The organism is Bradyrhizobium sp. LTSP857, assembly GCF_000938285.1.
Taxonomy (GTDB): Bacteria; Pseudomonadota; Alphaproteobacteria; order Rhizobiales; family Xanthobacteraceae; genus Bradyrhizobium.
The window spans coordinates 173,015-288,357 of the sequence record NZ_JYMS01000045.1 but is presented as its reverse complement, the minus strand read 5'-3'; the positions used below and the strand labels follow the sequence as shown (position 1 = coordinate 288,357).

The window sequence follows — 115,343 nt, the reverse complement described above, 5'->3', positions numbered from 1 at the left end:
TGACGTCGTTGAAGTTATGGCTTTACCTAAGAAATCACCAGGAAATCGCTGATGCGTATCGTCAATGTTGCCGCCGCCCAGATGGGCCCGATCCAGAAAGCCGACAGCCGCGAGGCCGTGGTCAAGCGCATGATCGCGCTGATGGACGAAGCCAAGGCCAAGGGCGCCGACCTGATCGTCTATCCGGAACTGGCGCTGACGACATTCTTTCCACGCTGGTACATGGAAGACCGGGCCGAGGCCGACATCTGGTTCGAGCGCGAGATGCCGAGCCCGGCGACGAGGCCGCTGTTCGAGCGCGCGGCACAGCACCAGATGGCGATGAATTTCGGCTATGCGGAGCTGACGCCCGACGGCCATCACTTCAACACCGCAATCCTCACCGACAAATCCGGCAAGATCGTCGGCAAATATCGCAAGATCCACCTGCCGGGTCATGTCGAGTTCGATACCAAACGTTCGCACCAGCATCTGGAGAAGCGCTATTTCGAGCCGGGTGACCTCGGCTTCAAGGTCTGGCGCGAACTCGGTGGCATCATCGGCATGGCCATCTGCAACGATCGCCGCTGGCCCGAGACCTATCGGGTCATGGGCTTGCAGGGCGTCGAGATGGTGGTGATCGGCTACAACACGCCGTCCGTCAACGCGGAGAAGAGCGAGGAGGGCGTCGAGAAACGCCTGTTTCACAACCGTCTCTCCGCGCAGGCCGGCGCTTATCAGAACGCGACCTGGGTCGTCGCGGTAGGCAAGGCTGGCGTCGAGGACGGACACCCGCTGTTTGGCGGCAGCCTGATCGTCGATCCCAATGGTGAGATCGTCGCCGAGGCCAAGACCGAAGACGACGAGGTTCTGGTTCATCCTTGCGACCTCGATGCCACCATTTTCGGCAAGACCACGATCTTCGATTTCGCCCGGCATCGCCGCATCGAGCATTACGGCCTGATCACCAGCCAAACCGGCGCGGTGCCGCCGCCGGAGAAGTGACGCCGATGGTGGACAAGGGCGCATCAGGTATTTCTCTGCGCGAGCTCGACCCGCGCGACCGCTACAAGCTGCTCTGCGGGGTGGTGGTTCCGCGGCCGATCGCGCTGGTGACGACGCTGGACGAGAACGGGGCGGTCAACGCCGCGCCGTTCAGCTTCTTCAACGTCTTCTCCGAGAGTCCCGCTCTGATCGTGCTGGGGCTTCAGCACAAGCCGGATCACAGTCCAAAGGACACGACCCGCAACATCCATCGCGATGGCGAGTTCGTCGTTCACATGGTGGATGAGGCACTGTCGACAACGATGAACGAATGCGCCGTCGATTTCCCCTCCGGCGATAGCGAGGTCGCGGCGACCGGGCTGGCGACGCTCCCTTCCGTCGACGTGAAGGTGCCGCGTCTGGCCGCGGCTCCCTTTGCGCTCGAATGCCGGCGCCATGTCGCGTTGAATTTTTCGCCCGATCGCGAACTGCTCGTTGGCGAGGTGCTCCGGGTCCATGCCCGCGAGGGCCTGGTCGACGAGGCCAACATGTATGTCGATCTCGAAGCTTACCGGCCGATCGGCCGCATGTTCGGCAATCTCTATACGACGCAGCGGGATACATTCGCCCTGGCGCGCGAGAGCCATACGCAATGGCTCGCACGCCGGGATGCAAAAGATCTGAAGGACGCCTAGTGACGCGAGAACTGCACCGTACCGAGCGCCATGGTGACGGCCGCCTGTGTCGGGTCGATCACGGGGATGCCGAGCGCGTCTTCCAGCGGGCGGCGGTGGCGCGCCATGCCGGCGCAGCCCATCACGATGGCGCGGGCGCCGTCCTCGTCGCGCAGCGCGCGGCCGACCTCGATCATCTTCGCGAGCGTACCTTCGCCCGAGGCGGTCTCGGCAACGCTCATATTGAGGGGACGCTCGCCGGCCAGACGATCCGTCAGTCCCATCTGCCTGAGATAGCGCATGTGGCGCGGAATCGAGCGCTGGGCGATGGCGATGACGCCAAACGTCTCGGCGCGCGCGAGCGCCGTCAGCACGCCGCACTCGGCGATGCCGAACACCGGTCGGTCGGTGCCCTCGCGGCAGACCTGGAGCCCGGGGTCGCTGTAGCAGGCGATGACGAAGGCGGCCGAGCTATTGTCGCCTTCGATCAGTTTTCGCAGCGGCATCGCGACGCTGTCGACGTCGGCCTGGCTTTCAACGCCGAACGGGCCTTCAGCCAGCGACTGGCAAACCAGTTCCGGCCCACCTTCGAAACCGAGCGGCTTCAGCGCGTCCTCCAGCCCTTGCGTGACTGCGGGATTGGAGTTCGGATTGATGACGAGAATGCGCGGCCGGGACATGATGGTCTTTCTGCAAAATTACGAGTACTTGCCTCAGGCATATCACGGAGTGCCTCATGACTGAACCCACCTACGACCTGATCATCCGCGGCGGCCGCGTCGCCACCACCACCGATGTGTTCGAAGCCGACGTCGCCATCTCGGGCGAAACGATCGTCGCCGTCGGCCGCGGGCTTGCGCCGGCCAAGCGTGAGATCGACGCGCGCGGCAAGCTGGTGCTGCCCGGCGGCGTCGACAGCCACGCCCATATCGAGCAATTGTCCGCCGCCGGCATCATGAACGCCGATACGTTCGAGAGTGCGACTGTGTCGGCGGCCTTCGGCGGCACCACCACGGTGATCCCGTTCGCGGCCCAGCATGTCGGCATGAAGCTGCCGCAGGTGGTGGAGGATTATCACGCGTTGGCGAAGAAGGGCGCCGTGATCGACTACGCCTTCCACATGATCATCGCGGACGCGACCAAGGAGACGGTCGAAGAGCACATCCCGGCGCTGGTGAAACAGGGCCATGCGTCGATCAAGATTTTCATGACCTATGACCGGCTCAAGGTCGACGACGAGCCACTGCTCGACATTCTCCTTGCTGCGCGCCAGTCCGGCGCAATGCTGTGCGCGCACGCCGAAAACCACGGTATCATCGCCTGGATGGTGAAGCGCCTGCTCGCACGCGGCTACACGCTGCCGAAATACCACGCCGTCAGCCACGCGCGCGTCTCGGAGGCGGAGGCCTTTACCCGATTGATCGGCATGGCGGCGCTGATCGACCAGCCGATCATGATCTTCCACGTCTCGACGGCTGAAGGCGCCAAGGTGATCCGCGATGCGCGCGGGCAGGGGCTCAAGGTCTTCGCCGAAACCTGTCCGCAATATCTGTTCCTGACCGCCGCCGATCTCGACAAGCCCGGCGCCGATGGCGCCAAGTGGATGTGCAGCCCGCCGCCGCGGACGCATTCCGACCAGGAGGCGCTCTGGCAAGCACTCTCGCTCGGCGATCTCCAGACCATCTCGTCGGATCACGCGCCCTATCGCTTTGACGAGACCGGCAAGCTGCGCGCCGGCCCCAATCCCAACTTCAAGCAGGTCGCGAACGGCCTGCCGGGACTGGAACTGCGGCTGCCGCTGCTGTTCGATGCGATGGTGTCGAAGGGGCGATTGGGCCTTGAGAAGTTCGTCGAGCTGACGGCGACGGCGCCGGCAAAGATCTACAATCTGCATCCGCGCAAGGGATCGATCGCGGTCGGCGCCGACGCCGATATCGCGATCTGGGATCCCAATCGCGAGACCACGATCGCCGACGAGATGATGCACGACCTTGCCGGCTACACGCCGTTTGCGGGTCGCAAGCTGAAGGGCTGGCCAGTGTCGGTGCTCTCGCGCGGCCGCGTGATCATCGACGGCAACAAGTGCCTCGCAAATGCCGGCAGCGGCCAGTTCCTCGCGCGCAGCGGCGGTGAGGCGGCCAAGCCCACTGGCCGGCTCGTCGCCGACATGGATCCGGAACGCAATTTTGGAGCGACGCTGCTGTGAGGGTGAGCTGCATCAGATGAAGATCGTCATCTTCGGCGGCACCGGCTTTGTCGGCCTGAACCTTGCGGAGGTGCTGCTCGCGCGCGGCCATGACGTGACGCTGTATGATCGCGCGCCGCTTCCGCCAACTGCGCAGCGATCGCTGGCCGACTACAAAGCGCGCCTGAAGGTCGTTCAGGGCGACATCAATGATATGGAAGGCATCGACGCCCTCATTGCCGAAGGCGTTGATGCGATCGTGCTGGGCGCGGCGGTGACGGCCGGCGATGATCTCGAACGGGCGTCGACCGCGCGCGTTCTCGAGGTCAATGTGATGGCCCAGATCCCGATCCTGCACGCGGCGATCCGGCATGGTGTTCGCCGTGTCGTTAATCTGTCGTCGGCGTCGGCCTATGGCGCCGCGGGCGCTCGGTTCGAGATTTTGGACGAGGAAACGCCGTGCGATCCCGTCTCGTTCTACGCCATCAGCAAGTTCACATCGGAGCGATCGGTGGCGCGCCATGCCGAGCTCTTTGGCGGCGATTTCCTGAGCGTGCGCTTAAGCGCCCTGTTCGGCCCGTGGGAGCGACCCAGCTCGGTACGCGATACGCCGAGCCTCCAGTTCCAGATTCTGGCGGCGTTCGCCCGCGGCGAGGCGGCGATCGTGCCTGAAGCGGGCATGAGGGACTGGATCTACGCTCCGGATGCTGCCGAAGCCGTGGCTGTGTTGATCGAAGCCGAGCGGCCGCGCCATCGGCTCTATAACATCTCCCGCGGCGGGTTATGGCCGGCGCTGCAATGGGGCGAGGCCTTTGCAGCGTTAAATCCCGGCCTGCGATGCAGGCTCGCGGCGCCCGGAGAAAAAACTGTCATCAAGTTGCACGGGCCGGCTCGCGCGCCGCTGTCGGTCTCGCGGATGGCGGACGAGTTCGGCTGGCGCGCGCGGTTCGGTTGCGCCGAGTCCGCGGCCGCGATGAACGCGTGGTTGACGCAGCACAAGGATTGGATCTGACATGCGGCTGCAAGGGCGCACGGCCATCATCACGGGAGCAGGCTCCGGCATCGGCCGCGCCAGCGCAAAGTTGTTCGCTGAGGAGGGCGCGCATCTCGCTCTGATCGATCGCGATGCCGCAGGACTTCAGGAGACATTGAGCCTCGTTGGCGAAGCAACGACGCATGTCGGCGACGTCGGCGATGCCAGCCTCGCCGAGACAGTTGTCGGCGAGGTGATAGCGCAGCATGGCAGGCTCGATATCCTGATGACCGCGGCGGGCTTCTCCTGCGGCGGCACGGTGCTGACGACGAGTCCCGAAGACTGGGACGCGGTGTTCCGTGCGAATGTCGGCGGCACCTGGCTTTGGGCGCGGGCGGCCGTGCCGCAGATGCAGCAGCAGAAGAGCGGTTCGATTATCACGCTGGCGTCGCAACTCGCCATCGCCGGCGGCAAAGGCAGCAGCGCTTATATCGCCGCCAAGGGCGCGATCGTCAGCCTGACGCGGACGATGGCGGTGGATTTTGCGGCTGACGGCATTCGCGTCAACGCGATTGCGCCGGGGGCGATTGATACGCCGATGCTTCGCCGCAGTTTTGCTCGTCACACGAACTCGGAAGAGGTGCGCGAAGCCTCCCGCAACCGGCACGCCATGAAACGTTTCGGCCAGGCGGAGGAGATCGCGCAAACGGCACTGCATCTGGCCGGCGACGCCTCCTCGTTCACGACCGGCACCGTCATGGTGGTCGACGGCGGTTGGCTCGCGGCATGAGCGACGCGCTGACAGACCTCGAGGCGAATGTTCGCGCCGATCTCGCCATGATCACGCATCCCGGCGCAGCGTGGCTCGAACCGAAGGCGGGGCCGGACGGCAAACCGGCGCTTGACGTGCTCGTCATCGGCGCCGGCCAATCTGGCATCGCCATCGGCTTCGGTTTGTTGCGCTCGCGCGTCAGCAACATCTTGCTGCTGGACAAGGCCGAGGAAGGGAAGGAGGGCCCATGGCTCACCTACGCGCGGATGCCGACGCTGCGCAGCCCCAAGGACTATACCGGTCCTGACCTCGATATCCCGAGCCTGACCTACCAGTCGTGGCACGAAGCCCGCTTCGGCAAGGAGAGCTGGCAGACGCTCGATCTGATCCCGCGCGGACATTGGGCCGAGTATCTGCTGTGGCTGCGCCGTACGATCGAATTGCCGGTGCGCAACGGCTGCGAGCTTTTGGAGATAGCGCCTGCGGCCGACGGCCTGCTCGCAGCACACGTGAAGGGTGCCAATGGCGTCGAGACGTTCTATGCGCGCAAGATCGTGCTGGCGACAGGGCAGGAGGGAATGGGCGCCTGGATGATTCCGGAGTCGCTTCAACACCTGCCGGCCGGCTCTATCGCGACCGTCGCCGACAGCATCGATTTCGAAAGCCTTCGCGGCAAGCGCGTTGCCGTGATCGGCGCTGGCGCATCCGCCTTCGACAATGCGGCAACGGCGCTCGAAGCGGGCGCTGCCGAGGTGCATCTGCTGTGTCGCCGGGCGCAAATCCAGGTGATCCAGCCGTATCGCTGGCTGACCTTTCGCGGCTTCCTGCGTCATCTCAGCGATCTCGATGATGCCTGGCGCTGGCGCTTCATGCGCAAAATCCTCGAGATGCGCGAAGGATTTCCGCAGCCGACCTACGACCGCTGCGCACGTCACGCCAATTTCACGTTGCACGAAGGTGCGCCGATTGAGGCGGTACGACAGACCGGAAAGGGCATCGAATTGCAGACGCAGCGTAGCGCCATCGCTGCGGATTTCGTCATTTGCGGGACCGGCATCGACATGAACTTTGCCGGACGCGGTGAACTCTCCAGATTTGCCGCCAACATCGCGACCTGGGCCGACCGCTACCAACCGCCGGAGAGCGAACGAAACCAGCGGCTCGGCCGCTTTCCCTATCTCGCCGATGATTACGCCTTCACCGAGCGCGTGCCGGGCGAGACGCCATGGATCTCCGACATCCATCTCTTTGCGATTGCGTCCACCATGAGCTTCGGCCCGTCGGGATCGTCGATCAACGCGATGACGACCGCTGTCCCAAAGCTGGTCCACGGCCTGACGCGTAGCCTGTTCCGGGCCGATATCGAACGTCACTGGGCGTCGTTGAGCGCATATGACGTGCCGCAGGCCCTAGTCACACGGCCGACGCAAAAAATGGAGGAATCACGGTGATTATCCATGCTCTGCCGCGACGAAGCGCCCCCTCCGGATTGGCGCGCAACTTGCTTGTTTCTGAACCTGCCTTGCTGGCATTCTTGTCGAAATTCAAGGGAAAACGAATGCGTTTTGTGTCTTTCAGGCCGGCGTCTTGCGTCGTCGCCACCGCCGCGCTGCTGCTCGTCGCCACCGCGCCCTCGCAGGCGCAAACCAGGGCGGAGACGCTGCGCTATGTGACCGGCGCATCGGTCAACACGCTCGATCCCAACATTCCAGGTTCGACCCGCGAGTCCTTCGGGCTGAGCATGAGCACGTACGACCGGCTGGTGGCATTCGGCCGCAAGCAGCTCAACGGCAAATGGGTGTTCGATCTCGACACAATCACGGGCGAGCTCGCCGAATCCTACGACGTCAGTCCGGACAGATTGAAGATCACCTTCCATCTTCGCAAGGACGCCAAGTTCCAGGACGGCTCGCCGGTCACCGCCGAGGACGTCAAATGGTCGCTCGATCGCTGCGTCACCGCGCCGATCCTTGGCAAGGCGCAGCTCCTGACGGGATCGTTGACGTCGGCCGACCAGTTCAAGGTGATCGATCCCCTCACTATCGAGGTGACGCTGCCGAACCCCGATAAGCTCGCGCTGCCCAATCTCGCCACCGTCTACCCGATCATCATCAACGCGAAGGTCGCCAAGGAGCATGCGACGGCGGATGATCCCTGGGCCACCGCCTGGCTGAAGGAGCACACCGCCGGCAGCGGCGCCTATGTGGTCGAGACCTTCAAGCCCGGCGAGCAGGTGATCCTCAAGCGCGACGAGGCCTGGAATCGCGGCTCGGCCAATAAGCCTGCGTTCTTCAAGCGCGTGATCGTGCAGTCGGTGCCGGAGCCGGCGACCCGCGCCAATCTGGTCGAGCGCGGCGATGCCGATATCGTCGTCGATCTCCAGGCCAGCGACGTGCAGTCGCTGGAGGCCAAGGGCAAGCTCAAGGTGGTCTCGACACCGCAATACAATGCGATCACCTTCGTCTCGATGAACAACCAGATCCCGCCCTTCGACAACGTCAACGTGCGCCGTGCCATCGCTTTCGCGCTGCCCTATGACGACATGTTCAAAGCCGCTTTGTTCGGCCGCGGCGCGCCGCTGTTCGGCGCGAACTGGCCCGACGGCAAGCCGCTGAACGGCATCTATCCGTTCCAGGCGCCGGTGAAGGTCGATCTCGAAAAGGCCCGTGAATACCTCAAGGCCGCGGGTCTCCCAGAGGGCTTCTCGACCACCTTCAGCTTCAACGTCGGTCAGGCCTCGACCGCCGAGCCGATGGCGGCCCTCGTCAAGGAATCGCTTGCCAAGATCGGGATCAAGGTCGACATCCAGAAGCTGCCGGACGCGCAGATGTCGACGCAGATCAACGAGAAGAAGCTGCCCTTGTTCACCGAAGGCATCGTCGCCTGGCTGCCTTCGACGGACTATTTCTACCGCAACTTCTACACCGGCAATCAGCGCTGGAATTACAGCTCGACCAATAACTCCGAGCTTGCCGCAATCGCGCAGGAAGCTCGCTTCGAGCCGGATAAGGCCAAGTACGAGGAAGATGGCCGCAAGCTCAATGCGATCCATTTCAGCGAGATGCCGCAGATCCCGCTGTGGCAGCCGAACCAGGACGCCGTCATGGCGCCGTCGATCGAAGGCTATACCTACGAATTCCATCGCCAGGTCGACTATCGCGATGTCAGCCGCAAGTGAAATGCGTCAACGAGAGGGACTCTGAAAGGTGACGATCGGTCTTGGTGCAACGATGGTGCGGGCGGGCAAGCGGCTTCTGTCGTCGCTCCCGGCGCTGTTCGGTGTGCTGGTCTTCACCTTCCTGTTGATGCGCGTCCTGCCAGGGGACCCCGCGGTGTTCTTCGCCTCGGGGCCCAATGCGGGCAAGGAAGAGATTGAGCAGATCCGCAAGCAGATGGGGCTCAACAAGTCGGTGCCGGAGCAGCTCGTGTTCTATCTCTCCGACATCGGCCACGGCAATCTCGGCCGCTCCATGATGACGGGGCAGCCGGTGCTGAAGGATCTGCGCGAGCGGCTGCCGGCCTCGCTCGAGCTCACCTTCACCGCGCTCCTGATCGCACTGATCGCAGCCGTGCCGCTCGGCGTGTTCGCCGCGCTGAGGCCGGGGTCGTTCGTCGATCATGGCGTGCGGTTGTTCTGCGCGCTCGGCGTTTGCGTGCCGACCTTCGTCTCGGGCCTGCTGCTGATTTATGTCTTCTACTATCTGCTCGGGCTTGCGCCTGATCCGACCGGGCGGATCGATGTCTTCACCTCGCTGCCGCCGCAGCGTACCGGCTTTCTGTCGATCGATTTTCTGCTTGCCGGTGACATCGAGGGCTGGTGGGCGGCCTTCAAGCAATTGATCCTGCCGGCGGTGAGCATGGCGCTGTTCGTCATCGCGCCACTGGCGCGAATCACGCGCGCTTCGATGCTGGTCTCGCTCGGCAGCGATTTCGTACGCACCGCGCGTTCGGTCGGGCTGTCCTGGCACAAGGTGGTTGTCACCTATGCGTTGAGGAATGCGATCCTGCCTGTCATCACCATCGCTGGCATCGTGTTCTCGACCATGCTTGGCGCCAATGTCCTGGTGGAGAAAGTGTTCTCCTGGCCGGGCGTCGCCTCCTATGCGCTCGATGCGCTGTTATCCTCGGACTATGCGCCGGTGCAGGGTTTTGTGCTGCTGATGGCCAGCCTGTTCGTGCTGGTCAATCTGATCGTCGATGTCTGCTATGGCATTGCCGATCCCAGGGTGTCGATCGAATGACCAGCGCAACCCTCCGCCATTCGGTCTGGATCCTGCGCGGCAATCCACTCACCGGCGTCTCCGCCGCCGGTGTTCTCCTGTTCGTCCTGGTCGCGATCTTCGGGCCGTGGATCGTGCCCTATGATCCCGTGGTCTCGAATGTCTCGGAAGCGCTGCTGCCGCCGAGCGCGGCGCACCTCGCCGGCACGGACCAGCTCGGACGTGACGTGTTCAGTCGCCTCGTCGTTGCGGCTCGGCTCGATCTGGCCATCGCGGTCTCTGCTGTCGGCATCTCCTTCGTGATCGGGGCCGTCGTCGGATCGTTCTGCGGCTATACTGGTGGTAGGCTAGACCGCAGCGTCGGCCGCTTCGTCGACGTGATGATGGCGTTTCCGCTGTTTGTGCTCGCGATGGCGATGGTCGCAGCGCTGGGCAACCGGATCGAGAACATCGTGATCGCGACCGCGATCATCAATCTCCCGTTCTACATCCGCTTCGCGCGAGCCGAGGTCAATATCAGACGGAATGTCGGCTGGGTCGAGGCCGCGCGCGCCTGCGGCGAGAGCCATTTCTCGGTGGTGTTGCGCTTCCTGCTGCCGAATATCCTGCCGGCGATGGCGGTGCAGATATCGCTCAATCTCGGCTGGGCCATTCTCAACGCCGCCGGCCTGTCCTTCATCGGCCTCGGCGTCAAGCCGCCGACGCCGGAATGGGGCATCATGGTCGCGGAGGGTGCGCGCTTCATCTCGACCGGGCGGTGGTGGCTCGTGGCCTTTCCGGGCCTCGCGCTGATGATGGCGGTGCTGTGCTTCAATCTTCTCGGTGACGGGATGCGGGACATTCTCGATCCCCGCATGCGCACATGAGCGAGGAACTGCTCAGGATCGACGACCTCCACGTCTCGTTCTCGACGCGGCGTGGACTGGTCGAGGCCGTGCGCGGCGTCACGCTCACCGTCCAAGCTGGCGAGATGCTCGGCCTGGTCGGCGAGAGCGGCTCGGGCAAATCGGTCACCGGCTTTGCGACGACACGGCTGCTCGATACGGCCGGTCGCGTCACCGGCGGAAAAATCCTGTTTCGCGGGCAGGACGTGACAAAACTCAGGGGCGACGACCTCCGTCAGCTCCAGGGCGCCGCGATGTCGATGATCTTCCAGAATCCGCGGGCGGCGCTCAATCCGATCCGGGCGATCGGCCTGCAGATCGCGGACGCGATCCTCACCCACAAGCGGATATCGAAGGACGCCGCGCGTGCCGAGGCGCTGGAGCTGCTCCGCGCCGTCCAGATCCGCGATCCCGAGAAGCGGATGAATGCCTATCCGCATGAACTGTCCGGCGGCATGTGCCAGCGCGTCATGATTGCGATCGCGATTTCCTGCAATCCCGCACTGCTGATCGCCGACGAGCCGACGACGGGTCTCGACGTCACCACGCAGAAGGTGGTGATGGACCTGCTCGCGGAAATCGCCGCCGCCCGCGGCATGGCGACGATCCTGATCACGCACGATCTCGGGCTTGCGGCGCGATATTGCCGTCGCATTGCGGTAATGGAGCGCGGCCGCATTGTCGAGGAGGCCAGTCCCAAGACCCTCTTCAGCGCGCCACAGCACGCCTATACCAGGCGCCTGGTGGCGGCATCGCCGACGGCGACGTCGCGGATCGAGGACCTCGTGACCGAGGAGGAGCGGGAGCGCCACGCGGCAGTGATCAGCAAGCCGAGGCAGGAGCTCGCACACGGGACTCCGCCGCTGCTGGAGGTTCGGAAGCTCGCCAAGCGCTTTGATCAAGGCTCGGCGGCGGTTGCCGACTTCTCGATGACGATAGCCGGCGGCGAGAGCGTCGGGCTCGTCGGCGAGTCCGGATCCGGCAAGAGCACGACCTCGCGGATGATCTGCCGTCTGATCGATCCGAGCGAGGGCGACATCGTGTTTGACGGGCAGTCGATCGGCCATGTGGCGGCACGCGACTTTCACCGCTCGCGCTTTCGCAAAGACATCCAGATAGTCTTCCAGGACCCGAACGAGAGCCTCAATCCGCGCTTCACCGCCTTCGACTGCATCGCCCACCCCCTGATGCGGCTCGACGATATGCGCGCGGGCAGCGAGCTGCGGCAGCGGGTGGAAGAATGTGCGGAGCGGGTAGGCTTGCCGCTGGATCTCTTGCCGCGCTTCCCACATCAGCTCTCCGGCGGTCAGAAGGCCCGCGTCGGGATTGCTCGCGCCATCGCCTGCCGGCCGCGGCTGCTGGTGCTGGACGAGCCGACCGCCGCGCTCGATGTCTCGGTACAGGCGGTAGTGTTGCAATTGCTCGACCGCCTGCGGCGCGAGAACGACATCGCGCTGCTGTTCGTCAGCCACGATCTCAATGTGGTGCGCATGCTCTGCGACCGCACCATCGTGCTGCGCAATGGCGGCATCGTGGAGCAGGGCGAAAGCCGCGCGTTGTTCGATAATCCGAAGACCGACTACACCCGCAAGCTGGTCGAGGCGATCCCGCATATCGAGACCGGGCCAGCGCTGGTGGCTGCGCTTTGAGGCGTTCTCTGGTACCTGGACTAGCCAGAAAGTCGATGAGATCCTGCTGGCGAAGCCGCGGTTACTGGCATACCATTTGCACGCTAATGGGCTCTGTTTCACTTGCCCTTGGCCAATAAACGGCCGGCATCACGGCATTACTGGGAGGATTCCATGGATCGCAGGACCGTATTGAAGGGACTGGCTGGCGCGGGCGGTCTGGCATTGTCGGGTGGCCTCTCGGCGCCCGCGATCGCGCAAGGCGCCTCAGCCCGCACCCTGCGCTTCGTGCCGCAGGCCAACCTTGCCAATTTCGATCCGATCTGGGGCACGCAATATGTCGTGCGCAATGCCGCGGCCCTGGTCTGGGATACGCTCTACGGCGTCGATGCCTCGCTCCAGCCGCAGCGGCAGATGGTCGAGTCCGAAGAGGTCACGGACGACGGCACGACCTGGACGTTCAAGCTCCGATCGGGGCTCAAATTCCATGACGGCGAGCCGGTGCTGAGCAAGGACGTCGTCGCGAGCCTTACGCGCTGGTCGGCGCGCGATCCGATGGGGCTGATGCTCAAGGCGATTCAGCAGGAGCTCACTGCCGTCGACGACCGCACCTTCAAATGGGTGCTGAAGCAGCCCTATCCGAAGCTGCTCTACGCACTCGGAAAGGGCAACTCGCCTTGCGCCTTCATCATGCCGGAGCGCATCGCGCAGACCGACCCCTTCAAGCAGATCTCCGACTATATCGGCTCCGGCCCAATGAAGTTCGCCAAGGGCGAGTGGGTCCCGGGCGCCAAAGCCGTGTTCGAGAAATTTGCCGACTATGCGCCGCGGCAGGAGAAATCATCCTGGCTTGCCGGCGGCAAGCAAATATTGGTCGATCGCGTCGAGTGGGTGATCATGCCGGATCCGGCAACCGCGGCGGCTGCGTTGCAAAATGGCGAGATCGACTGGTGGGAGAATCCGATCGCGGATCTGGTTCCGGTCCTGAAGAAGAACAAGAATATCAGCGTCGATATCGGCGACCCGCTCGGCAATATTGGTTCGTTCCGCATGAACCACCTTTACGCGCCCTTCAACGACGTACGGGCGCGGCGCGCGGTCCTGATGGCGCTCAATCAGGAAGACTACATGCGCGCCCTCGTCGGCGACGATAATTCATTGTGGAAGCCGCTGCCCGGCTTCTTCACGCCGGATACGCCGCTCTACACTGAAGCGGGTGGCGAGATCCTGAAGGGCAAGCGCGATCTCGACGCGGCCAAGAAGCTGCTCGCCGAGAGCGGCTATTCCGGCCAGCCGGTGACTTGCCTCGTCGCGCAAGATCAACCGATCACCAAGGCAATGGGCGACGTGACCGCGGACCTCCTGAAGCAGCTCGGCATGAATGTCGACTTCGTTGCGACCGACTGGGGCACGGTCGGCTCGCGCCGTGCACAGAAGACGCCGCCGGGGCAGGGCGGCTGGAACATGTTCCACACCTGGCACGCAGGCGCGGACTGCATCAATCCCGCGCCCTACACCGGCATTCGCGCCAATGGCGACAAAGCGTGGTTCGGGTGGCCCAACAGCCCCGCGACCGAGAAGGAGGTCACGTCATGGTTCGAGGCCAAGAGCCTCGATGAGGAAAAGGCCGCCATCGGCCGCCTCAACAAGGCGGCAATGGACGACGTCGTCTACGCGCCGACCGGCTTCTTCCTGAGCTACACCGCGTGGCGAAAGAACGTCTCCGGCGTTGTCAAGGGACCGTTGCCCTTCTTCTGGGGCGTATCGAAGTCCGCATGATCCCGCACTGAGGCCAGATGCTCTCTTTTATCCTCCGGCGCGTCGTCTCCACCTTGCCGGTGATGGCGATTGTTGCATTGTTCGTGTTCAGTCTGCTCTACATCGCGCCGGGTGATCCGGCCGTGGTGATCGCGGGCGATCAAGCGAGCCCGGAGGATGTGGAGCGTATCCGCCAAAGCCTCGGCCTCGATCGACCCTTCCTGATCCAGTTCGGAAGCTGGGTCTGGCGCATCCTGCACGGCGATCTCGGCACCTCGATCTTCACCAATTTGCCGGTCTCGACGATGATCGGGCAGCGTCTCGGACCGACGCTGTCGCTGATGATGGTCACCCTCCTGCTCACGATCGTGGTCGCAGTGCCGCTCGGTGTGGTGGCGGCATGGAAGGCGGGCAGCTTCATCGACCGCGCCATCATGGCGTTCGCCGTGTTCGGCTTCTCGCTGCCGGTCTTCGTCGTCGGTTACGTGCTCGCCTACGTCTTCGCGCTGGAGCTCGAATGGCTTCCGGTGCAGGGCTACACGCCGCTCACGGAGGGTTTTTGGCCGTGGCTGCAAAACCTGATCCTGCCCGCGGTCGCGCTCGGCTGCGTCTACATCGCGCTGGTCGCGCGCATCACGCGCGCCACCATGCTTGAAGTCTTGCAGCAAGACTATATTCGCACCGCGCGTGCCAAGGGGCTCGGGCAGGGCGGCATCCTGTTCATTCACGCGCTGAAGAACGCCGCAGTGCCGATCGTCACCGTGATCGGGATCGGCATCGCGCTCCTGATCGGCGGCGCGGTCGTGACCGAGAGCGTGTTCGCGATTCCTGGCCTCGGCCGTCTCACGATCGATGCGATCCTGCGGCGCGACTATCCCGTGATCCAGGGCATCGTGCTGCTGTTCAGCTTTGTTTACGTGTTGGTCAATCTGATGATCGACGTCACCTACACGATCGTTGACCCGAGGATCCGCTATTGACCGACATGACCGTCAACCCGCAAACGCTCCCGGCCGGATTCGCCGTCGCGCCGCAACTGCCCGATATCCTTCGTCCTGTCAGGATCCGGCGCGGTTTCATGGGGCTGCTGCGCGGCCATCCCACCGTCGCGATCGGCGGCGCGCTACTGCTGATTCTTGTCCTGATTGCGATCTTCGCGCCTTACCTCGGAACGGTCGATCCGACCGCGCTCGCGCCCGCCAAACGTACCCGCGCGCCGTCGGCCGCTTACTGGTTCGGCTCCGACGTGCTCGGCCGCGACATCTATTCCCGCGTGCTCTTTGGTGCGCGGGTCTCGCTCACGGTCGGCCTGTCCGTTGCGATATTCGCGTCCACGGTGGGGCTTGCCATTGGCATCGTCTCCGGCTTCATCCGCTGGGCGGACGGAATCCTGATGCGCTTCATGGACGGCTTGATGTCGATCCCGCCGATCCTGCTGGCGATCGCGCTGATGGCGCTGACGCGCGGCAGCGTCGGCAACGTCATTCTGGCGATCACCATTGCCGAGATCCCGCGCGTCTCGCGCCTGGTGCGCAGCGTCGTGCTGTCGCTGCGCGAACAGCCCTATGTGGATGCGGCGGTCGCCTGCGGCACGCGCACGCCGATGATCATCCTGCGCCATATCCTGCCCAACACGCTCGCGCCGATGCTGGTCCAGGCGACCTATATCTGCGCCAGCGCCATGATCACGGAAGCGATCCTGTCGTTCATCGGTGCCGGCACCCCGCCCACCATTCCGTCCTGGGGCAACATCATGGCCGAAGGTCGCGCGCTGTGGCAGGTCAAGCCCTATATCGTGTTCTTTCCGGCGGCCTTCCTGTCGGTGACCGTGCTCGCGGTGAATTTGCTCGGCGACGGCCTTCGCGATGCGCTCGATCCGCGCATGGCCAAGAGCCTCTGATGTTTCGAGGCTGATCAAGATGGCGTTGCTCGAAGTCGAGAACCTCCAGACCCACTTCCGTACGCCAAGCGGCATCAACCGCGCGGTCGACGGAGTGTCCTTTCACGTCAACGAAGGCGAGACATTGGCAATCGTCGGCGAGTCCGGCTGCGGCAAGTCAGTGACCTCGATGTCGTTGATGCGGCTGATCCCCGAGCCGCCGGGCAAGATCGCCGGCACCATCCGCTTCGCGGGAAGGGATCTGCTTCAACTGTCCGATCGCGAGATGCGCGCGATCCGCGGCAACGACATCTCGATGATCTTTCAGGAGCCGATGACGAGCCTCAATCCGGTGCTGACCGTGGGCCGTCAGATCCGCGAGACGCTGATGATTCATCAGGGCCTGGACAAGCAGGCCGCGGAGGCGCAGGCGATTGAGATGCTGACCCTCGTCGGCATTCCCGAGTCGAAGCGGCGCGTTCGCGAATATCCGCATCAGCTTTCTGGCGGCATGCGCCAGCGCGTGATGATCGCGATTGCGCTCGCCTGCAATCCAAAACTCCTGATCGCAGACGAGCCGACCACCGCGCTCGACGTGACCATCCAGGCGCAGATCCTGAAGCTGATGCTGGACCTGAAGCACCGGGTAGGAGCGGCAATCATTCTGATCACCCACGATCTCGGCGTGGTCGCCGAAATCGCCGAGCGCGTCATGGTGATGTATGCCGGCCGCAAGGTCGAGGAGGCGCCGGTCGCCGAGCTGTTCCGCTCGCCGCGTCATCCGTATACGCAGGGCCTGCTCGGGGCGGTGCCACGGCTCGGCTCGTCACTGACCGGCACCGCGCGACGGTTGGCCGAGATTCCGGGGCAGGTGCCGGATCTCCGCAAGCCCATCACCGGCTGCGTCTTTGCCGGACGCTGCGCGCTCGCGACCGATCTCTGCCGCCAATATGCGCCGGGGCTCGAAGAGAAGGGGCCGCGCCACGTCGCCGCCTGCCATTACGCAGCCAAGGGAGCTGTTGCGGCATGAGTCCCCCGCTGCTCCAGGTCAACGACCTCAAGAAGCATTTTCCGGTCAATAGAGGCCTGTTCGGGCGCAAGTCCGAATGGGTCTATGCGGTCGATGGCGTGTCGTTCGAGATCGCACGGGGCGAGACGCTGTCGCTGGTCGGCGAGTCCGGTTGTGGCAAGTCGACGGTCGGCCGCGCCGTTTTGCGCCTGTTCGATATCACCGCGGGGCAGGTGATCCTCGACGGCCAGCGCATCGATGATGCCTCGCCGAGCGTGATGCGCCAGATGCGCCGGCGCGTGCAGGTCGTGTTCCAGGATCCGTTCTCGAGCCTCAATCCGCGCATGCGCGTGCGCGACATTCTGGCCGAGCCGATCCGGAACTTCGGCCTTGCAAAATCCGCGGCGGATCTCGAAGTCCGCGTCACGGAGCTGATGGACACGGTGCGCCTGCCGCGCGAAGCGCTGAACCGCAGGCCGCACGAATTTTCGGGCGGCCAGCGGCAGCGTATCGGCATTGCGCGGGCGCTTGCGGCTGAGCCTGAGCTGATCGTCTGCGACGAGGCGGTCTCCGCGCTCGACGTCTCGGTGAAGGCCCAGATCGTCAATTTGTTGCAGGACCTCCAGCAGAAATTCGGCCTCGCCTTGCTCTTCATCAGCCATGATCTTGCGATCGTCGAGCATATGACCCACCGCGTCGCGGTGATGTATCTCGGCAAGATCGTCGAGGTGGCGCCGCGCCGCGAGATCTTTGCCGCGCCGAGGCATCCCTACACCAAGGCGCTGCTCTCGGCGGTGCCGCTGCCTGAGCCCGGCGCGCAGCGCAATCCGATCATCCTCAGCGGCGACGTGCCGAGCCCGATCAATCCACCAAGCGGATGCCGCTTCCACACCCGCTGCCCTTACGTCTTCGATCGCTGCCGGACGGAAGAGCCGCTGCTTCGTTCGGCCGAGGGCGAGCAATGGGTGGCCTGCCATTTGGATGCACTGCCGCAAGGCTAGACAGCTTCAGCCTATATTGGCCAGTGCCCGGCGGATGGCGGCAAAGATGTCGCCGATCTGGTCTTCGGTGATAATCAGGGGCGGCGAGATCAACAGCGTGTCGCCGCTGCTGCGGATCATGATGCCGTCTTCATAGCAGCGGCCAGCGCATTCGGCACCGCGTGCACCCGGTGCGCCCTCACGCGGCTTCAGGTCGATCGCGGCCAGCAGACCAATGTTGCGAATGTCGACGACATGAGGGAGGTCGCGCAAGGCGTGCGCGTGGTTCTCCCACACCGGCGCGAGGCGGCGAGCCCGTTCGAACAGGCCGAGATCCTGGTACACGTCGAGCGCGGCGAGACCTGCCGCGCAGGCGAGCGGATGGGCCGAATAGGTGTAGCCGTGGAACAGCTCGATCGCATTGTCTGGCCCCTGCATCAGCGCCTCATAAACCTTGCCGCTGACGATGACGCCGCCCATCGGAACGGCGGCGTTGGTCATGCCCTTGGCGCAGGTGATGAGGTCGGGCGTCACGCCGAAAGCATTTGCGCCAAAGGCTGCGCCCAGGCGTCCAAAACCCGTGATCACTTCGTCGAAGATCAGCAGAATGCCGTGCTGGTCGCAGATCTGGCGCAACCGCTCGAGATAGCCGACCGGCGGCGGCAACACGCCGCCCGAGCCGGTCACGGGTTCGACGATGACGGCGGCAATTGTGCTGGGATCGTGCAGCTGAAGTAGCTTGGTCAACTCGTCGGCAAAATGGGCGCCCCATTGCGGCTGTCCCCGGGAGAACGCCGCATGCTCCGGATCATGCGTATGCGGGAGATGATCGACCTCGGGAAGGAGCGGGCCGAAATCCCGGCGGTGGCGCACGATGCCGCTTACCGAGAGGCCGCCCCAGCCCATGCCGTGATAGGCCTTGGCGCGCGAGATGAAGCGGATGCGGCTGGCTTCGCCGCGGGCGCGGTGATAGCCGCGTGCGATTTTCAGGGCCGTATCGACCGACTCCGAGCCGGAATTGGTGAAGAAGACATGGTCGAGGCCCGCTGGAGCGATCTCGGTGATGCGCCGGGCGAGCTCGAAGGCCGCCGGATGGCTCATCTGGAATGATGAAACGAAGTCGAGCTTTGCTGCCTGCGCCTGGATCGCTTCGACGATCCGCCGCTGTCCGTGTCCCGCGTTCACGCACCACAGCCCGGCCATGCCGTCGAGAATCCTTCGGCCGTCGTCAGTGACGTAGTGCATGCCCTCGGCGGCGACGAAGATGCGCGGCTTGGACTTGAACTGCCGGTTCGGCGTCATCGGCAGCCAGAACGGCTCCATGGCCTCGCGGGTGAGGGGGCTGTTGGAAGCGAAGGAATTTGCGGGCATGTGGCCTCTTGCTTGTTGTTCAGTCGGTGTCGGCATTGGGCCAGCGGTGCCTCAGTTTCGCAGCGCTTTCGAGATGCCTGCGCAACAGCGCGGCCGCGGCCTCGTGCTGGCCGGCTTCGAGTTGATCGAGAATAGCAAGGTGTTCGCGACTGTTCACGAGCACGCGCTCGTGGCCAAACGTCCAATCGTAGTTGCCGAAGCGCCGTAGCCGGTTCTGCTGCTGAATGGCCACCAGCAGATACCGGTTGCCCGATGCCGCCGCGAGGCCTTCATGAAAGGCTGCATTGATCTCGTAGAGCGGGATGGTGGCAGCTTGATTCCACGGCATCGTCAACGCTTCCTCATGACGGCGGCGCATGTCGGCGGCCCAGGCAGGATCGAGCCGGAAGCCGGGCTCGAGCAGGCCGGCCGGCTCGATCATGAGGCGGTATCGGTAGCTCTCGTGGCGCGCTTGTTCGTCCATGAATATCGGATGGAAGCGCCAGCCGTGCCCTGGCTTGCGCTGGACGGCGGCCACTTCCGCAAGCTTGGTGAGGACGCGCTGCACGACCGGCCGGGTCGCAGCGTAGCGCTGCATCAGGTCGTGCTCGGAGACTTCATCCGGTAGCCGGCCGGCCCGGCGGTCGCTCGCGATCGCGAGGAACAGCCGGTCAGTGTTGTCCGGGGCGGGCTGGCGGAGGGCCTTGTGTGAGGCGGCCACTGCATCAGTCACAAAATAGCCGCCGTGTTTCCCGGCGCGCGACAGCTTGCTGGTCGCAAGCAGTTTCAGCGCCGCGCGCACCGGGGTGCGCGAAACCTGGAGGCGCTCGGCCAGCGCGACTTCGGCGAGACGCGTGCCGGGCGCAAGTCCCTCGCTCCGGATCAGGTCCATGATGCCAGCCGACAACTCGCGCTGGAGACGGCTTGGGCTCGCCTTTTCCCGGCTGGAAGATTTTTGTTTCATGTCATCACAAAATACATTAGGCTTCGTGAGAAAGCAAAAGGAACCTGGCATCCCATGGTCGAACCCTTTCCCCTGATCGAAATCTCCGGTCCGCCTCACGAGCGCGGACGTCAATATGGGCAGAAGGCGGCGGGCCGCATTAAAAAGGGGACGTCACACTACTTCGCGCAATTGAAGGAGCTGTCGCTCGATGCGAAGGGTGTGGCTGAGCTGGTGCGGGATTATCTCCCCGTCATTGAATCGTTCGAGCCGAGCTATATCGAGGAGATGCGGGGCATTGCCGCGGGCGCCGACGTTCCGTTCGAGGATGTCGTCCTGCTCAACGCGCGCACCGAGATCATCAAGCTCGCAAACCCGAAGATCCGCGCGCGTCTGAAGACGCCGGAGGATCCGGACGGCTGCACGGGCGTCGTCGTGCTGCCCCAGGCTGCCGGCAACGGCCGCCTGATCCACGCCCAGAACTGGGACTGGAAGCGCGAATGCGCGGAGACTGCGGTGGTGCTGAAGGTGCGGCGCGACGACGGCCCAGACCTCATGACCTTTACCGAGGCCGGTGCGCTCGGTCGTTGCGGCTTCAATGCCGTCGGCATCGCGATCACGGCGAACTATCTCCAAAGTGACCGCGACTACCGTCAGGTCGGCGTGCCGCTGGCGCTGATCCGCCGCAAGGTTCTGGAGAACGAGCACCTCGCGCTCGCGATGCGCGCGGTCTATAGCACCCGGAAATCCGCGGCGAACAACATGATCGTCAGCCACCGCGAAGGCGTGGCGATCGATTTCGAGTGTGCGCCGGATGAGACCTTTCAGGTCCATCCTCAGAACGGTCTCCTGGTTCACGCCAATCACTTCGTGAGCCCGGTTGCACTCGGCAAGTTGAAGGATACCGGCGTCGCCGAGACGCCCGACAGTCTCTACCGCGACATCCGGGTCCGCGATCTCCTCCAGCCGCATATCGGCAGCATCACCCTCGACACCGTCAAGAACGCCCTGTTCGACGAATTCGGCTATCCCTGGTCCGTCTGCCGCCCGCCGCGCCGCAATCTCAGTAACAATCTCAGCGCGACCGTGGCGATGATCCTGATGGAGCCGGCGAGTGGTCTGATGCAGGCGGCGCCGCTGCCGGCGCTCAATCGCGAGTTCACCACGTATCGCCTCGAGATCGACGAGATCGGGCGAGCGGCGTTCGAGCGGTCGGCTGCGGCGGGGGCGGCGTAATGCGGCGGCGTCGGCCATCGCCGGCATGGGCGGTCGGTTTGGCCGCGTTGGCCCTGTGGGCCATGCTGGGGAGAGCCGGCGCCGAAACATTGTTGAGGGCGCGGCTCAACGCCGACATCCGCTCGACCGATCCCGGCACCAATCGCGACGCCAACACGGATGCGGTGATCGCGCATATCGTGGAGGGACTGGTCGCCTTCCGTGACGATACCTCGATCGGTCCGATGCTGGCTGACAGCTGGGCCATTTCGAACGAAGGCAAGACCTATACGTTCCGCCTGCGGCAAGGCGTCAAGTTCCACAACGGCGCGACCATGACTGCGGACGACGTAGTCTGGTCGCTGAAGCGCTGGTTCGACCCGGCGACGCAATGGCGCTGCCTGTCCGAGTTCAGCGCCACTGGCATCGCGCGGATCGAGAAGATTGAAGCGCCTGATCCGCAGACCGTTGCCATTACGCTCGATCAACCGACAGCTCTGTTTCTCCCGACCCTGGCGCGGCCCGATTGCGGCCAGACCGCTATCATCCACCGCGATTCCGTCGGTGCAGATGGCAAATGGATCGCCCCGATCGGTACCGGCCCATTCAAGCTCGGCGAGTGGAAGCGCGGGCAATATGTCGATGTCGTCCGCTTCGACGGCTACGTCTCGCGTAGCGAGCCGCGCACCGGCTACACCGGCGCCAAGGACGTCAAGATCGATCGCGTGCGCTTCAACGTGATCCCGGACAGTTCGGCGGCGAAAGCGGGCCTGCTCAGTGGCTCGCTCGACGTCATCATGAGCCTGTCCATCCCCGATCTCGAGGATCTCAAGTCACGTCCCGAAGTTCAGCTCAGTATCACCCCGTCACTGAGCATCACGGGAATCCTGTTCCAGACCAAGGATCCGCTGCTCAAGGACGTGCGGATCCGCCGCGCTATCGCGCTGTCGATCGACACCGCGCAGATCGTCGATGCCGTGATGCTCGGCACGGCGCGCCCCAACAATTCTGCACTGCCGCTCGGCAGTCCCTTCTACAGCGAGGCCCAGTCGCGCGGTTACGAGCAGAACATCGCGGAAGCGAAGAAGCTCCTGGTGGAGGCCGGTTATCGCGGGCAGCCGATCAAGATGATCACCAACAAGCGCTACAGTTTTGTGTTCGATGCTTCCGTGCTGGTGCAGGCGATGGCGCAAGGCGCGGGCATCAATATCGAGCTCGAGGTGATGGACTGGGCCGCGCAGCTCGATCGCTATAATCGCGGCGACTACCAGTCGATGGCCTTCGTCTATTCGGCCCGGCTCGATCCTTCCCTCAGCTTCGAGATGCTGACCGGGCCGAAGGCGTCACAGCCGCGCAAGGTCTGGGACAATCCGGACGGACAGGAGATGCTGCGCCAGTCGATGATGATCGGCGACACCGTGAAGCGGCAGGCGCTGTTCGACGAGATGCACAAACGCTTTATCGCTGACGTGCCGATGATCGTGCTGTTCAATGGCTCGGAGCTGACCGCACTGCGCAAGAGCATCAAGGGCTATGCCGGCTGGCTCTATCCCGAGCCGCGGTTCTGGGGTGTCACGGTCGAATAGGCAAGGGCGCGGCATGTTGGGTTACCTCGCACGACGGCTGGCCATGATGATCCCGACCTTGCTGCTGGTCGCGATCGGGGTGTTCGCGTTGGTCCGGCTCATTCCCGGTGACCCCGTGCAGGTGATGCTTGGCGATGCCGCCGATCCCGCACAGGCCGCGCAGCTTCGCGCGCAGCTCGGTCTCGACCAGCCAATCCCCGTCCAGTTCATGCACTGGATCGCAAAACTTGCGACCGGTGATTTCGGGCACTCCATTACCAACAACCTCGCGGTGCTGCCGCTGATCCTCGACCGCTTCCAGGTCAGCGCCATCATCGTGCTGGTGGCGGTTGGGCTAGCTGCCTGTATCGCGGTGCCGGCTGGCCTCGTCGCGGCGTGGAAGCAGAACAGCCTGCTCGATCTTTCCGTCGTCAGTGGCGTCACGCTGCTGTTGTCGATCCCGAGCTTCTGGCTCGGCCTGCTGCTGCTGCTCCTGTTCGGGCTCAAGCTGAAATGGCTGCCGGTGATCGGTTACGTGCCATTTACGGAGAATTTTTGGCAGGCGGCCACCTTCATCGTACTGCCGATCGCGACACTGACCATGGTCGAGATCGGCGTGCTCACGCGCATGGCGCGGGCCGCATCGATCGAGGTGCTGCGGCTCGAATATGTCACGCATGCGCGCGCCAAGGGCGTGCCGGAATGGCGGGTGCTTGCGAGGCACGTGCTACCGAACGCGTTCGCGCCGACCTGGACGCTGATCGGCCTCGTGCTCGGCCATCTCCTCGGCGGCATCGCCGTGATCGAGACCGTGTTCACCTTGCCTGGTCTCGGCCGGCTGCTGGTCGATTCGATCTTCGCGCGCGACTATCCCGTGGTGCAAGGCTGCCTGCTGTTTACGGCCGTGATCTATGTCGTGGTCAATCTGATCGTCGACCTCTGCTATCCGCTGTTCGATCCAAGGGTGACGGTGGCATGAGGCTGCGTGCTAACACCGCGATCGGCGGCGCTTTGATGGCGCTGCTACTCGGCGCCGCCGTGACCGGCGCATTCTGGACGCCGTTCGATCCGCTGCGCATCAATTTACGCGCGCGGCTTCAGGCGCCGTCGCCGCTGCATTGGCTCGGCACGGACGAATTCGGCCGCGATGTGCTGAGCCGCGTCATGGTCGGCGCGGGTGCCAGCGTCGTGATTGCCTTGGTCACGGTGCTGCTGGCCGTCACGGCCGGCATGGTGATCGGCTGTGCGGCCGGTTACATCAGAGGCTGGGCCGACCGTATCATCATGGCAGTCAACGATGCGTTGCTCGCGTTCCCCGGCATCCTGCTGGCGCTGGCGGTGATGATCGTGGTCGGCGCCAACAAGGTCGGACTGATCCTGGCGCTCGGTCTTGCCTACATCCCGTCGGTGGTCCGCGTGGTGCGCGGCACCGTGCTGTCGATCCGCGAGAAGGAATATGTCGAGGCCTCGCGCGTGATCGGCAATTCGGAAGTCTATTCGATGGTTCGGCACGTGATGCCGAACGCGATCGCGCCGGTTGCGGTGCTCGCAACCAGCATGTTCGGCTGGGTGCTGCTCGCCGAGAGCGCCCTGAGCTTCCTCGGCCTGGGCGTGCCCCCGCCGGCGCCGACCTGGGGCAACATGCTGGCGGCAAGCCGGCCATTCATGGAGACGGCGGCCTGGCTTTCGATCGCGCCGGGCCTGTGCATCGCGCTGACGCTGCTCGGCATCAATCTGCTCGGCGATTCCTTACGAGATCGCCTCGACCCCAGGATGGCGCACGGATGACGCTGCTGTCGGTCGAGAATCTGCGCATCGAGGCGTCGGCCAGCAAGGCTGTGGTCGTCGATGATGTTTCGTTTGCCGTTGAACGCGGCGAGTTCCTGGCCGTCGTCGGCGAGTCCGGCAGCGGCAAAACGGCGGCGGCGCGCGCCGTGCTCGGCTTGTTGCCGCCCGGCCTGCGTAAATCCGGCGGCCGCATCGTGCTCGACGGCGTCGATCTCGCGACCACATCGGCGCGCCAGATGCGCGCGCTGCGCGGGCCGACGGTCGGCATGGTGTTCCAGGAGCCGATGGTTTCGCTCAATCCCGCGATCAGGGTCGGTGCACAGATGGCTGAGGGGCTCGGCCTGCACGAGCGGCTTGCAAAACGCGAGATCCGGCGCCGCTGCCTCGACATGCTGGGGCGGGTGCAGATTCGCGATCCTGAGTGGACCTATGACGCCTATCCGCACGAATTCTCCGGCGGCATGCGCCAGCGCATCATGCTCGCCTCGGTGATGCTGCTGAAGCCAAAACTCCTGATCGCTGACGAGCCGACGACGGCGCTGGACACGCTGACCCAGCGCGAGGTGCTCGACCTGATGGTCGGGCTCGCTCGCGACCACGGCACGTCGGTGCTGCTGATCACCCACAATCTCGGACTGGTATCGCGCTATGCGCAACGCGCACTGGTATTGCGTCAGGGCAAGATGGTCGAGACCGGCACGACCCGGAAAATTCTGGTTTCGCCCAGCGAGGCCTACACCAAGCGTTTGGTCGAGGCGTTGCCACGGCGCGGCGCCACGACCAGGGAGCGACAAGGCGGCGAGCCTCTTGTCAGCGTGCGCGGCCTCAAGGTCGGGTTCGGTGGGCGGCAGCGGCTGTTCCGTCGTGATGCCGGCGTGTCGGCTGTCAACGGCGTCGATCTCGATATCGCCGCGGGCGAAACGGTCGCGGTCGTCGGCGGCAGCGGTTCCGGAAAGACCACGCTCGGCCGGGCCATGTTGCGGCTGATCCCGATTTCGGGCGGCGAGATCAGGTTTCAGGGCAGGGACGTGACCGCGACCAACGACCGCGACTTCCGTCTCGCCTCGCAACTCGTATTCCAGGATCCTTATTCCTCCCTCGATCCGCGCATGCGCGTCGGCGAGATCGTCGCCGAACCACTGCGCCACGTGCCGCAATTGGCGACGGGTGAGCGCGATCGACGTGTGGAGGCGATGCTGGAGCAGGTCGGGCTCGCGGGCCTCGGTGGGCGCTGGCCGCACGAACTATCGGGCGGTCAGCGGCAGCGGATCGCGATCGCGCGCGCCATCGTGCGCCAACCGGCCTTCGTGGTCGCGGACGAGCCGGTGTCTGCCCTCGACATGACCATCCAGGCCCAGGTGCTGAAACTGCTCGAGCGGCTCCAGCTACAATATGGCTTCGCCTGCCTGTTCATCAGCCACGATCTTGCGGCCGTCGAGCAGGTCGCCGATCGCGTCGTGGTGATGCAGGGCGGCCGGATCGTCGAGCAGGGCTCGCGCGACGACATTTTTGATCGCCCGCAGCACGACTACACCAAGGCGCTGCTCGCGGCAGCGCCGGTGCTGGATTTCACTGGTGCGGCCGTGGCGCAGGCCTCAGGCTGAACAGGATTTGTGTATGAAGCGGTTGCTTGTTGCGTGTTGTCTGATGCTTGCGTGGTTGTCCGCGGCCCGCGCCGAGAGTGTCCTGCGCAGCATGATCACGACCGACATCCGCGGCCTGATGCCGGGCAACAGTCCCGACGACAATACCGGCCTCGTCCTTCAGCAGATCTACGAGGGGCTGGTCGCCTGGCGCGGTGACGGCACCGTCGCGCCGATGCTGGCAAAGGCGATCGATGCGTCATCGGACGGGCGGACCTATACCTTTACGCTGCGCGAGGGCGTCACCTTCCACAATGGCGCACCCCTGACTTCGCGGGAGGTAGTCTGGACCTGGGAGCGCTTCCTCGATCCGAAATCCGGCTGGCCGTGCAGGACAAATTTCGACGGCACGCGAAAGATCAAGGTCGTCGAGGTCACGGCGCCGTCTCCGGACCAGGTCGTGTTCCGGCTCGCCGACCCGAGCGGCGCGTTTCTCAGCACGATGGCACGGACCGATTGCGACGGTACCGGCATTGCGCATCCGGACTCGATCGGCGCCGATGGTGCCTGGCAGACAGCGATCGGCACCGGTCCGTTCAAGCTCGCCGAATGGCGTCGTGGCCAGTTCGTCGAACTGGCCCGCAACGAAGCCTATGCTCCGCGCAGCGAACCGGCGGACGGGCTCGCTGGGGCCAAGAGTCCCAAGGTCGATCGTATCAGGCTGTCCATTGTTCCAGATCCGGCAGCTGCGAAGGCGGCGATCCAGGCCACCAATCTCGATCTCTGGCCGTCGGCGGATCCAAAGTTCGCGAGCGAGCTGAAATCGGCGGGCCTGGTGATCGCATCCGCACCGGTCGCCTCGCTGAACGCGATCGTGATGCAGACGAACGATCCATTGTTGAAGGACAAGCGCATCCGCGAGGCGATTGCGGCCTCGCTCGACTATCCCAGCATGAGCGACAGCCTGACCGATGGCTATGCCAAGCCGAGCACGTCGCTGGTGCCGCTCTCGAGCCGCTATTACGGCGCGGTGGAGCGGGCTGGCTTCAGCCTCGACATCGCGCGCGCAAAGAAGCTCCTGGCTGAAGCGGGTTACAAGGGCGAACCGATCAAGATCACCACCAATTCGCGCTTTCCGGTGATGAACGACGTTGCCGTGCTGGCGCAGGCGATGGCGCAGCAGGCGGGCCTCAACCTCACCGTCGAGGTCGTCGAATTCGCGACCCAGCTCAGCCGCTACAACAAGGGCGACTATCAGCTCATGGTGTGGAACTACACGCCCTATCTTGATCCGGTCTTCGGTCTCGACCGCTTCATCGGTGACAAGGGCGCGCAACCGGACCGCGTCTGGGGTAACCGCGAGGCGATCGAGCTGCTTGCCAAGCTGATGGAGACGGCGGCGCCCGAGGCGCGTCAGCCATTGTTCGACACCCTCCACAAGCTCTTCATCGACGACGCGCCGATGATTGTGTGGAGCTCCGGCGTCAACGTCTCGGCGGTTTCGCCCTCGATGCGCGGCTATGCGCCATGGGCCGGTCGAAAGCCCCGTTTCTGGAACGTCGAGGTTGTCAGATGATCCCCCTTGCCCAGCGCAAACATCACGCGTGGCCGGACGGTGCACGCTGCGTCGTCGGCCTCACGCTCGATTTCGATGGCACGTCGCTGGAGCGCGGCCGCGGCCAATTGCCGTTCGGCGCCCGCTCGCACGGGCGCTATTCGGCCAAATGCGGCATCCCGCGCTTTGTCGACATGTTCACGCGCCACAACGTGCCCTGGACGTTCTATGTCTCCGGCTATGATGCCGAGGAGAGCCCGGATCTCGTCCGCGACATCGCGCGATCGGGCATCGAGATCGGCTCGCACGGCTATCTGCATGAGGGCGTCGATCCCGGCGATGCCGAGCCGGAGCTGCTGGAACGGACGCACCGGCTGCTTACGGAGATCATCGGTGTCGCACCGAAGGGATGGCGGTCGCCGTCCGGGCACAAGACCGCACGCACGCTGCGCAAGCTCCGCGAGCTCGGCTATGTCTATGATTCCAGCGACAAGGATTTCGACCTGCCATATCTCGCCCGCTACGACGGCGCGGAGCGCAGTGACTATGTCTGCCTGCCCAACAATACCTCGAGCCTCGACGATTTTCCGTTCTACCGTGTCAGCTACACGCCGCCATCGGAAGTCCTAACGCACTGGGAGCAGGAGTTCGACGCCATCTACGCGGAGGGTGGTTACTACAACCTGACCTTTCATCCGCGTGTCGGGTATGGCTCCGGCTCGCCCGCGCGGGTCGCGGCGGTCGAGGGGCTCATCAACTACGCCAAGCGCCACGAAGGCGTGCGCTTCGTCGGCATGCTGGAGCTGGCAGAATGGTGCCTGAAGCGTCCGTCCGATTGGCGGCGGGACTGGAGCGGACAATGACGAAGCCGATCGTTCCGGTTGCCGTGACCGTCAACCTCCAGGGCAAGACGGTCGAATTGACGCAGGCTCGCGAGGACGCCTTGTTCGGCCGCGCCTCGTACGGAAAATACGCCTATGCGGTCGGCTGCGAGCGGCTGTTCGGGCTATTTGATCGCCACGGTATCAAATCCACCGTGTTCGTCCCCGGCGCTGAGGCCGAGGCGAACCCCGCCTATATCGCCGCGCTTGCCGGCCGCGGACATGAAATCGCTGCGCACGGCTGGGCGATGGAGGAGATGGACGCGGTCGGGGTCGACGAGCGGGCGCTGCTGGAGCGTACACATGCGGCGCTATCGCAGATTGTCGGCCATGCGCCGTGCGGTTTTCGGGCGCCGCATGGCCGTCTCACAGAGCACACGCTCGGACACCTTGCCGATCTCGGCTATTGCTATGATGCGAGCTTCCAGGACGATGATCATCCATACTGGCTCGACGCCGACGGCGGCCGCGGCATGGTCGAGGTGCCGCATGCGGAGATCCTGATCGACGCGACGCTCTACGGCCAGCGCCAGACCCACGATCGCGTCATGAAGATGTGGCGCGAGGAGATCGAGGCGATGTATCGCGAGCGCTGCCTGATCACGCTGACGCTGCATCCGCGCAGCGACTATGGCAGCGCTCGGGCCAGCCGCATCGCTGCGCTCGACGGCTTGCTGACATGGCTGCGCAATCTTGATGGTGTCTCTTTCTTGACCTGCGAGGAGATCGCCGGCCGGACGCGCTCATGAATATTGTCACGTCGCGCGTGTGAGGCAGTATCTCAACTATGCCTCTGTGTCTTCGTCGCTTGAGGCGGACAATGATCCAAATCCCAATGTTTGGGACGGACGCTCCCCGAACATCGCGGCATAATACTGCGCGAAACGCCCGAGCTCGTAGAAGCCCTGCTGCATAGCCACGGCCGCCACGGTCGTCGAGCCCGGAGCACTGTGGCGCAGAATGGAATGGATGGTGCACAGGCGCTTGTGCCGCAGGAAGCTGACGGGGCCGAGGCCGAAGACCTCCTGAAAGGCGCGATGCAAGGTGCGTCGCGATACGCCCAGCGCGGCGCAGATTTCCGAAACATGCACGGGGCGCGAGCCGGCCTCTTGCAAATACTCCTCGACCCTGCGGATCAGTCGCCTTGCGGAGGGCAGCCAGCCGGTGTCGTCGGGCGGCAGGGACGACATGACGTTGGCCGCCATGCATTCGACGATCGATCGCTTCCAGAAATCTGCGGTCGACGGCGTCAGGCCATACTTGCTGTCGCACAGGTGCGACATGATCCGAACCAGACGGCGCGATGCGACCGAGCCGGTCGCAAGGTCCGCCCGGAAATGGCCGCGGCTGCGCCAGGTGTCGGGGTCGCTGAGCCTCGCTTCGCCGCCGAACAAGGATGCGACGTCGCTGAGGTCGAAGCGCACGGCGGCGTAGGCGGACGCACCATGAAACACCCCGTCGTGCTCGAGCAGCGGCGGAATCACGAGCACGTCGTTGAGCTGCATATCGAATGACCAGTGGGCGACGCGCTCTTCGGCAGCCAGCAGCATTCCGATGATGAGTTTGTCGTCACTGGAAACGCGCTGTGTGCGCATGCCGACGTTGAACGTGCCGATGCTGAGAGAGAAATCGCCGATGCCGACATGGGACAAAGTCCCGCGCAGTCGCCCGCGTCCGAGTTGCATGACGTCGACATGAGAGCCGTGAACGGCCTGGTGGAGACCCTCGAAACCCTCAAGCTTCCGCGAATCAACCAGAAGGAATTGTCCCATGGCTGCACCCTGTTACTGAAGCGCGACAATTCTGCGGCGGCGCGCAGCAAAATACCACCACAACGCGAGGTGGTCGCGACAAGCTGACTTCGCGTTTTGAGACAAATCATCGCCGAATTTGACGCGACCCGATTGCTCCAAAGTGCAGCGGATTGAGGGATTTGCGACATGGGGCGTTAAGCCTCACCCGTTGCTGTGGCGTACTGGCACAAACTGCACATCACAGCCGCCCAATCTTCGGATACCGTTTGCAACCTAAACGATATCAATGGGAAGCGTTCTGCGGATAGCGGAGCGCATGCGGCAATGTTTGCCGTGTGCTCGAAGAAGTGCGCACGAAAGCGGAAGAGGTGTTGACGCATCGCGCCATCGTCATCTTCGGCCTTCAGCGCCAAGAAGAGGGGACCAGACAATGTGTCCAGCGCATAGGGCAATCTGCCGCAGCCAACGGCTGCTGAACTCTACGCCGTAGCATCAGGTGGAATGCGCGTATCGGAGTTTCCACCATGCTGCGGGCGGACCTGGATCACTGTGAGTGGTTGCCGGATGACTTGAAGACCGGCGAGATGGTCTTCATTCCCGGCGGGACCTTTCGCATGGGATCCGATCACCATTATCCCGAGGAGGCGCCGAGCCATCGCGTCTCCGTCGACGGCTTCTGGATCGATCGGACTCCTGTGACCAATCGCCAGTTCAAGGAATTCGTCAACGCGACCGGCCATGTCACCGAGGCGCAGATCGTCCCGAATCCCAGGGACTATCCCGCTGCATTGAAGGAGATGCTCTACGCAGGTTCGCTGGTGTTCTCGCCGCTGCCGCGCATCACGGATCTTGCCGACTGGAGCCAGTGGTGGTCGTTCATGCGCGGCGCCAATTGGCGCCATCCCTATGGTCCCGGCAGCAATATCAGGGGTCTCGACGACCACCCCGTCGTCCACGTCTCGTTCAGCGACGCGGCCGCCTATGCGCGCTGGGCGGGGAAGGATCTTCCGACGGAAGCGGAATGGGAGTTCGCCTCGCGCGGCGGCCTCGATGGCGAGGAGTTCGCCTGGGGTGACGCGCTGATGCCGGGCGGCAAGCACATGGCCAACGTCTGGCAGGGCAGCTTCCCTGTCCAGAACCTCGGCGAGGATGGGTTCGAGCGTACCTCGCCGGTCATGGCCTTCCCGCCGAACGGCTACGGCCTCTACGACATGATCGGCAATGTCTGGGAGTGGACCTCCGACTGGTGGTCGGCGCGGCACGCCGCCGAGGCCGCGAAGCCCTGCTGCATTCCACAAAATCCGCGCGGTGGCCGCGAGGAGGCGAGCTACGATCCTCGGCTTCCCGACATCAAGATTCCAAGAAAAGTCCTGAAGGGCGGCTCGCATCTCTGCGCGCCGAATTATTGCCGACGTTATCGTCCGGCCGCGCGCCATGCCGAGCCGGTTGACACATCGACCAGCCATGTCGGCTTCCGTTGCGTCATGCGAACACCGCTTGCCACCGAACGCGAACAAGAAGGACGTGCTGCAACCTAGGGAGTATCGAATGAGTAGCGAGTTCGAAAACAACAACCAGTCGCGGGCAGACAAGTCGATCGATCGCAGAAATCTCCTATTGGGTACGTCATCCATCGTCGCTGCGGCGACTTTCACCTCAGAGGCCCTGGCGCAGACACCGAAGGCCGCGCCCGCACCCGCAACAAGTCCGACGCCGTCTGGACGCAAGCCCAACATCCTCGTGATCTGGGGCGATGATGTCGGTGTCGCGAACATCAGCGCCTACTCCAACGGACTGATGGGATACGAAACTCCCAACATCGACCGGATCGGACGCGAGGGGATCAAGTTCCTCCACTATTACGGCGAACAATCATGCACCGCCGGCCGCGCGGCATTCCTGACCGGCCAGCACGGCATTCGCAGCGGCCTCACCAAGGTCGGCTTTCCCGGTGCGCCGATGGGCATGAGCCAGCTCGATCCCTCGATCGGCGGCCTGCTCAAGAACCTCGGCTACGGCACTGGGCAGTTCGGCAAGAACCATGTCGGTGACCGCAACGAGTCGCTGCCCACCGTGAACGGCTTCGACGAATTCTTTGGCAATCTCTACCACCTCAACGCCGAGGAAGAGCCGGAGCTGCCGGACTATCCGAAGGACCCAAGCTACCTTGCCAAATTCGGCCCGCGGGGCATCTTGAGGTGCAGGGCGACCGATCGTGACGATCCCACCGTCGACCCGCGCTTTGGCAGGATCGGCAAGCAGACCATCGAGGATACCGGCGCGCTGACCAAGAAGCGGATGGAGACGGTCGATGACGAGACCTCGGCCGCGGCCATCGACTACATGAAGCGGCAGCAGGCCGCGGGCAAGCCGTTCTTTTGCTGGTTCAACGCCACACGCATGCATTTGCGAACCCACGTGCGCGCTGACCATCGCGGCCGATATACCCATGGTGACAGCGAGTATATCGACGGCATGATCGAGCACGATGATACCGTCGGCGCTTTGCTCAAGGCGCTCGACGACATGGGCATCGCCGACAACACCATCGTCGTTTACTCCAGCGACAATGGTCCTCACATGAACAGCTGGCCGGACGGCGCCATGACCTGGTTCCGCTCCGAGAAGAACACCAACTGGGAGGGCGCCTTCCGTGTGCCATGTCTGGCGCGCTGGCCGGGCGTCATCAAGCCCGGCACGGTCACTAATGAACTGATGAGCCACAACGACTGGATTCCAACGCTGTGCTCGGCGGCCGGCGAGCCTGACATCGTCAACAAGCTGAAGGCCGGGTACACGGCGAACGGTGTCAACTACAAGGTCCATCTCGACGGGTTCGACCAGACCGCATTCCTGCGCGACGTCGGCGGCACCGCCGGCAACAACAACGGCACCAGGAGCGCCCGGGACAAGTTTTTCTATTCCGACGATGATGGCCTGCTCGTGGCCCTGCGAAAGGGCGATTACAAGTATGTTTATGCCGAGCAGCGTCTGCCCGGCACACTGGGTGTCTGGGCGGAGCCCTTTACCAAGCTTCGTCTGCAGAAGATATTCAACCTGCTCCAGGATCCGTTCGAGCGAGCGGACATCACCTCGAACACATTCTGGGACTGGCAACTCAACCACGTCGGGCAGGTTTACGGCGCGATGGACGACGTCGGCGCCTTCGTGATGACCTTCAAGGAGTTTCCGCCGCGCTCGTTCCCGCCCAGTTTTGTGCCGGCCACGATCCTTGAAGAGCAGCTGGACGACATCAAGGACAACCGCGCCAAAGCCGGACAACGCGCCCAGAGCATCGACAAAATCCGCTCCGGCGTAAACCAGATGATCGAGCAGCAGCTCCAGCAGCGCGGAGTCAAATAGCTGGCAACTGACACCCACCGGCCCGTGCCATTGCGGGCCGGTGTGATCTTTACGTTAGCCCGATTACGTCTGTGAGGCTTGGCATGTTCGTTTCCGTCACGTCTGCCGTTCGACGCGGGCTGTGGATCGGATTGATTGCCGTCGAGGTGGTTGCATTTTCGTGTGCGGCCGCTTTTGCCCAAGCCGGGCCGCTGCCGTCGTGGAACGACGGCCCGGTGAAGACATCGATCGTCGATTTTGTCGCACGCGTGTCGGGCGGTGCTGATTTCGTTCCGCCCGCGGAACGCATCGCCGTGTTCGACAATGACGGCACGCTGTGGTGCGAGCAGCCGGTCTATTTCCAGGTCGCTTTCGCCTTCGATCGCATCAAGGCGATGGCGGCGCAGCATCCGGAATGGAAAACGACGCAGCCGTTCAAGGCGGTCCTGGACAAGGACATGAAGGCGCTGGCGGCGTCAGGCGAGAAGGGCCTGCTCCAGATTCTGGCGACCACCCATGCCGGAATGGCGACAGACGAGTTTTCCAAGGCGGTGGGCGAATGGACCGCGACCGCCCGGCATCCGCGCTTCAACCGTCCCTACACCGAGCTGGTCTACCAGCCGATGCTGGAGCTGCTTGCTTATCTGCGCGCCAATGGCTTCAAGACCTTTATCGTCTCCGGTGGCGGCGTCGAGTTCATGCGGCCGTGGACTGAGAAGACCTACGGCATTCCGCCCGAGCAGGTGGTCGGCTCATCCGGCGTCGTGAAGTTCGAGATCAACGCGGCCGGCCAACCGGAGCTTCTGAAGCTCGCCAAGGTTGAGTTCGTCGACGACGGGCCGGGCAAGCCCGCCGGCATCAACCGATTCATCGGCCGCCGCCCGATCGTCGCGTTCGGCAACTCGGACGGCGATTTGCAGATGCTGCAATGGACCGCGGCCGGCCCGGGCGCGCGTTTCCTCGGCATCGTCCATCACACCGATGCGCAGCGCGAATACGCCTACGACCGCCAGTCGAAGATCGGAAAGCTCGACAAGGCCTGGGACGAGGCCGTGCAGCGCGGTTGGACCGTCGTCGACATGGCCAAGGACTGGAAGACGGTATTCGCATTCGAACGCGGCAGCACGGGAGCCTCGCAGTGACGAAGAAGACCGCGACGGGGAACTTCATCACACAGGGCTTCTGGGATTACTGCCAGTGACGGAGAGCAGAACCATGAGGGTGCCGAAGCGACAAGTCGCTGCCGCAGCCACCGGCTGCCTGCTGATCCTGACGTCATGTGCGCCGGTTCAAGCCCAGACGGCATCGCCGGACGAGGCCCGTGCAATCGCGAAGGAGGCTTATGTCTATTCCTACGCCATGATGGAGAGTTACCAGACCTGGCGCACCCAAGCGGTCGACAAGACCGCAAACGGATATGTCGGCGGCTTCAACGTGTTCCGGCATTATTCGGAGCCGTTCACGCCTGCTAACAAGGACATTGTGACGCCAAACAACGACACGCCTTACTCGTGGGCGTGGCTCGACCTGCGAGCAGAGCCGATGGTGGTCAGCGTCCCGACGGTCCCGAAGGATCGTTACTACGTGATGCAGTGGATTGACCTGTTCACGCAGAACTTCGCTTACATCGGCGTGCGATCGACAGGATTTGGCGCCGGCAGCTACATGATCGCCGGACCAAAATGGCGGGGACAAAAGCCCGACGGCATCAGGGAGGTGTTCAAGGCTGAGACCGAGATCGTCGGAACGCTGACGCGGACCGCGCTGCAAGGACCCGAGGACGTTCCGAACGTCAAGGCGATACAGGCGCAGTACAAGCTTCAGCCGCTGAGTGCATTCCTCAAGCAACCGCCTCCGCCGGCCGCGCCAGCCATCGACTTCCCGCCCTATGACAAGGCCAAGGCCCGGTCGCATGATTTCATCGGCTACCTGAACTTTCTGTTGCAATTCGCAGAGCCGCCGGTCCCGAGCGAGGTCGCAATCCGCAAGCGTTTCGAGACGATCGGCATCGGACCCGGCAAGCCGTGGGACGCATCGAAGGTCGATCCCGCGACACTCGCTGCAATCGATGCCGGCGTGAAAGAGGGGCAGGCAGAGATTGATGCGCTGGCAGCCAAGACCTTCAGCACCAACGGCCTGTTTGGCTCCCGCGCGCAGTTGAAGACCAATTACCTGCAACGTGATGTCGGGGCCATGAAAGGCCTTTACGGCAATTCGCTCGAGGAAGCCTGGTATGGCGGCTACGTCTGCGACGGGACCAAGCCGTCGGTCGTCCATTTTACCAAGGCCAATCTGCCGCCGGCAAAATTCTTCTGGTCCATGACCATGTACACGATCCCGGACCGGTTTCTCTACGCCAACCCGATCAATCGCTATTCGATTGGCGACCGGACGAAGGGGCTCCAATACGGCAAGGATGGCTCGCTGACGATTTATGTGAGCAACGCCTCGCCAGGACGAGACAAGGAAAGCAATTGGCTGCCTGCTCCGGCCGCAAAATGCAGCCTGGTCGCGCGGGTTTACGGACCAAGCAAGGCCGCGATGACCGGAGCGTGGAAATTGCCGCCACTGGAGGCCGAGAAATGATGAGTTTCAAATCTTCTGCTTGGGTGGTGCTGGGGATGCTTTGCGCAAATAGCGCCCTGGCGCAATCGCCCTCCGCCAGCATAATTCCAGTCACCGTCGACAATTTCTCCCGCGCCGAGAGCGATCTGTATTTTCGCGGACTGTTGAAGGACAGCGGCGGGATCGGCAAATTTCTGCACCGCCGCGAGCCGGCGCGGATCGACAATCAGACCGTGATCCGGCTCAACCGCGACACGTTGTATTCGTCGGCCGTGTTCGATCTCGATGCAGGGCCTGTGACGATCACGCTGCCTGACACGGGCAAGCGCTTCATGTCGATGCAGGTCATCAATGAGGATCACTACGTTCCGGAGGTGGTCTACGGCAAGGGCAGCTATACGCTCTCGAAAGACAAGGTTGGCACGCGCTATGTCGTCGCCGCGATCCGGACGCTGGTCGATCCGGCCGACCCGAAGGATGTGGAGGAAGTTCACGGACTCCAGGACGTCATCAAGGTCAGCCAGAAGGCGACCGGCGCGTTCGAGGCGCCGGACTGGGATCAGGCCAGCCAGAAGAAAGTGCGCGACGCGCTCCTGGTGCTCGGCTCGACCATTCCGGACTTCAAGAAAGCCTTCGGCACCAAGGCCGACGTCGATCCTGTCCGGCACCTGATCGGGACGGCGATGGGATGGGGCGGCAATCCCGACAAGGACGCAATCTATCTCAACGTCACGCCTGCCAACAACGACGGCACGACGGTCTACAAGCTCGACGTGAAGGATGTTCCGGTCGACGGGTTCTGGTCGGTCAGCCTCTACAACGCCCAGGGCTACTACGAGAAGAACCCATACGAGGCCTATTCGATCAACAGCATCACCGGCAAGAAAAGCGCCGACGGTTCGATCGCTGTTCAATTCGGCGGCTGCGATGGCAAGATACCGAACTGCCTGCCGATCATGAAGGGTTGGAACTACACCGTGCGGCTCTATCGCCCGCGGGCCGAAATCCAGAGCGGCAAGTGGAAGTTCCCGGAGCCGCAGCCGGCCAGCTAGAGGATCGATGATGAGCGGTTACGACATCTTCGCCTGGATTGTGCTCATCATCCTCGTTGTGAGTGCGATCGGCGTGGTCTGCATCGCCGGCTGGCTGCCTGGGCATATCGCCAAGACGCGCGGCCATCCCTACGCGGAAGCGGTGACGGTGGCGGGCTGGATCACTCTGATCTTCGGCTTCGCGCTGTGGCCGATCGCGTTCATCTGGGCTTATGTCGACGTGCCCGCGCGCAGAGCGGGAGATACGTAATGGGCGTCGCGATCTTCAACATCTATCTGGTGCTGCTCTTCCTGCTGGTGCATTTCGGGATCGTGCGCTTCAACCTGTTCTGGAAGGCCTCGCCCGCAATCGTGATGGTGCTCCTGCTGTTCGGACTCCTCATCCCGATGGGTTGGGGCGCTCCGCAAGGGGCTGCGTTGGTCGTGCGCAATGCGGTCTCGATCGTGCCTGATGTGGCGGGCGAGGTGACGGAGGTCCCGGTCGTCGCCAATGCGCCGCTCAAGTCCGGCGACGTCCTGTTCAAGATCGACCCGACGCCCTACGCGGCGCAGGTCAAGGCGATCGACGCGCAATTCAAGCTTGCCAAGACGCGTCTCGGCCAGATGACGCAACTCTTCGAGCGCGATGCCGGTCGGGGCTTCGATGTCGAGCAGCGCCAGTCCGAAGCCGACCAGCTCTCCGGCCAGCTCGAGGCCGCGCAATGGAATCTCGACAAGACGGTCGTGCGCGCGCCGACCGACGGCTACGTCACCAACCTCGCGCTGCGCAAGGGCGCCCGGGTGGCGAACCTGCCGCTGTCGCCAGTGATGGCCTTCATCGACACCTCCAACACCATCATCGGCGTGGAAATCAATCAGATTGATGCGCGCTATATCGCGCCGGGCCAGGACGTCGAGGCCACCTTCAAGTTTGCACCCGGACAGATTTATAGCGGCAAGGTCGAGAGCGTGCTTCAGGCGATTGCGACTGGGCAGACGCAGACGTCGGGCACGGCCGTGGCGCCAAGGGAAATCGAGGCCGCACCCTTCATCGTGCGCGTAAGGCTCGATGATACCGATTTCGCCAGGCGCCTGCCGGCCGGCAGCGCTGGTACGGCGGCAATCTACACTGACCGCGTCAAGCCGACCCACGTGGTTCGCCGCGTGATCCTGCGTCAGCTCGCGATCATCAACTACGTCAACCCGTTCTGAACGAGAACATGACGATGAAGAAGACGATGGGGAGACACGACATGACGGGACAACTTCGACATGCAGCGCTTGCAGCTGCGCTGGCAGTCACCTGCTTCGCAGCTCGGCCCGCGCTCGCCGATGAAGGCGGCATCAGTTTCTGGCTTCCGGGAAATTTCGGCAGCCTCGCTGCCACGCCGGGCACGCCTGGATGGTCGTGGGCGACGGTCTATTATCACACTGATGTCAGCTCAGGCGCAGGCCAGCAGTTTCCGCGCGGCGGCCGCGTCGATGTCGGGATCAGCGGCAAGGGCGATCTCGCCTTCTTCGGGCCGACCTACATATTCGCCACGCCGGTGTTGGGTGCGCAACTCTCGGTCAGTGTGCTGGGTGTCGGCGGCAGGAACGAGGCGTCGGCGGCGCTGTCGTTGACGGGACCGCTCGGGAACACCATTGGGATCAATCGCACGCAGGATCTCGTCGCCTTCGGCGATATCATCCCGCAGGTTGCGCTGAAGTGGAACATGGGCGTCAACAATCTCATGGTTTATGGCATGGGCGACATTCCCATCGGTGCCTATGATCCGGTGCGGCTTGCCAATCTCGGCATCGGCCACGGCGCGATCGATTTCGGCGGCGGCTACACCTACTTTAACCCACAGACCGGCAACGAATTCTCCTGGGTGGCCGGGCTGACCTACAATTTCAAGAATACCGACACGCAGTATCAGAACGGGATGGACTTCCACATCGACTGGGGGGCGTCGCACTTCATCACCAAGCAGGTGCAGCTCGGGCTCGTCGGCTATTATCTCGAGCAGGTGACCGACGATTTCGGCGCGCCGGCCTCTCTTGGCGGCTTCCGTTCGCGTGTCGCCGGCGTTGGGCCGCAAGTCGGCTTCCTCTTTCCGGTCGGCGACATGCAGGGCTATCTCAACCTGAAGGGCTATTGGGAGTTCGCTGCGGAGAACCGTCCCTCTGGCTGGAACACTTGGGTCACTTTTGCCATCTCGCCCGCGGCGCCGGAGCCGGCGTCCGCGAAACCGATCGTGCGGAAATACTAGAGGAGGTGTCAACGCAACTCCAATGACCGGAGACCCGACCAGAAAGCGCGTATTTCGCATCGGCTTTCAGACATCGATCATTGCGGTGTTCGTGGCCGTTGTGCTGCTCGTGGGCCTGACGCTGGTCTATCTCAGCTTCGAACGCGTGACGGTGATCACCAAGGCGGCGGCCTCGAGCTTCATCGAGAAGGTGGCGCAGCTCGGCGCCGACCATGTTGACGAGCAGTTCAAGAACGTTCGCGACAATCTCGACATCCTGTCCGGCCTGCCGTCGATTCAGGAGGCTGAGATATCCGACAATTCGCGGCTTTACAGCCTGATGGCGGCGATGCTGCGTAACAATCCGCGGCTCTTCAACCTCTATGTCGGCTATGAGGACGGTTCGTTCATCGAGATGGACGTCATCGATCGCGCCAGGCCGGCCTTCAGGAAAAATTTGAAAGTCGACGAGGATGCGGCCTTCCGGTTGGTCGTGATCTCGCGGACTGTCGGCGTTGCGCCGGTCACGCAGTATCTCTCGGAGAACCTCATTCAGGTCGCGGAGGTCGCGGGACCCACCGGCTACGACCCGCGGCAGCGGCCCTGGTATGTCGAGGCGTTCAAGAACGACAAGACGCTGCTGACGGGCCCCTACATCTTCTATGCCACGGGCGAGCCCGGCTATACGCTACGGACGCCGCTGAAGGAGGGACGCCGCGGCGTCGTCGCAGGCGACGTGCTTCTGAACCGGTTCGAGGACATGCTGGCGCAGCAGAAGCTCGGGCCGTCGGGGTTGGCTTTTCTGTTCAACGATTCCGAGCGCATCGTCGGTCATCCCGAGATGAGCCGCTTGATGGCCGAGCTTCCGGAACGGCAGGACGACCTGCCGCAGATCGGGGCACTCAAGCTGCCCACGCTCGTGCCGGTCATCCGCTCCTGGCGCGAGGGAGGGGCCGCCGAGCAATTCTTCGCCGATGCGTCGGGCCGCACCTACGTCGCGGCGGTCCACAGCCTCGATACGGCCGGATCCGCCAATGTCCGCCTGGCGATGATCGCACCGCTCGATGAATTCTACGCGCAGATCATCCAGGAGCGCCGCACATTATTCGCACTCGCGCTTGCCTTCGTCGGCGCCACGCTTCCGTTCGCGTTCTGGCTGGGGTCACTGATGGCGCAGCCGCTGCGCAACATTGTCCAGCAGACCGACGAGATCCAGCGATTCCAGATCGCAGAGCGACCGCGCGTTCATTCCATCATTGCTGAAATCGAAGAGCTCGGTCGATCGGTTTTCACCATGCGCAGTGTCGTGCGCAGCTTCGCAAGCTTCATTCCGCGCCAGATCGTGCGGCAGTTGATCGAGACCGGCTCATCGCTCAGCCTGGGCGGATCGAGGCGAGAAGTGACGGTGCTGTTCACGGATGTCGCCGATTTTACGGCCAAGACGGAGAGGGCAGATCCGTCGCAGGTGATGATCTACACGTCGCGCTATTTTGCCGCGCTCTCGGACGAGATCATGCGCAATCACGGCACGGTCGACAAATATATCGGCGACGCCGTGATGGCATTCTGGAACGCCCCGGCCGATGATCCCGATCACGTCGTCCATGGCTGCCGCGCCATCCTGGCATGTCTTGCGGCAAACGAGGCGCTCAGCAAGGAGTTCCGCCGTGAGGGCTGGCCGCCTTACGACACACGCTTCGGCCTGCATGTTGGCGACGCCGTGGTCGGCAATATCGGTTCGAGCGACCGGATGAACTACACGGCGCTCGGTGCCACCATCAACCTGGCGTCGCGGCTCGAAGGGCTGAACAAGAATTATGGTACGCACGTGCTGGTCAGCGCGGCGGTCCGTGCGCGCGCTGGCCATGCGTTCCTGTTCCGCAGCGTCGACAGCATCAGGCCTAAAGGATTTGCCGAGGCAATCGAGGTCAGCGAGCTGCGCGGCGAGCTGGCTCGGTCGGACGAGGCCGACATTGCGATGTGCCGGCGTTGGGACGAGGTCTTCGCATCAATCGCTCAGGAGGGGGCGACGGAGATGGCCATGGTCCGGCTCTCGGGCTTCTTGCTCGACTATCCCAAAGACAGGATCGCACAATATCATGCCGAGCGATTTCGCACCGCGGCCCGCAATCCGGGAGAGGTGGCGTGATCACCCGCAAGGTCAGCCGCCGGCAGTTGCTACGACAGGGCGCGGCCGTGGCCGCCACCTCTGTACTCACCGCGCCCAGCATCGCGCAGGCCCCTACCAAAATCCGGCTCGGCTATCTTCATGTGGTTGCCGTGGACGGACACCTCTGGACTGGTCTCGAACGTGGCTCGTTCGACCGGGAGGGGATCGATTTCGAGCTGCACGAGTTCAACACCGGACCCGAGATCTTCGAGGCGATGGCGCGTGGAGAGCTCGATGTCCTGTCGGCGGGCGGCGTGATCTCCAATTATCTGGCACTTGGCCGCGGCCGGGGCTTCCTCATCAACGACATCGAGGTTGCGACCGCACAGCTCTGGGTCAGGCCGGCCCTCGGCGTGAGCAGGCTCGCCGATCTCAAGGGAAAGCGGATTGCGACGACGATGAAGACCACGGCCCATATCTTTCTGGACCGGGCATTGCGGGCGAACAACATCAATCCGTCCGAGGTCGAGATCGTCAACAGCAGTATGACGGCTGCCGTCAAGGCGTTCATCGCCGGCGAGGTACCGGCTGTCGCGCTCTGGGTGCCCTTCAACATGGCCGTGCACGAGGCGTTGCCCGACGCGATCAAGCTCGTGGATGCCTCAGCCTTCTATCCGCAATCCGCCGTGCTCGGTGGCTGGGCGGCGCGGTCGGATTATTTCGCTGACAACAGAGAAATCCTGAGCCGGATCATCCGCGCCTGGACCGATGCGAACGACTACATGGTCCGTAGCCCGACAGCGGCCGCTGAGGCCTTGCAGCGGGGTTATTATCAGCAGTCGCGGCCTGCCGACATCGCCGAGGCCTTCAAGGCGCAGAAGCTCTATTCGTCGCGCGAATGGAAGCGGCTGTATTCGGACGGAACCGTTGTGAAATGGCTCCAGCAGGTCAGTGACTTCTTCATGGCGGATGCCGGCATCACCAAGGCGCTACACGCGTCCGACTATTTTGACACGCAGCTCTATCTGACAACGGTTGCGTGAATGCTCACTCCGTCAAGATCGTGACTTGGAAACGTCGGCGATGGGGCGCGCGGCACGCAGTGCCGCACTGGCGCGAGGTTCGTGCGCTCCAGAACGACGTGCGGGCCGCGCCCGCAGCAGATAGAGCAGCAGCGCGAGCAGCGATGAAGCGGCCATCACGGCTGTCATCGAAAGCGCGGAGCGTCCGTCGAAGAAGATTGCGACCAGGCTGCTCGCGATCGCACCGGCGGTCATCTGGATGCTGCCGGCCGCGGCGCCGACCACGCCTGCGATGTCAGGTAATGGCTGCATCGTCGCGTTCATGATGTTCGGCATGCTCAGCCCAAAGGAAAGCGCCACCGCCATCAGCAGGACGGCGACGAGGGCAGGCGGCGTCCAGCCCGCGAGGGTCATCGCCAGCATCGCGCTCGCGGTGACGAACAGCAGTCCGAGACCGGCCGTCAGCACGTCGCCGGGTGTCGCGCCCCGCCGACCGAGTCGGCCGTCGAGGAAGGCGCCGCACATCACGGCCGCCGAGCACGCGCTGAAGATCATGCCATACTGGTCCGGCCGCAAGCCGGCGACCCCGATAAAGAACAGCGAGGCGCCTGTGACATAAGCGAACACGGTGGCACCGCCGGCCGCACCAACCAGGATAAAGCTGAACGAAACGGGGTGCTTCACGACGCGAAGATAGTCCTTGATGACGGCCGAGGACACGAAACGACCGGGATCGATCTTCGCGCTCTCCGCAAACCCGAGCAGCACCGCCAATATCAGGATGCCGCTGACGGCAGCCTGGATTGCATATATCAGCCGCCAGCTGCCGATCGCGAGCAGCGCGGCACCAGCACTCGGAGCGATCACGGTCACCACATTGATGGCGATCACGACGTTGGCGATCTTCGCGCGCGCAGTCGTTTCGTCGAACAGGTCGCGGATGATCGCAAAGGTCATGGTCGTGCTGGCGGCGCCCGCGCCCTGGATGAAGCGGCATACCAGCAGCATCGGAAGGGATTGCACGGAGGCACAAGCGAGGCTCGCCATGACGACCAGCGCCAATCCGAACACGATAACGGGCTTGCGGCCGATCCGATCGGAGATTGGTCCGTAGACGAGCGGTGCCACGGCGAGGCTCAGCATGAAGGCGCTCATCGTGAGGCCGACATCCGACGGACTCGCTCCCAGCGTCGCACCGGTTGCGGCCAGCGCCGGCAGGTTGATGTCGATGCCGGAATACGGCACCGCCGTGAGAAAGCCCAGCAGCAGGGTGAAGGCGAAGGAGGCGGGCTGAATCTGCATGGCGTGATCGTTTGAAATCTTTTGCTGTTTCGGAAGGAGGGGAGGGACGCTCCCCTCCTTCGCTGGACAAGGCCAAATCAGCGGGCGACGCGTCGATTGCGGCCGGTCTCCGTCGTGCCGGCGCGCCGGGACGCCTTCCGATCGGTCGCGAGGCGGTTGATGATCCGGAGAATCTCCGAGCGCGTGTCGATGTCGGCGAATTCGTCGGCCATTCGCGTGGCGCGCATGCGGTAGGCGGGACGATCGAGCACGGTGCGCACCGCGTCGCGCAGCGCCTCAGGCGTCGGCTCGTTGGTCGCGAGATTGATGCCGACGCCGGACCACGCCACGCGTGCGTTGACGTCGGCCTTGTCCTCGGTCATGCCCGCCGTGACCAGCGGAATTCCAGAGCTCATGGCCTGGTTGACGCTGCCATAGCCGCCGTTGGTGACGAGCACATCTACGCGCGGCAATAGCCATTCGAACGGCAGATAGCTGGCAAGCCGTGCATTGGAAGGGACAGGTCCGGGGATTGCCTCAACCGGGCGGCCGCCGGCCGTTGCGACCACCAGCACGTCGGGCTCGTTGGCAAGTGCAGCGAGCGTCGGTGCGACCAGGAGCCCGAAATTGTGGTTGGCCACGGTGCCCTGCGTCACCAGTACGACCTTGCGTGGGCCATCGAGCTCGTGCGCCCACGGCGGCAAGGGAACCTGGGCCGGAATGATCGGCGGCGTTCCGACGAAGTGTACCGTCGGCGGAAACTGCCGCGGAAATTCGAAGCTCGGCACCGACAGTTGCAAATAGGCATCGGCAAGCTCGACGACCGAATGGAACATGGGCACCAACACCGGCCCGAGGCCGAAGGTCTTCAGCACCTTGTTCAGGCTGCGCAGGACCGGCTGGTCAACGTTCGCGTCATAATCCCCTGCGATGGCCGCGTATTGCTGGCGCTGCTCCTCCGTCGTCGCAGGTGGTAGGCCGAGGAAGTTCGGCGCGCCGTCGTCGCGTCCCCAGTGCAGAAACGACGTCCCGCACAAGACGACCGGCGGCCGCATCTCGCGCGGTCCAAGCAGCATCGGCAGGATGCCGAACAGCATATCGTCGCCGATGATGACGTCAGCCTGAAAGTGTTCCAGCGCCTCGCGAAGGCCCTGATCTTGCGCCGGGATAGCATCGACGAAGATGCGCTCGCAGGCGGTGCGCAGCCATTCGAGCCCCGGCGGGATGCTCTTCAGTTCAGGAGCCACCGAGAAAACGTCCTGCGGGTCAAAATCCGCGTCCCGGGGAAGGGGAAAGAATTTCGCGCTGCTGGCTTCGATACGGGCGCGAAAGGCGGTCCCTGTCAGGAAGGCGATCTCGTGGTTTTCCGCGACGAGAATGCGCGCGATCGCGAGCAGCGGATTGAGATGGCCCGTCGCAGGCGTCGAAGCGATGAGAATTTTCATAGGGTCAGTCCTCTGATTGTCGAACGTCGGCCGCGGGGCAGGTCGACGAGCAGAGGGAGAATGCTGGGGTGGCCGTTACGACAAAACTTCGGCGCGACGCCGAAAGGGTTACGGCGGCAACGCATCATGGCGTTCTCAAGGCACGGGCAACCGCAGCCCGTCCGCGCAATGTTACAATGGTAACTTGCGGCGCTCGGGCTGAAACGGCCCGGTAATCCCCCACCCATAGTTATCGAGATCGCTGTTGCGGCGCGTACGCCGCAAAGGCCCAACTGGCTGCTTGCTGGAGGTGACCATTGCCGACCTCCCCCTCGCGCCGGCTTGGTCGCGTTCAATGCATTGAGGACTAGCATGCCGAATATTGTCGGCCTGATTGTATTGGTAGCTATTGCGGCGTTCATGGTCTGGATGGGCACGCGTGCCTTGAAGGTCCAGTCTCGCGCCATGAGATGGAGCGGGGTGGGGCTCGCAGCCGTGCTGACGATCGCGGTGTCGTCAGTCAGCGCGCTGATCGCCACAGGCCTTGTCAAGCAGAACGGGCGCGCGGCGCCCGTTCCAAGTCTCAAGGTCGAACTCACGTCCGAGAGAATTGCGCGCGGCAAGGCAGTCGCCGACAGCTTTTGCAGCGGATGCCATGCCACAGCGCTGACCGGCGGCGGCAATCTCGCCAAGGATCTTCCGATCGACATCGGCTCCTTCGTCGCCGCCAATCTCACCCCAGCCGGGGCATTGAAGCAGTGGGCTGATGGCGAGATTTTTCGGGCAATTCGCAACGGCATCGATGCGAACGGAAGCTGGCTCGTGATCATGTCCTTCACCAATGCCAGCCGGCTGAGCGATGACGACACCGCTGCGGTGATCGCCTATCTGCGCAGCCTGCCGGCCGCCGGTGTTCCGACCCCGGGTCAGCTCGACCGGTTTAACCTCCTTGGCCTCGCGATGCTGGGCGCAGGACTATTGCCGGAGGCCAAGCCGGTCACTGCCATGCGCATTGCGGCGCCGTCGAAGGGGCCCACGGCTCAATACGGCGAATACCTCTTGTCTTATCAGGACTGCCGCGAATGCCACGGCAGGGATCTCGGCGGTGGCGTGCCCGGCCAGCTGCCGCCGCTCGGCCCGGATCTCGGTGTCGTCCGGCAGTGGACCTTGGGGGAGTTCGTTACCACCATGCGCTCCGGCGTCGATCCGCACGGGCATCAGTTGGATGAGCAAATGCCATGGCGCCCGATCGGGCGGATGGACGACGACGAGCTGGCCGCAATGTATCAATATCTGGTGCGTCAGCAGCGCCCTTGATATGACATACGACATCCATACATCTATGTAATGACATCGGCTGACAAGCTGTCGCTTGCACATCGGGCTCGCGGATGACTGACGCGTCCTGGCGCGACGGGTGATAGGCCGCGTCGCTGTTGATGAGCGGGCGGGGGCCGCGTGGGTGACGAATGGTCACCGAACTCGATCGCGCGCTCACACCTTGTCCTACGCACGGTGATTGAAAAAGGGTCGCCCCAACGCGTCGGAAAAGGTTGTCCGCCTGAGTAGCAAATCCTGCGGATCACAATTCATCACGTGTCGGAGAGTCTCGGGAATACGACGGGAAAATGACCTAGTTGGTGGGCAATTCAGCGAACATCTTTGTTCGTTACCCATACATACAAGGCGAGTCGGCGGCACATGACAGCGGATTTCAACCGAGTGTCGCCGACAATAGAGGAACTGATTTTCGTATCGGCCGAAGCACGCGGCGGATTGCTCGTTCAAGCCCTGGCATGACGCAGCAATCGAGTTGGCTACGGCAAGTTTGAGAGATCAAATATGTTGGCAGACGTCGGCCATGTCATCGTTGTCGATGACGATCCCACCTTGCGGCAGATGGTGATCAGATATCTGGAAGAGCACAATGTACCAGGCAAGGCTGCATCCAGCCGAGCCGAACTGCATCGTCATCTCGAGGGAGCGCAGCCCAGCCTGATCATTCTCGATCTTCGCCTCGGTCAGGACGATGGGCTGGATCTGCTGCGGGAGATCCGTTCGCATTCCGATGTGCCTGTCATTATCACGACCGGGCACCGGCCCGATGAAATCGACCGAATCGTCGGCCTTGAGCTCGGTGCCGACGATTACATCATCAAGCCGTTCAGCCTGAGGGAGCTCCTGGCGCGTGTCCGCGCAGTGCTGCGGCGTCAGGAGATAGGACGGGCCGCGCGCGCCCGCGATCCCGAGCGCGGCGGCTATCGGTTCAATGGCTGGAAGATCGAGCGCCGTGGCCGCAGGCTGATCGACGCCGGCAACGCACCGGTCCCGCTCAGCAAAGGCGAATACGCCCTGCTGCTGGCTTTCCTCGAAGCGCCGCAGCGCCCGCTGAGTCGCGAGCAGCTGCTTCAGGCGACCCGTATCCACGAAGATATTTTCGACCGCAGCATCGACGTTCAGGTATTGCGGCTGCGACGCAAGCTGGAGACCGATCCGAGCGCGCCGCGCATGATCCAGACCGAGCGCGGCATTGGCTACGTTTTCACCGTTCCGGTCGAGCCGTTCTAAGCCGGCATGGTTGCGATTCGATGCCGCGCGACGCCGTCGTGGTGAAAGCGTGGCGGTGGCTCGCTGCAATCGTAACCGTTTTCCCTGTGACGGTGATGCCGGCGTAACAGCGGAACTTCAGAGTGTCTCCTGCAAACATTGCGCTGGAGAACTTGCCTCATGCTGAAACAGCAATCCCCTTCAAATGTGGACCGCGTGGTCCGGCCCTTCAAGATAAGGGTCTACGGAACCCCGGGCGGCCACGATTTGCCGGATGATCGTACAGGTGGTCAGCCTGAGACGCCGGCGGATGCTTCGCGATTAGCGGTCCCGCTCGCGGAAGCAGATCGCGCTACCGGTTGGTGGTCGGCGGTCTTACTGTTTTTCATGGAAGGTTTTGCTCTCTATGGCGCGGCGCTCTATCCGATCACGGCGTTCTCCGTTGAAATTGCGCCAACCACCGCGCTTGCGCGCTCGCCGCGGCCAATTGTCCGTGGACCGCGCGTCGTGACGCACGAGCAGAGCGGCTCGCAGCCGTCCAAACACGGCAACGTCGTCGAGCTGCAGCGCGCGGCGTGGGCTGATCCGCGTCCGCGGCGTCGCTGGAGCTGGTGGGCTGCGCTTGGCGAGACGGTCGCGGTGCTCCTGACGCATTGGCGCCGGGAGCGGGCAATCAAAAGGGCTGTCGCAGCCCTGAACGAGTACGACGAGTGCACCTTGCGCGATCTCGGCATCCACGGCCGCGCGGACATCGAGCGGGTGGTGAGGCACTGCCGTGATTGCTGACGCCGTCTACCTCACTGTTGCCGGACTGGGCTTCTATCGCGCGGCCGCTCGCTCCATCATCTCGCGCGGTCTGCGGAGCGGCTTGATCGGCCTGATACGGCGTAATCGGCCCGGACGGGCGATCGATGCGGCGGCGAGGCGTCGCCGCATCGATCAACAACACTTGAAGAGTGCCGGCCCATTCGGCGGTGGCCGCGCATTGCCGAAATGTAAGGTGAAACCTATGTGCAGGGCTTGTCCGGATTTGCCCGAACCAAGATCTTTCGTGAATTGATGCGTCGGCGCTCTGTCATCGCGATCAGTGCGTCGCTTTTCTGCTGTCTGCAGCCATCTGAGGCACCGTCCCAGTTGTCGCTACAAGTGTCGAGGGCGAGCAGTCCGGAGGAGCCCATCACGGCCATACCGGCTCCTCCCGCAATCGATCCTCTGAAGGTCAAGCTCGGCGAACGCCTGTTCAACGACACTCGCCTGTCGGGGGACAATTCGAGGAGTTGCTCGTCGTGCCATGACATCGGCACGAACGGCGCCAGTACGAGGCGACACGACGTCGGCCTCGATGGCGCGGAGCTGCCGCTCAACACGCTCACCGTCTTCAATTCGGCGCTCAGCTTCCGCTTCGGCTGGGAGGGAAAGTACCGCAACGTAGAGGCGGACGTTACTGCGTCGCTGGTCAATCCGAAGATCATGGGAAGCAGTCTCGCTGATATCGCAGAGAAGCTCGACCGCGATGCCGGGATGCGCGCCGGCTTCTTCGCCGCTTATGGGCGTCGACCCGACGCCGGCAATGTCGTAGACGCCATCGTAAGCTTTGAGCAGACGCTGTTCACACCCGGCAGCAGGTTCGATCGCTGGCTTGCCGGAGACAATGCTGCGCTGACGGATGAGGAGCGGAACGGGTACAGGCTATTCAAATCCCTGGGCTGCGTCTCGTGCCATCAGGGCGTCAATGTCGGCGGCAATCTGTATCAGCGCCACGGCATTTTTCATCCTCTGGCCGCGCCGGATCCGGCAATCTTGCGTGTGCCCAGTCTGCGCAATGTCGCGACGACCGCGCCTTATTTTCATGACGGCAGCGCGCCCACGCTCGATGACGCCGTTCGCAAGATGGCATTCGCGCAATTGAACGCGACGCTGACCGATCAGCAAGTGCAGGCGCTCGTCGCCTACCTCCACAGCCTGACAGGACAATATCGCGGCGTGCCGGTCGGAGGTGGACCATGAAAGTCGCCCCCGCGACGGTCGGCGTATCGTTCCTGCTGGTGCTTCTGACCTGGCTTCTGGTGAGTGGCCTGAACCTGAATTCGGACCACTACGACCGCCAATCGCAGGCCCTCGCGGATTTCACCCGTTTCGAACGTGGCATGAGCCGCGAAGTGTTGACGTCGCGCGCCGGTCTGTCACGAAACTATGACGCCCTCGTGCGGATGGTGGACGCCTATGACGCGGCGGTGACTCGGTTGCGCGAGGCCTCGGGCTCGGACAGGGAAGAAAATGCGGCGATCGACGTGCTGGCCGGACGCGCTCGTCGGCAGGAGGAATTGATCGAGCAGTTCAAGAGTCAAAACGCTCTGCTTCAGAACTCCTTTGCATATTTCGGCATGTTCAGCGCCCGGCTTTCCTGGTCGGAGGACAAGGCGCTGGTGGCGGGCGTCTCTGCGCTTGCGGCCTCCATGCTGCACCTCACGCTTGATACATCCAGTGTGGCCGCGGATGAGGTGCAGGCGCGGCTTGACGGACTTGCGCATCTGGAGGTGCAGCCTGATGAGGCGGCGTCGATACGCGCCGTCATTGCGCACGGACAGATGTTGCATGATCTGCTTCCGGCCGTCGATGCCATTCTGAAGTCGCTGGTTGCCGAGGCCAGCAACCGCGAGCAGGATGCGGTTCATGCGCTGATCACAAAGCGCCAGCTCACGGCCCGGGCCGCGGCGCGCAAGAACCGCCTTTTGCAGTATCTCACGTCGCTGCTGTTGCTCGGAGGGCTGGTCTATTTCGGCCTGTTGTTACGCGCGCGCGCCAAGGCGCTGTGCCGTCGCGCCGCCTTCGAGCACGTGATTGCTAATATCTCGATGCGCTTCATCGATTCACGTTGTGATGAGCTCCGGAGCCATGTCGAGAGGGCGCTCGAGGAGCTTGCCGGCTTCATCGGCGCGGACCGCGCCTATTTCGCCTGGCGGGCAGCAACGACGGGTAAGGTCTATCGGTGGTCCCGCGAAGGCGTCCGCCTTGACGAGGCTTGGCCGGAGCGTGCGCTTGACTTGGCTCAGCGATTTGATGGCGGCGACGACGCGATCATCTACATTCCAAAGGTGAGGCCGTCGCATCCCGACGATACGATGAACCTGCTTGAGGAGGCCGGGATTCGCGGCTGGTTGTGCATCAAGACCCTGTCCGGACAGCAGCAGGCGGCCGTCCTCGGCTTTGAAGCCGTGCAGGCCGTCGCGCTGAGCCAATGGGCCGAATTTGCACTTTTCCGGATGGCGTTTGACGCCATCCGCAATTCGGTGGCACGCGTGAGCCTCGAGCAGGAGAGGGAGATGCTTCAGGCGAGCCTGCAACAGGCGCGGCGGATGGAAACGATCGGTACATTCGCCAGCGGCATCGCCCATAACTTCAACAACATCGTCGGCGCGATCCTCGGCTATGTCGAAATGGCAGACGGCGGCGTCAGGCCGGGAAGCCGGTCTGCGGCGAGCCTTGCGGAAATCCGCCGCGCCGGCGAGCGAGCGCGCGAGCTCGTGGGTCAGATTCTGACCTTCGGCCGGCGCAGCCGGGGCAGGCAGAAACGCATCCGCATCGAGGTGCTGGTGGCGGAGACCACGGCTCTGCTCGCCGCGTCGTTGCCGTCGCATGTGAAGCTCGCGGTCAGCCAGAGCGTGGAAGCAGCAACCGTGTCTGGTGAGCCGGAGCAATTGCAGCAAGTCATTCTCAATCTCTGCAACAACGCTGCACAGGCATTGGAAGAGCCGGGCGTCATTGACCTGCGCATCGCCGAGCGCGAAGTCATCCATCCGTTGCGGATCGGGCGGACCGAATTGGGGTCCGGCCGCTTCATCGTGATCTCGGTCATCGACCCCGGGCCGGGAATGGATGACGCGACGCTGGAGCAAATCTTTGAGCCCTTCTTCACCACGCGTGCCGATGGCACCGGTCTTGGGCTAGCAACGGTCCACGAGATCATCGATCAGCACGGCGGTGCAGTGGCCGCGCGGAGCGCGCCCGGCGCCGGTACACGCTTCGATGTGTGGCTACCGTCGGATCGTTCGAGCCAGCCGGTATCATTGCCGCAGGCGCGGCCTCTTGCGTTTCGCGGCGCGGGCGAGACCATCCTGGTGCTCGAGGCCGATCGCAGGCGCCTGCTGCGTCATGAGGAGATCCTGGCGGCACTCGGCTACGAACCGGTCGGTTTTACGGGGCTTGCCGAGGCTGAAGCGGCCGGCCGGGCGTCTCGGTCGCGCTTTGACGCGGCGCTGGTGTGTCACTTGCCCGGCGGTTCTTCACTCGATCTTGCGGCATCGCTGCACAAGGCGGTGCCCGGCCTGCCGATCATCCTTGCAAGCCCCTCGACGCACGATCTGGCGGCACACGTGCTGGCGGATTCCGGAATCACCGGGATGGTTCACCACCCTCTGATGTCGTCCGAGCTCGCCCTGGCGCTTTCGCGATGCCTTGCAACGAGCTCGGCCAACGACGGGCTGAACCAGATCGCGTCTGCGCGCTAGCGAGATTGCCGCCTGCCATCGCGCGTTTCACCGGTAACGCAAAGTCGCGGGCACGAAGTCACCACGTAGCGCGCCGCTCCTATCCACTGGACTCGACCGTTCGTCTGAGAACGGCCGAGCATCACTGCGATAGGAGAATAATGATGTCGAAACGACTTGGTCTAATTATTGTCGTCGCCTCGCTCCTGCTGGGCTCAGTGCCTGGTGTCGCGGGCAGCCCAGACATACCGAGCGCGGTCCATGGCCTTGCCACCAGTGTGCCCCGCCATAACGATGACCCCACAAAATATGCGGATCTGTTCCGCCAGGCACCCGTCGGTCACCGGCAGCCGCGCCCGAGCGACATGTCAGAGACTACTCAATTGTCACCACCGGAATTGGAATTGCGGCGGCTGGACGAAGAGATCGATCGCAAGCTCATCATCTGTCGCGGCTGTTGAGCGCCTCACCGTGCATCTGTGCAGCGGACGCTAACGGCCCAGTCCTTGTCTGGTGAAGGCCGGCGGCGCGGAAGGGTTTCAAAGTCAGGCCGTTCGTTCTTGAAGGCAGAGCGCCACCGCGCCGGCGTCTGGCCGCTGATGCGTTTGAAGACGGTCGAAAAGTGCGCCTGGGTGCTGAAACCGACTGCAAGCGCGATCTCGGCCAAAGGCCTGCTGGTCGCCGTTAGCAGCGACTTCGCATGCTCGATCCGATGATTGAGAAGGTATTCACGAGGACGGTATCCGGTCGCTGCGCGGAACTGTGCCGCAAAATGCATCCTGGACAGGCCGGCAACATTGGCGAGCTCGGACAGGCTGATGCCGCGTTCGAAATGAGCGGCGACATGTTGCTCGACCCGCCGCAGCCGCCATTTTGGCAGGGCATTGACCTTGGCACGCGGCAAATCCGGCCGGCGCAGATGCATTGCGAGGATTTGCCCTTCTCTGGCGATCGCCTGGGCTGCGTAGACCTCGTGATCTCCCGAGCCGGCCGGAAGGTCGATCCAGGTGTGGGCTGTCTGCAATTCGGTCAACATCGTTCATCCCCTCTGAGTTTCGCGGCAGTCCGAGACGACCGGTGAACTCGCAACCTTGCTATGCTGAGAGGATAGGCGTGAGCTGGCTTGGAAGCTCGTTAGGGGTGATTAGGATCTGTTAGATTATGTGCGTGCACGCAGGATGCGGCGGCCGGTCGCGGGAGATTGAATTTTGTTAAATATTTCAGTGTCTTGCGTCGATCATTCGGGTTGCCACGTTCCTGGCATCAAACAGACCCCGCTCATGGTCGCGTTCCTCGAATTCGGCCGGTGAGTCTCAGGTGACGGAGCTCTCGCCAGGAAATAGCCCCCGCGGCAGCGGCAGCGGCACCGGCGCTGGTCTTGACCTCGATGCCGTCACGTTCGGGCCGTTTTCGCTCCGGTCGCGCCTGCTCGAGAGGGACGGCGTGCCGGTCAAGCTGGGCAGCCGCGCGATGGATATCTTGCGCCTGCTTGTCAGCCGCGCCGGCGATGTCGTTCCGAAGAACGAGATCCTGGCTTACGCGTGGTCGGGCCTCGCGGTCGAGGAGATCAGCCTGCGGGTCCATGTCGCCGAACTCCGGAAGGTTCTTGGCGACGGCAAGGACGGCGTCCGCTACATCACGAACATCCCGAGCCGGGGCTACTGCTTCGTCGCGCCGGTGGAACGTGGCGAGCGCAGGCCAACATCGAAGCCTGCGCCGCAGGCCGCCGCAATCATGGCGTCCCCGCAGTCCTTGCCGCATCGCCTGGATCGGATGATCGGGCGCGACGACGTCCTGCCGGAGCTGACGGCGCGCCTGCTGAGCGAGCGCTTCGTCACGCTCAGAGGTCCCGGCGGCATCGGCAAGACCACTGTTGCGATCGCGCTGGCGCATGACATGTGCGAGACGTTCGACGGCGGCGTCCATTTTCTCGACCTCGGTCCGTTGAGGGATGCGGCGCTCGTTGTCAGCACGGTCGCGGCCGCCCTGGGCCTCGTCGTTCATCACGCCGATCCGACCGGCAGCATCGTCAGTTTTCTGCGCGGCCGCCGCCTGCTTCTCGTGCTCGACAGTTGCGAGCATGTGATCGACGAGGTCGCGCGCCTCGCAGAGACCATTCACCGTGAGGCCCCGGGCGTCAGCCTCCTGGCGACCAGCCGCGAGTCGCTGCTGGTGGAGGGCGAACAGATCTTCGAGCTCGTTCCGTTGCCAGGTCCTCCGCAGGGGGCCGGTCTCAGTGCAAGCGAGGTGGTGGACTATCCAGCAGCGCGCCTATTCATGGAGCGTGCCGCTGCGGCCGGTCATAGGGCCGACGTCACGGATGACGATGCGGAGGTCCTCGCAGAGATCTGCGGCAGGCTGGATGGCATCGCGCTGGCAATCGAGCTCGCCGCCGCGCGTGTCGGCGTCTACGGATTGCGGGAAATGGCTGCGCTGCTCGACAGCCGGCTGAAGCTCGAATGGCGCGGCCGGCGCACGGCGCCGCCGCGGCAACAGACGCTCGGTGCCACGCTCGACTGGAGCTTTCGTCTGATCGGGGAAGTCGAGCGGGTCGTCCTTCAACGTCTTGCAGTCTTCGCGGGCCCTTTCACGCTTCAAGGTGTGATCGCAGTCGCGGCCGAGGAGGGCGAGGCGATCGACGGCGTCGTGGATGCGCTGGAACAGTTGGTCGCCAAGTCGCTGGTGTCTGCGCGGCCGGATGCGGCCTCACGGCGCTATCGTCTGCTTGACGCCACGCGCGCCTATGCGATGCAGAAGCTGACTGACGGTGGTGAGGCACAGGCCGTTGCGCGTCGGCACGTCCGCTACGTCCGGCAGGCGCTCGAAGCGACCATGGCCGAACTGGGCCACGGCGACCATGCCTCCCGATCGCAGGAGCGCGCAGGTCTGCTCGCCGATGCTCGCGCGGCGCTGGAGTGGGTCTATGCCAATGAGGACGGCGCCGAACTGCGTCTGCCGCTCGCAGGCGTCTGCGCGAGGCTCTTTGTCGAGCTTAATCTGCTCGGCGAGGCACGCCTCTGGTCCCAGCGCGCGCTCGCGATGCTTGACGACGCCAACAGCGGTAGCAGATGGGAACTCGAGCTCCAGTCGACGCTCGGCCATGCCTTCATGTTCACGGAACGCAACAGTGAGCAGGCTGAGAGCGCGCTGAGGCGCGGCCTGGAAATTGCGGAGGCGCTGGACGATCAGGCCAACAAATTCAGGCTGCTGTCGCGGCTGAACATGTTCTATCGCCGGACCGGAAACTATCGGCATCTGCTGCCGATCGCACGCGAGGCGGAGAAGGTCGCGCGGGCGATCGGCGATACCGCGGGGATTGCCGGCGCAAAGGCGCTCGTCGGCGTGTCCTATCATCTCGTCGGCAACCAGCCAGAGGCGCAAGCCCATCTGGACGAGGGCGTGCGCGATGATGCGGCTTTGCGCGGGACTGAGCCCAGTCATTTCGCCTATGCGCGCACGCCGCAGATTCCGCTGGCGCGAGTCCTGTGGTTGCGCGGCTTTCCCGAGCGTGCCGTCGAATGTGTCCGGCCGCTCATCGGCACTGCTGCGCCGCGTGATGTCGTGATGCATTGTATTGCGCTATGCTGGTCGGCCTCGGTGTTTGGCTGGGTTGGCGACTGGGGCGCCGTCGAGGCAATGGCCGGTCGGCTTGCGACGCATGCCGGCATGCATGGTTTGGCACCCTATGAAGCCGTCGCTGCCGGCTTTCGCGCCCAGACCATGATCGCCCGCGGAGAGGTGAGGGGTGGGATCGACCTGCTGCGGACCGCGCTGCCGCGCCTGCATGCGGATCGTTACGAGCTCTATGCGTCCGCCTTCATCGCGGAGCTGTCACAGGGGCTGGCAGCACTCGGACAATTGCCGGAAGGACTTGCGGTCCTGCACGAGACGATCGCGCGCATCGCGCCTGAAGGCGGCGCCTTCGACATGCCGGAGCTCTTGCGCCTGCGCGGCGAGCTCGAGGCGCGCGGCAACGATTTCGACGCGGCCGCAGCAAGCTTTGCTTCGTCGATCGCATTGGCCGAACAACAGGGGGCGTTATCCTGGCGATTAAGGGCCGAGATGTCGCTTGCGCGGCTACAGCGCCGCCAAGGCCTCCGAAATCCGCTCGACGATCTCGCCAAAACCTATGCCCGCTTTTGCGAGGGATTCGAGACAGCCGATCTGAAGGCGGCGCGGACGATGCTGGATGAAGGTTCTGGCTGAACGGACAAGGCCTCAGTCGAACCGGAAATCCGAGAGGTCGATCGACACCATCAAGGTATCGAGCATCGGTGTCAGATCTTCGTCGCGGAGATAAATGCGTCGTCTCGCCGGGGTCGTGATCCCGTCGACGCTGACTGGATCGGATACATATTGCGTCGCCGGAAAGTTTCCCGCGACCTCCACCCGATAGTCATGCCGCCGGATCAGCATGTCGGGACCGAAATAGAAATCCTGCTCGCTGCTGTGGCTTGCGATCCCCGCCGGGAAGCTTGCGCGTAATCCGCGCCAGACCTCGGGGCCTTCCTGCCAGGGCGCGATCTCCCGCACGTCGAATCCGTCCGCTGCAAGCAGGAAGGGCGTGGTCATGTAGGTCCACAGTGCGTAGCCGTTGAAATAGGCGCGATGCAGCGGATCCCAATGCGTTCGCATGTCGTGCCGCGCGAACGATGCGCGTGGATTTTTTCGTTCGGCAACAATGTGTCCGTCCGTGGCGATGATGGCGATCCGCTCAGGGCTGAATTCGGTGCGCTGGCCGGGCTTGCCGAACGGCTCGACCGACGCGCACTCACGATGAAGGTCGATCCGCATCGTTCGTGGGTCCTGGTCCTGATCGAGGCCCTTCAGCGCCCAGAGATCTCCCCCCGTCACGATCGTGGCGGTGAGGCGCTTGTGGGCGTTCCATCGGCGTAAGCCGCCATGAGCCTCGATTGCATTTGCCAGCAGGGGGATCATCCGGCGGTAACCTCTCACACGGGGTGGTATTGCCCCATGGAGATAGACCCGAATGCAGGCGATCGCCCGTTAAGCGTTGTTAAGTGCCGTTGAGGTTGCCGCCCGGTCCGTGGAATCCCGGGTCAGCTTGCCGGTGCTGGGGTGCGCCGCTAATCCTACTCGCCGATGGTCTGAGCGTAGGTTTTGCCGTATGGATAGAAGCGCTCCTTGTGTCCCTCCTGCCAGGCGGCCCGCAGTTCTGGCGTTGTGATGTCCCAATCCGGTCGGCATTTCTTGCTGACGGCTCGCAGGTCCTGACGGAGTTCTTCGACGGTGGGGCGTCCAAAGAACCAGTAGCCGTTGTAGATCTTGTGAATGATAAGGCCCGGCTCCAGCACGATGACATGCGGAATCATCGGATTGTGAAGGGGATCGGTATATTCGGCGATGTCGAGGTCCTTTTGAACAATGCGCCGTGAATCGGAAAGAAACGGCCAGTGGGCTCCGGCGCCGCTGCGATATTCGTTCGTCTGCGTGATGTTGTCGGTGGTGATCGTGACCAGCCGGCAATAGCCCACCTCCATCTCACGATGTAGTTGCAGCAACGCTTCCGCCTGACGGCGATCCTTTGGACAGAAGCCGCCGCGGCCAAGCACGATGACCATCGGATCCTGTCCCTGCAAATCGGAGAGTTTTCGGTGCTTCCCGGTGTGGTCGCTCAGCTCGTAGTCCGGGAAAACAGCGCCCTGAATGATGTCGGATCGCATTTGAACTCCTCCACGGTTTGGTGCAGCCAGGCCTGCGGTCGTCACAGATCGATCACGACGTCGCTCTCGGGGTGAGCGCAGCAGATGAGCACATTACCCGCAGTCGGTGCGTCGACCGGGTCCGGCCGATAGCCCACTGTCCCTGCCACGAGTCCGGTCTCACAGGTGTGGCACACGCCTGCGCGGCATGACCACCGCACCGGTACGTCGCAAGCCTCGGCGAGCTCGAGCAGTGTCTTGATCGATGAGCCCCAGCGGACATTGAGGCCGCTACGGGCAAACGAAACCGTCGGTCCGGAAGTGGCGGGCTCTGCCGGCAAATGTGGCGGTTTCCGCGGCGAGGCAGCAATCCCCGGCGTGATGGATGGGCCGGCCCCGAACAGTTCGGTGTGGATGTGATCCAGCGCGATACCGAGCGCCGCGAGGCCGGCGGTCATGTCGCTCATGAAGGCCGACGGTCCGCAAATATAGAAATCGCCACTGCGCGGGACGTTGAGATTCCGCAGTGCTTGCACGTCCAGATGTCCGGTGGCGTCGAAATCCGTATTGGGCCGATCTTTTGGACCCGGCGAGCTGTAGCAGATATAGCGATGGCGGTGGGGCAGGGCCTCGAGCGTCTCCCGCGCCTCCACCGCAAACGGATGCTCGCGGCCGTTACGTGCCCCCTGCAACCACCAGACCTCCCGCATGGAGCCTTCCGCGGCCAATGCGTGAAGCATCGCGAGCACCGGCGTCACGCCGATTCCGGCACTCAGGAGCACAACGGGCGTATCGCCCGGCCGCAGGGTGAAACGGCCCCGGGGCGCGCTGGTGTGAAGGATGTCGCCAACCTGAAGATACTGGTCGATGTAGGCGCCGGCGGCGCCGTGTGGCTCCCGCTTTACGCTCACGCGATAAGAGACGGCGTTGGGCCGCCCTGAAAGCGAATAGCTGCGCATCATCGCATGCGCCGATGCTGATCCCAGCTGTAACACGACGAACTGTCCGGGGAGGGCGACGGCAACAGGCCCTCCGTCCGAGGGCTCGAGCACCAGCGAAGTCACGTTGCCACTTTCTTGCACCTTGCGCGATACCCGAAACGGGCGGAATCCCGGCCACGCCGGAGGCGGGCTCGATTCGGAGGTGAGCCCGGCGTTTCCCGTTGCGGCGCCGCCCTTGCGCTCTTGCGCGAGCAGGGCCTCGAACGAGTGACGCCAGCCGGGGCTCAGTGCAGGGATGCGCAGGGCCCGCGCAAGCTGATCACGGGGATGACCGGGCATGTAAAGCAGCGCATCGATCTCGCGGACGCTCATGCGCTCGGGACCGGAGGCAACCTGCGTGATCTCGTCTCCGGCCTCCACTTCGCCTTCCTCCAGCACGCGAAAGTAGAAACCCGGTCTGCCATGCTTGACCAACAGTGCGGCCAATTCCGGCTCGTTCATGCGGATGCCGGCGCGGTAACAGGTGACGCGCGGCTGCGTCACCTCGAACAGGGCGGTGCCGATTTGGTAGCGATCTCCAATGCAGACGTCTGCGTCGGATAAACCGTCGACGGTAAAATTCTCGCCGAACTGTCCGTAGGCAAAGTCGGATCGGCCGAGCTGACCCTGCCAGTAGCGATAGGAATCAGACTGATACACCAGGACGGCACGGTGTTCGCCGCCATGGCCCGCCAAATCTCCTTGTCCGTCGCCGTCGATGTTGAGATGGCGCGCCATGCGCCGGCCCTTGACCGGCGCCTTCCAGATGCCGGTGTGCACTGTCTTGCCCTGCCACGCGACGTCGCGCGGCAGGCCGACATTGACCGAAAGCAGCCGTCCCATCGTCTTCTCTCCGATCAGACGTCGGCGGCCACGTCGATGACGGCGTCGGCAAACGCCTTCGGTGCTTCCTGCGGCAGATTGTGGCCGATGCCGCCCTTGACCGTCCGATGCGAATATTTGCCCGAGAACATCTTCGCATAGGCGGATGGTTCGGGATGCGGAGCCCCGTTGGCGTCACCTTCCATGGTGATGGTGGGCACGCCGATGACGGGCGCTTGGGCAAGCCGCTTCTCGTAGTCATCGTATTTCGCTTCGCCTTCGGCGAGGCCAAGGCGCCAACGGTAATTGTGGATCACCACCGCGACATGGTCCGGATTGTCGAAAGCCTTGGCGCTGCGGTCGAATGTGGCATCGTCAAAGTGCCATTGCGGGGAGGCGAGCTGCCAGATCAGCTTCGAGAACTCCTTCCGGTACTTGTCGTACCCCTCGCGGCCGCGCTCGGTCGCGAAGTAGAACTGGTACCACCATTGGAGCTCGGCCTTCGGCGGCAACGGCATCTTGCCGGCCTGCTGGCTGCCGATGAGATAGCCGCTCACCGAGACCATCGCCTTGCAGCGCTCCGGCCATAACGCCGCGATGATATTGGCGGTCCGAGCCCCCCAGTCGAAGCCAGCGAGCGTGGCCTTCTCGATCTTGAGCTCGTCCATCAGCGCGACGATGTCGGTCGCAATCGCCGACGGCTGTCCGTTCCTGACGGTCGCGTCGGAAAGGAAGCGCGTCGTGCCATAACCGCGAAGGTAGGGCACGATCACACGATAACCGGCCGCGGCGAGCATCGGTGCAACGTCGACGAAGGCGTAGATGTCATAAGGCCAGCCGTGCAGCAGGATCACCGGCGGGCCGCCGGCGGGACCCGCTTCGGCGTAGCCGACGTTAAGGAGGCCAGCATCGATCTGCTTCAGCGAAGCAAACGATGTGTTGGTCCCCGGCTTGACGGCGGTTGCTCCGGCCTTGATCGGCTTGGCGGTCTCCGCGGTGGCCGCTGTGGTCAGCGAGAACTGCGCCGCTGCAAGCGTCATGGCGGCGCTGCCGAAAAAGCGGCGTCGATCACGATTGATTTCGTCGGACATGCGTCTCTCCTGTTGTCGTGCGTCGAAATTAGCCCTTGCGCCCATCCAGGCGTGCAAGGAAGTCGCGGGCGAGCGACGCGATTTCGTCGGTCGCTTCATCCAGCGCGAAATGGCCGGCTTCGAGGATATGGACCTCGGCATCCGGCACGTCGTTGCGATAGGCCATGGCGCCGGCGACGGTGAAGGACGGATCGTATTTGCCCCAGACGACCAGCGTCGGCGGTCGCGTCTTGCGCAGCCAATCCTGCCACTTCGGATAAGAGGCGACGTTGGTGCGGTAATCCAGGAATAGCGTGGTCTGAATCTCCGGCTGACCTGGACGTGTCAGAAACGCGTATTCGTCGATCCATGTATCGGGATCGTAACGCTCCGGACGGGGGCTTGTGCCGAGGTGCCGCTGCCGTGTTGCCTCGAGAGAGGTGAAGTTGGCCTTGAGCGCCTCGAGCTCGTGGGCCGGATCGGCCCAGTACTTCTTCCGCGCGATCCAGAGCGGGCTGAGGCCCTGTTCATGCGACACGGCGTTCTGGATGATGATGGCCCGGACCCGCTCCGGGTGGGACAGCGCCATCCGGAAGCCGACGGGGCCACCATAGTCTTGCATGAACAAAACGTAGTCGTTGAGGCCGAGTTTTGTCGTAAGCTCGCCGATCACGTTGGCGAGATTGTCGAAGGTGTAGCTGAAGTCCGACGGCGACGGCACGCTGCTGTTGCCGAAGCCGGGATAATCGGGCGCGATGAGATGATATTTGTCTGCAAGGAGCGGCAGCAACGGCTCCCACATTCGTGACGAGGATGGAAAGCCGTGAAGCAGCAGCACGGTCGGAGCATCCACCGGCCCGGCCTCGCGGTAGAATATCTTGAGGCCTTGGATGTCGACCGTGTGATAGCTGATCGAACGTCGGCTGGAATGCAGATCCTGGGCGGACGCGGGAAGCGCCATACTGGCCATGATTGCCGAGAGACTAAGTAAGGTTGACATATTCATGGCGCCGCGCCTTTCGTGTTTGGAGAGATGCGCCGGGGACAGCTGCGTTAGCCGGCCGCCACCATAATGGAATTGAGATTAAGGCCGCCGCTCACTTTTTCGCCGGCCCCATCACGAGTACGCTGGGCAGCTTCCGCGCGACGGACCACGTCCGTCAGTTCCGGCGTAAAGCTCTCGTCGCCGTCCTCGATATGCCCGGTCAACCGTGCGGTGATCTCTTGGAACACCCAGCTATTCCCGTCGGGATCGCTGAATGTCGCATAGGAGGCATAGCTCTTGCGCTGCGGGTTGGGTCCTGCGGCAAGCACGCCCGATCCGGCATGGTGAAATATGCCGCCGGTATCGTGGAAAGCATCGCTGACGGCGATGCCGCGGCGATCGAGCTCATTGCGCGCGGTCATGATGTCGGAAACGATCAGGTGGAGTCCCTGCACCGAGCCCGGCAAAGCCGTCGTCACGTTCTTGCCGAAGATGATCGAACATCCGGAGCCCGGCGGCGTGAACTGGATCACGCGGTAATCGTCACCCGCGTAGTCGAGATCGAGGCGCCAACCCAGATCGTCATAGAAGCGCTTGGCGCGATCGGCGTCGGCGACGGGTAGGACGATGACCTCGATATTCATCTTGACGGTGTCCGAGGCTGCCGGCTCGCGGAGTCCCGCCTCAAGGATCTCGACATCCTGATCGACCGTACCGCCGCTGATGCCGACGCCTGCAACCAGCTGGCCGTTGATTTTCAGCGGCGCACCGCCGCCCATTGAGCAAAACCGTCCACCGGCGACACCCATCATCGGGAACAGCGGCTGTCCGGGCTGCACCAGTGGCGAAAGGTCCACCGTGCGCAGTCCGACCAGCGCGGACGTATAGGCCTTCCGCTCCGACAGCTCGAGCGAGAAGGTCGGTGCGCCGTTCATGCGATGCTTCAGGATGATGTTGCCGTGAATATCGATGACGCAAACGGCGACCGGGACCTGGGCTTGAGCGGCCTGGGTTTCGATCCGCTCGGCGATCGCCTTGGTGTATGCAAGCAAGTCCATGATGTGTCCTTCCAATTGTTCTGATGAGCGAGGGAATGGTCGGTGTGTGATCAGCCGAGGCGCGGCAGATAGGATCCGATGTGATCCTCAGCGTCACCGGGACGATGGAAGCCCTGTTCGAAGAAAGCCTTGATCCTGTTCTGGGCAGCCGGTCGCGTGATCGAGGCCATGCAGGCTTCCCAGCCGGCCGCGATCTCGACGTCCGGCGGCAGACTCGCGGCGTTGACGAGCCGTTTGGTGTTCGCGATCGCCCATTTGTCGAAGGACGCGATGCGGTTCGCCAGCGCGTCGACGAAGCTGTCAAGTTCCGCATCCGGCAGCGACCTGTTCACATAGCCATAGGCCGCGGCGAGATCAGCGCCGATGTCATCCGAGCTCAGGAGCACTTCGAGGGCTCTCTGCCTGCCCATCAGGCCGGGCAGGCGCGCCATCGGTCCTCCGCCGGCGACCAGGCCGACGCCGACTTCCCATTGTGACAGGCGCGCTTTCTCGCGGCTCGCAAAGCTCATGTCGCAGGCGAGCGCAATCTCGCTTCCGTTTCCGGTCGCGCGGCCGCGGATCAGGGCGATCGATACGACCGGCATGCGGGTGATGCGGACGAGGATGTCCGGCCACGCCTCCAAACCCGTCGGTCCTTGCGACATATCAGTCAGGTCCTTGAAGTCGGCGAAGAAATCGCTGTGGTTCAGGAAAAACCCTTCGACGGCGCTATCGAAAACGATGACCTTGACCTCCTTGTCGGATTCGATCGTGGTGATGAGCTCTCGAAGCTCGCGAACCAATTGCGGGCCCATCACGTTCAGCGGCGGATTGTCGAACGTGATCCGCCAATAGGCTGCCGTGGGGCGGGTGAGCCTGATCTGCGTTGTCGTCTTCGTCGTTGCGTCCATTGGAGCCTCCAGCTCTCGGGCCGTCGTTGCGGCCGGGTTCATTCTCGCGCGTGTCATCGGTCTCCGATCGCCGATCGGCGACCGAGTTTGAGCAGTCTTCAACTTTGCTGTGGTGGAGAGGTGCTCATCGACGAGCACCTCTCAGGGCGAAACGCTCGGTCGACCGTCCCTACGCGGCCGACTTGGCCTTCTGCGCCAGCGCGGCCAGCAACGTCTGTGCGGCCGGGCCCGACGAGTGCGGATTCTGCCCGGTGATGAGCTGGCCCGCGCTGACGACGTGCACGCCCCAGTTTGCCGTTTTCGAGAAGACGGCGCCGAGCTTCAACATCTCGTCTTCGACGAGGAAAGGCACCACTTTGGTGAGGCCAACGTCTTCCTCCTCGCCGTTGGTGAAGCCGGTGACTTCCTTGCCTTGCACCAGCGGCTTGCCGTCGGGCGTCTTGACGTGACGCAGCGCACCGGTCGAATGGCACACCACCGCGATGGTCTTGCCGGCGGCGAGGAACGACTCGATCAGCTTCGCGGAGTCCTTGTCCTCGGCGAGATCCCACATCGGCCCGTGGCCACCGGGATAGAAGACGGTGTCGAAATCTTCCTGGCGCACGCTGTCGAGGCGAACGGTCTTGTCGAGTTGGGCTTCAGCAGCCGCGTCCTTCTCGAAACGGAGCGTGAGATCGGTGCGGGAATCGGGCTCGTTGCTCTTGGGGTCGAGCGGCGGGCGGCCGCCCTTCGGCGAGGCGAGCGTGATCTCGGCCCCGGAATCCTTGAAGACGAAATAGGGTGCCGCCAGCTCTTCGAGCCAGAAACCGGTCTTGCGTCCGGTGTTGCCCAACTGGTCGTGCGAGGTGATGACCATCAATACTTTCATAGCTGTCTCCCGTGATTGCGTTCGCTGGATGACGCTCTCCGTCGTGGCGGAGCGGCGCCGGCGTAAGTCTCGTTCGAGCTCGTGACGTTGTTCGCTGCTCGTGAGACGCAATCTGCACCCGGGCCGGGCTGTTAGCTCGTTATGTATTGTTAGACGGTGAGAGTGGAGGTTATTGCGAGGCTGCTCGCCTGTTAACGCCGCTACTCGAAGACGGCGTCGAAAATCTCGACGTCGATCAGCACGGGCTTCGCGATAACGGTTCCGTCAGGCCGTAGCGTCTGCGAGCGCCGGAGGGTCGGCACCACGATGCCGCTAAAATTCTCATGAGCCCACGAGTAATGCGCGACTTTCGTTCCGAGGAGATCGTGATCGGTTCGTCTCTGCAAGGCGTTCTCGTCGAAATAGAAGATTTGCTCGGGCGCAAGGGTGATGAGGCTGGACGGGAACTGCGCGCGAAGACGCCGCCAGGTCTCAGTCTGCTCCTGCCACGGCGGCAGCTCCTCCACCACGACGTCGGGATGGGCGAGCAGGAACGGGGTCGTGAGGTAGTTCCAGATCGCGACGCCGCAGAGGAAGATAAGATGCAGTTCGTCCGCCAGCGCATGCGCGCCGTTGGTGGGGAAGGCAAGGTTCGGGTTGCTCCAGGTCTGCAACACCTGGCCGTCCACACTTTCGATCGTGATCGCGTCCGGCTGGAACGCGCCGGACTGATCGCCCCCGGTGATGCCGGTGAAACGGACTGATTGTGTCCGTGTCGATCCTTCCGCCGTCACGTCCTTGAATTCGCGGGCATGTCCAGCATCGGAGAACAACGTGCCGCCAACGGAAAGGTGCAGCGTGAACCGGTTCAAACTATTCCAACGGGCCAGGCCCCCGCAGGCGTCGATCGCATCGTCAAGAAGGGCCATGTCTCGCTGCATCCACCATGAATTGCCATCACCATGGCCGGGTGGGTGCTGCTTGGCGTGTTAGAAGTTGTTAGGAGTTGCGAGAGCTTGATCTCGCGATATCTCGTTGAAGATGCTCTCAATTCAGGGCGCCGAGGAGCCCCCTGGCAGCGACCAGATCGCGGGTCGAGAGGCCTTCCTGATATTGTGCCACGAGCGGCGCGAGAAGGGTCTGCGCGTCGCCCTTTCGTCCGGCCCGCTGCCAGACGCGGGCAAGGCTCGTGGCCCCCCGCAGCTCCCAGCCGAGCGCACATTGCCGGCGCGATAGGGCCAGCGATTGCTGGAAATAGCCCTCGGCCTCCGCCGCTCTGCCGGACTCGACCAGAATGTCCCCCTTGACCCTGAGCATCTCCGGCATGTCGAAGGATTCGCCGTGATCGCCGATCTGGGCGATGGCTTCGTCGATCGTGCGCAAAGCCTCATCGAGCTCGTTCTGGGCCGCCAGACCCTCCGCGAGCGCTGTCGCAAACACCGTCGTCATGATCCGGTGCCGCGTCGCGTACAGGGTGGCCTGGCTGCGCCGGAGATGATCGATGCCGCCGGTGACGTCCCCGCGGCGGAGCAGAAGCTCACCCTTCTGACCGATGCCGACCGCGTGATAGGGGCCGAGGAAATGTCGCGCGGCATGGTCGATCAACCTGTCGATCATGCTTTCGGCGCTGGCCCAGTCGCCGACCCACAGAAAGACGTAGATGGTCCAGATCAGCGAAATGCCGAGCGTCAGGGGCTGCTCGAGCTGCTCGGCCTCCCGCACGGTATATCTGGCCGCCTCGATCGCGCGGTCAGGCCGGCCGCTGAGCCAGAGCCCACGCGCCAGCGCGACCAATGCGACAATGCGGTCGTCATAGCCGAGATGCCCGATATTCAGCCGCTGCGAGCTCGGATTTTGGACCATCGCGCTTTCGCAAAACTGGACGGCCTTGTCCTGGTTGCCGATCAGGTGATGCGCCACGCCCAGCATCCACTCGACGTTGAGTGTGCTGGTCGGGTCGTTCAGTTTCCGAGCGACGCTTTCGCCCTGTTCGCCGGTCCCGAGCGCGCCGCGAAAATCTCCGACCCGGGTCAGGTAAATGTGCAATCCGCGCAGCAGCCATAGCTGCCAGTGCAGGTCGTCCAGCTCCTCGGCCAGTTGCAGGCTTCGCGTGAACGCGGACCGGACCCCTTCGGTATTGCCCTGCGTAAACATCACGGAGACGCCGAGGGCTGCCTGCAATGTCATTTCCTTGCGGTTATCGACCGCATCGGCAGAAGCGAGCGCCTGCTGGGTCCAGCGATAGCATTCCGTGAGCAATGTCAGCTCGAGGAAGAATTGCGCCGCCGCGGCCGCCAGATCCACGCCGATGGTGCGGTCGCCGTTTTCCGAGAAGGTCCAGGTCAACGCGGCGCGCACGTTGGGCAGATGGTCGGCATAGGGCAGGAATCCGCCCGCGCTCTGCATGCCATTGGATTTGATGGAAATGTCGTGCAGGACGTCGCGGAAATACGCGGCGTGGGCACGCGCGGCGCGGGCCGCTTCGCCGCTCTCGATGAGCTTGTTTCCCGCGAAGGCGCGCGTCGTGTCGAGCAGGCGGTACCTCAATCGTCGCTCCGCAGGTGACGTCGCGATCAGGGATTTCGAGAGCAGGTTCGAGATCGCCTCGACGGCCTCCGCCTCGCTGATGCCCTGACATGAGGCGACGGCGAGCGCAGCTTCCAGCGTGAATGGCCCGACGAACACCGACAAACCGCGCAAGGTCGCGCTCTCGGCTGCCGGCAGCAGGTCGTAACTCCAGCTGAGCGCCGCGCTCAGCGTTTGGTGCCGGGGAATCGCGGTGCGGCGCCCCCGCCATAGCAGCGAGAACCGACTGTCGAGGAGCGAGGCGGTTCCGGCGATCCCGTAGGCGTTGACCCGTCCGGCGGCAAGCTCGATTGCGAGTGCAATGCCGTCCAGGCGCCGGCAGATATCGGCGACGAGCGGGGCATCCTCTTCGCTGAGTTCGAATTCGCTCAGGCTCTCGGCGATCCGCTCGACGAAAAGCTGGCTCGCCGGATAGGCAAGAATGTCGGCCATGCTGAGTCCGTCACGCTGCGGCGGACAATCCAGTGGAAACAGCCGGTACACGCGCTCGCCTTCGGTGCGAAAGGACTCGCGGCTGGTTGCGAGAATATACAGCTCGGGGGCTTCCCGCACGATGCGCTCGGCCAGGGGAGCCAGCTCGTCCACGATGTGCTCGCAGCTGTCGAACACCAGCAGCATTCGTCGGCTGCACAGGAACGTCAGCAGTCCCGGTGTCGGGTCGTCGGAATTGACGGTCAGGCCGAGTGCCGCGGCGATCGTGCCGGGAACGAGCCGCGGGTCTGTCAGTGCGCCAAAATCGACGAAGCAGACCTGGCCATCGAAGCCCGCAAGCTGACCATGCGCCACGGCGAGTGCGACCGAGGTCTTGCCGATCCCGCCAGGGCCGACGATGGTGACGAAGCGGTGCAGGGAAAGTTCGCCAGAAATCTTCTCGACGGCGTCGTCTCGCCCGATCATCTTCGCGAGCGGGGCGGGCAGGGAGCGAAGCGAGGAGACAGGCGCACTGGGCCGGTTCTCCGAAGGTGCAGCGCGGAGCAGGGGGGCGGCGAAACAATAGCCGCGGCCAGGCACATTGACGACATAGCGGGACCCTTCGCCGGGATCACCCAGGGCCTTGCGCAGGGACGTGATGTGGAAGCGCAGGCTGCCTTCGTCGACATTCACGTCGGCCCAGACCCGTCTGACCAACTCCCGCTTGTCGATGACCTCGCCGGCATGCTCGACGAGATAGACGAGGATATCGAGCGCGCGGCCGCCGAGATGAAGTGGCGCGCCATCCTTCTCCAGCAGCCGCGACTTGGGGAACAGCCGAAAGGCTCCGAAGGAAATGGCCGAATCCTGGTCGTTAGTGTCCGGCACGTGCCAATGATCCCAGCGGGAGGGCTGATGTCTGTACGTTGATCTAGCAGAACGAGGTGGCCAGTAAACTGGCCGAAAGTGGCGAAATCGCGCGGCAATCGGCTGGTCGCACAGGGACTATCCGTCACAAATTTTGCTTAAACGCGAGCAGTCTACGAAAGCGACCGGCACAACTTATCAGTGTGCCCTGAACGTCGAGATGGCAGTCCGGCCGCAAAGTTGTGATACCGCCGATCATAACAGAATCTTGCAACGTCTAACGAGCAAAACGCGCACGACGCATCCACTATGGCCTTCGAGTTTGGTCCTATGTCCAGCGGGGAGGCTAACATGTCCGATATCGGCTCCAGGGCGAACGACGATTTCGTTCAATCTCAGTATGTCGCCAGTCTTGACGTTCAGTCGCGTGATTGGGAACTGGTGCTGCGGGAATCGCATCATCGGATGAAGAACACGCTGACATTGCTGGGTGCGTCAGTCCGCCGCGATTTCACGCGGGCCGGTACCCGGGACGTGTCGGTTGCAGTAGACCGGTTCGAGCGGCGCATCGTCGCTTTCGGCAGGCTCTATCAACTCCTGTCCGACGACGACGACCTGACGATGGTCCCCGTCGAGGCCTTCTTCGAAAACCTGTGCGAAGCGCTCTCCGGGGCGGTGCTGGAGCCGGCGGGGATCCGCTGCGAGGCTGCGATAGAAAGCGGCACGCTGCCGGCATCGCAGTGTCATCGTCTCGCACTGATGCTGACGGAACTGGTTACGAATGCGGCAAAGCATGCCTTCGCGAACAGGAATGGTGCACTGATCCGTGTCGAAATGGCCCATCGCGACGGCGCCTGGCTCTGCACCGTGGCCGACAACGGTGTCGGTGCCACCGGTCCGCTTCAGGGCACCGGCAGTCGCATTCTCGAAGGCCTCGCACGCAGCATCCACGCGCGATTGCATGGCGAGGCCGGGCAGGGCGGCACGCGCGTGACCATCGTGATGCCGGCCGCCGCTTGAAGATCGTATCTGCTCGCAATCGCTAACGAGCCATAACATCCCATAACGAGCAATATTCCCCGGTCTGCGCCAAGGTGATTGTGCAGACAGCGGGATCGGCCCAAGTCCGCGCCTCACATCAGGGAGTTCGACATGGCCACACCACAAATCGACCGTGATGCCGCGGCCAAGCCTTTGGCATCGCGTGGCGTTGATCTGAAGCTCGAAGTCGTCGTCATCCCGGTGTCCGATGTCGACCGCGCCAAGGCGTTCTACACGCGCCTTGGCTGGCCCTTGGACGCCGATTTTGCCTCCGGCAGCGAATGGCGCGTGATCCAGTTCACGCCGCCGGGCTCGGCCTGTTCGGTGATTTTCGGCAAGAACGTCACGGCAGCTGCGCCGGGTTCGGCGCGGGGACTGTACCTGATCGTCTCCGACCTGGAGGCGGCGCGGAAGGATTTGCTCGAGCGCGGCATTGACGTCAGCAAGCCGTTCCACGGGGCGGGCGACGTTCACGCCGGACCGGATGAGCCGTATCTGTCCGGCAGCGTTCGGGTCAGCGGTGTTGACCCGAACCGCGGCAGCTACGGTTCGTTTGCCTCGTTCAGCGACCCCGACGGCAATGGCTGGCTGTTTCAGGAAGTGACAGCACGGCTGCCCGGGCGCATCGATGCAACCGATACGACGTTCACGTCTGCGAGCGAGCTTGCCGGCGCGTTGCGCCGCGCGGCGGCGGCGCATGGCGAGCACGAGAAGCGCACCGGTGGGCATGACGAGAATTGGCAGGCTTGGTACGCGGACTACATCGTGCGCGAGCAGGCCGGCCAGCCGCTGCCGTCCTGAGTTGCTTGACCTGGATTCGTTCGGTCGCACCGGGCGGCTCTGAGCGCGGCACGCGCATAACTCTCGCATACCTGAGTTTAGCCGATACGGCGCGTGATGATTGTTCGTCGCGCGCCGTATGGCATTTGCATCGCGCGCACCGCCATCGTCGATCGCGTCATCTGTGTGACGACGACTCGCAACGGCTAACGCAGTCTAACAATCCATAACGAGCAAATTGTCGGTGCCCGCGCCAATGTCTTGGCATGACGAACCGACGCATTGATTTCGAATTCGGTCAGCGTCACCGACCAAAGCCAGGGAGAACCAACATGACTACGCAAGCACGTGCCGACATCCTGAACCCCGACCGCCGTCAACTGCTGGGCCAGGCCGCGATGACCGCGGTTGCCGCGAGCATGGCAAGCTTGTTTCCGGCGCATCCGGTGAAAGCTGCCGCTGGCGGCGAGATCCGACCGTTCCGCGTCAGTGTGCCGGAGGAGGATCTGCTTGACCTGCGCCGCCGCCTCGCTGCGACACGTTGGCCGGATCGCGAGATCGTTGCCGACCAGTCGCAGGGCGTGCAGCTGACGACAGTCCAGCAGCTCGTGCGCTACTGGCAGAGCGACTATGACTGGCGCAAGGTGGAAGCTCGGCTCAACGCGTTGCCGCAATTCGTCACCGAGATCGACGGCGTCGACATCCACTTCATCCACGTGCGTTCCAAGCACGAGAACGCGCTGCCGATGATCGTCACGCATGGCTGGCCCGGCTCGATCATCGAGCAGATCAAGATCGTCGGCCCGCTGACCGATCCAACCGCGCATGGCGCGAAGATTGCTGACGCCTTCGACCTCGTGATTCCCTCGCTCCCCGGTTACGGCTTCTCCGGTAAGCCGACCGAGCTCGGCTGGGATCCGCAGCGTGTTGCGCGCGCCTGGGTCGTGCTGATGAAACGGCTTGGCTACAACCGCTACGTCGCCCAGGGCGGCGATTGGGGCAATGCTATTACGGAACAAATGGCGCTGCTCGCGCCGCCGGAGCTGCTCGGCATCCATACCAACATGCCCGCCACCGTTCCCGACGACATCGCCAAGGCGCTTCAGCCCGGCGGGTCGCGGCCGTCAAACCTCTCGGCCGACGAGCGCACCGCCTACGACCAGCTCGACGACTTCTACAAGCACGGCCTTGGCTATGCGATCGAGATGTCGAACCGCCCGCAGACGCTCTATGGGCTGGTGGATTCGCCGGCGGGCCTGGCGTCCTGGATGCTCGATCACGATGCGCGCAGCACCGCGATGATTGCGCGGGTGTTCGACGGCAAGACGGAAGGACTTTCGCGGGACGATGTCATCGACAACATCACGCTCTATTGGCTGACCAACACGGCGGTGTCATCGGCGCGGCTGTACTGGGAGAACAAGCTGGCGTTCTTCGAGCCCAAGCACATCAAGATCCCGGTCGCCGTCAGTGTCTTTCCGGACGAGATCTATGCGGCGCCGCGCAGCTGGGCCGAGAAGGCCTATCCCAAGCTGATGCACTACAGTCGCCTCGACAAGGGCGGGCACTTCGCAGCCTGGGAGCAGCCCGCGCTGTTCTGCTCCGAAATGCGCACCGCGTTCCGCCCGCTGCGTCAGTCGATCTGAAATCAGCAGGGACGCGCGTCCTAGTGCGCGCGTCCCGCCCTTGCACACATATCAGGATTTCAATCATGAACCGCCCCGAACGCACCTTCACCGCCGAAGATATCCGCCTTGAGCGGAGGCTGCCGTCATACTGGCGTGTCACCTTCGACATGCCGCCGGTGAATATCTTTGGCCCGAGGCATCTGCCGCTGCTCAACAATATCATCACCGCGATCGAGACCGATCCGCAGGTGAAGGTCGTGGTGTTCGATAGCGCCGTCGAAGGCTTCTTTATCACGCATTACGACTTCCTTGCGCCGCTGGAGGACTCGCTGAGTGTCCCGCCCGGGCCGACCGGCCTCCAGGCGCTGCCCGACATGCTGGTACGTCTGAGCCGAGCACCGGCTGTGTCGATTGCCTCGATCCGGGGCCGTGCGACCGGCGTCGGCAGTGAGCTCGCGCTCGCAAGCGATATGCGCTTCGCCAGCCGAGAGAAGGCGATCCTGTCGCAATGGGAAGTTGGCGCGGGCCTCGTCCCCGGCGGCGGGCCGATGGCGAGGCTGCCGCGGCTGATGGGCCGCGGCCGTGCGCTCGAAGTGTTGCTGAGTGCCGACGACATTCACGGCGATCTTGCCGAGCGCTACGGCTACGTCAACCGGTCGTTGCCGGATGCCGAGCTCGATGGCTTCGTCGAGGCGCTCGCGATGCGTATTGCGTCCTTCGACAAGGATGCGATTGCCGAGACCAAGCGTCTCGTCGATGTCGCAAGCCTGCCGCCGGATGTGGAAATCAAGCCGGAGTGGGACGCATTTCTGGCCTCGCTTGGCCGTCCCGCGAGCCAAGCCCGCATCAAAGCGCTCATGGCGCGTGGTTTTCACCGCGCCGGCGACGTCGAGAACCGGCTGGGCTTCCACGTCGGACAGATCGGGAGCTGACGGAACCGCGGCGGCGCTCGACCGGTTGGAATGGCGGCAGGCGGTCGTGCCAATGTCGCCTTCCTCCGGTACGGAGCGCCGGTACTGAAATCAAACAAGGAGAATTGAGATGATCCGCAAGGCAAAAGCAGTCTGGAAGGGCACCGGTCGCGACGGCACCGGCCATATTTCAAGCGAATCCGGCGTGCTCGCTGAGACGCCCTATTCGTTCAAGACCCGCTTCGAGAACGAGAAGGGCACCAATCCCGAGGAGTTGATCGCAGCGGCCCATGCCGGCTGCTTCACAATGGCGCTGGCTTTCGGCCTTCAGCTCGCCGGCTTCACGCCGGACGAGCTCTCGACGGAAGCGGCGGTCACGCTCGAGCCGGAAGGCAAAGGCTTCAAGATCAGCAAGTCGGCGCTGACGTTGCGTGCCAAGGTGCCGAACCTCGACGACGCAGGTTTCGCCAAGATCGCCGGCGAGGCCGAGAAGAACTGTCCGGTGTCGAAGGTGCTCAACGCCGCGATCACGCTGGACGCCAAGTTGACCTAACCCCACACAGGGAGCTTCGCCATGTCTGGTCAAGATCTGTCCCGTCAAGATCCGCCTCGCCAACATCAGCCGGATGAAGACAGGTTCCGGGCGATCCTGCCCGAGGACATCGCGTGGCAGCCGTTTCCCGCGTTCCCGGCGGGCGCACGGCTGGCCGTCATGGTCGGCCATCCCACCGAACCCGGACCATACGTGGTCCGGGTGAAGGTGCCTGGCGGCACGAAGCTGATGCCGCACAAGCATCCGGAGGACCGGATCTACACGGTCATGTCGGGTGTGTTCTATATCGGGCTCGGCGAGAATTTTGACGGCGACAAGGTCAAGGCCTATCCGCCGGGCAGCGTCATCGTGCTGCCTGGCGAGACCTGGCATTTTCACTGGGCGAAGTCCGGCGAATACGTCACCCAGGTTTCCGCCATCGGGCCATTGGGCCTAGAGTATCACGACGACCATGACGACCCGCGTCTGCATGCAACGACGCAATGAGGCCTCGGACATCTCGACGGAATGAATGGAGCATCGAATGACGACAGAGCGCGCAGTTTTGGCTGGAGGCTGCTTCTGGGGCATGCAAGACCTCATCCGCAGGCAACCGGGCGTGATCTCCACCCGCGTCGGCTACACCGGCGGTGCGGTGAAGAATGCCACCTATCGCAATCATGATGGCCACGCGGAAGCGATTGAGATCGTCTTCGACCCCGCGAAGACCAGCTTCCGGACCATGCTGGAGTTCTTCTTCCAGATCCACGATCCCACCACGCTCGACCGTCAGGGCAATGATTGGGGCACGAGCTACCGCTCGGCGATCTTCACGACGAGCGATGAGCAGAAGCGGATTGCAGAGGACACTATTGCCGACGTCGAGGCATCGGGCCTGTGGCCCGGCAAGGTGGTGACCGAGGTGGCGCCCGCTGGCGACTTCTGGGAAGCCGAGCCCGAGCATCAGGATTATCTCGAGCGCTATCCGGACGGCTACACCTGCCACTTCATCCGGCCCGATTGGAAGCTGCCGCGGCGCGCGACCGCGCTTCAATAATCGCGAGAGCATCATGGAAGACCCGACGCTGGATCGTCTACCAGACGACAGCGATCCCTGAGTCACGCTTGAAAGTCACGAGGAGGATACCATGGCGAATGTTTCCTATGTCTCCGAACAACTGGCGAAGATTGGCAACGAATTTCACAAGGGAGAACGTCCATGAAGCCGCGCATGAACTTCTACGAGTCTGTTCCCGAGGCCGTCAAAGCGCTGAGCGTGCCTGGGAAGCGGACCACGACAATTGATTCAATCACTGCCCTGATGAGATCGATAGGAGGAGGTTCCTGGGTGATCCTCGCCACGTTGCTCATATTGCTCGTCGGCGCGATCGTCCTTTCCTACCTGGGCTGGACGAGCGCGGTCGGCACAGACGTTCCAGCCTCGGGCTATGTTGCCCTCGTACTCGGCGTGATCGCTTCCCTTGCTGTCGGCTTCGGGTTGATGGCGCTGGTCTTTTACAGCAGCCGTGCCGGGTATGATGAGCCGGCAAGACTGGTGCAGAAGGACGACGACACCTCCACCGATCCACGGGCGTAGTGCCCGCGCCGCATTATCGCTTCCGGAGATCAGGCATGGCCAAGGGATATTGGATCACCTTCTATCGCTCCATTTCGGATCCGGCTGCACTGGCGGCCTATGCGAAGCTTGCCGGTCCCGCCATCACGGCCGGTGGCGGCCGTTTCTTGGCTCGCGGCAATGCCGTGAGAGCCTATGAGCAGGGCGTCGCGCAGCGTGCCACTGTGACCGAGTTCGACAGTGTCGAACTGGCGGTTGCGGCTCACGACAGCCCCGCCTATCGGGAGGCGCTCAGAGTGCTGGGCAGTGCCTGCGAGCGGGACGTGCGCATCGTCGCAGGATCGGACTAAGTCGCCAAGGTGGCGAGCGGCGAACACGACAATGGAGTATCAGCATGACCGCCTCCGATAGACTTCGTTATACGAGGATTCGAACCCATGGATCGGGGACGATTCCCGCTGTGGGATTTGGCACGCTCATTCCGGATCCGCTCGTGACCAGGCAGGCCACCAAGGCTGCATTGGAGGCGGGATTTCGACATCTCGATTGTGCGGAGCGCTACCGCAACGAGGAGGCCGTCGGCGATGCGCTGCAAGAGGCGTTCAAGGCCGGGAGTCTTCAGCGCCAGGACCTGTTCGTCACGACGAAGCTATGGAACACCAATCATCGGCCGGAGCGGGTCAAGCCTGCCTTCGACGCCAGTCGCCGGCGGCTGCAACTCGACGATATCGACTGCTACATCATCCATACGCCCTTTGCCTTTCAACCCGGCGACGAGCAGGACCCGCGGGATGGAAGTGGCCACGTGATCTATGATTCAGGCGTGACGTTGGCGGAGACATGGGGCGCGCTGGAGCGCCTCGTCGACGAGGGGCACTGCAAGTCGATCGGCCTGTCGGACATTACCTTGGAGAAGCTGCGCGAGATCGTTGCGGTCGCGCGGATCAGGCCGGCCATGGTGCAGGTCGAATCGCATCCATATCTTCCCGAATGGGAGCTGCTCGACTTCTGTCGCGAGCATGGAATTGTCTTGCAGGCGTTTGCAGCACTGGGACACGCCATGAAGCCGAACCTCCTGACCGACCCGGTGATCACCGCCATTGCGGAGCGCCTGCACAAGACGCCGGCGCAGATTGCGCTGGCCTGGGCCGTCCAGCGCGGCACGGCTTTCCTGACGACGTCGACCAATCCTCGGCGTATCCAGGAAAACTTCGATATCTCGGCCTTGCCCGAAGACGCCATGCGGGAGATGCAGGACCAGATCACGACGAACATCAGGTTCAACACAGTGGTCGAGACCGGCGTTCCCGGGTTTATTCCTCGCGCCGGATGAACCGAGCGGCGTGGAGCCAGTACCGGGACGGGGAACGCCGGCTACTCGGCCCTCGCGCCGGAGATCTTCACGACCTTCCCCCATTTCTCGGTCTCATCGACGATGAGCCTGCGGAAGTCGGCCGGCGATCCCACCAGCGCCGTCCCGCCCATGTTGGCGAGTTGAGCCTTGAGGCCCGGCTCCGTGATCGCAGCGTTGATCTCCCGATTCAGCGTGTCGACGATTTCGGCGGGCGTGTTTGCCGGCGCGCCGACGCCGTACCATGCGCTTGCCTCATAGCCCGGAACGAAGTCGTTCAGTGTTGGGAGATCAGGCAAAAGGTCCGCTCGCGATGTGGTCGTCACCGCGAGCGGCCGGATCTGTCCGGATTGGATATAGCCGATCGAGACCGGCGTCGTATCGAAGATGACCTGGGTCTGCCCGGCGATGAGGCCGATAAGCGCGGGCGCCGTTCCGCGGTAGGGGACGTGGACGAGATCGACACCCGTCATCATCTTGAATAACTCGCCGGCGACCTGTTGCGGGCTGCCGATGCCGGCCGACGCCATGTTGAGCTTGCCGGGATTGTCCTTCGCATAGGTGATGAATTCCGGCACCGTTCGCACCGGGACGGACGGATTGACCTCCAGCACCATGGGCACGCGGATCAGGCTCGCGACGGGCGCGATGTCGCCGACGAAACTGAAGCTGAGACGTTCGTAGAGCGTGGTGTTGATCGCATTGTTCACGCCGATGAGAAGGAGCGTATGGCCGTCGGGCTCGGCTCTCACGACAGTCTCGACGCCGGGATTACCGCCGGCGCCCGGCCTGTTCTCGACAATGACGGGTTGCTTCAAGCGCTCTGATAGGGATTGTCCGATCAGCCGCGCGAGGATGTCGGTCGGTCCGCCCGGCGGGAAGCCGACGACGATGCGCAAGGGGTGCGTTGGATAATTCAGGGCACGCGCGATGCGGGGGAGGGTTGGAACTACGGCGGTTGTGGCAGCGAGCTGAAGAAATCTTCGTCGTGGCTGCTTCATGTACGTCCCAAACAATCGTCGAGCGGCGTTGCTGGCGAATGAAGGCATGCTTTTAGCGGATTGGCCGGCAGCGAGCGAGGAATGGCTTGAGCGGTCTCTTCAAAACTTGGGGAGATGGTCGGTCGTTTTGCTGTCCGGATGTCATCAACCATAAGGTGTTGCTGTGAGGGGTATCACGCTAACGGCCGCCGGTGGCGCGGATACGCCTGCTCTTGGAGCTTCCCCCCCGGCTGGTTGCCCGCGCGAATGGCGATCTGCTATGTTCGGAACCTGCGGCCGCGCTCTGAATGCGCGGATGGGTCAGCGCGCTGAACAAGAACACGACGCCGATGAAGACGCCGGTAGCGCTACGCAAGGAGACCCTGTCGTTCGGTCCATTTCGCGTGGTCGCAAGCGAAAGGCGGCTGACGAAGGACGGCGTGCCAGCGGAGCTGGGTGCGCGGGCTTTTGATATCTTGATTGCACTGCTCTCGCGTCCCGGCGAGGTCATCGGCAAGAGGGAGCTGATTGCGCAGGTCTGGCCGGGCATCACGGTCGAAGAGGTCAGCCTGCGGTTTCACGTCGCCAATCTGCGCAGGGCGCTTGGCGACGGGCGGGACGGCGTCCGCTACATCGCGACGTCGCCTGGGCAGGGCTATAGCTTCATCGCGCCAGTTTTGCGCTCGATCGCGCAGGAGCCTCCGCCCGAGATTCCGGCATCCGCCTTTCAGCACGGCAATCTCCCGGGCCGACTGACCCGGATGATCGACCGGGAGGATGACCTTCAAAGGCTTGGGGTGCTTATGGAGCGGGAGCGTTTCGTCACCGTCGTCGGCTCCGGAGGCGTCGGCAAGACCACGGTCGCGATCGTGGTCGGGCATCAATTGACGGATCGCTTTGCCGGCGCGGTGCTGTTCGTCGATCTCAGCATGCTCAGCGATTCCGATCTGGTGGCAACGGTCATTGCCTCGCTGCTCGGACTGTCCGTGCAATCGCATGACGCGACGTCGAGCCTGATTGCGTATTTGCGAGATAAGCAAATCCTCCTGATCCTTGATACCTGCGAGCACCTGATCGAGACCGTAGCTGTGCTCGCCTCGATGATCTTAGTGGCCGCACCACGGACCCACATCCTGGCAACCAGTCGCGAGACGCTTCAGGCTGAGGGTGAGCATGTCTACCGGCTGGAGCCGCTCGAATGTCCTCCGGACGGTGAATTGCTGACAGCGGAGGTCGCCAAGACCTTTCCGGCCATGCAACTATTCCTCGATCGTGCGCTGGCCAGCGGCGCGCAGCTCGACTTTACCGACGCGGAGGCGGCGATCGTCGCAGCGATGTGCCGCAAGCTTGACGGCGTAGCCCTCGCCATCGAGCTCGCCGCGCGGCGCATCGAGACCTATGGCGTGCACCAGACGGCGGCGTTGCTCGAGCAGCGCCTGACGCTCTCATGGAGGGGGGCCCGCGGTGCGCCGGCGCGCCAGAAGACTCTCCAGGCGACGATCGACTGGAGCTACAGGCTGCTCTCGGAGGTCGAGCGGGTCGTGCTGCGCAGGCTCGCCGTCTTCGTCGGAATTTTCACCATCGACGCGGCGCTTGCGGTTGCCACGACCGCAAGCGTCGATCGTTCGCTCGTCCTTGGCGCCATCGACGGCTTGGTCGCGAAATCCATGATCGCAGTCCGGCCTGCCGGAACGCTGATGCGCTATCAGCTTCTGGACACGACGCGCGCCTACGCCAGGGAGAACATCGTCGACGACTCCGATTTCGCCGAACTTGCCACTCGCCACGCCGTTTACTACCGGCAATGGCTGGAGACGAGGGGGCTCGAATGGTCGATCCTTGCGACGGCCGCAGAAAGGGCGCCCCATTTCATCGCACTCAACAACGTTCGCTCGGCGCTCGAATGGTGCTTTGGCTCCGGGGGCGATATCGACCTCGGTGTGAAGCTGGCCGCGGCGGCCGCGCCAGTGTTCTGGGCGATGTCGTTGCTCCCCGAATGCCATCGCTGGTCCCTTCGCGCCATTCAGGCCCTTGATGAGACGAGCAAGGGAGGTCGCGAGGAGATGCACCTTCAGGCCGGCCTTGCGACGTCGTTCATGAATATCGACGGGAAGACCGACGACGCCAAGGCCGCCTTTCACAGAAGTCTCACCATTGCCGAAGAACTCGGTGAGAGCCTCGTGCAAATGGGGCTGCTTGGAATATTGCATGTGCTTCACGTGCGCGCCGGAGATTTCAAGGCCGCGTTTCAATATGCACGGCGTGCCTCGGCCGTTGCCACCCGGACCGATGACGCGACCGCCAAGGCATTTGCACACAGCATGATGGGGCGAGCATTTCTGTTCGAAGGCGATGTCGCCAATGCGCGCCTCGAGCTGGAGGCGGCGCTCAAGCATCAGCCGAATCCCGCACAGGTCAGTACCGTCTATCTGGCTGCCGACCGGCACTACCGACCGGGGATCCAACTTGCGCGAACGCTTTGGCTACAAGGCTATCCGTCGCAGGCGGTGGAGCGGGTGCATCATACACTCAAGGAGGTGATCGACCACCCGGTCGCGCTGACCGGCGCCTTGACCTTTGCGATCGGTGTATTTTTCTGGACCGGTGATCTTGTGAACGCCGAAACCCATATCGACTGGTTCCTGTCCCATGCCGAGGCTCATTCGCTCGGGCCCAATGCCGCAGCTGGATGGGGCCTGAAGGCCCAATTGGCCATCTATCAGGGTAACGCAAAAAGCGGGGTCGAGGCACTTCGCGGTTACATGGAGAGGATCCATGCCGCGCGTCACGGCCTGATTGTCACGGAGTTCAACATTTCGCTCGCGCGCGGCCTGATGGCCATCGGTCAGCTCACCGAGGCGATGTCGCTGATCGAGCAGACGATCGATCGGGTGGACTCCGCCGGCGATACTTTTCCCAAGCCCGAGCTGTTGCGCCTGAAGGGGCAAGTCCATCTCGCGAAGCCGGAGCCTGACGCGGCTGCCGCAGAATCCTGCTTTCTGCAATCGCTCGAGCTGAGCCGGCGCCAGGCCACCCTGTCATGGGAGCTGCGGACCACCATTGACCTCGCCGAACTGTTCGTCGGCCGGGGGCAGCCGGAGCGCGGCCGCAGGCTTCTCGAACCCGTGTTCCTGCGCTTCACCGAAGGGTTTGAGACCGCCGATCTCAGGGCTGCCGAACGTCTGCTGGCGACGTTGCGCTGACGCTTGGATCAGGCCGCTTGGGTCAACACGCGTATCAGGTCCGCAGTTGCGCGATCAGGCTGCGTGCGATCCGCATATCGGCGATGTCGGATCCCTCGGTCATCGCCCCGCATACTTTCTCAAGAATTGAGAGTGCCTCTGTACGCTGGTCCCGTCCAATCCTGAACTGCGCGATGCTGATTGCGCATCGCAGCTGCCAGAAGCCCGCGCCCTGCTGTGCTGCCAAGTCCATGGCCTCGTCAAAGCAGGCTTCAGCGGCTTGCGAATGCGGCGCCTCTTTCAGCATCAGCTCGCCCTTGATGCGGAGCAGCTCCGGCAGATACCAGCGTTCCTGTCTGTCATTGCAGCGCGCCAGCGCACTCTCGATCGTGTCGAAGCCGTGATGGACCTGGTTGGCCTGTCCGAAACAGGCCGCGAGCTCACCGAGCAGGGGAAGAAAGCGCGGCAGGAAGCGCGCATCGCCGGCGCGATTGAGCTCGTCGCGCAGGAGCGGCAGGCCTGTCTCGATGTTTGTGCGCCTGGCGATCACCAGTGCGTTGAAAGCGCGCGCCCACAGGCTCCAGAGCCGTATCGCGTGGCGTTCGGTATGTTCGAGCAGCTCGGTGCCATAGCGTTCAGCCGCTTCGTAGTCCCCGGCCAGGAAGGCGATCGGGCAGGCGGCTTGCCCAAGCACGCTACAGAAGGTCAGCGCGTGGCCGTTGGCACGGCCTTCGTGGATGTTCCGTTCGGCCAGCGTCAGGGCCTGATCTGCAAAACCCTGGAGCCACAGGATGCGGGCGCGGAAATATTGCGTCGATATCCGCAGATCAAGCGGAAAGATCTTTGGCCTCTCGGCCAGCACATGCAGCGATGCATTCACCCGGTCGATGCGGACCCGCGCCTCGTTCTGGTCGCCGAGATAATGCAACGCAACCGCCATGAGCCGGTCCGCCAGCATGAGGTCGGTCTTGTCGGATGAACTCGCGGCGGCTTCGGTGAAACGATCGGCGAGCGCGCGTGCCTTGCCGAACGCCCCGTTGTTGAACTGGTCGATGCACAAGCCCCAGAGTGCGCGTAGCCGGAAATCCTGGTCGTCGAGCCTGTCAGCCAATTCGAGCGTGGCCTCGAGGATCGGGCGGGCCTCGCGTGCCCGACCTTCGCCGTACATCAGCGACCAGCCCAGCGCCGCCAGGAGCTGCATGCGAACCCGCTCGTCGCCACTGGCATGGTCTCCGAGCGCGGCAAGCGCCGTTCTGGCGCGCTCGCGACACTCGGCGAATAACGACAGGCGCACCCAGAGCGTGACCGCGACCGCCGTCAGCGCAATGCCCAGCTGTGCGTCGCCATCGGGTGAGAAGGCCCAATCCAGCGCGGCGCGCAGATTGTCCAATTCCGCGCCATAGGTGCCAAGCCAGTCGGATAGCGGAGAGGAGGTCTCCGATTCAGCGCGCTCGAACAGGTCCCGAATATATTCGGCATGTCGTTGCGCAATCGGCTTCGCCTCGCCGATCTCGTTCAGCTTCCCGAGTGCGTAGGTGCGCGTGGTATCCAGCAGGCGATAGCGCAGCGCCCGTGCGCCGGACGGCGCGATCAGCGATTTCGTGACGAGATTGTCGATCGCCTCCATGGTCTCCGACGCACTGAGCCCATCGCCGGAGGCGACGGCGGCAGCCGCTTCCGGCGTGAATGGCCCGACGAAGACCGATAATCTGCGCAGGATGGCGCTCTCGGATGGGGGAAGGAGATCGTAGCTCCAGTCGAGCGCGGCGCTGAGCGTCTGGTGTCGCGGAATCGCGGTGCGTCGCCCGCGCCATTGCAGTGAAAAGCGGCTGTCAAGAAGGGAGGCCGTGCCCGCGATTCCATACGCATTGACGCGCCCCGCGGCGAGCTCGATCGCAAGCGCGATGCCGTCGAGACGGCGGCAGATGTCCGCAACCAGCGGCGCCTCCTCCGCGCTGAGCTGAAACGGGCCGGAGCTCTGCGCGATACGTTCGACGAAGAGCTGGGCTGCGGGATAGGCGAGGATTTCGGCCACGGCGAGGTCGTCGCGCCGGGGCGGACAATCGAGCGGAAACAGCCGAAAGATCCGTTCGCCTTCGCTGCGAAAGGATTCCCGGCTGGTGGCGAGCACATGCAATCGCGGTGCCTCGCGAACGAGGCGTTCGACGAGCGGCGCAAGGGTCTCCAGCACGTGCTCGCAGCTGTCGAAGATCAGCAGCGTCGATTTCGCCTGGAGATGTGTCAGCAGGGCCGGGACCGGATCCTCCGCGTTGATCGCGAGCCCGAGTGTCGATGCGATGGTGATTGCGGCGAGCTCGGGCTTCCTCACCGGTCCGAAGTCGACGAAGAAGATTTGTCCGTCGAACTGGGCCAGCCGGCGATGGCCCACGGTCACGGCCACTGCGGTCTTGCCGATGCCGCCAGGGCCAACCACGGTGACGAAACGATGCAGCGAGAGACCGGTCGAAATCTTCTCGATGACGTCGTCTCGGCCGATCACTCGGGCGAGCGGAGGCGGAAGCGAATGGGAGAGGGGGACGTCGACCGGGGACGGCTGGACCGCAGCTACAGTCTGGGTGAGGGACGCGACGAAGCAATAGCCGCGGCCGGGGACATTGACGACGTAGCGGGCCGACTTGCCGGTATCGCCAAGTGCCTTGCGCAGCGCTGCAATGTGGAAGCGAAGGCTGCCATCGTCCACGTTCACGTCGGCCCAGACGCGTTTGACCAGCTCCCGCTTGTCGATGACTTCGCCGGGACGCTCGGCCAGGAAGATCAGGATATCGAGCGCGCGACCGCCAACGTGAAGTTGTGCGCCGTCCTTTTCCAAGAGTCTGGACTTGGAAAACAGTCGAAATGGCCCAAAAGAAATGGCCGAGTCCTGGTTGTTATCGGCTGGCACGCGCCATCGCCCCCTCGGCAGGGAGTCAAAAATGTTTGAATTGGGTCTAGCAGATCGAGGCGGTGAGTAAACTGGACGAAAGCAGCGGGGGCGGCTGCTGGCCCGCTGCCGGTTGCTTCGATCCGCGTTTCATAGACGGAAATATCGCTTGTGGATGAATGGCTTAAGTCGGCGGCGGAAACGGCTCGGTCTGGGCAGCTGTCTGCCTCGCGCAGGGGAGCATGCTGCAAAACGGGGGTGCAGGTTTTCGCTTTGCTCGTGAGCCGTGTCGTCTCGCCGGTCGCACCTGCCATTGACGATGGCCGCGTACAGCTGCGAATGGAGGTTTGGGAGCCGGTCCCGCCTCTGATCAAAGCTCACGACTTTCGGGACAGGACATGCCCTCCCTCTCGCGTCGACAATTCGTCAATGCGGCCGCGTTTGCGGCTACGCTTGCTGGAATTCCACGCAGCGGAAGAGCCGCAGATTATCCATCGCGTCCCATTCGGCTGGTGATCCCGTATACAGCGGGCGGCTCGGGTGACCAGATCGGACGTCCCTGGGCCGAGAGAATGTCATCGCGGCTCGGTCCGACTTTCGTCGAAAACATCGGCGGTGCGGGCGGCGCGATCGGCACGACGGCCGTCGCGCGCGATGAGCCCGACGGCCATTCGCTGCTTTTGGGAAATGGCAGCACGCAGGTCATCATTCCGCTGACGACGCCAAATCCGGCTTATTCCATCGGCGATTTCCGGGCGATCTATCGCCTGATCAACAGTGCGCTGGTTTTCGCTATCCATCCCTCGTTGCCGGCGACAAATCTGCGAGATTTGATCGCCTTTGCCAGGATCAATCCCGGCACGCTGTCCTATGGGACGCCCGGCATCGGCACCGGCAATCACCTCGTCGGCGAGTTGTTCAAGCAGCAGGCAGGCGCGTTGGATGTCGTCCACGTTCCCTATCGGGGGATATCGCAGGCAACCAACGACCTCGTCAGCGGCCAGATATCTCTCATCATTGCCGTCATGTCGGTTCAATTGCAGCAACTGCACCGGGCCGGCAAGATAAGGCTGCTCGCGGTCACGACCGACAGTCGGTTGAGCGGCGCGCCGGACATACCGACTGCAATTGAATCGGGCATGCCGGATCTCAGATATGAGGGATGGTTCGGCCTGTTCGCACCGAAGATGACCGAGGATGCGATCATCGATCGGATTGCGCAGGCGACACGGGCGGCGATGGCCGATCCTGAGCTTCAGGCGCATTATCGCGCACAGGGCATGGAGCCGGACAGCGATTCGAGCCCGGACAAATTCCAGCGCATCGTCGACGCCACATCGACAAGCCTTGCTCCCGTGATCAAGTCGATCGGGCTTAAGTCGTTGTGATCGCACGCTCGACGAGCGCGATGACCTCGTCCGCCTCTTGTTCTGTGCTGTCAAAGCGGGCCACGAAACGGATCACCTCTTGGCCTCGCCGCGCGAATTGCAGCCCGCTCGCTGCAAGCCTGGTGATGGCCAAAGCGGGCAGGTTGATGAAAACCAGATTGGCTTCCACTGGTGCATCGAGCCGAACGTCGGGCAGCGCGGCAAGACCCGCCCCAAGATGCGCGGCCACGGCATTGGCCTTTGCTGCGAGCCGTAGATAAAGACCATCCTCGACGTAAGCGAGCAGCTGCGCAGATGCATAGCGCATCTTCGACCAGGTCTGGCCGGCGCGGCGAAGCCGATAGGACAAAGGTTCGACGAGGTCCTGGTCGAAGACCACGATCGCGTCCGACGACATCGCCCCGTTTTTGGTCGCTCCGAAGGACAGGATATCGACGCCGGCCCGCCAGGTCATGTCGGCCGGGCTGCAGCCGAGACGCGCCAGCGCGTTGGCGAAGCGGGCGCCATCCATGTGCACCGACAGATTCTTGTCGCGGGCGATTGCACTGATCTCGGCGATATCAGCGAGAGAGTAGATGGTCCCGAATTCGCTGGCCTGGGTGATCGACACCGCATCGGGTTGCGAGCGATTGCGGACTCCCCAGGCCGTTCGGGCGAGCGCCTCGCGCAAGATCGCCGGCTCGATCCGAAAGTGCCGGCCGGGGAGGGTGAGGAGCTTCGCGCCGCCTGTGAAAGCTTCGGTCGCGCCGCCTTCCGCTGTGTGGATGTGCGCCTCCTCGTGACAATAGATGGCGCCATATGGCCGCGCGCAGGCCGCGAGTGAGAGCGCATTTGCCGCCGTGCCGGTCGCGACGGGGAATACAGTGACCTCGGTCTCGAACAGTGTCGAGAAGCGGCGGTTCAACAGTTTCGAACAATCGTCGTCACCGTAAGAGGCGGCCGGGCCGCGATTGGCCTCGGCAATCGCTTGCAGTATCTCGGGGCTAATCGGCGCGACGTTGTCGCTGCGGAAATTCGGGAGCGTCCGGGCTGCTTCGTTCATATGGTCCTGTCCTGCGATCATATCACGGTTGTTTGTTGCCGGTTTAAGCGCCGGTTGATCAGAAGCAAGGGGATTGCGGTGACGAGAATGAGCACTGCGGCCGCGGCAGCCGCAAGCCCCGCGCCCGTCCCTTCGATGGCATGGTACATGACAACGGTCGTGGTGACCCAGCCGCTCGCATAGAGGACGATGGTCGCGCTCAACTCGGATGCCGCCGTGATCCAGACGAGCACCAGCCCGCCGACAAGGCCGCTCGCCATCAACGGCACCGTCAGGGTTGCGAAGGTCGTGGTCGGTGAAACTCCGAGATTGATCGAGGCTTCCTCGAGCGAGGGATCGAGCTGATGTACGATTGCCGAGGATGACCGGATCGCGAAGGGCAGTTTGCGGACGACATAGGCGATGACGAGAATCAGCCAGCCTCCCGTCAGGACCAAGGGACCGCTGTTGAACGCGATGATGAGCCCGATCGCCAGGATCGTACCGGAGACCGCAAACGGCACCATGCCGATGAAGTCGAGCAACCCCGACAAGCGGGAGCGATGTCGGGCTACGACATAGCCGATCGGAGCCCCGATCAGCATGGTCGCGACGGCTGCAATGCTGGCGAGTGTGAGCGTGTTGAGCAGCGGCCGATAGGAGCCCGATAGCAGGGTGGCATAATTGCTCAATCCCAGCTCCCAGGTCAGGACGGGGCCGCGGAAGCGCAGAACGGAGACCATCAATACTGCTGCGAAAGGCAGCAGCGAGACGATGACGATGCCCCAACTGACGGTCGTAGCCGCAAGCCGCAGTCCTGGCGTCAGCGGCAGTTTCGCGGACGCGCTGCGTGCGCTGGTGGCGAAACGGCGCTTGCCGAGATAGTGCCGTTGCACGAGAAGCGTGAGCGCCGTGCAGGCGATCAGGAGCACGCTGAGCGCGCCCGCCGCAGCCGGGTTCGAGTCAGATTCACCTGCGAACAGCTTGAAAATGTCGACGGCCAGGAACGGCCGGTCTTCGGCCAGCACCGCCGGCACGCCGAAATTCTCCAACGCTTCAATAAATACCAGGAGTCCCCCGGCCAGGATCGCTGGCATCACGATCGGCAGCAACACGGTGCGGATCACATAGGGCCGTGAGCCGCCGAGATTGCGGGCTGCCTCTTCCATCGAGGCGTCGACGGCCTGGAAACCGGCCAGGACCGGCATGACAACATACGGATAGAGCGTCAACGTGAACACGATGACGATGCCGGGCAGGCCGTAGATCGAGCCGACAGGGATGCCGATCGCTCGCAAAGCCGTGGTGACGACGCCGGCATGGCCGAACAGCAGCACCAGCGCGTAGGCGCTGACGAAGGAGGGGAGGACCAGCGGCAGACTCGCGAGTGTCAGGAGGAGCGCGCGGCCCGGGACGTCGATCCGGGCGAGGCAGAAGGCGAGCGGGATGCCGATGGCGCAGGCGAAGACGGTCGCAAGCGCGGCTGCGAGCAGGCTGTTGCCGATGCTGCCGAGATAGTACCGGCTCTTTACAATCGCCGTGTAGTTTCCAAGTGTCAGGCCGCCCGTACCGTCGATCCGTATGCTTGCATCAAGGACGAGCGCCAGCGGGTAGAGCAGAAAAACCGCGAGCAACACCAGAGCTACCAACGTCACGATGGTGGCGAAGCGCTTCATGGCGACGGAAACGCCATGATCTGGGCAGGATCGTAGGCAAGCGCGAGCGATGCGCCAGGCAAGACATCGAACGCTTGCCCGCCGAGCGCGGAGATCCGAATCTGGGTGCCGTCCGGCAGGGTTGCGTGAAGACGCTGCATCGGGCCGAGAAATTCACGCAGCGTCAGGTGGGCTTGAATGCGTGGGCCGTCGGAGCCGTCTCCCAGCCGCAGGGCCTCCGGCCTGAGCGACAGAAGGACCGGTGCGCCCGGTGGGGCGATCTCGCCCCTGACAGCGAACTCCGTGCCGGCTGCCGCGACATGCGTATTGTGGCCGTCGAAAGCCCCTGCGATGCCCGGCACCATATTGGTCGAGCCCAGAAACTCGGCCACGAAGGCAGTCTGCGGCGTCCGATAGATGCGTTCGGGTGTGTCCACTTGCTCGACCTTGCCCTGACGCAAGACGGCAATGCGATCGGAAATGGCGAGCGCCTCCTCCTGATCATGTGTGACGTAAATCGCGGTCAGACCGAGCGCCTGCTGCAGCTGCCGGATCTCGATCCGCATTTCGGTGCGGAGCTGTGCGTCGAGATTGGACAAGGGCTCGTCGAAGAGGAGCACTGCGGGTTCGATCACGAGCGCGCGCGCGATTGCCACGCGTTGCAGCTGACCACCCGAGAGTTGATGCGGCGAGCGTGGACCGTAGCCGGCGAGACGCACCCGCTCGAGCGCCTTATCGACACGCGACTTGATCTCGGCCGCTGGAATGTTCCTGGCCTTCAGCCCGTAGGCTACGTTTCCGGCAACGGTATGGTTCGGGAAGATCGCGTAGTTCTGAAACACCATGCCGGTGTCGCGGCGATGCGCGGGCAGGCCATCGATGCGCCGCTCGTCAAAGGAAATGGAGCCGGATTCGACATCGGCAAAACCAGCGATCATGCGCAGCAGCGTCGTCTTCCCGCAGCCCGACGGCCCGAGCAGCGTGAACAGCTCGCCGTGCTTGATGTCGAGCGAGATGTCATCCACGGCCCGCACCGTGTCGAAGGTGCGGGTCAGGTTCTTGATCCGGATCGAGGTCATCAGATCAGCGTGTGTTCTGAATCGTGGTCTTCAGCCGCGCGAGGGTCTCGCGCCGGGCCGCTTCCCATTTGCCGTCGTCGTAGGGCAGCACCTTGATCACCGCGAACGGTGGCATGCCGGCCGCGAGGGCATCCAGTTCGATGTCCTGACGGGCAGGGCGCCGGAAGGTCGCCTTGAGCAACATCTCCTGGACTTCCTTGCTGGCCAGATAGTCAACGAGCTTCTTGGCCGGCTCCGGGTTCGGTCCCCCTTTCAGGACAGCCGCGCCTTCGACGCCCGCGTAAGTGCCCTCGGGCGGATAGACGACGCCCACCGGCGCACCATTATGGGCCCACAGGAAGCCGGCATATTCGAGGGTGATGCCGAGCGGATACTCGCCGCTGCCTACCCCGTCGAAGACCTGTGTCGAGCGGTTGAGGACTTTCGCATTCCCAAGCAGCTCGCCCATCTTCGTCCACGCCGCGTCTCCTTCGCCCCACAGCGAGAGAAGCGTGGTGGCCGCCGCATAGGAGAATCCGGAATTGGCCGGGTCGGTAAAGGCGAGCCTGCCTTTCCATTTCGGGTCGAGGAGATCGGCCCAGGATTTGGGCCCGCCGGCGCTGTCGATCGCCTTCGTGTTCAGGCCGATCACAACGACCTGGATGTTCGTGCCCAACCAGAGATCGTTTGGATCACGGAATTGGGCCGGCACGGCTTCGCGTCCCTTGGCCGGATAGGCCTGAAGGTAGGGGCTGGCCAGCCGCAGGATCGTCGCATTGACACCCCAGATCACGTCGCCCTGTGGATTGGCGGCTTCGGAGGCGACGCGGCGCACAAGGACACCTGATCCGGTCGACACCACGTCGACCTTGATTCCGGTCGCCTTGTTAAAACCGTCGCTGACAAGCTTGTTCACGGTGTCGTCGTTTGCCGAATAGAGCACGACGTTCTGCTGGGCCCATGCCGACCCGGCTGCGAGGAGCGATGCCGCGAGCGTCACTGCTCGGGCGAGGACGGAGGCAGGACATCTCATCGTGGTTCGCCCTTGTCGGTTTAGCCGTTGTTCATTTGATTGAGGCGAGGTGCTCGGCGGCTGCCTTGAGTCCTGCACCGTGCTGGATATTCAGACCGAGCTTCGTGAGCGCGTCTTCGAGATGCAGAAGGTCGGTCAGAATGGTTCCGTCGCTCAAAGCACCCATCGTGCCAAACCGGATGACCCGTCCGGAGAGACGGTTGCGGGCGCCCGCGATCACCGTGCGGTGATCCTGGTAGAGCTGCCGCACGATGGCTCCGCCTTCAAGCCCGTCAGGGACTTTGAACACCACGACCGTATTCGAGCGCGGCCCATCATTGCAAAAATCTGCGAGCCCGAGCGCTGCGCCGCCGGCGCGCAGCGCGCCGGAGAGCCGCTTGTGGCGCGCGAGCACGTTGGAGAAGCCCTCCTCGTGCATCATCGTCAAGGCTTCACGCAGGCCATAGATAAGGCTCACCGGAGCCGTGAACGCGGTCTCGTTCTGCTCCGCGGATTTCAGCGCTCGCCGGAAATCCCAATAGAAGACCGATCGTCCCACGTCCTGTTCGATCACGCGCCACGCCTTGGCGCTCACGCTGGCAAGAGCAAGGCCCGGCGGGCACATCAGGGCCTTCTGCGAGGCCGAGACCACGATGTCGACGCCCCATTCGTCCTGCCGCATCGCGATGCCGCCGAGACCACTCACCGAATCTGCGATGAGCAGCGTTGGCTGGTCGCGCATAAGTGCGCCCAGTGCTGCGAGATCGGCCACGATCCCGGTCGAGCTCTCATTGTGCACGACGACGACGGCCCGATAGGCGTGCTCGCGCAACCGGCCCTCCACCGCAGCGACATCGATCGCCTGGCCCCACGCGATGGGGACTGTGTCGACTGTGATGTTCATGGCCTTGGCAATCGAAGTGAAGCGCTCGCCAAATTGGCCGTGCTCGATCACGAGGATCCTGCTACCGGGTTCGACCACGTTGACGAGCGCGGCCTCCATCAGGCCCGTGCCCGAGCTGGCAAAAAACAGGACACGGTTCGTCGTGCCCAGAACCGGGCGGATCATCTCTTCTGCTTCGCCAATCGCAGTCCGGCACTCGGGACCGCGGTGGCTGACCATCAAGCGGGCCATCGCCTGCCGCACGCGCTCAGGGACTTCAGTTGGGCCGGGAAGCCGAAGGCGGTATCCCATCGAAGCGATGGCGGAAGGAGTGTCGTTGGTTGTCATAGCTTGAAGTCACCGTTCTGACGCATGTAGGGAACGAGTCCGCCAGCATCCAGAATCGCTAGCATGATCGGCGGCAGAGGCTCCGGTCTCGGCGTTTCGCCGGTGCGTTCGTTGCGGTTCGCACCTAGGCCGTCGGAGATCAGGATGTCGCCGTCGCGAATGCCCCTGTTTGCAGACGAGAGGCAGCAGGCCGTTGTTGATCCGGATTTTCGAGCGAGGATCTTCTCGGAGATCGTACGCCCGGCCATCTCTATCGAACCCCATTGAAAATGGAACGCCGTTACGCATAGTGTAACGGTGGTAAACCGAGGTCAACCGAAAATCGGCACAGGGATTTCGATGGCCAAGACACAAGGAGTCGCCGCCGTGCAACGCGCGCTGGCGATTCTGGACACCTTCGCGGGAGCCGGGGCGCGCGGCCTGGCGGACATCGCCAGGATCACGGGTTTGGCGAAGCCGACCGTGATGCGCTCGCTCGTGTCGTTGGACGAAGCCGGCTACCTCGTCCGCTTGGGTGACGGCCGCTATGCACTCGGCGCGAAGACTTTTCAGCTCGGCACCACATATCGGGCCAATTTCAATCTCGAACAGCACGTGCTGCCGGTGCTTCAGCAGCTGAGCCAGGACACCTTGGAGAGCAGCGCGTTCCATGTGCGCGAACGCGACAGCCGGCTCTGCCTATTTCGGGTGGATTCGCCCCAACTCGTCCGCGACGTCGCACGGCCCACAAATCTCGCGCCGCTCGATTTGACTTCGACGGGAGAGGTGCTGAGGACGGCCCGTTGGGCAGACCGCATGGATGACGGTGTGCGCGTCTTCGTCAGTTCCGGTGTCTACGACGCTGTAACGGCCTCCCTGTCCACCGCCGTCTTCGGCCATGACGGAGCGCTGGTCGGTGCCATGACCGTGAGCGGTCCCGTCGAACGTATCCGTCGGGCTGACCTCAAGGCGCTGGCATCTCGTCTCATCGACGCATCGCATCGGCTCTCACTTGTGCTCGGTGCGCCATTGCCCCGGGAGATCGGCACGCCGCGGATCATCAGCCTGCCATCGGCCGACTCTCCCTGAGACCACCTAGTCCGCGACACCGAATGCGGTCTTACGTTAAGGTAGCTCAATCCTTGAAGAACGGATTCGCTGGTCGCTCAAGGCCAAGATGATCGCGCAACGTCGTCCCTTCATAGTCCGTGCGAAATAGTCCGCGCTCCTGGAGAATGGGCACCACGAGCTCTACAAAATCCTCAAATCCTTCGTGGAAGTAGGGCGGCATCACGTTGAAGCCGTCGGCCGCGTGGTCTTCGAACCAGTGTTGCAGCGTGTCGGCGATGCGTTCGGCCGAGCCGCACAGCACCCAATGGCCGCGTGCGGCCGCGGTGAGATTGTAGAGATCGCGCAGAGTCATGTTCTCGCGGCGCGCCTTGGCAAGCATGACGCTGGCGAAGCTGTGATAGCTGTCGGACGGCGCGATGTCCGGAACCGGTCCGTCCAGATCATAGGCCGACATGTCGCGGCCGAAGCGGTCCGAGAGAATGGCGATTGCGTTGCTGCCGCTGACGAAGCTCTGGAGCACGTTGAGCTTCTCGAACGCCTCCTTGTCGGTGCGGCCGACGATCGGCATGACGCCCGGCAGTACCGTGACGTCTTCCGGCTTGCGGCCGAACGCCGGCAGACGGTCTTTCAATGACGCGTAGCCGGCCTTGGCTTCGTCGATGTCCTGCACCACGGAGAACACGATGTCGGCAGTGCGTGCGGCGAGCGCCTGTCCTGCCTCCGAGCCGCCGGCCTGGAGCACGACGGGGCGGCCTTGCGGGCTGCGGCCGATATTGAGTGGGCCCTTCACCTTGAAGAATGGGCCCTCATGGTCGATCGCGCGCAGCTTTGCCGGATCGATGTAGAGTCCGCTCGCGCGGTCGGTGACGATGGCGTCATCAGCCCAGCCGTCCCACAGGCCTTTCACGACGTCGAGGAATTCACCGGCCATCTCGTAACGGCGGGCGTGGTCGGGATGGGTGGTGCCGAAATTGGCAGCGGTCGCCGGATTGGCCGTCGTTACCGCATTCCACGCCGCGCGACCGTTGCTGATATGATCGAGCGAGGCGAATACGCGCGCGACTGAGAACGGATCGCTATAGGTCGTCGACACCGTGGCCCCGAGCCCGACATGGCTGGTCGAGGTGGCAAGTGCCGCCAGCATGGTCAGCGGCTCCAGTCGCAGCGTGTAGGAAGGATGCGCGCTGGCGTCTGCGTAGAGATTATCGCCCATGAAGATCAGGTCGAACTTGCCGCGCTCGGCGGTGCGGCCGATCTCCTGGATCGCCGCGAAGTCTTGGAAGCTGTCCACCGCGCCGGGATAGCGCCAGCCTGCGACGTGGCTGCCGGTCCCCAGGATGAACAGGCCGAGATGCATCTGACGTTTCATGGCATCATGTCCAGAACAGGAGCTTGCGTTCGAGAAAGCCGATCAGGCCGAAGAAGGCGAGGCTCGCGGCGGAGGCCACGAAGATCGCCGACCAGACCTGGACGAAGTCGATCTGGAGCACGGCCTGGTAGATCACCCAGCCGAGCCCGCCCTGGGCGCCGAGCATCTCGGTGACGATCGCCACGATGACGCTGCGCACGGTCGAGACGCGCATTCCGGCCAGTAGCAACGGCAATGCGGTCGGCAGGCGCAGGCGCCACAGCACGCCGAAGCGGCTTGCGCCAAAACTCTTCATGAGATCGACGGCGCGGCGATCGACACGGTCGAGTCCCGCCAGCATCGACAGCAGGACGGTAAAACTCACCGCCATCGCCACCATGACGATCTTCGAGCTGACGCCGATGCCGAACCAGAGCAGGATCAGTGGCGAATAGCCGACCACGGGCACTGAATTGATCGCTGTCGCAAACGGCAGGATCGCGCTACGCAACGCCGGCACTAAGGCGATGGCGACGGCAAGGCCGATGCCGATCAGGCAGCCGAGCCCATAGCCCACCAGCGCTTCGAGCAGGGTATAGCCGGCAGCATCAATGAGGATTGCACGCTTGGACCAGAGGCCGACGAGGATGTCGCTGACGGCTGGAAGAACATAGGCCGGCAGGTGCAGTCCGCGCGCCACGCCTTCCCAGCACGCGATCAGAAGGACGGCGCCCAGAATGCCGCGCTGGACCGCGAGCGAGGGTGAGGCAACGGCGCGGCTCATTGCTCGGCGTTCCAGAACACAAGACGCCGCTCGACCGCGGCGACGACTGCATAGAAGCCCGTGCCGAGCAGGGCGGCGGCGAGCAGGGCCGCCCAGATGGCGACCACGTTCTCGGTGAACATGGCCTGGAGCAGCAACACGCCGAGCCCGGTGGTGTCGCCGAACCATTCGCCGACGATCGCGCCGACCAGGCTCAGCGAAGCGGCAAGCCGCAGCGCCACGAATATCTGCGGAAGCGCGGATGGAAGCTGCAAGCGCGGCAGGAGCTGACGGTTGGAGGCGCCAAAGCTGCGCATCAAGTCAACCTGCTTGGGATCGACGGTCTCGAGGCCCGACAGGGTGTTCACCGTCACCGGAAAGAAGGTCAGATAGAATGCGATGATCGCCTTGGCGAGCAGCGTGTTGCCGAACCACAGCACGACCAGCGCGCCGAATGCGATGACCGGAATGGTCTGCGATACGACGAAGATCGGAAACACCATCTCGCGCAGCGCACGGACGCGGAAGAACGCGACGCCTATGAATACGCCGAACGCGCCGCCGGCGGCAAAGCCGATTAGCGTTTCCGCAAGCGTGCGCAGGAAGCCGTCGACATAGGCGCGCGGGGTGGCCGCAATCGCCATCAGGATCGTGCTGAGGCGCGGCAGATAATAGGGCCGGATGCCGAAGAGCAGCACTGAGCCTTCCCAGATCATTGCCGCAATGGTGAGGCCGAGCAGGAGCCGCATCAGCTTGCGCAGCCAATCCGGCATCGCCATGCGCCGCGCGGTCACCCCGCTTTCGCCAAGCGATGTCGCCGAAGGGCTGCTCACGGCAGCCGGTCTGCCAGCGGCACGCTCTGGATGAAGCTTGCGTCATAGGCAGCAGCGAGATCGAGCGGCTTGGAGATGACGCCGTATTTCAGGAAGAAGTCGTGGGCGGTCTTGACGGCGTCGGCGTCGATCCAGAACATGCCGTTCTTCGCCGCGGCGCCGGCCGTCATCAACCGCTTCACCTCGGTGAGCATGAACTCCTGCTGCGCGCGGTCGAGCGTGGGTGCTGCGGCCATCACGGTGTCGACGGCGCCCTTGGGATCGGCGAAGGCATCCTTCCAGCCCTTCAGCGAGGCGCGCAGGAAAGCCTTGACGAGCTCCGGCTTCTCCTTGGCGGTCGCCTCCGCCACGATCAGCGTGTCGCGCGGGAAGGTGATGCCGTAGTCCTCGGCGACGAAGGTCTTCAGGCTGTCCTTCGGCATGCGCGACTGGATGGTGTAGAACTCGTTGTAATAGGTCGCCGTGATGACGTCGACGTTGCCATCGACGAACGGCGTCACCGAGACCTGCTGCGGCTGGATCTTCACCTCGTCGGGCTTGATGCCTTCCTTGGCCAGCATGCCGTTCAGCACATGGTTGGCACCGGTGAACCAGGTGGTGACGGTCTTGCCCTTGAAGTCCTGGAGCGTCTTCACCGGTCCGTCCTTGCGGGTGACGAAGATGAAGGGCGTGATCTGGTGCGACACGCCGATGCAGACAATCGGCAGTCCCTTGTCACGGGCCGCGAAGACGCTGTCGGTGCCGCCGGACAGGCCGAACGTGTCGGCGCCGGTCGCAACCAGGTTTTCGGTGAGCAGATTGGGGCCGCCGGGATTGATGGTGAGGTCGATGCCCTCGGCTTTGTAATAACCCTTGGCCGCTGCGACGTAGAAGCCAGCGAACTGCGCCTGCGGCAGCCATTTCAGGCGCAGGCTCGCCTTCTGCGGCTCGGCCGCATGCGCCGACAGGGAGCCGGTCGCCAGCGCGATGGCGGAGAGGACTGAGAAGGCGTGGCGTCGGCTCAACATGGTCATGCTCCAGGCGGTGAAAATCAATTGCGGTAGGATGGATCGGTGCGGTCGAGCTGGCGCATCAGCGCCGGCCATTCGCGTTCGCCGGGCACGAGGATGTCGCCCTGCAACTCCCAGAACTGGCGGGCGGCCTTCTCACACACCTCGTGCGGCGGCATCACCAGTTTGGCGCCGGCTGCGGCGGCAGCCTGCATCTGGAGCTGGATCCGCGCGGCACGCTCGAAATAATAGAGCAGCATGAAGGCCTCGCCCGGCGTCCGTCCGACGGTGAGGATGCCGTGGTTGCGCATCAGCATGACCTTGTGCGGGCCGAGATCACGCACCAGGCGGACCTGCTCATCGACGTCGATGGCGACGCCTTCGTAATCGTGAAAGGCTTGGCGCTCGTAGAAGCGCATCGCGAACTGGCTGAGCGGCAGCAATCCCTTCTCCTGCCCGGAGACCGCAACGCTCGCGTCGGAATGGGTGTGCAGCACGCAGGCCGCATCGTGGTTTGAGGTGTGGATCGCGGCGTGGATCACGAAGGCTGCAACGTTCACGGCCTGCGGCGTGTCGTCGAGCTTGTTACCCCTGGTGTCGATCTTGACCAGGCTCGACGCCGAGATCTCGTCGAACAGCAGCCCATAGGGGTTGATGAGGAACTGATCTTCATGGCTGGGAACGCGCAAGGAGATGTGATTGTAGATCAAATCGTCCATGCCGAGCTTCGCAACCATGCGATAGCAGGCCGCAAGCTTGATCCGGGCATCCCATTCCGCCGGCTCGATGCCGCGCGGCGCGGGTTGCGGCTCTCGCGCTGACAACGCGTTCATTGCGACTTCTCCTGCGCGATGGAGGATTGGAACGATTTCATGCTTTCTTCCTCGATTGCATCGAGCAGCGTGCGCTTGAGACGGATGAATTCGGGGGACGTGACGATCTCGGGCCGGCGCGGGCGGGGGAGATCGACGACCTGTTCGAGCTTCACCGAGCCGGGGCGTGCCGTCATGACCAGCACGCGGTCGCCAAGGAAGATCGCCTCATCGACGTCGTGGGTGATGAAGAGAATGGTACGGCGGTATTTCTGCCAGACGTCGAGCAGCCAGCGCTGCATCATCGCCCGCGTCAGCGCGTCGAGCGCGCCGAACGGCTCGTCCAGCAGCATCAGGTCGCGCTCGAACAGAAAGGTGCGCATCAAGGCGACGCGCTGGCGCATGCCACCCGACAATTGATTGGGATATTGCTTCTCGAAACCGGCGAGCCCGAACTCGGGTAGCATCTTCAGCGCTTTGGCGCGCGCCTGGTCGCGCGGCATGCCCTCGACCTCGAGCGCGAGGATGGCGTTGTCGACCACGTTGCGCCAGGGAAACAGCAAGTCGCGCTGCGGCATGAAGGAGACGCGGCCGAGCAGATCGGCGGCGTGGCAGCTCTTGCCCTCGAAGCGAAGAATGCCACCGGCGTCCGGCTCTTCCAGTCCGGCAACGATGTTGAACAGGGTGCTCTTGCCGCAGCCGCTCGGGCCGACGACGGTGACGAACTCGCCGGGGGCGATGTTCGCCTGAAGTCCCGACAGTGCCGCGACAGCACCGAAGGTCTTGCTGACAGCACGCATTTCAAGCAGCGGCTCAGGCTTCGGCGGCGCCTGCGGGGCTTCGGTGGTCGGTCCGGGATTGGGTAGGCGTGCGGCCTGCACCGGCATGTCCTTGTATAATGGCGGCGGCCCTTCGCATACGACAGCGGACCGCATCGAAATCTCTTAGCAACTCGTGTGCCAGCGCGATTTCCGGGCAAATCAGGCATAAGACTTGCGAGATCGACGGCGAATGCGTCTGAGTCGTGCGTGTCCAAGAGAGAAAATCAGCTGTTTCACTGGAAGATGAGTGCCATTTTGTATACGTATATCGGTATCGGAGAAACATGATGGCGGATATTGGTGCACATATCGGAGGCAGACGCGTGAAAAACGGGCAAGAGTCCCTGGCGCCAAGCCCCGGCATAACGCTCGCCGAAAGCCTGCGCCAGAAGCTCGAAGGGGCGATCGCGGCGGGGCATCTCGAGCCGGGCAGCCGGCTCGACGAGCAGGAGATCGCCCAGCGCTTCGGGGTCTCGCGCACGCCGGTGCGGGAGGCGTTCCGCCTGATGGCCGCCAACAATCTGGTCGAGCTGCGCGGGCGGCAGGGGGCGACGGTCCGCAGCATCAAGGCGCAGGCGCTGATCGAGATGTTTCAGGTGATGGCGGAGCTCGAAGGGCTCTGCGCCCGCCTTGCCGCTCGGCGCGTCTCACAGGCTTGGGGTGGTGAAATTGGCGAGATTCATCAGCGGCTTGTAGCAGCAGGCTCAACCGGTGACATCAATGTCTTCTACGACATCAATCAGGAATTTCACGAGGCGATCTACGAAGCCTCCCGCAACACTTTCCTGGCCGAGCAGACCCGCAAGCTGCGCAATCAGGTGGCGGCGTATCGCCGCCGGGTGACGCGCATGCCGAACCGGATCGCCGATACGATCCGCGAGCACGAGGCGATCATGGAGGCGATCCTGGCCCATGATCCGGAGCGCGCACACAGCGCCATGCGGGATCATGTCAACCTGCTCGGCGACAACCTGCTGGACTTCCTGGCCGCCTTCGAATGACCCGGGGGCGCTTGGTATGCAAATTGCTAGACCTTGTATATCTAGCTTGCATCCTGGAGACCCGGAGTGGACCTTAAGCTGACGAACAAGACCGCCCTGATCACCGGCGCGTCGAAAGGAATTGGACTTGCGGTGGCCGAACTCTTCGCCGCGGAAGGGTGTCACCTGCATCTGGCCGCCCGCAACGGCGAGGCGATGCTCCAGGCCAAGCGGGAACTGGAATCCCGTCACGGCGTGAAGATCACGATCCACGCGCTCGACCTGTCGAGCACGGCTGCGATGGAGAAGCTCGCGGCGGAGGTCGGCGACATCGACATCCTCATCAACAATGCCGGTGACATCCCGGCCGGTTCGCTCGAGATCCTCGATGACGCGGCGTGGCGACGCGGCTTCGATCTCAAGGTGTTCGGCTACATCACGCTGTCGCGTCTCTATTATCCGCGCATGAAGGGCAAGGACGGCGTCATCATCAACATCATCGGCAATTCCGGCGAGAACTGGGATGCGAGCTACATCGCAGGCTCAACCGGCAACGCGGCGCTGATGTCCTTCACCAAGGCGCTCGGGGGCCGGAGCCTCGATCACGGCGTGCGCGTCGTCGCGGTCAATCCGGGACCGGTTGCGACCGACCGCATGCTCAAGATCATGAAGCGCAAGTCGATCGACATGCTCGGCGACGAGAGCCGCTGGGAGGAACTGTTCGACAAATACCCGGGCAAACGCCCCGCGACGTCGGAAGAGGTCGCCGATCTCGTTGCGTTCCTGTCCTCGCCGCGGTCCGGCTACATCACCGGCACCGTGGTGACGATCGACGGCGGCATCGCCGCGCGCGGCTCGGTGATCTGAGGCGCCGATGTCAGGACCTCAATCGGCAGCGATCGTCCGCAACCGCTATTTCGACGAGCTCTCGGCAACGCCGGGACTCTATTGGCTCGGCCAGAACACCAACCATATCGAGAGCCACCCCGCCGTGCGCGAGGCGATGCTGCGCTCGATCGAGGCTGGCGAGTTCAATGCCTATGCTCCGCCGCTTGGCTTCGAGGCACTGCGCGCCGCAATCGTTGCCGATCTCGGCACGCCGGGTGCGGAGGCGCTGGTGACCGAGGGCGGCGTCAACGCGCTGGCCATGATCTGTCGCGCGCGCTGCAAGCCCGGCACGACGCTGGTGACGACCGATCCGACCTGGAAATGGCCATGCCTGTTCGCGCGCCAGCAGGGCGCCGAGGTGATCGAGATTCCGATCTATGATCCGGCCTGCAACTACCGCCTGACGGCTGAGGCGCTAAAGGCGAATGTCGATGAGCGCACGGCGATCATCTATCTGGTCGATCCCAACAACCCGCTCGGCATCCGCTACACGCGCGAGGAGATCGAGAGCTTTGCAGCGATCGCGCGCGATTGCGGCGCGCTTTTGGTGCACGACTGTACTTACCGCGATTTCGCCGACGGCCACACGCCGGCGCTTCATGTGGCTCCGAAGGGCTCGGTCGTCTCGACCAGCTTTTCGAAATGGCTTGGGCTCGCGGGCTTGCGGATCGGCGCTCTCGTTGCCGCCCCGGATTTGTTCGAGGAACTGGCGCTGACGTCCACGAGCGTCCTCGGCACGAGCGTCATCGCCCAGCGCGCGGCGCAGGCGGGGCTTTCCGTCAAGGCCGAATGGATGAAGAAGGTCCGCGGCATTGACCGCGCAAACAAGGCGATGATCCAGGAAGCCGCTGCCGCGATCGAAGGATTGGCGCTGCCGATCATGCCATCGCACGGAAACTTTCTGGTGCTCGAAACCATCGCGGCGGGTATTCGCCCCGAGGCGCTGGTCGAATGCTATCGCCGCCAGGGCATCATGATCCGCCAGGGCACCTACCACACGCAGCGCTTCGGCGACCGTTTCGTGAAGATCAGCACCTCCGTGCCGCAGCCCTGGGCCGAGAAGTTCTGCACACTGTTGCCGGAGATGGTTGCGCAAGCGCGTACGCTCAACGATCTGCCGCCGCAATTCTAGGGACGATGCTGATGACGATAATCACGACCAAGGACGGCGTGAAGCTCTACGTAGAAGAAGCGGGCGAGGGCACGCCGATCCTCTTCATCCACGAATTCGGCGGCAATCACGCAAGCTGGGAGCCGCAGCTCCGCTTCTTCAGCCGGCGTCACCGCTGCATCACCTATGCCGCGCGCGGCTATCCGCCGTCTGATGTGCCTGACAGCGTGGAAGCCTATTCGCAGGCGATCGCCGCTGATGATGCGGTTGCCGTGCTCGACGCGCTCAAGATCGACAAGGCGCACATCGTCGGTCTCTCCATGGGCGGCTTCTGCACGGTGCATTTCGGTTTGCGTACGCCGGAGCGCGCCTTGTCGCTGACGGTGGCCGGTGCTGGTTACGGCTGCGAAAAAGAGTTCGAGGAGTATTTTCGCGGCGTCTCCCTCGAGGTTGCCGACAATTTCGAGAAGCAGGGCGCCAAGGAATTCTCCAAAGTCTATGCCCTCGGCGCGAGCCGGGTGCAGTTCCAGAACAAGGATCCGCGCGGCTGGCAGGAATTTGCTGATCGCCTCGCCACGCATTCCGACCGCGGAGCCGCCAACACCATGCGCGGCGTTCAGGCGCGGCGGCCGTCGTTCTACGATCTCGAGGACGGTCTGAAGACAATGATGGTGCCGACGCTGGTGATCGTCGGCGATGAGGATGATCACTGCCTCCAGCCTGGCATCTTCCTCAAGAAGACGATTCCGGCGTGCGGGCTCTCGGTGTTTCCCAAGACCGGGCACACTCTCAATCTGGAAGAGCCGGCGGCGTTCAACGCGCTGCTCGCCGAGTTCATCGCCCAGGTCGAGGCCGGACACTGGCTCCCGCGCGATCCACGCGCGCTGCCGGGCCAGATCATGCGCACGAAGTAGCGAAGCGATGACGACCCGACCTCTGATCGACGCCGATCGGCTCTGGACGCGCTTGATGGCGCTTGCCGAGATCGGGGCAACGCCCGCCGGCGGGGTCAACCGTCAGGCATTGAGCGACGGCGAGATCACGGCATGGCGTCGCGTCATCGGCTGGGGACTTGAAGCGGGTTTGACGCCATCGACGGATGCCGCGGGAAACCTGCTTCTGACGCTGGCCGGGCGCGACCGCACCGCGCCGCCGCTGCTGATCGGCAGTCATCTCGATAGCCAGCCGACCGGAGGGAAATTCGACGGCGCAGCCGGTGTGATGGCGGCGCTTGAAGCGGCGATCTCGCTGGCTGAACAAGGCGACAGGCCGGCGCGCGACGTCATCGTTGTTGCCTGGATGAACGAGGAGGGCTCGCGCTTTGCTCCGGGCATGATGGGCTCGGAGGCCTTTACCGGCGAGCGTGATATGGCGGCGATCCGCGCCGCGCGCGATGCAGAGGGCGTCAGCGTCGGTGAAGCGCTCGATCGTCTCCACGGGGCATTTCCCGATCTGCCGCACCGGCCGCTCGGCTTTGCCGTGGCGAGCTATCTCGAATTGCATATCGAGCAGGGGCCGCTGCTGGAGGCGGCCCGCCGCACGATCGGCGTCGTCACCGGCATCCAGGGCAAGAAGACCTTTCAAGTGATCGTCGAGGGTGCGGAGGGACACGCAGGCACGCTCGCGCAGCAGGAGAGGCGGGATGCGCTCGCGGCCTTTGCGCGGATCGCAACGGCGCTTCATGGTGAGATCGGCAGCATCGATGCCGACATCAAGTTCACTATTGGCCGCGTATCCGTCCAGCCCAACGCGCCTTCGGTGGTGCCGTCGCGTGTCAGCTTCAGCATCGATCTGCGCCATCCGGATAATTCGGTGCTTGACGCGGCGGGCGCGCGCATCACCGCGCTCTGCGGCCAGCATGCACCGCCGTGCCTGGTGATGGTGACGCCGCTGGTCGACGCGCCCTCGAACGCGTTCGATTCCCACCTGCGCGAGCTGATTTCACAGGCCGCACGCGACCAGGAATTTCCGGCCATGAGCATCCTGTCGGCCGCCGGTCACGACGCGCGCCATTTGGCCAAAGTCTGTCCGGCGGCGATGATCTTCATTCCTTGCCGGGACGGTGCGAGCCATGTGGAGCACGAATGGGCCGAGCCGGCTGATGTCGCCGCCGGCGCGTCCGTCCTGGCCCAAGTGTTGCGAGAGCTTGTATGACGGAAATTGCCCCAGAGGACTATCGCGATGCAATGGCACGTTTCGGTGCCGCGGTCAGCATCGTCACGACCGATGGTCCCGCAGGTCGCGCAGGCTTCACTGCGTCCGCCGTCTGTAGTGTCACCGATGATCCGCCGACGCTCCTGGTCTGCATGAATCGTGCATCCTCGGCGTATGCAAGCGTGGCCGGCAACAAATTGGTGTGTGTCAATGTGCTGTCAGCTCGGCAAGAGTCACTGTCACGGCTATTTGGCGGCAAGGTTCCCGTCGCGGAACGGTTCGCTGCGGCAGTGTGGTCGACGCTCGAAACGGGTGCACCCGTTCTCGCCGACTGCGCGGTTGCCTTCGACTGCCAGATCACTGATGTCGCCACGGTCGGCACGCACGATGTCTTGTTCTGCCGCGTCGTGGCGCTCCAGAAATCTGGCGAGACGGAGCACCTGATTTATCTAGGCCGCGCCTATCATTCTGTACGGACGGGCAGCTGAGCTTGCCCGCGGGACTTCTCAGATGCCGGCTGTTCGCGGGGCGGGGAACGGCGCGGGGTTCGCGAAGCGTTTGACGATGTTGGTGATCAATTGCGCTGCGACGCTGTCGTAATTGTCGATCGGCAGCGCGCCGATGAAGTTCATCGATCCGACCGAGAACACGGCGCCGCCGTTCGGGGTCTCGAAGAACGTCAGGTCGGACCGGATGATGGCCTCGCGCGCGGCCGGCCAGGTGTGATCGTAACGCTCCTCGTTGACCGGCTGGTAGGTCGGCTCGTTAAGCACCGCCCGCCCGACAATGATGGCGTGGGGCGGCGTGCCGAGGCGGACATCGGCGCGATCGAGCTCATGGCCCGCGGCGCCGCCGCCCATCAGCCCGCGCTCGCCGAGAATGCCGCCGGGCTTCGCCTTGCCTTCCATGCCCTCGCGCATGAAGGCGACGCGTGGATCGAGAATGCCGTCGAGGAAGGTGTAGGGGAAACCCATGTATTCGCCCTGCGTGCTGAAGCCGACACCGGCCAACAGCTGCGGCGGTCGGCCGAGGCGGCGCCAGAGGCCGCCATAGGAACCGTCGAAGGCGTGGTAGCTTTCGCCCGGCTCTGTCCCCCAGAGACGGATGCCGCCCTCGGCGCGCCGCAGCTCCAGGGCCCAGGGGCCGCTCGCATGCGGCACCACCTTCCAGTAGAAACCGTTGCCGCCGAGATAGACGAAGCGGCCGCCTTGCTCGAGATAGGTACTGAGCGCATCGAGCGTTTCGGTGGTGTGGTATTCCGGGTGCTGGCCGGTGAGCACGACGGAATATTTCGAAAGCAGCTCGGCACCTTCGGCGTGCACGTCGTGATCGGTGATCACCTCGAAGTCGATGCCCTTGCGCGTCAGCAGATCGGTGATGTAGCTGTCGGCCGAGATCCAATACAGGCCGGAGCCATAAGGGCTCGGGTCGATGAGATGGATCTGATTGACCCGCTTGTCGATCAGGGGCCGGCGCATCGTCGACATGCCGACGCCGCTGCCGTCGGAATGGAAATTGTAAGGTGAGACGCCGTATTCGGGATGGCCGTCGGGCGCTTGCGCCAGAGCGCCCCAGGCCCGCGACCGCTCGGTGATCAGCGCCTCGCGTCCCTTCTTCTGATACTGGCTGTAGACGGTGTAGCTGAATGTCGGCGCCAGGAAAGCGACCTTGGCCTGCGAGCCCGCGATCGCGGCGCGGACATAGAACACGATGTTGTCGCGTGCGCCGTCCTTCTCGAGATGCAAGGCATAGACGCCGCTCTGCCATTCCGTCGGCACGACGAAGCTGAGCGAGGGCGTCCAGCCGGCGTCGCCGATATCGTCATCGTGGAAATGAATAGCACCCCACTGCGCCGGCGCCTCGGTCCAGTGATGCAAGGCGCCGGTCCAGCGCGAGCCGGTCATGGCGCGCGTCGGCAGGTTGACGCAGCGTCCATGCGCTTTCGCCGGCCCGATATCGGTGGCGACGTCGGTGGGGATGCCGATCGACAGGTCCCATTCGGCAATGGTGCCGCCCGGTGTCGCGGCGCCACTGCGTTGCGTCGCCAGCATCGCGCCGACGTCACCGACGCCATCGACAATGCGCGGACGTTCGATCTTGCCGTTGAAGTGCTGATGGACGCCAACGCCTGAACGCTCTGCCGCGACGGCAGCCGCACCTGTCCCGGACAGCGGGGCGTTCCTGGTCGCGATGCTCTTCTCGGCGCGCTCGTCGTAATCGAGCCTCGCCTTGCGCGGCGCCTGCGCCAGTTGCAGCGTCCCGCTGGCCGGATCGTACCGGCAGGCGATATCGTGCCAGGCGCGCTCGGTGAGGGGGACGCTGAGGTCGACATCGACGACGCCCTCTGATGTCGCGAGCCTACAGAAAGCTCCCTTGGCGCCGATGCCAAGTGTCAATGCAGCATGGCCGTTGCTCCAGCTCAGGACAGCCTGCCGGCCTGCCGCGATCAGCGTCGGCCAAATCGTCGCCGCGAAGGCAATCGGCCGTTCGCCGCTGCCGAGATCGAGTGTGGGAATATCGATCCATGAACCTTTGGCGATTTGTTGCTCCGGCCCGTCATGCTCGCCCTCCAGCGCCGAGGAGACGGGAATCTCGCGATAGCCCGGGCCCTGCGGGTTCGGATCGCCGCAGATCACGCGGGCGATGCGGGCGCGGTAGCGTCCGCCGCCGCGGACGCCGATCATGAAATTGATCGTCTCGCCGGGGCGCACGCTCCAGCGGTCGACATAGCCGGTGATGGGAAGCATGAAAGTCTCTTTCGCAAGGCACGTTCGTCAGGCTCGGCGATCAGGCGCGCCGCACGTTCCAGAACAGCGGCAGGCCTCTGAGCACGCCGGTCAGCTCCTTCTTGTAGGCCGTCGGCTGGTAGAACACGCCGAGCGGCACATAAGGCACGTCGATGAACGCCTGGCGCTGCATCTCGATGCCGATCTTGGCCTGCGCCGCGGCGTCCGGAGCCACCAGCCAGGCATCGCGCAACTCCTCCAGCTTTGGACTCCTCGCCCAGCCGAAGGTGGCTTTGTCGCCGCTGCCGCGGATGAAGTTATGAGCTGACGGATTGAGTTGAGTGACGCCGGCCGAATAGGTGCAGAAGGCGTTGTAGCCGCCCTTGTCGGGCGTCTCGCGGCTGTTCATCCGCTTCAGCATGGAGCCCCAATCCATCACGATATAGTCGAGGTTGAGCCCAAGCCGCTTGAACAGTTCGCCGGCGACCTCGCTCATTTGGCCGATCACCGGGAAATCACCCGGCGCCATCAGTAACACCTTCTCGCCCTTATAGCCGGCATCCTTGATCGCCTTGGTCGCGGCCGCGAGGTCGCGCGGCCCGTTGAGTGCCTCCATGCCTTCCTCGCTCGCCATATTCGAACCGGGAGCGAAGAAGCCGACCTTGTCGCGCCACATGCTGCTGTCGTCGCCGGCGACGGCGCCCATGAAGTCGCGCTGGTTGATGGCGGACAGTACCGCACGGCGGATCGCCGCGTTATCGAACGGCGGCTGGGTGTGATTGAAGCGCAGCACGCCGACATTACCGATATTGTCGAGAAGCTCGACCTTCAACGCCTTGTTGGCGCGTAGCGTCGGAAGCAGATCGACGATCGGCTGGTCCCACCAGTCGATCTCGCCGCGTTGCAGGGCCGCGGCCGCGGTGGCCGGATCGGGCATCACCTGCCACTCGACGCGATCGAAATTCGCGATCTTCGGCCCGGCAAGCATGCTGGCCTGGCCATCCGGCCTTGGCACATAGCCGTCGAAACGCTGATAGACCAGACGCGCACCCGGCACGTGCTCGTCCGCCTTGAAACGGAAGGGTCCGCTGCCCACCAGCTCCTTGACGGGCATCGCACTGTCGGTCTGCGCCAGTCGCTCCGGCATGATGAAGGCGATGATGGCGCCGACCTTGCCGAGCGCGAGCGGCAACAAGGGAAACGGGGCCTTGAGCCGCCAACGCACGGTGCGATCGTCAGGCGCCGAAATTTCGTCGACGATGTTGAACAGCGAATTGCCGAAGGCGTCACGGGACGCCCAGCGCTTCATGCTGGCGACGACATCGCGGCCGCGCACCGGCTCGCCGTCATGGAATTTCAACCCGTCGCGAAGGGTCATCACCCAGATTTTGCCGCCGTCCTCGACGACATGGCCAGCGACCATTTGCGGCTGCGGGTCCAAATTTTCGTCGACGCCGTAGAGCGTATCGAACACCAGGAAGCCGTGATTGCGATTGACGAGGCCGGTGGTGATCATCGGATCGAGGATGGCGGCATCGGCTTGTGGCACGAAGCGCAGGGTCCGCGCGCCTTGCGCCCGGGCGATCTGCGGGGCGCCTAGTGATGAGCCGAGGACAGCGCCGAGACCGGCGCCCAGGCTCGAACGAAGCAGGTCTCGACGGTGCATCTGGACTCTCCTTGCGACAGCGGGGCTCTCTAGCGATGGGTCAATGGTTCAAGCCCGATGGGGGCAGCTTTGCTTCCACGGTTTTCAAGGTTTGGGCGAAGAGACCCAGCATCTCATCCACCTCGTGGGGTTTGATGATCAGGGGAGGGCAAAGGCCGATCGTGTCACCCATGGCGCGAATGATCAGGCCGTTCTCCAGCGCCCGCGCGTCGAACGCGCTGCCGACCTTCAGCGCGGGATCGAAGGCGGCCTTGGTCGCGGGGTCAGCGACGAGCTCGACACCGAACATCAGGCCTTCGCCGCGGACCTGACCAACAATGGAAGAATCGGCCGCGATCTTCTCAAGGCCGTCACGCAGCCGCGCGCCCATCGCACGCACGTGACCGACGACGTCCATGCTGTGATAAATGCGCAGGGTTTCCAGCGCGACGGCGGAGCCGACCGGATGGCCCGAATTGGTGAAGCCATGTCCGAACAGCTCGCCGGCTTTGTTGATGTCGGCCAGCGCATCTCGGATCGGGCGTGAGAGCAGCACGGCGGAGATCGGAAAGTAGGAGGACGATAGCCCCTTGGCGAGCGCCATCATGTCCGGCTGCATACCGACCGTCTGGCAGCCGAACCAGTTGCCGGTGCGGCCGAAACCGCAAACGACTTCGTCGGCCAGCACCAGGATGTCGTGTCGACGCAGCACCGCCTCGATCTTCGCAAAATAGCCTTTCGGCGGCACGACGACGCCTCCGCCCGCGTTGATCGGTTCGGCGATGAAGGCAGCGATCGTGTCCGGCCCCTCGGCTTCGATCATCGTTGCGAGATCGGCCGCAAGCCTGTCGGTGAAGGCGTCCAGCGTCTCGTGGGGTTGCGGGCCCCGATAGGGATCGGGGCAATGCGTGTGCAGGAATCCCGGAAGCGGCAGCCCGAACTCGCGGTGCATCCGCGGCAGGCCGCACATCGAGGCCGCCACGATGGTCGAGCCATGGAAGGCGCGATCGCGCGCGATGATCTTGCGCTTGCCGGGCTTGCCACGCGCCGCGTGGTAGACCCAGGCCAGCTTGACCATCGTCTCGGTCGCCTCAGATCCCGAGGTCGCGAAATAGGCTTGCGCATCCGGGATCGGCGAGAGGGCCACCAGCTCCTCTGCGAGATCGACCACCGCATCGGGAGTCTTGTGGTTGAAGGTGTGGTAGAAGCCGAACTTGTCGTAGGCGGCCATCGCGGCAGCCTTCAGCCGCTTGTCGGAAAAGCCGAGCGAGGTGCACCACAGGCCAGCCATCGCCTCGAGATAGCGCTTGCCGTCCGCGCCGTAGACATGAACGCCTTCGCCGTGCGTCATCACGAGCGGCCCGATTTCGGCATGCAGTGTCGGGTTGGTCTGGGAATGCAGGTGGAACAGCACATCCCGGGCTTCGGTCGAATTCGGTCGTCGCTCAAGCACGCTCAAAGGCCCTCTCCTGTGTCGACGCGTCATTGCGGCGGCGGGGCTTCTTATTGGTCAGGCCAATTTGGTATGACCAATTTCTTCTTGTCAAGGTGCAAAGAAACGGCAGATATGCGCGCTATGTCACCAGTTCCGCCCGTTGCACCGCTGAGAAGCTTCGAAGCCGTCGCCAGGCAGATCGCCTCGATGGTGCAGGGAAGCTATCGCATCGGCCAGCGTTTGCCTGCGGAGCGCGAGCTCGCCAAAACCTTCGGAGTCTCGCGACCGACGATCCGCGAAGCCCTTCTATCGTTGGCGATGTCCGGCATGCTCCAGGTCCGCAGCAACAGTGGCGCTTATGTCATCAGCCGGCAGGAGTTCGCGGACGTGCATGCGCTCGAAGGTGCAGGCCCCTTCGAGAATATCGAAGCACGCCAGATGATCGAGCCGCAGATCGCCGCGGCGGCCTCGCAGCGAGCCTCGAAGACGATCATCGTCCAGCTTGCCGATGCGCTTGCCATGATGCGCGAGGAGCATGCCCAGGGCCGCGAAGCCGATACGTCGGATCACCGTTTCCACGTCATCCTTGCGGAGGCCACGGGCAACAGTGCCATCGTGTCGATTTGCGACTCGCTCTGGCGCGCGCAAAGCGATTCCCGCATCTGGCAGGAAATCCACGCCCATATGCGCATGGAGGATTACCGGTCTGTCTGGCTCAGGGATCATGAGGCCATTTTTGAGGCTGTCTCCACCGGCAATGCGCGCAAAGCGAGCGCCGCGATGACACGGCACCTCGGCAATATCCGCGATGCGCTGATGGACGCCTCGAACGCGAAATCGATGGCACGCGACAAGGCCTAGCCGGTGGACCGTGCTCGATGATCACCTCAGCGTTCAGCGAGCGCTGGCCATAAGAATTCGCTATGGTGGCAGACCGCAGTCATGCTTCCCCCGCCGGTGGACGTAAATCTATTTTTTACCGTCGATCGCAGCAAAAAAATTGCAAGGGCAAGATCACAAAAACAGCTGTGTCGGCGGGTGCATGAATTTGTAGCAACGGAGCGGGGACATGGCGACCTACCTAAGCCGAAGAGGATTTTGTGTCGGCACGGCCCTGATCGGATTTCAGACGCTTTCATCCGGCGCCTTCGCGGCCCGAACCGAGGACGGCACAGTCAAGCTCGGCCTCGTCGCGCCGATGAGCGGTCCCAATGCTCGCTACGGCGCTTTTTCGCTGCGCGGCGCTCAACTCGCGGCGAAGGAGATCAACGGCGCAGGCGGCGTCGGTGGGCGCAAGATCAACATCCTGGCCGGCGACAGCCAGGGAACTCCGGTGGAAGGCGTCTCCGCGACCCGACGCTTGATCGATCAGGATCAGGTCGATTTCATCATTGGCGACGTCTCCAGCTCAGTGACGCTTGCGATGCAGCCGGTTGCGGAAGACGCCGGCGTTCTTCTGCTCAACGCCGCCTCCTCGAACCCGAAAATCACCTACAAGGCGGGCGTCGGCGGTTTCAAGTGGACGTATCGCAATTATCCCACCGATGAAAACCGCGCGCTGATCGTGCTGCAATATGCCGCCGAGAAGAAGGGCTTTACCAAATACGCGGTGCTATCGGTCGACACCGACTACGGGCGCGCAGCCATTGAGTTTACCAAGAAGTACCTGCCGCGCTTCAAGAGTCAGATATTGACGGAGGACTATTACAAGGAAGGCGAGGTGGATTTCCGCAGCGTGCTTTCCAAGATCCGCGACTCCGGCGCCCAGGCCATCATCATGTACGGCAACGCCGATTCCGCGCCCATCGTCGGGCGCCAGATGATGGAAGTCGGGATCGCAGGCAAGATTCCGCTGATCGGTAACGCCGAGTTCAATACGGCGAGCACCATCAAGGCGGCGCCGAAGGCGATGGAGGGGGCGATCGAAGCGGCGGCCTGGCTTCCGGCCTACGAGTCCGAGAAGAGCAAGGCCTTCGTCGACAAGTTCACCTCGGAGTTTCGCGAGGCGCCCAACAACCACGCCTATGTGCACTGGGAGACGGTGCATCTTCTGGCCAAGGCGATCGAGCAGGCCCAGAGCATTGATCGCGAGAAGGTCCGCGCCGCGCTTTCTGCCATTCACTATTCCAGCGCCGTCGGCGACGTGACCTTCGACGATCACAACCAGGCGCGCCTGCCGATGATTCTTCTCGAGATCGAAAATGGCAAGCCGGCGATCAAGGGCGCCTATTCGGCCGAGATCGACTATCCCAAATAGGACGGCACTTACATGTTCTATACGATCATCGAGCAAGTCGTTAACGGCATCGTTTCGGGATCGGTTTATGCGATCGTGGCCGTCGGCATGACCATGATCTTCGGCGTGCTGCGGGCCATCAATTTCGCGCATGGCGAATATTACATGCTCGGCACCTTCGGGGCGTGGTTCGCGATCGAGTATTTCGATCTGCCTTATCCGGTCGCGGTCGTGATCGGCGTGGTCGCCACCGCGTTGATCGCCGTCGTCGTCGGAAATGTCGTGATGCAGCGGATCGTGGGGGCGCCGGCCGAAGCCGGCGTTCTCGCAACCCTTGGCGTCGCGCTGATCTTGCAGAACACAATCATCCTGTTTTTCGGCGGCAGCTACAAATTCTTCTCCGGCGGCTATATCGAGCCGGTCACGCTGTTCGGGTTCACACTGGCCGAGCAGCGCATCCTGATCATCATCGTCGGCCTCTTCGTATTTATCGGCCTTGAGCTGATGGTGACCTATAGCCGGATGGGCAAGGCGATGCGCGCGGTGTCGCAGAACATCGAGTGTTGCGCGGTGGTCGGTATCGATGTCCGCCATGTGGCGCTCTGGACTTTCATCCTTGGGGCCGCTCTTGCAGGCCTTTCGGGTGTGCTGACCGCGCCGGTGAATGTCAGTGTTTACGGCGGCATGGGCGAGCTCATCACCTTCAAGACGCTGCCCATCATCATCATGGGCGGGCTTGGCAATGTTCGCGGCACGTTCGTCGCGGCGATGATCCTGGGGATCGCGGAGAGCCTGGTCGCGACCTATGTCGGGCTGCAATTCCGCGACACCGTCGGGTTCGCGACCCTGATGCTGGTGCTGATGTGGCGTCCGCATGGGCTCTTCTCCGCGCAGGCGCGCTTCTGACCGTGGCGGTTTTTGAAAATTGACTGAGATCGTCCGAGAGCAAAACATGACACCAGCCGAACTCTCAGTGCCGACGACGGGGTGGGATCTTCGTCTTCCGTTCGGCCTTGTCCTTGCTGCGCTGGCGTGTGCCGCTCCGCTCTTCCTCGGCAACTACCCGCTGCACGCGATCGTCATCGCGCTGATCTTCCTGCTGCCGGCGCACGGCCTCAATCTGTTGCTTGGCTATACCGGGCTTCTATCGCTCGCGCAGGCGGCGTTCTTCGGCATCGGCGCCTACACGTCCGCGCTCCTGGCGGTGCATTTCGGTACGCCCTTCTATGTTAATTTCCTGGCGGCCGGGCTCGTTGCGGGCGCCGTCGCGCTGCCACTCGGGATACCGGCGCTCAGACTGCGTGCCACATCGTTCGTGATGTGTACGCTCGGCTTCGTCATCATCGGACAGGCCATCGCCAAGAACTGGATCAGCCTGACGCGCGGCGACATGGGGTTGTCGGCCATTCCCAAACCCTACTTTGCGTTAGGGCCGGCGTCGTTCACCGTCTCCGGAACTGTGGGCTTCTACTATTTGGTGCTCGCGACCGCCGCGATCGCCACCCTGATTGCTTACTTGATCGTTCGATCGCCGGCCGGCCGGAACATGATCGCCATTCGCGAGAACGAAACGCTGGCCGAGTCCGTCGGCATCCCGACATGGCATTACAAGCTGGTTGTCTTCATGATCAGCGCCGCCTTTGCCGGCCTCGGCGGCAGCCTCTATGCGCATTACCTGACCGTGGTCAGTCCGCTCTCCTTCCAGATGTATTACTCGACGACGATGCTGATCATCGTTCTCGGCGGCGGAGCCGGGACGATCTCGGGTGTCATCTTCGGCAGCCTGATGTTCGTCGGTCTCACCGAAGCGCTACGCATCGCGCCCGAATTGCGCATGATCGCCTATGGCTTCTTCCTGCTTGGACTCGTGTTCTGGTTCCCGAGCGGATTCGCACCACTGATCGGCCGCTTCTGGTCATTCCTCGAGAGGCGAAAATGACCGGTCTGCCAATTCTCGAAATCACCGGCCTCTGCAAATCCTACGGTGCCGTCCGCGCCGTCGACGGCGTCGACGTCCATGTCGATCGTGGCGAGATTTGCGGGCTGATCGGGCCCAACGGCTCAGGAAAATCCACATTCTTCGACTGCGTGACTGGGCTCGCCAAACCGAATGCGGGAGCGGTGAAGCTGGACGGTCAGGACATCACCGGCTGGTCGCTCAACGACATCGCCCGCGAAGGCCGCATGCTGCGCTCGTTCCAGAAGACCGTGGTGTTCGGCGCTCTCGACGTCGAGGAAAATCTCGTCATCGCCGGCCAGATGTTCACCTTTCCGGGCATCTTGTCGACGTTCGGGATTGGAGCTACTGCCCGCAATCGGGTTGCGGCTCTGCGCGAACGGGCCCGCGAACTGATCAAAATTGCCGGTCTGTGGGACGTTCGCTTCCAGCCTGCGGGCAAGTTGTCCGGAGGGCAGCAGAAGCTGATCCAGTTCGCCTCGATGCTGATGCCGGAACCGAAGCTCATCCTGCTCGACGAGCCGATGGCCGGCATTAACCCGAAACTGATCGAGCGCGTCGTCGACAGCATCCGTCTTGCCAACACGACCTTCGGCGTCAGCTTCCTGATCATCGAGCACAACATCGACGTGGTGACCAGCCTCTGCAAGCGCGTGGTCGTGCTCGATCAGGGGCGGAAGCTCGCGGAGGGAACGCCTGACGACATCGTCCAGAACCAGGCAGTGCGGGAGGCCTATCTCGGTGGCTGAACCTTCTCTCTCGATCAAAGGGCTGCGCGCGGGCTACGGTTCGCTCGATATCCTCAATGGCGTCGATCTCGACGTGCCCCAGGGGCAGTTCGTCGCTCTGATGGGACCGAACGGCGCCGGCAAGTCGACCCTGCTCAAGACGCTCTACGGTATGACCACCGTCAAGGGCGGCAGCATCGACTGGCAGGGCAAGGACATCACTGCCTTGAAGTCCCGGGCGATCCTGGCCGAAGGCATCTCCTGGGTGCCGCAGGGACGCTGCAACTTTCCGGTCATGACGGTCGACGAAAACCTTCAAATGGCAGCCTATACGCTGCGCGACAGCAAGGTGAAGGCCGAACGCGACTATGTCTACGATCTGTTTCCTGTCTTGAAGACACGCCGCAACACGTTGGCGGGCAACATGTCCGGCGGCGAGCAGCAATTGCTCGAAGTCGCGATGGCCGTGCTGCAACGGCCCAAGATCCTGTTGGTCGACGAGCCATCAGTCGGTCTGTCACCGACGGCGATCGGCATCGTCTTCGATGAGCTGCTGCGCATCAACGCCGCCGGCCAGACCATTCTGCTCGTCGAGCAGAACACCAAGAAGGCGATGGCGGTGGCGCAGCGCGCCGTCATCCTGCGGCTCGGCAAAGTGATCTGGGATGGCCGGCCGGCGGATATCACCCATGACGAGCTTGGCGAGCTCTTTCTCACCGGCCGCATGCGCGGTGAAGCCGACGTCGAACATTGACACGGCGCCTGCTTGGCGGGCGCTGACCATTCGCAACGCAAAGGACGACCACAGTGACGATCTTCGTGCCGGCCGCGCGCGTCTCGCGCATCAAGATATCCCCGACCACGGCAGCTTCCGCGCGCGTCCGCGAATTGAAGGCGGCGGGTCGCGATATCATCGACATGGCGATCGGCGAGCCGGATTTCGACACGCCGGATCACGTCAAGGCCGCGGCGCATGAGGCGATCGACCGCGGAGAGACCAAATACACCGCTGTCAACGGCACGGTCGCCCTGCGCAAGGCCATCATTGCCGATTACAGGCGGCGGCTCGGGCTTGAGTATGCCGACAATGAAATCTGCGTCGGTGGCGGAGCCAAGCAGATCCTGTTTCTCGCGCTGATGGCGAGCGTGGACGAGGGGGCGGAAGTCATCATTCCCGCGCCCTATTGGGTTTCCTATCCCGATATGGTCATAGCCAATGACGGCAAGCCCGTCATCGTCAGGTGTTCCGAGAACCAGGGTTTCAAGCTGACGGCCGAAGCGCTCGAGGCCGCCATCACGCCAAGGACGCGCTGGCTGATTCTCAATGCGCCGTCGAACCCGACGGGCGCCGCTTATTCCCGCGCGGACCTGAGGGCACTCGGCGAGGTCCTGCTCCGTCATCCCAACGTGCTTGTGCTCTCGGACGATATCTATGACCAGATCTGGTACCGTGACGAACCCGCGACGACGCTCGCGGCCGCCGTGCCAGAACTCAAGGACCGGGTGCTTCTCGCCAACGGCGTGTCGAAGACCTACGCGATGACCGGATGGCGCATCGGGTACGCCGCCGGTCCTGCGCCGCTGATAGCCGCAATCAACAAGCTGCAATCGCAGATCTCGTCCTGTCCGTCGTCGATCAGCCAGGCAGCCGCCGCTCATGCGCTTGCGAGCGATCAGTCATTCGTTCGCGACAGCGTCAAGCTCTACAAGGAGCGCCGCGACTACGCCTGTGCGCGGCTGAACGCGATCCCCGGCCTTTCCTGTCTCGTTCCGGACGGCGCCTTCTACCTCTATCCCGGCTGCGCCGGCGTGATCGGCAAGACCACGCCGGACGGCAAGGTCATCGAGAACGATCTGGA

At 63.5% G+C, this 115,343-nt stretch carries 99 protein-coding genes and 1 pseudogene (1 of these 100 cut by a window edge); 66 read left to right on the top strand and 34 right to left on the bottom strand.

Features of this window, described 5'->3' with window-relative positions; translation table 11 throughout:
• Positions 1 to 51: 51 nt before the first annotated feature.
• Positions 52 to 984 carry an N-carbamoyl-D-amino-acid hydrolase gene (locus UP06_RS29245; RefSeq protein WP_045007123.1) on the top strand — a complete coding sequence of 311 codons (933 nt, stop codon included), beginning with the start codon at positions 52 to 54 and terminating at the stop codon, positions 982 to 984.
• Positions 985 to 989: 5 nt separating this feature from the next.
• Positions 990 to 1,658 (top strand): flavin reductase family protein, encoded by a 669-nt coding sequence (locus tag UP06_RS29240; RefSeq protein ID WP_045007122.1) that lies wholly within the window; start codon positions 990 to 992, stop codon positions 1,656 to 1,658.
• Here the strand turns inward: UP06_RS29240 and UP06_RS29235 are convergent.
• The gene (locus UP06_RS29235; protein WP_045007121.1) at positions 1,655 to 2,317 is read right to left on the bottom strand and encodes an aspartate/glutamate racemase family protein; all 663 of its coding nucleotides are present in this window, start codon (positions 2,315 to 2,317) and stop codon (positions 1,655 to 1,657) included. The genes UP06_RS29240 and UP06_RS29235 overlap by 4 nt on opposite strands.
• A gap of 56 nt (positions 2,318 to 2,373) precedes the next feature.
• Here UP06_RS29235 and hydA point away from each other — a divergent pair, with 56 nt between their 5' ends.
• The 13 genes from hydA to UP06_RS29170 all read left to right on the top strand — a co-directional run bounded on the left by hydA (position 2,374) and on the right by UP06_RS29170 (position 17,946).
• Positions 2,374 to 3,843: a dihydropyrimidinase gene (gene hydA, locus UP06_RS29230; RefSeq protein WP_045007120.1), complete on the top strand. Its 1,470-nt coding sequence runs from the start codon at positions 2,374 to 2,376 to the stop codon at positions 3,841 to 3,843.
• Positions 3,844 to 3,859: 16 nt separating this feature from the next.
• Positions 3,860 to 4,834, top strand: coding sequence for an NAD-dependent epimerase/dehydratase family protein (locus UP06_RS29225; protein WP_045007119.1), 975 nt, complete (start codon positions 3,860 to 3,862; stop codon positions 4,832 to 4,834).
• A 1-nt stretch (position 4,835) separates the two neighbouring features.
• Positions 4,836 to 5,585, top strand: a complete 750-nt coding sequence (locus tag UP06_RS29220) for an SDR family oxidoreductase (protein ID WP_045007118.1) — start codon at positions 4,836 to 4,838, stop codon at positions 5,583 to 5,585.
• On the top strand, positions 5,582 to 7,018 hold the full coding sequence (locus UP06_RS29215) for an NAD(P)-binding domain-containing protein (protein WP_045007117.1): 1,437 nt from the start codon (positions 5,582 to 5,584) through the stop codon (positions 7,016 to 7,018). The genes UP06_RS29220 and UP06_RS29215 overlap by 4 nt, the downstream gene beginning before the upstream one ends.
• Before the next feature lie 107 nt (positions 7,019 to 7,125).
• Complete coding sequence (locus UP06_RS29210; RefSeq protein WP_045007116.1) at positions 7,126 to 8,745, top strand: ABC transporter substrate-binding protein; 1,620 nt, start codon at positions 7,126 to 7,128, stop codon at positions 8,743 to 8,745.
• 28 nt (positions 8,746 to 8,773) lie between these two features.
• Entirely contained in the window at positions 8,774 to 9,808 is a 1,035-nt protein-coding gene (locus UP06_RS29205) for an ABC transporter permease (RefSeq protein WP_156163288.1), read from the top strand.
• A complete protein-coding gene (locus UP06_RS29200) occupies positions 9,805 to 10,653 on the top strand; it encodes an ABC transporter permease (RefSeq protein ID WP_045007114.1) in 849 nt (282 codons plus the stop codon). The genes UP06_RS29205 and UP06_RS29200 overlap by 4 nt, the downstream gene beginning before the upstream one ends.
• Complete coding sequence (nikE, locus tag UP06_RS29195) at positions 10,650 to 12,320, top strand: nickel ABC transporter ATP-binding protein NikE (protein ID WP_045007113.1); 1,671 nt, start codon at positions 10,650 to 10,652, stop codon at positions 12,318 to 12,320. Before UP06_RS29200 ends, nikE begins: the two co-directional genes overlap by 4 nt.
• 153 nt (positions 12,321 to 12,473) lie before the next feature.
• Positions 12,474 to 14,078, top strand: a complete 1,605-nt coding sequence (locus UP06_RS29190; RefSeq protein WP_045007112.1) for an ABC transporter substrate-binding protein — start codon at positions 12,474 to 12,476, stop codon at positions 14,076 to 14,078.
• A gap of 17 nt (positions 14,079 to 14,095) precedes the next feature.
• On the top strand, positions 14,096 to 15,037 hold the full coding sequence (locus UP06_RS29185) for an ABC transporter permease (RefSeq protein WP_045007111.1): 942 nt from the start codon (positions 14,096 to 14,098) through the stop codon (positions 15,035 to 15,037).
• Positions 15,034 to 15,957, top strand: coding sequence for an ABC transporter permease (locus tag UP06_RS29180; RefSeq protein ID WP_082078536.1), 924 nt, complete (start codon positions 15,034 to 15,036; stop codon positions 15,955 to 15,957). The genes UP06_RS29185 and UP06_RS29180 overlap by 4 nt, the downstream gene beginning before the upstream one ends.
• Before the next feature lie 19 nt (positions 15,958 to 15,976).
• The gene (locus tag UP06_RS29175) at positions 15,977 to 16,966 is read left to right on the top strand and encodes an ABC transporter ATP-binding protein (RefSeq protein WP_045007200.1); all 990 of its coding nucleotides are present in this window, start codon (positions 15,977 to 15,979) and stop codon (positions 16,964 to 16,966) included.
• Positions 16,963 to 17,946, top strand: a complete 984-nt coding sequence (locus UP06_RS29170) for an ABC transporter ATP-binding protein (RefSeq protein ID WP_045007110.1) — start codon at positions 16,963 to 16,965, stop codon at positions 17,944 to 17,946. The genes UP06_RS29175 and UP06_RS29170 overlap by 4 nt, the downstream gene beginning before the upstream one ends.
• 6 nt (positions 17,947 to 17,952) lie before the next feature.
• Here the strand turns inward: UP06_RS29170 and aptA are convergent, their stop codons facing one another.
• Both aptA and UP06_RS29160 read right to left on the bottom strand, forming a co-directional pair.
• Entirely contained in the window at positions 17,953 to 19,296 is a 1,344-nt protein-coding gene (gene aptA / locus UP06_RS29165; protein WP_045007109.1) for an omega-aminotransferase AptA, read from the bottom strand.
• A gap of 19 nt (positions 19,297 to 19,315) precedes the next feature.
• Entirely contained in the window at positions 19,316 to 20,239 is a 924-nt protein-coding gene (locus UP06_RS29160; protein ID WP_045007108.1) for a GntR family transcriptional regulator, read from the bottom strand.
• 54 nt (positions 20,240 to 20,293) lie between these two features.
• On the opposite strand from UP06_RS29160, the gene UP06_RS29155 reads away from it, so the two are divergent.
• Genes UP06_RS29155 through UP06_RS29120 form a run of 8 tightly spaced genes read left to right on the top strand, consistent with a single transcriptional unit; the run spans position 20,294 to position 29,554 of the window.
• Positions 20,294 to 21,454 carry a C45 family autoproteolytic acyltransferase/hydrolase gene (locus UP06_RS29155; RefSeq protein ID WP_045007107.1) on the top strand — a complete coding sequence of 387 codons (1,161 nt, stop codon included), beginning with the start codon at positions 20,294 to 20,296 and terminating at the stop codon, positions 21,452 to 21,454.
• On the top strand, positions 21,454 to 23,019 hold the full coding sequence (locus UP06_RS29150) for an ABC transporter substrate-binding protein (protein WP_502691613.1): 1,566 nt from the start codon (positions 21,454 to 21,456) through the stop codon (positions 23,017 to 23,019). Before UP06_RS29155 ends, UP06_RS29150 begins: the two co-directional genes overlap by 1 nt.
• A gap of 13 nt (positions 23,020 to 23,032) precedes the next feature.
• On the top strand, positions 23,033 to 23,977 hold the full coding sequence (locus tag UP06_RS29145) for an ABC transporter permease (RefSeq protein WP_045007105.1): 945 nt from the start codon (positions 23,033 to 23,035) through the stop codon (positions 23,975 to 23,977).
• Entirely contained in the window at positions 23,974 to 24,786 is an 813-nt protein-coding gene (locus UP06_RS29140) for an ABC transporter permease (protein ID WP_045007104.1), read from the top strand. Before UP06_RS29145 ends, UP06_RS29140 begins: the two co-directional genes overlap by 4 nt.
• On the top strand, positions 24,783 to 26,390 hold the full coding sequence (locus UP06_RS29135; protein WP_045007103.1) for an ABC transporter ATP-binding protein: 1,608 nt from the start codon (positions 24,783 to 24,785) through the stop codon (positions 26,388 to 26,390). Before UP06_RS29140 ends, UP06_RS29135 begins: the two co-directional genes overlap by 4 nt.
• A gap of 13 nt (positions 26,391 to 26,403) precedes the next feature.
• On the top strand, positions 26,404 to 27,945 hold the full coding sequence (locus UP06_RS29130; RefSeq protein WP_045007102.1) for an ABC transporter substrate-binding protein: 1,542 nt from the start codon (positions 26,404 to 26,406) through the stop codon (positions 27,943 to 27,945).
• On the top strand, positions 27,942 to 28,787 hold the full coding sequence (locus UP06_RS29125; protein WP_045007101.1) for a polysaccharide deacetylase family protein: 846 nt from the start codon (positions 27,942 to 27,944) through the stop codon (positions 28,785 to 28,787). The genes UP06_RS29130 and UP06_RS29125 overlap by 4 nt, the downstream gene beginning before the upstream one ends.
• Positions 28,784 to 29,554, top strand: a complete 771-nt coding sequence (locus UP06_RS29120) for a polysaccharide deacetylase family protein (RefSeq protein ID WP_045007100.1) — start codon at positions 28,784 to 28,786, stop codon at positions 29,552 to 29,554. The genes UP06_RS29125 and UP06_RS29120 overlap by 4 nt, the downstream gene beginning before the upstream one ends.
• A gap of 36 nt (positions 29,555 to 29,590) precedes the next feature.
• On the opposite strand, the gene UP06_RS29115 is transcribed toward UP06_RS29120, so the two are convergent.
• Positions 29,591 to 30,577 (bottom strand): helix-turn-helix domain-containing protein, encoded by a 987-nt coding sequence (locus tag UP06_RS29115; RefSeq protein ID WP_045007099.1) that lies wholly within the window; start codon positions 30,575 to 30,577, stop codon positions 29,591 to 29,593.
• A 506-nt stretch (positions 30,578 to 31,083) separates the two neighbouring features.
• On the opposite strand from UP06_RS29115, the gene UP06_RS29105 reads away from it, so the two are divergent.
• From UP06_RS29105 to UP06_RS29060, 10 genes are all read left to right on the top strand, one after another.
• On the top strand, positions 31,084 to 32,097 hold the full coding sequence (locus UP06_RS29105) for a formylglycine-generating enzyme family protein (RefSeq protein WP_045007097.1): 1,014 nt from the start codon (positions 31,084 to 31,086) through the stop codon (positions 32,095 to 32,097).
• Between the two features lie 10 nt (positions 32,098 to 32,107).
• Positions 32,108 to 33,922, top strand: a complete 1,815-nt coding sequence (locus UP06_RS29100; RefSeq protein WP_045007096.1) for an arylsulfatase — start codon at positions 32,108 to 32,110, stop codon at positions 33,920 to 33,922.
• Positions 33,923 to 34,005: 83 nt separating this feature from the next.
• A complete protein-coding gene (locus tag UP06_RS29095; protein WP_082081687.1) occupies positions 34,006 to 35,043 on the top strand; it encodes an HAD family hydrolase in 1,038 nt (345 codons plus the stop codon).
• 73 nt (positions 35,044 to 35,116) lie between these two features.
• The gene (locus UP06_RS29090) at positions 35,117 to 36,487 is read left to right on the top strand and encodes a DUF1254 domain-containing protein (protein WP_082081685.1); all 1,371 of its coding nucleotides are present in this window, start codon (positions 35,117 to 35,119) and stop codon (positions 36,485 to 36,487) included.
• Positions 36,484 to 37,518, top strand: a complete 1,035-nt coding sequence (locus UP06_RS29085) for a DUF1254 domain-containing protein (protein ID WP_045007094.1) — start codon at positions 36,484 to 36,486, stop codon at positions 37,516 to 37,518. The genes UP06_RS29090 and UP06_RS29085 overlap by 4 nt, the downstream gene beginning before the upstream one ends.
• 10 nt (positions 37,519 to 37,528) lie before the next feature.
• Positions 37,529 to 37,768 carry a DUF3302 domain-containing protein gene (locus tag UP06_RS29080; protein WP_045007198.1) on the top strand — a complete coding sequence of 80 codons (240 nt, stop codon included), beginning with the start codon at positions 37,529 to 37,531 and terminating at the stop codon, positions 37,766 to 37,768.
• Positions 37,768 to 38,709 (top strand): HlyD family secretion protein, encoded by a 942-nt coding sequence (locus UP06_RS29075; protein ID WP_045007093.1) that lies wholly within the window; start codon positions 37,768 to 37,770, stop codon positions 38,707 to 38,709. The genes UP06_RS29080 and UP06_RS29075 overlap by 1 nt, the downstream gene beginning before the upstream one ends.
• A gap of 41 nt (positions 38,710 to 38,750) precedes the next feature.
• A complete protein-coding gene (locus UP06_RS29070) occupies positions 38,751 to 39,752 on the top strand; it encodes a SphA family protein (protein ID WP_156163286.1) in 1,002 nt (333 codons plus the stop codon).
• Between the two features lie 22 nt (positions 39,753 to 39,774).
• Positions 39,775 to 41,880 carry an adenylate/guanylate cyclase domain-containing protein gene (locus tag UP06_RS29065; protein ID WP_045007092.1) on the top strand — a complete coding sequence of 702 codons (2,106 nt, stop codon included), beginning with the start codon at positions 39,775 to 39,777 and terminating at the stop codon, positions 41,878 to 41,880.
• Complete coding sequence (locus UP06_RS29060) at positions 41,880 to 42,884, top strand: ABC transporter substrate-binding protein (protein ID WP_045007196.1); 1,005 nt, start codon at positions 41,880 to 41,882, stop codon at positions 42,882 to 42,884. The genes UP06_RS29065 and UP06_RS29060 overlap by 1 nt, the downstream gene beginning before the upstream one ends.
• Positions 42,885 to 42,896: 12 nt before the next feature.
• On the opposite strand, the gene UP06_RS29055 is transcribed toward UP06_RS29060, so the two are convergent.
• Both UP06_RS29055 and UP06_RS29050 read right to left on the bottom strand, forming a co-directional pair.
• Entirely contained in the window at positions 42,897 to 44,165 is a 1,269-nt protein-coding gene (locus UP06_RS29055; RefSeq protein WP_045007091.1) for a multidrug effflux MFS transporter, read from the bottom strand.
• Between the two features lie 77 nt (positions 44,166 to 44,242).
• Positions 44,243 to 45,589 carry a glycosyltransferase gene (locus UP06_RS29050; protein ID WP_045007090.1) on the bottom strand — a complete coding sequence of 449 codons (1,347 nt, stop codon included), beginning with the start codon at positions 45,587 to 45,589 and terminating at the stop codon, positions 44,243 to 44,245.
• A 351-nt stretch (positions 45,590 to 45,940) separates the two neighbouring features.
• Here UP06_RS29050 and UP06_RS29045 point away from each other — a divergent pair, with 351 nt between their 5' ends.
• The 6 genes from UP06_RS29045 to UP06_RS41100 all read left to right on the top strand — a co-directional run bounded on the left by UP06_RS29045 (position 45,941) and on the right by UP06_RS41100 (position 53,063).
• Entirely contained in the window at positions 45,941 to 46,885 is a 945-nt protein-coding gene (locus UP06_RS29045) for a c-type cytochrome (RefSeq protein ID WP_045007089.1), read from the top strand.
• A gap of 525 nt (positions 46,886 to 47,410) precedes the next feature.
• Positions 47,411 to 48,136 (top strand): response regulator, encoded by a 726-nt coding sequence (locus UP06_RS29040; RefSeq protein ID WP_045007088.1) that lies wholly within the window; start codon positions 47,411 to 47,413, stop codon positions 48,134 to 48,136.
• Between the two features lie 159 nt (positions 48,137 to 48,295).
• Entirely contained in the window at positions 48,296 to 48,901 is a 606-nt protein-coding gene (locus UP06_RS29035; RefSeq protein ID WP_082081683.1) for a DUF1127 domain-containing protein, read from the top strand.
• Positions 48,902 to 49,126: 225 nt separating this feature from the next.
• Positions 49,127 to 50,122: a cytochrome-c peroxidase gene (locus UP06_RS29030; RefSeq protein ID WP_245305575.1), complete on the top strand. Its 996-nt coding sequence runs from the start codon at positions 49,127 to 49,129 to the stop codon at positions 50,120 to 50,122.
• Positions 50,119 to 52,623, top strand: a complete 2,505-nt coding sequence (locus UP06_RS29025) for a two-component system VirA-like sensor kinase (protein ID WP_045007086.1) — start codon at positions 50,119 to 50,121, stop codon at positions 52,621 to 52,623. Before UP06_RS29030 ends, UP06_RS29025 begins: the two co-directional genes overlap by 4 nt.
• A gap of 140 nt (positions 52,624 to 52,763) precedes the next feature.
• On the top strand, positions 52,764 to 53,063 hold the full coding sequence (locus tag UP06_RS41100; protein ID WP_156163285.1) for a hypothetical protein: 300 nt from the start codon (positions 52,764 to 52,766) through the stop codon (positions 53,061 to 53,063).
• 5 nt (positions 53,064 to 53,068) lie between these two features.
• Here the strand turns inward: UP06_RS41100 and UP06_RS29020 are convergent.
• Positions 53,069 to 53,542 (bottom strand): annotated as a pseudogene (locus tag UP06_RS29020) (helix-turn-helix domain-containing protein); the annotation flags it as partial.
• A gap of 377 nt (positions 53,543 to 53,919) precedes the next feature.
• Here UP06_RS29020 and UP06_RS29015 point away from each other — a divergent pair.
• Positions 53,920 to 56,808 carry an ATP-binding protein gene (locus tag UP06_RS29015; RefSeq protein ID WP_050032187.1) on the top strand — a complete coding sequence of 963 codons (2,889 nt, stop codon included), beginning with the start codon at positions 53,920 to 53,922 and terminating at the stop codon, positions 56,806 to 56,808.
• 12 nt (positions 56,809 to 56,820) lie between these two features.
• Here the strand turns inward: UP06_RS29015 and UP06_RS29010 are convergent, their stop codons facing one another.
• The 10 genes from UP06_RS29010 to UP06_RS28965 form a co-directional block, all read right to left on the bottom strand.
• Positions 56,821 to 57,540: a hypothetical protein gene (locus UP06_RS29010; protein WP_045007085.1), complete on the bottom strand. Its 720-nt coding sequence runs from the start codon at positions 57,538 to 57,540 to the stop codon at positions 56,821 to 56,823.
• A gap of 155 nt (positions 57,541 to 57,695) precedes the next feature.
• Complete coding sequence (locus tag UP06_RS29005; protein WP_082081682.1) at positions 57,696 to 58,286, bottom strand: redoxin domain-containing protein; 591 nt, start codon at positions 58,284 to 58,286, stop codon at positions 57,696 to 57,698.
• Between the two features lie 41 nt (positions 58,287 to 58,327).
• Positions 58,328 to 60,088 (bottom strand): MOSC and FAD-binding oxidoreductase domain-containing protein, encoded by a 1,761-nt coding sequence (locus UP06_RS29000; protein ID WP_045007084.1) that lies wholly within the window; start codon positions 60,086 to 60,088, stop codon positions 58,328 to 58,330.
• Between the two features lie 14 nt (positions 60,089 to 60,102).
• Positions 60,103 to 61,158 carry an alpha/beta fold hydrolase gene (locus UP06_RS28995; protein WP_045007083.1) on the bottom strand — a complete coding sequence of 352 codons (1,056 nt, stop codon included), beginning with the start codon at positions 61,156 to 61,158 and terminating at the stop codon, positions 60,103 to 60,105.
• Between the two features lie 28 nt (positions 61,159 to 61,186).
• Positions 61,187 to 62,137, bottom strand: coding sequence for an alpha/beta fold hydrolase (locus tag UP06_RS28990; RefSeq protein ID WP_502691614.1), 951 nt, complete (start codon positions 62,135 to 62,137; stop codon positions 61,187 to 61,189).
• A gap of 53 nt (positions 62,138 to 62,190) precedes the next feature.
• Positions 62,191 to 63,180, bottom strand: coding sequence for a heme-binding protein (locus UP06_RS42600; protein ID WP_063778875.1), 990 nt, complete (start codon positions 63,178 to 63,180; stop codon positions 62,191 to 62,193).
• Between the two features lie 50 nt (positions 63,181 to 63,230).
• Complete coding sequence (locus UP06_RS28980) at positions 63,231 to 64,070, bottom strand: enoyl-CoA hydratase/isomerase family protein (RefSeq protein WP_045007081.1); 840 nt, start codon at positions 64,068 to 64,070, stop codon at positions 63,231 to 63,233.
• Positions 64,071 to 64,239: 169 nt separating this feature from the next.
• On the bottom strand, positions 64,240 to 64,938 hold the full coding sequence (locus UP06_RS28975; protein ID WP_045007080.1) for a type 1 glutamine amidotransferase domain-containing protein: 699 nt from the start codon (positions 64,936 to 64,938) through the stop codon (positions 64,240 to 64,242).
• 200 nt (positions 64,939 to 65,138) lie between these two features.
• Positions 65,139 to 65,846 carry a hypothetical protein gene (locus UP06_RS28970; RefSeq protein WP_045007079.1) on the bottom strand — a complete coding sequence of 236 codons (708 nt, stop codon included), beginning with the start codon at positions 65,844 to 65,846 and terminating at the stop codon, positions 65,139 to 65,141.
• 118 nt (positions 65,847 to 65,964) lie between these two features.
• Entirely contained in the window at positions 65,965 to 68,802 is a 2,838-nt protein-coding gene (locus UP06_RS28965) for an ATP-binding protein (RefSeq protein WP_045007078.1), read from the bottom strand.
• A 330-nt stretch (positions 68,803 to 69,132) separates the two neighbouring features.
• Here UP06_RS28965 and UP06_RS28960 point away from each other — a divergent pair, with 330 nt between their 5' ends.
• From UP06_RS28960 to UP06_RS28915, 10 genes are all read left to right on the top strand, one after another.
• Complete coding sequence (locus UP06_RS28960; RefSeq protein ID WP_045007077.1) at positions 69,133 to 69,801, top strand: sensor histidine kinase; 669 nt, start codon at positions 69,133 to 69,135, stop codon at positions 69,799 to 69,801.
• Positions 69,802 to 69,933: 132 nt separating this feature from the next.
• Positions 69,934 to 70,623, top strand: a complete 690-nt coding sequence (locus tag UP06_RS28955) for a VOC family protein (RefSeq protein ID WP_045007076.1) — start codon at positions 69,934 to 69,936, stop codon at positions 70,621 to 70,623.
• A gap of 311 nt (positions 70,624 to 70,934) precedes the next feature.
• A complete protein-coding gene (locus UP06_RS28950) occupies positions 70,935 to 72,248 on the top strand; it encodes an epoxide hydrolase family protein (protein WP_045007075.1) in 1,314 nt (437 codons plus the stop codon).
• Between the two features lie 65 nt (positions 72,249 to 72,313).
• Complete coding sequence (locus UP06_RS28945) at positions 72,314 to 73,162, top strand: enoyl-CoA hydratase/isomerase family protein (RefSeq protein WP_045007074.1); 849 nt, start codon at positions 72,314 to 72,316, stop codon at positions 73,160 to 73,162.
• Positions 73,163 to 73,271: 109 nt separating this feature from the next.
• Positions 73,272 to 73,694 carry an OsmC family protein gene (locus tag UP06_RS28940; protein WP_045007073.1) on the top strand — a complete coding sequence of 141 codons (423 nt, stop codon included), beginning with the start codon at positions 73,272 to 73,274 and terminating at the stop codon, positions 73,692 to 73,694.
• Positions 73,695 to 73,715: 21 nt separating this feature from the next.
• Positions 73,716 to 74,180, top strand: coding sequence for a cupin domain-containing protein (locus UP06_RS28935; RefSeq protein WP_045007072.1), 465 nt, complete (start codon positions 73,716 to 73,718; stop codon positions 74,178 to 74,180).
• A gap of 37 nt (positions 74,181 to 74,217) precedes the next feature.
• Entirely contained in the window at positions 74,218 to 74,730 is a 513-nt protein-coding gene (gene msrA / locus UP06_RS28930; RefSeq protein WP_045007071.1) for a peptide-methionine (S)-S-oxide reductase MsrA, read from the top strand.
• A 162-nt stretch (positions 74,731 to 74,892) separates the two neighbouring features.
• A complete protein-coding gene (locus UP06_RS28925; protein WP_245305573.1) occupies positions 74,893 to 75,270 on the top strand; it encodes a hypothetical protein in 378 nt (125 codons plus the stop codon).
• Positions 75,271 to 75,305: 35 nt separating this feature from the next.
• Positions 75,306 to 75,599 (top strand): DUF1330 domain-containing protein, encoded by a 294-nt coding sequence (locus tag UP06_RS28920; RefSeq protein ID WP_045007070.1) that lies wholly within the window; start codon positions 75,306 to 75,308, stop codon positions 75,597 to 75,599.
• Between the two features lie 44 nt (positions 75,600 to 75,643).
• Positions 75,644 to 76,582: an aldo/keto reductase gene (locus UP06_RS28915; RefSeq protein WP_045007069.1), complete on the top strand. Its 939-nt coding sequence runs from the start codon at positions 75,644 to 75,646 to the stop codon at positions 76,580 to 76,582.
• A gap of 41 nt (positions 76,583 to 76,623) precedes the next feature.
• On the opposite strand, the gene UP06_RS28910 is transcribed toward UP06_RS28915, so the two are convergent.
• Positions 76,624 to 77,499, bottom strand: a complete 876-nt coding sequence (locus UP06_RS28910; protein ID WP_245305572.1) for a Bug family tripartite tricarboxylate transporter substrate binding protein — start codon at positions 77,497 to 77,499, stop codon at positions 76,624 to 76,626.
• A gap of 389 nt (positions 77,500 to 77,888) precedes the next feature.
• Between UP06_RS28910 and UP06_RS28905 the strand changes: the two genes are divergently transcribed.
• Positions 77,889 to 80,783, top strand: a complete 2,895-nt coding sequence (locus UP06_RS28905; protein WP_349509947.1) for an ATP-binding protein — start codon at positions 77,889 to 77,891, stop codon at positions 80,781 to 80,783.
• 34 nt (positions 80,784 to 80,817) lie between these two features.
• Here UP06_RS28905 and UP06_RS28900 read toward each other — a convergent pair whose 3' ends face one another.
• Complete coding sequence (locus UP06_RS28900; protein ID WP_045007067.1) at positions 80,818 to 83,664, bottom strand: ATP-binding protein; 2,847 nt, start codon at positions 83,662 to 83,664, stop codon at positions 80,818 to 80,820.
• A 377-nt stretch (positions 83,665 to 84,041) separates the two neighbouring features.
• Here UP06_RS28900 and UP06_RS28895 point away from each other — a divergent pair, with 377 nt between their 5' ends.
• Positions 84,042 to 85,031, top strand: a complete 990-nt coding sequence (locus UP06_RS28895) for a Bug family tripartite tricarboxylate transporter substrate binding protein (protein ID WP_045007066.1) — start codon at positions 84,042 to 84,044, stop codon at positions 85,029 to 85,031.
• On the opposite strand, the gene UP06_RS28890 is transcribed toward UP06_RS28895, so the two are convergent.
• The 6 genes from UP06_RS28890 to UP06_RS28865 all read right to left on the bottom strand — a co-directional run bounded on the left by UP06_RS28890 (position 85,018) and on the right by UP06_RS28865 (position 91,256).
• Entirely contained in the window at positions 85,018 to 86,073 is a 1,056-nt protein-coding gene (locus tag UP06_RS28890; RefSeq protein WP_045007188.1) for a threonine aldolase family protein, read from the bottom strand. The two genes, UP06_RS28895 and UP06_RS28890, sit on opposite strands and share 14 nt — an antisense overlap.
• 17 nt (positions 86,074 to 86,090) lie before the next feature.
• Entirely contained in the window at positions 86,091 to 87,728 is a 1,638-nt protein-coding gene (locus UP06_RS28885; protein WP_045007065.1) for an ABC transporter permease, read from the bottom strand.
• The gene (locus UP06_RS28880) at positions 87,725 to 88,786 is read right to left on the bottom strand and encodes an ABC transporter ATP-binding protein (protein WP_045007064.1); all 1,062 of its coding nucleotides are present in this window, start codon (positions 88,784 to 88,786) and stop codon (positions 87,725 to 87,727) included. Before UP06_RS28880 ends, UP06_RS28885 begins: the two co-directional genes overlap by 4 nt.
• Before the next feature lie 4 nt (positions 88,787 to 88,790).
• Positions 88,791 to 89,765 carry an extracellular solute-binding protein gene (locus UP06_RS28875; protein ID WP_050032180.1) on the bottom strand — a complete coding sequence of 325 codons (975 nt, stop codon included), beginning with the start codon at positions 89,763 to 89,765 and terminating at the stop codon, positions 88,791 to 88,793.
• Between the two features lie 64 nt (positions 89,766 to 89,829).
• Complete coding sequence (locus UP06_RS28870) at positions 89,830 to 90,900, bottom strand: pyridoxal-phosphate-dependent aminotransferase family protein (RefSeq protein ID WP_245305581.1); 1,071 nt, start codon at positions 90,898 to 90,900, stop codon at positions 89,830 to 89,832.
• A gap of 104 nt (positions 90,901 to 91,004) precedes the next feature.
• Positions 91,005 to 91,256: a 3-isopropylmalate dehydratase small subunit gene (locus tag UP06_RS28865; RefSeq protein ID WP_045007063.1), complete on the bottom strand. Its 252-nt coding sequence runs from the start codon at positions 91,254 to 91,256 to the stop codon at positions 91,005 to 91,007.
• A gap of 91 nt (positions 91,257 to 91,347) precedes the next feature.
• Here UP06_RS28865 and UP06_RS28860 point away from each other — a divergent pair, with 91 nt between their 5' ends.
• Entirely contained in the window at positions 91,348 to 92,076 is a 729-nt protein-coding gene (locus UP06_RS28860) for an IclR family transcriptional regulator (RefSeq protein WP_045007062.1), read from the top strand.
• 46 nt (positions 92,077 to 92,122) lie between these two features.
• Here the strand turns inward: UP06_RS28860 and UP06_RS28855 are convergent, their stop codons facing one another.
• Genes UP06_RS28855 through UP06_RS28830 form a run of 6 tightly spaced genes read right to left on the bottom strand, consistent with a single transcriptional unit; the run spans position 92,123 to position 97,684 of the window.
• On the bottom strand, positions 92,123 to 93,427 hold the full coding sequence (locus tag UP06_RS28855) for an LLM class flavin-dependent oxidoreductase (protein ID WP_045007061.1): 1,305 nt from the start codon (positions 93,425 to 93,427) through the stop codon (positions 92,123 to 92,125).
• Positions 93,428 to 93,431: 4 nt separating this feature from the next.
• A complete protein-coding gene (locus tag UP06_RS28850; protein ID WP_045007060.1) occupies positions 93,432 to 94,190 on the bottom strand; it encodes an ABC transporter permease in 759 nt (252 codons plus the stop codon).
• Positions 94,187 to 95,002 carry an ABC transporter permease gene (locus tag UP06_RS28845; protein WP_050032176.1) on the bottom strand — a complete coding sequence of 272 codons (816 nt, stop codon included), beginning with the start codon at positions 95,000 to 95,002 and terminating at the stop codon, positions 94,187 to 94,189. Before UP06_RS28845 ends, UP06_RS28850 begins: the two co-directional genes overlap by 4 nt.
• Positions 94,999 to 96,009 carry an ABC transporter substrate-binding protein gene (locus tag UP06_RS28840; RefSeq protein WP_045007184.1) on the bottom strand — a complete coding sequence of 337 codons (1,011 nt, stop codon included), beginning with the start codon at positions 96,007 to 96,009 and terminating at the stop codon, positions 94,999 to 95,001. The genes UP06_RS28845 and UP06_RS28840 overlap by 4 nt, the downstream gene beginning before the upstream one ends.
• 23 nt (positions 96,010 to 96,032) lie before the next feature.
• Complete coding sequence (locus UP06_RS28835) at positions 96,033 to 96,824, bottom strand: class II aldolase/adducin family protein (protein ID WP_045007059.1); 792 nt, start codon at positions 96,822 to 96,824, stop codon at positions 96,033 to 96,035.
• Positions 96,821 to 97,684 carry an ABC transporter ATP-binding protein gene (locus UP06_RS28830; protein ID WP_082081691.1) on the bottom strand — a complete coding sequence of 288 codons (864 nt, stop codon included), beginning with the start codon at positions 97,682 to 97,684 and terminating at the stop codon, positions 96,821 to 96,823. Before UP06_RS28830 ends, UP06_RS28835 begins: the two co-directional genes overlap by 4 nt.
• Positions 97,685 to 97,908: 224 nt before the next feature.
• Between UP06_RS28830 and UP06_RS28825 the strand changes: the two genes are divergently transcribed.
• The 6 genes from UP06_RS28825 (at position 97,909) to UP06_RS28800 (ending at position 103,245) form a co-directional block, all read left to right on the top strand.
• Positions 97,909 to 98,625, top strand: a complete 717-nt coding sequence (locus UP06_RS28825; protein ID WP_197087414.1) for a GntR family transcriptional regulator — start codon at positions 97,909 to 97,911, stop codon at positions 98,623 to 98,625.
• Between the two features lie 66 nt (positions 98,626 to 98,691).
• Positions 98,692 to 99,471: an SDR family oxidoreductase gene (locus UP06_RS28820; protein ID WP_045007058.1), complete on the top strand. Its 780-nt coding sequence runs from the start codon at positions 98,692 to 98,694 to the stop codon at positions 99,469 to 99,471.
• A gap of 7 nt (positions 99,472 to 99,478) precedes the next feature.
• Positions 99,479 to 100,624 (top strand): pyridoxal phosphate-dependent aminotransferase, encoded by a 1,146-nt coding sequence (locus UP06_RS28815; RefSeq protein WP_045007057.1) that lies wholly within the window; start codon positions 99,479 to 99,481, stop codon positions 100,622 to 100,624.
• 11 nt (positions 100,625 to 100,635) lie between these two features.
• A complete protein-coding gene (locus UP06_RS28810) occupies positions 100,636 to 101,517 on the top strand; it encodes an alpha/beta fold hydrolase (RefSeq protein WP_045007181.1) in 882 nt (293 codons plus the stop codon).
• Between the two features lie 7 nt (positions 101,518 to 101,524).
• Positions 101,525 to 102,757 (top strand): Zn-dependent hydrolase, encoded by a 1,233-nt coding sequence (locus tag UP06_RS28805; RefSeq protein ID WP_045007056.1) that lies wholly within the window; start codon positions 101,525 to 101,527, stop codon positions 102,755 to 102,757.
• Positions 102,754 to 103,245 carry a flavin reductase gene (locus UP06_RS28800; RefSeq protein ID WP_045007055.1) on the top strand — a complete coding sequence of 164 codons (492 nt, stop codon included), beginning with the start codon at positions 102,754 to 102,756 and terminating at the stop codon, positions 103,243 to 103,245. Before UP06_RS28805 ends, UP06_RS28800 begins: the two co-directional genes overlap by 4 nt.
• Before the next feature lie 18 nt (positions 103,246 to 103,263).
• On the opposite strand, the gene UP06_RS28795 is transcribed toward UP06_RS28800, so the two are convergent.
• From UP06_RS28795 to UP06_RS28785, 3 genes are read right to left on the bottom strand one after another with little or no spacing between them, the layout of a single operon-like run.
• Positions 103,264 to 105,504 carry a N,N-dimethylformamidase beta subunit family domain-containing protein gene (locus UP06_RS28795; RefSeq protein ID WP_045007054.1) on the bottom strand — a complete coding sequence of 747 codons (2,241 nt, stop codon included), beginning with the start codon at positions 105,502 to 105,504 and terminating at the stop codon, positions 103,264 to 103,266.
• A gap of 40 nt (positions 105,505 to 105,544) precedes the next feature.
• Entirely contained in the window at positions 105,545 to 107,149 is a 1,605-nt protein-coding gene (locus tag UP06_RS28790) for an ABC transporter substrate-binding protein (RefSeq protein WP_045007053.1), read from the bottom strand.
• A gap of 40 nt (positions 107,150 to 107,189) precedes the next feature.
• Positions 107,190 to 108,614 (bottom strand): aminotransferase, encoded by a 1,425-nt coding sequence (locus UP06_RS28785; protein ID WP_045007052.1) that lies wholly within the window; start codon positions 108,612 to 108,614, stop codon positions 107,190 to 107,192.
• Here UP06_RS28785 and UP06_RS28780 point away from each other — a divergent pair.
• The 7 genes from UP06_RS28780 to UP06_RS28750 form a co-directional block, all read left to right on the top strand.
• Positions 108,531 to 109,424, top strand: coding sequence for a FadR/GntR family transcriptional regulator (locus tag UP06_RS28780; RefSeq protein WP_245305570.1), 894 nt, complete (start codon positions 108,531 to 108,533; stop codon positions 109,422 to 109,424). The genes UP06_RS28785 and UP06_RS28780 overlap by 84 nt on opposite strands.
• Before the next feature lie 208 nt (positions 109,425 to 109,632).
• Positions 109,633 to 110,820 carry an ABC transporter substrate-binding protein gene (locus tag UP06_RS28775; RefSeq protein ID WP_045007050.1) on the top strand — a complete coding sequence of 396 codons (1,188 nt, stop codon included), beginning with the start codon at positions 109,633 to 109,635 and terminating at the stop codon, positions 110,818 to 110,820.
• A 12-nt stretch (positions 110,821 to 110,832) separates the two neighbouring features.
• Positions 110,833 to 111,705 carry a branched-chain amino acid ABC transporter permease gene (locus UP06_RS28770; protein ID WP_045007049.1) on the top strand — a complete coding sequence of 291 codons (873 nt, stop codon included), beginning with the start codon at positions 110,833 to 110,835 and terminating at the stop codon, positions 111,703 to 111,705.
• 46 nt (positions 111,706 to 111,751) lie between these two features.
• Positions 111,752 to 112,738 carry a branched-chain amino acid ABC transporter permease gene (locus UP06_RS28765; RefSeq protein WP_045007048.1) on the top strand — a complete coding sequence of 329 codons (987 nt, stop codon included), beginning with the start codon at positions 111,752 to 111,754 and terminating at the stop codon, positions 112,736 to 112,738.
• Complete coding sequence (locus UP06_RS28760; protein ID WP_045007047.1) at positions 112,735 to 113,505, top strand: ABC transporter ATP-binding protein; 771 nt, start codon at positions 112,735 to 112,737, stop codon at positions 113,503 to 113,505. The genes UP06_RS28765 and UP06_RS28760 overlap by 4 nt, the downstream gene beginning before the upstream one ends.
• Positions 113,498 to 114,238 (top strand): branched-chain amino acid ABC transporter ATP-binding protein, encoded by a 741-nt coding sequence (locus tag UP06_RS28755; protein ID WP_045007046.1) that lies wholly within the window; start codon positions 113,498 to 113,500, stop codon positions 114,236 to 114,238. Before UP06_RS28760 ends, UP06_RS28755 begins: the two co-directional genes overlap by 8 nt.
• 53 nt (positions 114,239 to 114,291) lie before the next feature.
• Positions 114,292 to 115,343: the 5' portion of an aspartate transaminase gene (locus UP06_RS28750; RefSeq protein ID WP_045007045.1), read on the top strand. The gene runs 157 nt beyond the window's last position; 1,052 of the gene's 1,209 nt are visible here — the first part of the coding sequence; it begins with the start codon at positions 114,292 to 114,294; its stop codon lies beyond the right edge, outside the window.

Excerpts from the sequence above, each read along its gene's own strand:
- UP06_RS29200 (WP_045007114.1), top strand. The coding sequence starts at position 9,805 with ATGACCAGCGCAACCCTCCGCCATTCGGTCTGGATCCTGCGCGGCAAT.
- UP06_RS29160 (WP_045007108.1), bottom strand. The coding sequence starts at position 20,239 with ATGAAACAAAAATCTTCCAGCCGGGAAAAGGCGAGCCCAAGCCGTCTC.
- UP06_RS29185 (WP_045007111.1), top strand. The coding sequence starts at position 14,096 with ATGCTCTCTTTTATCCTCCGGCGCGTCGTCTCCACCTTGCCGGTGATG.
- UP06_RS28925 (WP_245305573.1), top strand. The coding sequence starts at position 74,893 with ATGAAGCCGCGCATGAACTTCTACGAGTCTGTTCCCGAGGCCGTCAAA.
- UP06_RS29235 (WP_045007121.1), bottom strand. The coding sequence starts at position 2,317 with ATGTCCCGGCCGCGCATTCTCGTCATCAATCCGAACTCCAATCCCGCA.
- UP06_RS28815 (WP_045007057.1), top strand. The coding sequence starts at position 99,479 with ATGTCAGGACCTCAATCGGCAGCGATCGTCCGCAACCGCTATTTCGAC.
- UP06_RS29120 (WP_045007100.1), top strand. The coding sequence starts at position 28,784 with ATGACGAAGCCGATCGTTCCGGTTGCCGTGACCGTCAACCTCCAGGGC.
- UP06_RS28895 (WP_045007066.1), top strand. The coding sequence starts at position 84,042 with ATGCCCTCCCTCTCGCGTCGACAATTCGTCAATGCGGCCGCGTTTGCG.
- UP06_RS29080 (WP_045007198.1), top strand. The coding sequence starts at position 37,529 with ATGAGCGGTTACGACATCTTCGCCTGGATTGTGCTCATCATCCTCGTT.
- UP06_RS28885 (WP_045007065.1), bottom strand. The coding sequence starts at position 87,728 with ATGAAGCGCTTCGCCACCATCGTGACGTTGGTAGCTCTGGTGTTGCTC.
- UP06_RS29045 (WP_045007089.1), top strand. The coding sequence starts at position 45,941 with ATGCCGAATATTGTCGGCCTGATTGTATTGGTAGCTATTGCGGCGTTC.
- UP06_RS28995 (WP_045007083.1), bottom strand. The coding sequence starts at position 61,158 with ATGTCCGACGAAATCAATCGTGATCGACGCCGCTTTTTCGGCAGCGCC.
- UP06_RS28810 (WP_045007181.1), top strand. The coding sequence starts at position 100,636 with ATGACGATAATCACGACCAAGGACGGCGTGAAGCTCTACGTAGAAGAA.
- UP06_RS28795 (WP_045007054.1), bottom strand. The coding sequence starts at position 105,504 with ATGCTTCCCATCACCGGCTATGTCGACCGCTGGAGCGTGCGCCCCGGC.
- UP06_RS28850 (WP_045007060.1), bottom strand. The coding sequence starts at position 94,190 with ATGAGCCGCGCCGTTGCCTCACCCTCGCTCGCGGTCCAGCGCGGCATT.
- UP06_RS29175 (WP_045007200.1), top strand. The coding sequence starts at position 15,977 with ATGGCGTTGCTCGAAGTCGAGAACCTCCAGACCCACTTCCGTACGCCA.
- UP06_RS29085 (WP_045007094.1), top strand. The coding sequence starts at position 36,484 with ATGATGAGTTTCAAATCTTCTGCTTGGGTGGTGCTGGGGATGCTTTGC.
- UP06_RS28990 (WP_502691614.1), bottom strand. The coding sequence starts at position 62,137 with ATGTCAACCTTACTTAGTCTCTCGGCAATCATGGCCAGTATGGCGCTT.
- UP06_RS28980 (WP_045007081.1), bottom strand. The coding sequence starts at position 64,070 with ATGGACGCAACGACGAAGACGACAACGCAGATCAGGCTCACCCGCCCC.
- UP06_RS29090 (WP_082081685.1), top strand. The coding sequence starts at position 35,117 with ATGAGGGTGCCGAAGCGACAAGTCGCTGCCGCAGCCACCGGCTGCCTG.
- UP06_RS29000 (WP_045007084.1), bottom strand. The coding sequence starts at position 60,088 with ATGGGACGGCTGCTTTCGGTCAATGTCGGCCTGCCGCGCGACGTCGCG.
- UP06_RS29100 (WP_045007096.1), top strand. The coding sequence starts at position 32,108 with ATGAGTAGCGAGTTCGAAAACAACAACCAGTCGCGGGCAGACAAGTCG.
- UP06_RS29040 (WP_045007088.1), top strand. The coding sequence starts at position 47,411 with ATGTTGGCAGACGTCGGCCATGTCATCGTTGTCGATGACGATCCCACC.
- UP06_RS29050 (WP_045007090.1), bottom strand. The coding sequence starts at position 45,589 with ATGAAAATTCTCATCGCTTCGACGCCTGCGACGGGCCATCTCAATCCG.
- UP06_RS28970 (WP_045007079.1), bottom strand. The coding sequence starts at position 65,846 with ATGGCCCTTCTTGACGATGCGATCGACGCCTGCGGGGGCCTGGCCCGT.
- UP06_RS29105 (WP_045007097.1), top strand. The coding sequence starts at position 31,084 with ATGCTGCGGGCGGACCTGGATCACTGTGAGTGGTTGCCGGATGACTTG.
- UP06_RS28960 (WP_045007077.1), top strand. The coding sequence starts at position 69,133 with ATGTCCGATATCGGCTCCAGGGCGAACGACGATTTCGTTCAATCTCAG.
- UP06_RS28770 (WP_045007049.1), top strand. The coding sequence starts at position 110,833 with ATGTTCTATACGATCATCGAGCAAGTCGTTAACGGCATCGTTTCGGGA.
- UP06_RS29240 (WP_045007122.1), top strand. The coding sequence starts at position 990 with ATGGTGGACAAGGGCGCATCAGGTATTTCTCTGCGCGAGCTCGACCCG.
- UP06_RS28860 (WP_045007062.1), top strand. The coding sequence starts at position 91,348 with ATGGCCAAGACACAAGGAGTCGCCGCCGTGCAACGCGCGCTGGCGATT.
- UP06_RS28760 (WP_045007047.1), top strand. The coding sequence starts at position 112,735 with ATGACCGGTCTGCCAATTCTCGAAATCACCGGCCTCTGCAAATCCTAC.
- UP06_RS41100 (WP_156163285.1), top strand. The coding sequence starts at position 52,764 with ATGATGTCGAAACGACTTGGTCTAATTATTGTCGTCGCCTCGCTCCTG.
- UP06_RS28765 (WP_045007048.1), top strand. The coding sequence starts at position 111,752 with ATGACACCAGCCGAACTCTCAGTGCCGACGACGGGGTGGGATCTTCGT.
- UP06_RS29035 (WP_082081683.1), top strand. The coding sequence starts at position 48,296 with ATGCTGAAACAGCAATCCCCTTCAAATGTGGACCGCGTGGTCCGGCCC.
- nikE (WP_045007113.1), top strand. The coding sequence starts at position 10,650 with ATGAGCGAGGAACTGCTCAGGATCGACGACCTCCACGTCTCGTTCTCG.
- UP06_RS29025 (WP_045007086.1), top strand. The coding sequence starts at position 50,119 with ATGAAAGTCGCCCCCGCGACGGTCGGCGTATCGTTCCTGCTGGTGCTT.
- UP06_RS28940 (WP_045007073.1), top strand. The coding sequence starts at position 73,272 with ATGATCCGCAAGGCAAAAGCAGTCTGGAAGGGCACCGGTCGCGACGGC.
- UP06_RS28915 (WP_045007069.1), top strand. The coding sequence starts at position 75,644 with ATGACCGCCTCCGATAGACTTCGTTATACGAGGATTCGAACCCATGGA.
- UP06_RS28935 (WP_045007072.1), top strand. The coding sequence starts at position 73,716 with ATGTCTGGTCAAGATCTGTCCCGTCAAGATCCGCCTCGCCAACATCAG.
- UP06_RS29075 (WP_045007093.1), top strand. The coding sequence starts at position 37,768 with ATGGGCGTCGCGATCTTCAACATCTATCTGGTGCTGCTCTTCCTGCTG.
- UP06_RS29145 (WP_045007105.1), top strand. The coding sequence starts at position 23,033 with ATGTTGGGTTACCTCGCACGACGGCTGGCCATGATGATCCCGACCTTG.
- UP06_RS28855 (WP_045007061.1), bottom strand. The coding sequence starts at position 93,427 with ATGAAACGTCAGATGCATCTCGGCCTGTTCATCCTGGGGACCGGCAGC.
- UP06_RS29155 (WP_045007107.1), top strand. The coding sequence starts at position 20,294 with ATGGTCGAACCCTTTCCCCTGATCGAAATCTCCGGTCCGCCTCACGAG.
- aptA (WP_045007109.1), bottom strand. The coding sequence starts at position 19,296 with ATGCCCGCAAATTCCTTCGCTTCCAACAGCCCCCTCACCCGCGAGGCC.
- UP06_RS29125 (WP_045007101.1), top strand. The coding sequence starts at position 27,942 with ATGATCCCCCTTGCCCAGCGCAAACATCACGCGTGGCCGGACGGTGCA.
- UP06_RS28950 (WP_045007075.1), top strand. The coding sequence starts at position 70,935 with ATGACTACGCAAGCACGTGCCGACATCCTGAACCCCGACCGCCGTCAA.
- UP06_RS29010 (WP_045007085.1), bottom strand. The coding sequence starts at position 57,540 with ATGATCCCCCTGCTGGCAAATGCAATCGAGGCTCATGGCGGCTTACGC.
- UP06_RS28865 (WP_045007063.1), bottom strand. The coding sequence starts at position 91,256 with ATGGCCGGGCGTACGATCTCCGAGAAGATCCTCGCTCGAAAATCCGGA.
- UP06_RS28785 (WP_045007052.1), bottom strand. The coding sequence starts at position 108,614 with ATGACGCGTCGACACAGGAGAGGGCCTTTGAGCGTGCTTGAGCGACGA.
- UP06_RS28825 (WP_197087414.1), top strand. The coding sequence starts at position 97,909 with ATGATGGCGGATATTGGTGCACATATCGGAGGCAGACGCGTGAAAAAC.
- UP06_RS28775 (WP_045007050.1), top strand. The coding sequence starts at position 109,633 with ATGGCGACCTACCTAAGCCGAAGAGGATTTTGTGTCGGCACGGCCCTG.
- UP06_RS29065 (WP_045007092.1), top strand. The coding sequence starts at position 39,775 with ATGACCGGAGACCCGACCAGAAAGCGCGTATTTCGCATCGGCTTTCAG.
- UP06_RS29150 (WP_502691613.1), top strand. The coding sequence starts at position 21,454 with ATGCGGCGGCGTCGGCCATCGCCGGCATGGGCGGTCGGTTTGGCCGCG.
- UP06_RS29220 (WP_045007118.1), top strand. The coding sequence starts at position 4,836 with ATGCGGCTGCAAGGGCGCACGGCCATCATCACGGGAGCAGGCTCCGGC.
- UP06_RS28835 (WP_045007059.1), bottom strand. The coding sequence starts at position 96,824 with ATGAACGCGTTGTCAGCGCGAGAGCCGCAACCCGCGCCGCGCGGCATC.
- UP06_RS28920 (WP_045007070.1), top strand. The coding sequence starts at position 75,306 with ATGGCCAAGGGATATTGGATCACCTTCTATCGCTCCATTTCGGATCCG.
- UP06_RS28800 (WP_045007055.1), top strand. The coding sequence starts at position 102,754 with ATGACGGAAATTGCCCCAGAGGACTATCGCGATGCAATGGCACGTTTC.
- UP06_RS28840 (WP_045007184.1), bottom strand. The coding sequence starts at position 96,009 with ATGTTGAGCCGACGCCACGCCTTCTCAGTCCTCTCCGCCATCGCGCTG.
- UP06_RS29005 (WP_082081682.1), bottom strand. The coding sequence starts at position 58,286 with ATGCGATCCGACATCATTCAGGGCGCTGTTTTCCCGGACTACGAGCTG.
- UP06_RS29225 (WP_045007119.1), top strand. The coding sequence starts at position 3,860 with ATGAAGATCGTCATCTTCGGCGGCACCGGCTTTGTCGGCCTGAACCTT.
- UP06_RS28945 (WP_045007074.1), top strand. The coding sequence starts at position 72,314 with ATGAACCGCCCCGAACGCACCTTCACCGCCGAAGATATCCGCCTTGAG.
- msrA (WP_045007071.1), top strand. The coding sequence starts at position 74,218 with ATGACGACAGAGCGCGCAGTTTTGGCTGGAGGCTGCTTCTGGGGCATG.
- hydA (WP_045007120.1), top strand. The coding sequence starts at position 2,374 with ATGACTGAACCCACCTACGACCTGATCATCCGCGGCGGCCGCGTCGCC.
- UP06_RS28975 (WP_045007080.1), bottom strand. The coding sequence starts at position 64,938 with ATGAAAGTATTGATGGTCATCACCTCGCACGACCAGTTGGGCAACACC.
- UP06_RS29130 (WP_045007102.1), top strand. The coding sequence starts at position 26,404 with ATGAAGCGGTTGCTTGTTGCGTGTTGTCTGATGCTTGCGTGGTTGTCC.
- UP06_RS29170 (WP_045007110.1), top strand. The coding sequence starts at position 16,963 with ATGAGTCCCCCGCTGCTCCAGGTCAACGACCTCAAGAAGCATTTTCCG.
- UP06_RS28790 (WP_045007053.1), bottom strand. The coding sequence starts at position 107,149 with ATGCACCGTCGAGACCTGCTTCGTTCGAGCCTGGGCGCCGGTCTCGGC.
- UP06_RS29095 (WP_082081687.1), top strand. The coding sequence starts at position 34,006 with ATGTTCGTTTCCGTCACGTCTGCCGTTCGACGCGGGCTGTGGATCGGA.
- UP06_RS28880 (WP_045007064.1), bottom strand. The coding sequence starts at position 88,786 with ATGACCTCGATCCGGATCAAGAACCTGACCCGCACCTTCGACACGGTG.
- UP06_RS28905 (WP_349509947.1), top strand. The coding sequence starts at position 77,889 with ATGCGCGGATGGGTCAGCGCGCTGAACAAGAACACGACGCCGATGAAG.
- UP06_RS42600 (WP_063778875.1), bottom strand. The coding sequence starts at position 63,180 with ATGGACTTGCTTGCATACACCAAGGCGATCGCCGAGCGGATCGAAACC.
- UP06_RS29210 (WP_045007116.1), top strand. The coding sequence starts at position 7,126 with ATGCGTTTTGTGTCTTTCAGGCCGGCGTCTTGCGTCGTCGCCACCGCC.
- UP06_RS28870 (WP_245305581.1), bottom strand. The coding sequence starts at position 90,900 with ATGGTCAGCCACCGCGGTCCCGAGTGCCGGACTGCGATTGGCGAAGCA.
- UP06_RS29135 (WP_045007103.1), top strand. The coding sequence starts at position 24,783 with ATGACGCTGCTGTCGGTCGAGAATCTGCGCATCGAGGCGTCGGCCAGC.
- UP06_RS29190 (WP_045007112.1), top strand. The coding sequence starts at position 12,474 with ATGGATCGCAGGACCGTATTGAAGGGACTGGCTGGCGCGGGCGGTCTG.
- UP06_RS29055 (WP_045007091.1), bottom strand. The coding sequence starts at position 44,165 with ATGCAGATTCAGCCCGCCTCCTTCGCCTTCACCCTGCTGCTGGGCTTT.
- UP06_RS29070 (WP_156163286.1), top strand. The coding sequence starts at position 38,751 with ATGACGGGACAACTTCGACATGCAGCGCTTGCAGCTGCGCTGGCAGTC.
- UP06_RS29115 (WP_045007099.1), bottom strand. The coding sequence starts at position 30,577 with ATGGGACAATTCCTTCTGGTTGATTCGCGGAAGCTTGAGGGTTTCGAG.
- UP06_RS28890 (WP_045007188.1), bottom strand. The coding sequence starts at position 86,073 with ATGAACGAAGCAGCCCGGACGCTCCCGAATTTCCGCAGCGACAACGTC.
- UP06_RS28805 (WP_045007056.1), top strand. The coding sequence starts at position 101,525 with ATGACGACCCGACCTCTGATCGACGCCGATCGGCTCTGGACGCGCTTG.
- UP06_RS29215 (WP_045007117.1), top strand. The coding sequence starts at position 5,582 with ATGAGCGACGCGCTGACAGACCTCGAGGCGAATGTTCGCGCCGATCTC.
- UP06_RS28955 (WP_045007076.1), top strand. The coding sequence starts at position 69,934 with ATGGCCACACCACAAATCGACCGTGATGCCGCGGCCAAGCCTTTGGCA.
- UP06_RS29245 (WP_045007123.1), top strand. The coding sequence starts at position 52 with ATGCGTATCGTCAATGTTGCCGCCGCCCAGATGGGCCCGATCCAGAAA.
- UP06_RS29140 (WP_045007104.1), top strand. The coding sequence starts at position 23,974 with ATGAGGCTGCGTGCTAACACCGCGATCGGCGGCGCTTTGATGGCGCTG.